Source organism: Albidovulum marisflavi, assembly GCF_025751435.1.
GTDB lineage: Bacteria > Pseudomonadota > Alphaproteobacteria > Rhodobacterales > Rhodobacteraceae > Albidovulum > Albidovulum marisflavi.
This window is the reverse complement of the sequence record NZ_JAOWKY010000004.1, coordinates 275,547-387,994: the sequence shown is the minus strand read 5'-3', so window position 1 is coordinate 387,994 and position 112,448 is coordinate 275,547. Positions and strand designations below refer to the sequence as shown.

Annotated in this window: 107 protein-coding genes and 2 tRNA genes (1 of these 109 only partly in view); 60 read left to right on the top strand and 49 right to left on the bottom strand. The window is 62.9% G+C overall.

The features are described from left to right. Positions 1-80: 80 nt before the first annotated feature. Positions 81-154, bottom strand: a tRNA-Gly gene (locus OEW28_RS15830). Positions 155-343: 189 nt separating this feature from the next. Between OEW28_RS15830 and zwf the strand changes: the two genes are divergently transcribed. From zwf to pgi, 3 genes are read left to right on the top strand one after another with little or no spacing between them, the layout of a single operon-like run. Next, positions 344-1,804 (top strand): glucose-6-phosphate dehydrogenase, encoded by a 1,461-nt coding sequence (gene zwf, locus OEW28_RS15825; protein ID WP_263735777.1) that lies wholly within the window; start codon positions 344-346, stop codon positions 1,802-1,804. Then, positions 1,801-2,472: a 6-phosphogluconolactonase gene (gene pgl, locus OEW28_RS15820; protein WP_263735766.1), complete on the top strand. Its 672-nt coding sequence runs from the start codon at positions 1,801-1,803 to the stop codon at positions 2,470-2,472. The genes zwf and pgl overlap by 4 nt, the downstream gene beginning before the upstream one ends. A gap of 11 nt (positions 2,473-2,483) precedes the next feature. After that, positions 2,484-4,088, top strand: a complete 1,605-nt coding sequence (gene pgi, locus OEW28_RS15815) for a glucose-6-phosphate isomerase (RefSeq protein ID WP_263735765.1) — start codon at positions 2,484-2,486, stop codon at positions 4,086-4,088. Here the strand turns inward: pgi and OEW28_RS15810 are convergent. Next, a complete protein-coding gene (locus OEW28_RS15810) occupies positions 4,085-5,050 on the bottom strand; it encodes a glucokinase (RefSeq protein WP_263735764.1) in 966 nt (321 codons plus the stop codon). The genes pgi and OEW28_RS15810 overlap by 4 nt on opposite strands. A gap of 302 nt (positions 5,051-5,352) precedes the next feature. On the opposite strand from OEW28_RS15810, the gene OEW28_RS15805 reads away from it, so the two are divergent. The 3 genes from OEW28_RS15805 to OEW28_RS15795 are packed head-to-tail and all read left to right on the top strand — an operon-like array spanning position 5,353 to position 8,791. Continuing rightward, positions 5,353-6,708 (top strand): ABC transporter substrate-binding protein, encoded by a 1,356-nt coding sequence (locus OEW28_RS15805; protein WP_263735763.1) that lies wholly within the window; start codon positions 5,353-5,355, stop codon positions 6,706-6,708. Further along, on the top strand, positions 6,705-7,664 hold the full coding sequence (locus OEW28_RS15800; protein ID WP_263735762.1) for a carbohydrate ABC transporter permease: 960 nt from the start codon (positions 6,705-6,707) through the stop codon (positions 7,662-7,664). The genes OEW28_RS15805 and OEW28_RS15800 overlap by 4 nt, the downstream gene beginning before the upstream one ends. Positions 7,665-7,669: 5 nt before the next feature. Then, positions 7,670-8,791, top strand: a complete 1,122-nt coding sequence (locus OEW28_RS15795) for a carbohydrate ABC transporter permease (RefSeq protein ID WP_263735761.1) — start codon at positions 7,670-7,672, stop codon at positions 8,789-8,791. Between the two features lie 94 nt (positions 8,792-8,885). On the opposite strand, the gene OEW28_RS15790 is transcribed toward OEW28_RS15795, so the two are convergent. From OEW28_RS15790 to miaA, 6 genes are all read right to left on the bottom strand, one after another. Further along, positions 8,886-10,970: a dipeptide ABC transporter ATP-binding protein gene (locus tag OEW28_RS15790; RefSeq protein ID WP_263735760.1), complete on the bottom strand. Its 2,085-nt coding sequence runs from the start codon at positions 10,968-10,970 to the stop codon at positions 8,886-8,888. An 11-nt stretch (positions 10,971-10,981) separates the two neighbouring features. Further along, entirely contained in the window at positions 10,982-12,409 is a 1,428-nt protein-coding gene (locus OEW28_RS15785) for an ABC transporter permease (RefSeq protein WP_263735759.1), read from the bottom strand. Positions 12,410-12,421: 12 nt separating this feature from the next. After that, complete coding sequence (locus tag OEW28_RS15780; protein ID WP_263735758.1) at positions 12,422-13,462, bottom strand: ABC transporter permease; 1,041 nt, start codon at positions 13,460-13,462, stop codon at positions 12,422-12,424. Between the two features lie 110 nt (positions 13,463-13,572). After that, positions 13,573-15,216, bottom strand: a complete 1,644-nt coding sequence (locus OEW28_RS15775; protein ID WP_263735757.1) for an ABC transporter substrate-binding protein — start codon at positions 15,214-15,216, stop codon at positions 13,573-13,575. Positions 15,217-15,390: 174 nt separating this feature from the next. Next, positions 15,391-16,098: a helix-turn-helix domain-containing protein gene (locus OEW28_RS15770; protein ID WP_263735756.1), complete on the bottom strand. Its 708-nt coding sequence runs from the start codon at positions 16,096-16,098 to the stop codon at positions 15,391-15,393. A gap of 347 nt (positions 16,099-16,445) precedes the next feature. Next, positions 16,446-17,324: a tRNA (adenosine(37)-N6)-dimethylallyltransferase MiaA gene (gene miaA / locus OEW28_RS15765; RefSeq protein ID WP_263735755.1), complete on the bottom strand. Its 879-nt coding sequence runs from the start codon at positions 17,322-17,324 to the stop codon at positions 16,446-16,448. A gap of 135 nt (positions 17,325-17,459) precedes the next feature. On the opposite strand from miaA, the gene pyrH reads away from it, so the two are divergent. From pyrH to lpxB, 13 genes are all read left to right on the top strand, one after another. Next, positions 17,460-18,191 carry a UMP kinase gene (gene pyrH, locus OEW28_RS15760; RefSeq protein WP_263735754.1) on the top strand — a complete coding sequence of 244 codons (732 nt, stop codon included), beginning with the start codon at positions 17,460-17,462 and terminating at the stop codon, positions 18,189-18,191. A gap of 151 nt (positions 18,192-18,342) precedes the next feature. Next, on the top strand, positions 18,343-18,900 hold the full coding sequence (gene frr / locus OEW28_RS15755; protein WP_263735753.1) for a ribosome recycling factor: 558 nt from the start codon (positions 18,343-18,345) through the stop codon (positions 18,898-18,900). Between the two features lie 33 nt (positions 18,901-18,933). Next, positions 18,934-19,662: a polyprenyl diphosphate synthase gene (uppS, locus tag OEW28_RS15750; protein WP_263735752.1), complete on the top strand. Its 729-nt coding sequence runs from the start codon at positions 18,934-18,936 to the stop codon at positions 19,660-19,662. Continuing rightward, positions 19,659-20,450 (top strand): phosphatidate cytidylyltransferase, encoded by a 792-nt coding sequence (locus tag OEW28_RS15745; RefSeq protein WP_263735751.1) that lies wholly within the window; start codon positions 19,659-19,661, stop codon positions 20,448-20,450. The genes uppS and OEW28_RS15745 overlap by 4 nt, the downstream gene beginning before the upstream one ends. A gap of 4 nt (positions 20,451-20,454) precedes the next feature. Beyond that, positions 20,455-21,636, top strand: coding sequence for a 1-deoxy-D-xylulose-5-phosphate reductoisomerase (gene dxr, locus OEW28_RS15740; protein ID WP_263735749.1), 1,182 nt, complete (start codon positions 20,455-20,457; stop codon positions 21,634-21,636). Positions 21,637-21,645: 9 nt separating this feature from the next. Further along, on the top strand, positions 21,646-22,980 hold the full coding sequence (gene rseP / locus OEW28_RS15735; protein ID WP_263735748.1) for an RIP metalloprotease RseP: 1,335 nt from the start codon (positions 21,646-21,648) through the stop codon (positions 22,978-22,980). A 106-nt stretch (positions 22,981-23,086) separates the two neighbouring features. Beyond that, positions 23,087-23,248 carry a hypothetical protein gene (locus tag OEW28_RS15730; RefSeq protein ID WP_263735747.1) on the top strand — a complete coding sequence of 54 codons (162 nt, stop codon included), beginning with the start codon at positions 23,087-23,089 and terminating at the stop codon, positions 23,246-23,248. A 141-nt stretch (positions 23,249-23,389) separates the two neighbouring features. Further along, on the top strand, positions 23,390-25,726 hold the full coding sequence (gene bamA, locus OEW28_RS15725) for an outer membrane protein assembly factor BamA (RefSeq protein WP_263735746.1): 2,337 nt from the start codon (positions 23,390-23,392) through the stop codon (positions 25,724-25,726). After that, on the top strand, positions 25,726-26,304 hold the full coding sequence (locus OEW28_RS15720; RefSeq protein ID WP_263735745.1) for an OmpH/Skp family outer membrane protein: 579 nt from the start codon (positions 25,726-25,728) through the stop codon (positions 26,302-26,304). Before bamA ends, OEW28_RS15720 begins: the two co-directional genes overlap by 1 nt. 73 nt (positions 26,305-26,377) lie before the next feature. After that, the gene (fabZ, locus tag OEW28_RS15715) at positions 26,378-26,836 is read left to right on the top strand and encodes a 3-hydroxyacyl-ACP dehydratase FabZ (protein WP_263735744.1); all 459 of its coding nucleotides are present in this window, start codon (positions 26,378-26,380) and stop codon (positions 26,834-26,836) included. 2 nt (positions 26,837-26,838) lie between these two features. Then, a complete protein-coding gene (gene lpxA, locus OEW28_RS15710) occupies positions 26,839-27,633 on the top strand; it encodes an acyl-ACP--UDP-N-acetylglucosamine O-acyltransferase (RefSeq protein WP_263735743.1) in 795 nt (264 codons plus the stop codon). Continuing rightward, a complete protein-coding gene (locus OEW28_RS15705) occupies positions 27,630-28,439 on the top strand; it encodes an LpxI family protein (protein ID WP_263735742.1) in 810 nt (269 codons plus the stop codon). Before lpxA ends, OEW28_RS15705 begins: the two co-directional genes overlap by 4 nt. Further along, positions 28,436-29,596: a lipid-A-disaccharide synthase gene (gene lpxB, locus OEW28_RS15700; RefSeq protein ID WP_263735741.1), complete on the top strand. Its 1,161-nt coding sequence runs from the start codon at positions 28,436-28,438 to the stop codon at positions 29,594-29,596. Before OEW28_RS15705 ends, lpxB begins: the two co-directional genes overlap by 4 nt. On the opposite strand, the gene mnmA is transcribed toward lpxB, so the two are convergent. After that, positions 29,593-30,732 (bottom strand): tRNA 2-thiouridine(34) synthase MnmA, encoded by a 1,140-nt coding sequence (gene mnmA / locus OEW28_RS15695; RefSeq protein ID WP_263735740.1) that lies wholly within the window; start codon positions 30,730-30,732, stop codon positions 29,593-29,595. The two genes, lpxB and mnmA, sit on opposite strands and share 4 nt — an antisense overlap. A 123-nt stretch (positions 30,733-30,855) precedes the next feature. Here mnmA and sciP point away from each other — a divergent pair, with 123 nt between their 5' ends. From sciP to OEW28_RS15670, 5 genes are all read left to right on the top strand, one after another. After that, positions 30,856-31,134 carry a CtrA inhibitor SciP gene (gene sciP, locus OEW28_RS15690; protein WP_263735739.1) on the top strand — a complete coding sequence of 93 codons (279 nt, stop codon included), beginning with the start codon at positions 30,856-30,858 and terminating at the stop codon, positions 31,132-31,134. 94 nt (positions 31,135-31,228) lie between these two features. After that, positions 31,229-31,936 carry a response regulator transcription factor CtrA gene (gene ctrA, locus OEW28_RS15685; RefSeq protein WP_263735738.1) on the top strand — a complete coding sequence of 236 codons (708 nt, stop codon included), beginning with the start codon at positions 31,229-31,231 and terminating at the stop codon, positions 31,934-31,936. A gap of 68 nt (positions 31,937-32,004) precedes the next feature. Then, positions 32,005-34,149 (top strand): NAD-dependent DNA ligase LigA, encoded by a 2,145-nt coding sequence (gene ligA / locus OEW28_RS15680; protein WP_263735737.1) that lies wholly within the window; start codon positions 32,005-32,007, stop codon positions 34,147-34,149. Then, the gene (gene recG / locus OEW28_RS15675) at positions 34,146-36,233 is read left to right on the top strand and encodes an ATP-dependent DNA helicase RecG (protein ID WP_263735736.1); all 2,088 of its coding nucleotides are present in this window, start codon (positions 34,146-34,148) and stop codon (positions 36,231-36,233) included. Before ligA ends, recG begins: the two co-directional genes overlap by 4 nt. Before the next feature lie 90 nt (positions 36,234-36,323). Further along, positions 36,324-36,446 carry a hypothetical protein gene (locus OEW28_RS15670; protein ID WP_263735735.1) on the top strand — a complete coding sequence of 41 codons (123 nt, stop codon included), beginning with the start codon at positions 36,324-36,326 and terminating at the stop codon, positions 36,444-36,446. A 170-nt stretch (positions 36,447-36,616) separates the two neighbouring features. On the opposite strand, the gene OEW28_RS15665 is transcribed toward OEW28_RS15670, so the two are convergent. Next, entirely contained in the window at positions 36,617-37,060 is a 444-nt protein-coding gene (locus tag OEW28_RS15665; protein WP_263735734.1) for an iron-sulfur cluster assembly scaffold protein, read from the bottom strand. A gap of 63 nt (positions 37,061-37,123) precedes the next feature. Between OEW28_RS15665 and hisI the strand changes: the two genes are divergently transcribed. Beyond that, positions 37,124-37,483 carry a phosphoribosyl-AMP cyclohydrolase gene (gene hisI / locus OEW28_RS15660; protein ID WP_263735733.1) on the top strand — a complete coding sequence of 120 codons (360 nt, stop codon included), beginning with the start codon at positions 37,124-37,126 and terminating at the stop codon, positions 37,481-37,483. A gap of 26 nt (positions 37,484-37,509) precedes the next feature. On the opposite strand, the gene gluQRS is transcribed toward hisI, so the two are convergent. The 5 genes from gluQRS to gyrA form a co-directional block, all read right to left on the bottom strand. Further along, positions 37,510-38,346 carry a tRNA glutamyl-Q(34) synthetase GluQRS gene (gene gluQRS / locus OEW28_RS15655; protein WP_263735732.1) on the bottom strand — a complete coding sequence of 279 codons (837 nt, stop codon included), beginning with the start codon at positions 38,344-38,346 and terminating at the stop codon, positions 37,510-37,512. Continuing rightward, complete coding sequence (gene trmFO / locus OEW28_RS15650) at positions 38,346-39,686, bottom strand: methylenetetrahydrofolate--tRNA-(uracil(54)-C(5))-methyltransferase (FADH(2)-oxidizing) TrmFO (protein WP_263735731.1); 1,341 nt, start codon at positions 39,684-39,686, stop codon at positions 38,346-38,348. Before trmFO ends, gluQRS begins: the two co-directional genes overlap by 1 nt. Positions 39,687-39,757: 71 nt before the next feature. Beyond that, positions 39,758-40,156: a DoxX family protein gene (locus OEW28_RS15645; protein WP_263735730.1), complete on the bottom strand. Its 399-nt coding sequence runs from the start codon at positions 40,154-40,156 to the stop codon at positions 39,758-39,760. Positions 40,157-40,253: 97 nt separating this feature from the next. After that, on the bottom strand, positions 40,254-40,910 hold the full coding sequence (locus OEW28_RS15640) for a hypothetical protein (RefSeq protein WP_263735729.1): 657 nt from the start codon (positions 40,908-40,910) through the stop codon (positions 40,254-40,256). A 295-nt stretch (positions 40,911-41,205) separates the two neighbouring features. Then, the gene (gyrA, locus tag OEW28_RS15635; protein ID WP_263735728.1) at positions 41,206-43,938 is read right to left on the bottom strand and encodes a DNA gyrase subunit A; all 2,733 of its coding nucleotides are present in this window, start codon (positions 43,936-43,938) and stop codon (positions 41,206-41,208) included. Between the two features lie 202 nt (positions 43,939-44,140). Between gyrA and OEW28_RS15630 the strand changes: the two genes are divergently transcribed. Beyond that, positions 44,141-44,422, top strand: coding sequence for an usg protein (locus OEW28_RS15630; protein WP_263735727.1), 282 nt, complete (start codon positions 44,141-44,143; stop codon positions 44,420-44,422). A gap of 18 nt (positions 44,423-44,440) precedes the next feature. On the opposite strand, the gene OEW28_RS15625 is transcribed toward OEW28_RS15630, so the two are convergent. Next, entirely contained in the window at positions 44,441-45,244 is an 804-nt protein-coding gene (locus OEW28_RS15625; RefSeq protein ID WP_263735726.1) for an arylamine N-acetyltransferase family protein, read from the bottom strand. Positions 45,245-45,340: 96 nt separating this feature from the next. Here OEW28_RS15625 and OEW28_RS15620 point away from each other — a divergent pair, with 96 nt between their 5' ends. Continuing rightward, positions 45,341-46,207: a LysR family transcriptional regulator gene (locus OEW28_RS15620; protein ID WP_263735725.1), complete on the top strand. Its 867-nt coding sequence runs from the start codon at positions 45,341-45,343 to the stop codon at positions 46,205-46,207. 52 nt (positions 46,208-46,259) lie between these two features. On the opposite strand, the gene OEW28_RS15615 is transcribed toward OEW28_RS15620, so the two are convergent. Further along, positions 46,260-47,330, bottom strand: coding sequence for an ornithine cyclodeaminase (locus OEW28_RS15615; RefSeq protein ID WP_263735724.1), 1,071 nt, complete (start codon positions 47,328-47,330; stop codon positions 46,260-46,262). Continuing rightward, positions 47,330-48,256 (bottom strand): arginase, encoded by a 927-nt coding sequence (rocF, locus tag OEW28_RS15610; RefSeq protein WP_263735723.1) that lies wholly within the window; start codon positions 48,254-48,256, stop codon positions 47,330-47,332. The genes OEW28_RS15615 and rocF overlap by 1 nt, the downstream gene beginning before the upstream one ends. A 100-nt stretch (positions 48,257-48,356) precedes the next feature. Here rocF and OEW28_RS15605 point away from each other — a divergent pair, with 100 nt between their 5' ends. After that, positions 48,357-48,809, top strand: a complete 453-nt coding sequence (locus tag OEW28_RS15605) for an Lrp/AsnC family transcriptional regulator (RefSeq protein WP_263735722.1) — start codon at positions 48,357-48,359, stop codon at positions 48,807-48,809. On the opposite strand, the gene OEW28_RS15600 is transcribed toward OEW28_RS15605, so the two are convergent. Then, the gene (locus OEW28_RS15600; RefSeq protein ID WP_263735721.1) at positions 48,810-49,268 is read right to left on the bottom strand and encodes a disulfide bond formation protein B; all 459 of its coding nucleotides are present in this window, start codon (positions 49,266-49,268) and stop codon (positions 48,810-48,812) included. Then, positions 49,265-49,843, bottom strand: a complete 579-nt coding sequence (locus tag OEW28_RS15595) for a YqaA family protein (protein ID WP_263735720.1) — start codon at positions 49,841-49,843, stop codon at positions 49,265-49,267. Before OEW28_RS15595 ends, OEW28_RS15600 begins: the two co-directional genes overlap by 4 nt. Positions 49,844-49,983: 140 nt before the next feature. On the opposite strand from OEW28_RS15595, the gene ypfJ reads away from it, so the two are divergent. Beyond that, the gene (ypfJ, locus tag OEW28_RS15590; protein ID WP_263735719.1) at positions 49,984-50,844 is read left to right on the top strand and encodes a KPN_02809 family neutral zinc metallopeptidase; all 861 of its coding nucleotides are present in this window, start codon (positions 49,984-49,986) and stop codon (positions 50,842-50,844) included. Between the two features lie 55 nt (positions 50,845-50,899). Then, positions 50,900-50,983, top strand: a tRNA-Leu gene (locus OEW28_RS15585). 275 nt (positions 50,984-51,258) lie between these two features. On the opposite strand, the gene OEW28_RS15580 is transcribed toward OEW28_RS15585, so the two are convergent. After that, positions 51,259-51,573 carry a hypothetical protein gene (locus OEW28_RS15580; RefSeq protein ID WP_263735718.1) on the bottom strand — a complete coding sequence of 105 codons (315 nt, stop codon included), beginning with the start codon at positions 51,571-51,573 and terminating at the stop codon, positions 51,259-51,261. A 44-nt stretch (positions 51,574-51,617) separates the two neighbouring features. On the opposite strand from OEW28_RS15580, the gene OEW28_RS15575 reads away from it, so the two are divergent. Beyond that, positions 51,618-52,196, top strand: coding sequence for a Hint domain-containing protein (locus tag OEW28_RS15575; RefSeq protein ID WP_263735717.1), 579 nt, complete (start codon positions 51,618-51,620; stop codon positions 52,194-52,196). 21 nt (positions 52,197-52,217) lie between these two features. Next, the gene (locus OEW28_RS15570; RefSeq protein WP_263735716.1) at positions 52,218-52,988 is read left to right on the top strand and encodes a Hint domain-containing protein; all 771 of its coding nucleotides are present in this window, start codon (positions 52,218-52,220) and stop codon (positions 52,986-52,988) included. Between the two features lie 29 nt (positions 52,989-53,017). On the opposite strand, the gene OEW28_RS15565 is transcribed toward OEW28_RS15570, so the two are convergent. From OEW28_RS15565 to OEW28_RS15525, 9 genes are all read right to left on the bottom strand, one after another. Next, on the bottom strand, positions 53,018-53,623 hold the full coding sequence (locus OEW28_RS15565; RefSeq protein WP_263735715.1) for a nucleotidyltransferase family protein: 606 nt from the start codon (positions 53,621-53,623) through the stop codon (positions 53,018-53,020). A gap of 111 nt (positions 53,624-53,734) precedes the next feature. Beyond that, the gene (locus OEW28_RS15560; protein WP_263735714.1) at positions 53,735-56,161 is read right to left on the bottom strand and encodes a GcvT family protein; all 2,427 of its coding nucleotides are present in this window, start codon (positions 56,159-56,161) and stop codon (positions 53,735-53,737) included. A 150-nt stretch (positions 56,162-56,311) separates the two neighbouring features. After that, positions 56,312-57,631 (bottom strand): branched-chain amino acid ABC transporter permease, encoded by a 1,320-nt coding sequence (locus OEW28_RS15555; RefSeq protein WP_263735713.1) that lies wholly within the window; start codon positions 57,629-57,631, stop codon positions 56,312-56,314. Then, positions 57,628-58,638 (bottom strand): branched-chain amino acid ABC transporter permease, encoded by a 1,011-nt coding sequence (locus tag OEW28_RS15550; RefSeq protein WP_263735712.1) that lies wholly within the window; start codon positions 58,636-58,638, stop codon positions 57,628-57,630. The genes OEW28_RS15555 and OEW28_RS15550 overlap by 4 nt, the downstream gene beginning before the upstream one ends. 174 nt (positions 58,639-58,812) lie before the next feature. Further along, positions 58,813-59,139 carry a hypothetical protein gene (locus tag OEW28_RS15545; protein ID WP_263735711.1) on the bottom strand — a complete coding sequence of 109 codons (327 nt, stop codon included), beginning with the start codon at positions 59,137-59,139 and terminating at the stop codon, positions 58,813-58,815. Positions 59,140-59,296: 157 nt separating this feature from the next. Further along, entirely contained in the window at positions 59,297-60,001 is a 705-nt protein-coding gene (locus OEW28_RS15540; protein ID WP_263735710.1) for an ABC transporter ATP-binding protein, read from the bottom strand. Continuing rightward, positions 59,998-60,858 (bottom strand): ABC transporter ATP-binding protein, encoded by an 861-nt coding sequence (locus OEW28_RS15535; RefSeq protein ID WP_263735709.1) that lies wholly within the window; start codon positions 60,856-60,858, stop codon positions 59,998-60,000. The genes OEW28_RS15540 and OEW28_RS15535 overlap by 4 nt, the downstream gene beginning before the upstream one ends. 92 nt (positions 60,859-60,950) lie before the next feature. Further along, positions 60,951-62,135 (bottom strand): ABC transporter substrate-binding protein, encoded by a 1,185-nt coding sequence (locus OEW28_RS15530; RefSeq protein ID WP_263735708.1) that lies wholly within the window; start codon positions 62,133-62,135, stop codon positions 60,951-60,953. Positions 62,136-62,310: 175 nt separating this feature from the next. Then, positions 62,311-63,240 carry a GlxA family transcriptional regulator gene (locus OEW28_RS15525; RefSeq protein ID WP_412174806.1) on the bottom strand — a complete coding sequence of 310 codons (930 nt, stop codon included), beginning with the start codon at positions 63,238-63,240 and terminating at the stop codon, positions 62,311-62,313. A 234-nt stretch (positions 63,241-63,474) separates the two neighbouring features. Here OEW28_RS15525 and OEW28_RS15520 point away from each other — a divergent pair, with 234 nt between their 5' ends. After that, entirely contained in the window at positions 63,475-64,845 is a 1,371-nt protein-coding gene (locus OEW28_RS15520) for a class II 3-deoxy-7-phosphoheptulonate synthase (RefSeq protein ID WP_263735706.1), read from the top strand. A 46-nt stretch (positions 64,846-64,891) separates the two neighbouring features. Here OEW28_RS15520 and OEW28_RS15515 read toward each other — a convergent pair whose 3' ends face one another. Then, the gene (locus OEW28_RS15515; RefSeq protein WP_263735705.1) at positions 64,892-65,554 is read right to left on the bottom strand and encodes a PAS domain-containing protein; all 663 of its coding nucleotides are present in this window, start codon (positions 65,552-65,554) and stop codon (positions 64,892-64,894) included. 144 nt (positions 65,555-65,698) lie between these two features. On the opposite strand from OEW28_RS15515, the gene OEW28_RS15510 reads away from it, so the two are divergent. The 13 genes from OEW28_RS15510 (at position 65,699) to OEW28_RS15450 (ending at position 78,495) form a co-directional block, all read left to right on the top strand. After that, positions 65,699-66,601 carry a YicC/YloC family endoribonuclease gene (locus tag OEW28_RS15510; protein WP_263735704.1) on the top strand — a complete coding sequence of 301 codons (903 nt, stop codon included), beginning with the start codon at positions 65,699-65,701 and terminating at the stop codon, positions 66,599-66,601. 2 nt (positions 66,602-66,603) lie between these two features. Beyond that, positions 66,604-67,239, top strand: coding sequence for a guanylate kinase (gene gmk, locus OEW28_RS15505; protein ID WP_263735703.1), 636 nt, complete (start codon positions 66,604-66,606; stop codon positions 67,237-67,239). Next, a complete protein-coding gene (locus OEW28_RS15500; protein ID WP_263735702.1) occupies positions 67,236-67,754 on the top strand; it encodes a gamma carbonic anhydrase family protein in 519 nt (172 codons plus the stop codon). Before gmk ends, OEW28_RS15500 begins: the two co-directional genes overlap by 4 nt. A 23-nt stretch (positions 67,755-67,777) precedes the next feature. Beyond that, complete coding sequence (locus OEW28_RS15495) at positions 67,778-67,960, top strand: hypothetical protein (protein WP_263735701.1); 183 nt, start codon at positions 67,778-67,780, stop codon at positions 67,958-67,960. Between the two features lie 97 nt (positions 67,961-68,057). Then, entirely contained in the window at positions 68,058-69,257 is a 1,200-nt protein-coding gene (locus OEW28_RS15490; RefSeq protein ID WP_263735700.1) for a trans-sulfuration enzyme family protein, read from the top strand. Positions 69,258-69,337: 80 nt separating this feature from the next. Next, positions 69,338-70,384, top strand: a complete 1,047-nt coding sequence (locus OEW28_RS15485) for an ATP-binding protein (protein ID WP_263735699.1) — start codon at positions 69,338-69,340, stop codon at positions 70,382-70,384. 141 nt (positions 70,385-70,525) lie between these two features. Further along, positions 70,526-71,551 (top strand): substrate-binding domain-containing protein, encoded by a 1,026-nt coding sequence (locus OEW28_RS15480; RefSeq protein ID WP_263735698.1) that lies wholly within the window; start codon positions 70,526-70,528, stop codon positions 71,549-71,551. 67 nt (positions 71,552-71,618) lie between these two features. Further along, on the top strand, positions 71,619-73,079 hold the full coding sequence (pstC, locus tag OEW28_RS15475) for a phosphate ABC transporter permease subunit PstC (protein ID WP_263735697.1): 1,461 nt from the start codon (positions 71,619-71,621) through the stop codon (positions 73,077-73,079). Next, complete coding sequence (pstA, locus tag OEW28_RS15470) at positions 73,076-74,419, top strand: phosphate ABC transporter permease PstA (RefSeq protein WP_263735696.1); 1,344 nt, start codon at positions 73,076-73,078, stop codon at positions 74,417-74,419. The genes pstC and pstA overlap by 4 nt, the downstream gene beginning before the upstream one ends. Before the next feature lie 15 nt (positions 74,420-74,434). Continuing rightward, complete coding sequence (pstB, locus tag OEW28_RS15465) at positions 74,435-75,232, top strand: phosphate ABC transporter ATP-binding protein PstB (RefSeq protein ID WP_263735776.1); 798 nt, start codon at positions 74,435-74,437, stop codon at positions 75,230-75,232. 10 nt (positions 75,233-75,242) lie between these two features. After that, positions 75,243-75,956, top strand: a complete 714-nt coding sequence (gene phoU / locus OEW28_RS15460) for a phosphate signaling complex protein PhoU (RefSeq protein ID WP_263735695.1) — start codon at positions 75,243-75,245, stop codon at positions 75,954-75,956. Between the two features lie 2 nt (positions 75,957-75,958). Then, the gene (gene phoB, locus OEW28_RS15455; protein WP_263735694.1) at positions 75,959-76,648 is read left to right on the top strand and encodes a phosphate regulon transcriptional regulator PhoB; all 690 of its coding nucleotides are present in this window, start codon (positions 75,959-75,961) and stop codon (positions 76,646-76,648) included. Between the two features lie 308 nt (positions 76,649-76,956). Further along, the gene (locus tag OEW28_RS15450) at positions 76,957-78,495 is read left to right on the top strand and encodes a trimethylamine methyltransferase family protein (RefSeq protein WP_263735693.1); all 1,539 of its coding nucleotides are present in this window, start codon (positions 76,957-76,959) and stop codon (positions 78,493-78,495) included. 54 nt (positions 78,496-78,549) lie between these two features. Here OEW28_RS15450 and OEW28_RS15445 read toward each other — a convergent pair whose 3' ends face one another. Beyond that, the gene (locus OEW28_RS15445; RefSeq protein ID WP_263735692.1) at positions 78,550-78,846 is read right to left on the bottom strand and encodes a DUF6477 family protein; all 297 of its coding nucleotides are present in this window, start codon (positions 78,844-78,846) and stop codon (positions 78,550-78,552) included. Positions 78,847-79,069: 223 nt separating this feature from the next. Here OEW28_RS15445 and OEW28_RS15440 point away from each other — a divergent pair, with 223 nt between their 5' ends. After that, complete coding sequence (locus tag OEW28_RS15440) at positions 79,070-80,209, top strand: helix-turn-helix domain-containing protein (protein WP_263735691.1); 1,140 nt, start codon at positions 79,070-79,072, stop codon at positions 80,207-80,209. Positions 80,210-80,275: 66 nt separating this feature from the next. Here the strand turns inward: OEW28_RS15440 and katG are convergent, their stop codons facing one another. Beyond that, a complete protein-coding gene (katG, locus tag OEW28_RS15435; RefSeq protein WP_263735690.1) occupies positions 80,276-82,453 on the bottom strand; it encodes a catalase/peroxidase HPI in 2,178 nt (725 codons plus the stop codon). 309 nt (positions 82,454-82,762) lie between these two features. Between katG and lipA the strand changes: the two genes are divergently transcribed. Continuing rightward, complete coding sequence (gene lipA / locus OEW28_RS15430; RefSeq protein WP_263735689.1) at positions 82,763-83,713, top strand: lipoyl synthase; 951 nt, start codon at positions 82,763-82,765, stop codon at positions 83,711-83,713. Between the two features lie 19 nt (positions 83,714-83,732). Here lipA and OEW28_RS15425 read toward each other — a convergent pair whose 3' ends face one another. The 5 genes from OEW28_RS15425 to hpt all read right to left on the bottom strand — a co-directional run bounded on the left by OEW28_RS15425 (position 83,733) and on the right by hpt (position 87,097). Further along, positions 83,733-84,596: a hypothetical protein gene (locus OEW28_RS15425; RefSeq protein WP_263735688.1), complete on the bottom strand. Its 864-nt coding sequence runs from the start codon at positions 84,594-84,596 to the stop codon at positions 83,733-83,735. 143 nt (positions 84,597-84,739) lie between these two features. Beyond that, on the bottom strand, positions 84,740-85,606 hold the full coding sequence (locus OEW28_RS15420; protein WP_412174810.1) for a c-type cytochrome: 867 nt from the start codon (positions 85,604-85,606) through the stop codon (positions 84,740-84,742). A gap of 82 nt (positions 85,607-85,688) precedes the next feature. Beyond that, positions 85,689-86,150 (bottom strand): c-type cytochrome, encoded by a 462-nt coding sequence (locus OEW28_RS15415; RefSeq protein WP_263735686.1) that lies wholly within the window; start codon positions 86,148-86,150, stop codon positions 85,689-85,691. A 207-nt stretch (positions 86,151-86,357) separates the two neighbouring features. Beyond that, positions 86,358-86,552, bottom strand: a complete 195-nt coding sequence (locus OEW28_RS15410) for a hypothetical protein (protein ID WP_263735685.1) — start codon at positions 86,550-86,552, stop codon at positions 86,358-86,360. Further along, positions 86,552-87,097: a hypoxanthine phosphoribosyltransferase gene (hpt, locus tag OEW28_RS15405; protein ID WP_263735684.1), complete on the bottom strand. Its 546-nt coding sequence runs from the start codon at positions 87,095-87,097 to the stop codon at positions 86,552-86,554. Before hpt ends, OEW28_RS15410 begins: the two co-directional genes overlap by 1 nt. 67 nt (positions 87,098-87,164) lie before the next feature. On the opposite strand from hpt, the gene OEW28_RS15400 reads away from it, so the two are divergent. Then, the gene (locus OEW28_RS15400; RefSeq protein WP_263735683.1) at positions 87,165-87,614 is read left to right on the top strand and encodes a type II toxin-antitoxin system RatA family toxin; all 450 of its coding nucleotides are present in this window, start codon (positions 87,165-87,167) and stop codon (positions 87,612-87,614) included. Positions 87,615-87,654: 40 nt separating this feature from the next. Here the strand turns inward: OEW28_RS15400 and OEW28_RS15395 are convergent, their stop codons facing one another. The 4 genes from OEW28_RS15395 to OEW28_RS15380 form a co-directional block, all read right to left on the bottom strand. Further along, entirely contained in the window at positions 87,655-88,833 is a 1,179-nt protein-coding gene (locus OEW28_RS15395) for an ammonium transporter (protein WP_263735682.1), read from the bottom strand. 159 nt (positions 88,834-88,992) lie between these two features. Further along, on the bottom strand, positions 88,993-89,466 hold the full coding sequence (locus tag OEW28_RS15390) for a CinA family protein (protein ID WP_263735681.1): 474 nt from the start codon (positions 89,464-89,466) through the stop codon (positions 88,993-88,995). Next, complete coding sequence (locus tag OEW28_RS15385; protein WP_263735680.1) at positions 89,463-89,957, bottom strand: phosphatidylglycerophosphatase A family protein; 495 nt, start codon at positions 89,955-89,957, stop codon at positions 89,463-89,465. Before OEW28_RS15385 ends, OEW28_RS15390 begins: the two co-directional genes overlap by 4 nt. After that, on the bottom strand, positions 89,954-91,090 hold the full coding sequence (locus OEW28_RS15380; RefSeq protein WP_263735679.1) for a bifunctional 2-C-methyl-D-erythritol 4-phosphate cytidylyltransferase/2-C-methyl-D-erythritol 2,4-cyclodiphosphate synthase: 1,137 nt from the start codon (positions 91,088-91,090) through the stop codon (positions 89,954-89,956). The genes OEW28_RS15385 and OEW28_RS15380 overlap by 4 nt, the downstream gene beginning before the upstream one ends. Before the next feature lie 187 nt (positions 91,091-91,277). Between OEW28_RS15380 and dusB the strand changes: the two genes are divergently transcribed. The 11 genes from dusB to pepT all read left to right on the top strand — a co-directional run bounded on the left by dusB (position 91,278) and on the right by pepT (position 105,191). After that, positions 91,278-92,276 (top strand): tRNA dihydrouridine synthase DusB, encoded by a 999-nt coding sequence (dusB, locus tag OEW28_RS15375; RefSeq protein WP_263735678.1) that lies wholly within the window; start codon positions 91,278-91,280, stop codon positions 92,274-92,276. Then, the gene (locus tag OEW28_RS15370; RefSeq protein ID WP_263735677.1) at positions 92,273-93,349 is read left to right on the top strand and encodes a two-component system sensor histidine kinase NtrB; all 1,077 of its coding nucleotides are present in this window, start codon (positions 92,273-92,275) and stop codon (positions 93,347-93,349) included. Before dusB ends, OEW28_RS15370 begins: the two co-directional genes overlap by 4 nt. After that, complete coding sequence (locus OEW28_RS15365) at positions 93,349-94,719, top strand: response regulator (protein ID WP_263735676.1); 1,371 nt, start codon at positions 93,349-93,351, stop codon at positions 94,717-94,719. The genes OEW28_RS15370 and OEW28_RS15365 overlap by 1 nt, the downstream gene beginning before the upstream one ends. Before the next feature lie 111 nt (positions 94,720-94,830). Continuing rightward, entirely contained in the window at positions 94,831-97,098 is a 2,268-nt protein-coding gene (locus OEW28_RS15360; RefSeq protein WP_263735675.1) for a sensor histidine kinase NtrY-like, read from the top strand. After that, on the top strand, positions 97,095-98,510 hold the full coding sequence (ntrX, locus tag OEW28_RS15355; RefSeq protein WP_263735674.1) for a nitrogen assimilation response regulator NtrX: 1,416 nt from the start codon (positions 97,095-97,097) through the stop codon (positions 98,508-98,510). Before OEW28_RS15360 ends, ntrX begins: the two co-directional genes overlap by 4 nt. Positions 98,511-98,593: 83 nt before the next feature. Then, entirely contained in the window at positions 98,594-99,298 is a 705-nt protein-coding gene (locus OEW28_RS15350; protein ID WP_263735673.1) for a DUF4386 domain-containing protein, read from the top strand. 55 nt (positions 99,299-99,353) lie between these two features. Next, positions 99,354-100,730 carry a Trk system potassium transporter TrkA gene (gene trkA, locus OEW28_RS15345; RefSeq protein WP_263735672.1) on the top strand — a complete coding sequence of 459 codons (1,377 nt, stop codon included), beginning with the start codon at positions 99,354-99,356 and terminating at the stop codon, positions 100,728-100,730. Between the two features lie 3 nt (positions 100,731-100,733). Next, the gene (locus tag OEW28_RS15340; protein ID WP_263735671.1) at positions 100,734-102,251 is read left to right on the top strand and encodes a TrkH family potassium uptake protein; all 1,518 of its coding nucleotides are present in this window, start codon (positions 100,734-100,736) and stop codon (positions 102,249-102,251) included. Positions 102,252-102,376: 125 nt separating this feature from the next. Beyond that, positions 102,377-102,610 carry an RNA chaperone Hfq gene (gene hfq, locus OEW28_RS15335; protein WP_107323454.1) on the top strand — a complete coding sequence of 78 codons (234 nt, stop codon included), beginning with the start codon at positions 102,377-102,379 and terminating at the stop codon, positions 102,608-102,610. 11 nt (positions 102,611-102,621) lie between these two features. Next, on the top strand, positions 102,622-103,923 hold the full coding sequence (hflX, locus tag OEW28_RS15330; protein WP_263735670.1) for a GTPase HflX: 1,302 nt from the start codon (positions 102,622-102,624) through the stop codon (positions 103,921-103,923). Positions 103,924-103,949: 26 nt separating this feature from the next. Next, positions 103,950-105,191: a peptidase T gene (pepT, locus tag OEW28_RS15325; RefSeq protein WP_263735669.1), complete on the top strand. Its 1,242-nt coding sequence runs from the start codon at positions 103,950-103,952 to the stop codon at positions 105,189-105,191. Between the two features lie 57 nt (positions 105,192-105,248). Here the strand turns inward: pepT and OEW28_RS15320 are convergent, their stop codons facing one another. From OEW28_RS15320 to OEW28_RS15290, 7 genes are all read right to left on the bottom strand, one after another. Beyond that, positions 105,249-105,551, bottom strand: a complete 303-nt coding sequence (locus tag OEW28_RS15320) for a hypothetical protein (RefSeq protein WP_263735668.1) — start codon at positions 105,549-105,551, stop codon at positions 105,249-105,251. Positions 105,552-105,866: 315 nt separating this feature from the next. Then, positions 105,867-107,423, bottom strand: a complete 1,557-nt coding sequence (guaA, locus tag OEW28_RS15315; protein ID WP_263735667.1) for a glutamine-hydrolyzing GMP synthase — start codon at positions 107,421-107,423, stop codon at positions 105,867-105,869. Between the two features lie 43 nt (positions 107,424-107,466). After that, positions 107,467-108,465 carry an ABC transporter ATP-binding protein gene (locus OEW28_RS15310; RefSeq protein ID WP_263735666.1) on the bottom strand — a complete coding sequence of 333 codons (999 nt, stop codon included), beginning with the start codon at positions 108,463-108,465 and terminating at the stop codon, positions 107,467-107,469. Continuing rightward, positions 108,462-109,496 carry a Gfo/Idh/MocA family protein gene (locus tag OEW28_RS15305; RefSeq protein WP_263735665.1) on the bottom strand — a complete coding sequence of 345 codons (1,035 nt, stop codon included), beginning with the start codon at positions 109,494-109,496 and terminating at the stop codon, positions 108,462-108,464. The genes OEW28_RS15310 and OEW28_RS15305 overlap by 4 nt, the downstream gene beginning before the upstream one ends. Continuing rightward, positions 109,493-110,332, bottom strand: a complete 840-nt coding sequence (locus OEW28_RS15300) for a carbohydrate ABC transporter permease (protein ID WP_263735664.1) — start codon at positions 110,330-110,332, stop codon at positions 109,493-109,495. The genes OEW28_RS15305 and OEW28_RS15300 overlap by 4 nt, the downstream gene beginning before the upstream one ends. 9 nt (positions 110,333-110,341) lie before the next feature. After that, entirely contained in the window at positions 110,342-111,253 is a 912-nt protein-coding gene (locus OEW28_RS15295) for a carbohydrate ABC transporter permease (RefSeq protein WP_263735663.1), read from the bottom strand. An 89-nt stretch (positions 111,254-111,342) separates the two neighbouring features. Then, positions 111,343-112,448 carry the 3' portion of an ABC transporter substrate-binding protein gene (locus OEW28_RS15290; RefSeq protein ID WP_263735662.1) on the bottom strand. The gene runs 148 nt beyond the window's last position, so only the last 1,106 of its 1,254 coding nucleotides appear in the window; its start codon lies beyond the right edge, outside the window; it ends in the stop codon at positions 111,343-111,345.

The window sequence follows — 112,448 nt, the reverse complement described above, 5'->3', positions numbered from 1 at the left end:
TTCAGGTTATCGCGGTTGTGACTGTCGCGGATATCACCGCAAAAACGTCTTTATTATCAGATGGTTACGGGGGTTTCTCTTGGAGCGGGTGAAGGGAATCGAACCCTCGTCGTAAGCTTGGGAAGCTTCTGCTCTACCATTGAGCTACACCCGCAACGACCTGAGAGGTATGTCAGCAACGCCGTTTCGTCAAGCGCGCAAAGCGGGCATGATCTTTGTTCGGTCTGTGTGGGACTATCCGATTTGACGCGTGTTCCCGCCGGACTGAGCGGATGCTAGACTTTCGGTCAAGTAACGGATAATGAACCAGCCGTTAGCGCTAACGGTCAAGGGGGGGCACATTATGGTCTCGCGCGTCATTCCGGTCGATAGCTTCGACCTTGTGGTTTTTGGCGGGACCGGCGACCTGGCGCGCCGCAAGATTCTGCCGGGCCTCTACCGCCGTTTTGTTGCCGGGCAGATGCCGGAGGATGCGCGCATAATCGGGGCCGCCCGCGGTGACATGGACGACGAGGCGTTCCGGAGCCTTGTAAGGGAAGCGATAGAGGAGTTCGGCGGCAAGGCCGCGCAAGAGGCGGAAGCCTTGGGCCTTTTCCTGGAGCGTCTGCACTACGTCGCAATCGACGCGAAAGGCGAAAGTGGCTGGAGCGTGCTTGCCGACCTGATACGCCCCGACGTGGTGCGCGCGTTCTACTTTTCCGTCGCGCCGTCGCTTTTTGGTGATCTGGCGGAACGGCTGCATCACTATGAAATCGCGACGCCCGAAAGCCGGATCGTCGTGGAAAAACCCTTTGGCCGGGATCTGGAAAGTGCTCGGGCGCTGAATGCGACACTCGCGCTGCACTTCACCGAACATCAGATCTACCGCATCGACCACTACCTTGGAAAGGAAACGGTCCAGAACCTGATGGCGGTCCGTTTCGCCAACATCCTGTTCGAACCGCTCTGGAATGCACGCCACGTCGATCATGTGCAGATCACGGTGGCCGAAACCGTGGGCGTCGGCGGGCGGGGCGCCTATTACGACAGGTCGGGCGCCATGCGGGACATGGTGCAGAACCACCTCATGCAGCTGCTGTGCCTGATCGCGATGGAGGCGCCGTACCGCTTCGATCCCGATGCCGTTCGCGATGAAAAGCTGAAGGTGATCCACGCGCTGGAGCCGGTCAGGCCCGAAGACATCGTGCGGGGTCAGTATCGAGGCATGGGCAAGGGAACCGAAGGATCCTATTGCGCGGACGCCGAAAACCCAGACAGCCGAACCGAAAGCTACGTCGCGTTGAAGGTCGACATCGCCAACTGGCGCTGGAAGGGCACGCCGTTCTACCTGCGGACCGGCAAGAAGCTGCGCGCGCGCGCATCCGAGATCGCGATCGTGTTCAAGGAAGTGCCCCACTCGATCTTCGGTGAAGAGGAGGGCTGGCGCGAAAACGTGCTGTCGATCCGGCTTCAGCCCAACGAGGGCATGACCCTGTCGGTCATGATCAAGGAACCCGGACCGGGCGGCATGCGCCTGACCGAGGTGCCGTTGGACATGTCCTTCGCCGAGGCCTTGGGCGAGAATGGCGAGGACATACCCGACGCTTACGAGCGGCTGATCATGGACGTGATCCGTGGCAACCAGACGTTGTTCATGCGGGGGGACGAAGTTGAAGCTGCCTGGGCCTGGACAGATCCGATCATCGCCGGATGGGATGCGCGGGGCGACAGACCCAAGGGCTATGATCCGGGATCCTCGGGGCCTGAGGACGCGTTGATGCTTCTGCATCGCGATGGACGCAGATGGCGGGAGATACGAGAATGAAACTGGTAGAATATCCAGACAGCGAACTGATGATGTTCGATCTTGCCGATCTTTTGGCAAGCGAACTGTCCGCAGCCCTGCGTCAGAATGAAGGCGCATCCTTTTGCGTGGCAGGTGGTTCGACGCCGGGTCCGGTCTTCGACATCCTTTCGGGCGTCAAGCTTGACTGGGACCGTGTCACGATCTTTCCAAGCGACGAAAGATGGGTGCCCGAAACCGATGAACGGTCCAACGCGCGGATGCTGAAGCGACGGCTTCTGACGGGCAAGGCCGAGGCGGCACGGTTCATTCCGCTTTATGCCGACACACCCGCGCCCGAGGATGCTGTGGAGGCGCTGTCCGAGGCGATCGAGCCGAACCTTCCGATTTCCGTCCTGCTGCTTGGCATGGGGGCGGACATGCACACGGCATCGTTGTTTCCCAAAGCCGATCACCTTGAGCAGGCCCTGTCGCCGGATGCCCCGATCCTGGTGCCGATTACCGCGCCGGGGGCGGGCGAGCCGCGCATGACGCTGTCCGCACGCGTGCTGGAGGATGCGATGAACACGCATATCCTGATAACCGGCGAGGAAAAGCGCAAGGCGCTGATGCGGGCGCAGACCCTGGAGCCGGACGAGGCGCCCGTGCGCGCTGTCCTGGACGCCGCCACCGTCCACTGGGCCCCCTGAAAGGAACGGTCATGATCCAGTGGGAGGAGTTGCATCGTCATCACGCACTGGTTCGCGACCGCGCGATCCTGTCATTGTTCGACGACCCCGCCCGTGCCGAGGATTTTTCGGCCGAGGCGGATGGGATGCTGTTCGACTATTCCAAGACCAATCTTGGCGCGAAGGGCCGGGATCTTCTGATCGCCCTTGCCAATGCCGCGGGGGTAGAACAGCGGCGGGAAGCGATGTTTGCGGGCGCTCGGATCAATGAAACCGAGGGCCGCGCCGTTCTGCACACGGCGCTGCGCAACCCGGATACACCGGTCATGGTGGACGGGCAGGACGTGATGCCGCCCGTGCGCGCGACGCTTCAGCGGATGGAGGCGTTCGCCCGCGACCTGCGCACGGGCCGCGCGCGCGGGCAGGGGGGCCGGATCACCGATGTGGTGAACATCGGAATCGGTGGGTCCGACCTGGGCCCGGCGATGGGCTGTCTTGCCCTGACCCCGTACTGTGACGGTCCGCGCGTGCATTTCGTTTCCAACGTGGACGGCGCGCATGTGCATGACGTGCTGGCGCAGCTCAACCCGGAAACCACGATGGTGATCGTGGCGTCCAAGACCTTCACCACGATCGAAACGATGACCAACGCCGACACGGCGCGCCGATGGATGGCGTCCAAGGTCGGCGAACCCAGCCGCCAGTTTGCGGCCGTTTCCACCGCGCTTGATCGCACGGCCGCCTTCGGCATCGATGGCGGGCGCGTCTTCGGGTTCGAGGATTGGGTGGGCGGGCGCTATTCGGTGTGGGGGCCGGTTGGTCTCTCGCTCATGATCGCGATCGGGCCCGAGCGGTTCCGGGATTTTCTGCGGGGTGGGGCGGCCATGGACGCGCATTTCCGCGAAGCGCCGTTCATCAGGAACCTGCCGGTTCTGCTGGCGCTGGTCGGGATATGGCACAACCAGATCTGCGGCCATGCGACCCGCGCAGTTCTGCCCTACGAGCAGCGGCTTTCGCGCCTTCCCGCCTACCTTCAGCAGCTGGAGATGGAGAGCAACGGCAAGCGGGTCGCGATGGATGGCTCGGTCCTGTCGATGGACTCCGGTCCGGTGGTCTGGGGGGAGCCGGGCACGAACGGGCAGCATGCTTTCTACCAGTTGATCCACCAGGGCACGCGGGTCATACCGTGCGAATTCCTGCTGGGTGCCCAAGGCCACGAACCCGATTTGACCCACCAGCACAGGCTGTTGGCCGCAAATTGTCTCGCCCAGTCCGAAGCTCTTATGCGGGGCCGGTCGTTTGATGAGGCACGCGCGATGCTGGTGGCCCGAGGCCTGTCGGGCGCAGAACTGGTTCGTCAGGCGCATCACCGGGTCTTTCCGGGCAACAGGCCGTCGACGACGCTTCTTTATCCGAAGCTCACGCCCTTCACGTTGGGGCAGATAATCGCCCTTTACGAACATCGCGTCTTCGTCGAGGGCGTGATTCTTGGCATCAACTCCTTTGACCAGTGGGGGGTCGAGTTGGGCAAGGAGCTTGCGGTGGCGCTGGACCCGGTGCTGAAGGGGGAAAGCGACGGCGCGGGCAAGGACGGTTCGACCTTGCGCCTTGTCGATCGGATCAGGGGTATGAGCTAGGCCGCGCGACGCATCAGCGCTGTCAGATGCATGGCGCAGCCTGTCAGTGCGGCATAGTCATCCTCGACCACGCTGACCGGGAAGCGTTCCATGAACTGCGAAAATCGTCCCTTGTCGAAGAAGGCTTCCCTGAAGCTGAGGTCTTCCAGATGCGGCGCGAAGGCGCGGGCGACACCGCCGATCAGATAGATGCCGCCGAATGGCAGGAAGGTCAGCGCGAGGTTGCCCGCCACCATGCCCAACATGCGGACAAAGACGCCCCCCGCCGCGCGGGCCAGATCATCGTTTGAGGCGATCCCTTGCATGATCGAGCTGGCGTCTCGGGTTTGATCGCTTCCTGCTTCGTGCGCCACCCAGGAAAATGTCTGTTCAAGGCCGCGGCCGGACAGCACCTCTTCAACCCCGGTGAAGCCGTGCTTGCCGCCGACCTGGCTTGCCAGGCGCAAGTCGGCATCTGTCCGGATGGGCAGTGACACGTGCCCGCTTTCCGAGGCCGCGACGATGCGGCCGCTGGCCGTATCGTAAACCGGGGCCGCATTGAACCCGGTGCCGATGCCAATCACCAGCTGCACTTGCCCCTCGGCGCGTTCTCCCTGAAGGATGGGCCGCGAGGCACCCTGTGCGATATGTCCAAGCGCATGACCCTGCGCCTGCAAGTCGTTCAGGATCGCGACCGTTCCCGCGCCGGTGGCGTCGGCAACGCCCTGGCTTTCGATCACCCAGGACAGGTTCGTCATTTCGGCTCGCCCCGCCTCGACCGGGCCTGCCGCGGCGACGCAGGCGCCAGCGGTTCGGACCTCACCCATGTCCGACAGATATCCGCTCAGGATCGGTTCCAGCCCGGAATGACCGGCATTCGGATAGCGACGGATCGAACCGCGATCCACTTGGCCGTAGCGCGCCAGCGCAACACGTGTGTTCGTGCCGCCGACATCGGCAAGGATCATAGGGGCAGAAGTCATCATCGTATCCGGGAAAGTGCGCCTTTGTCGGCGTGACAGCACGCCCTTGGTTTCGCGATCATTCAGGATCGGAAGGGAAAGTCCAAGATGCTTTTCGCTGTGTTTTGCGTTGCCGCCCGAGTCTCCCCGACGGCACAAGCGATGCTGGCCGTCGAAGAGTGGCTAGGCGTTAACTGTTTGTTCACCAGTTTGGGCGCAAGCCTTTCATGCCGGCGCGCCTTGCGAGCGTTTTAACGGCCTAGGACACAGACATTCTTTCATACCTTGGTCATCGCATGACAGGGGACCGAAAGGAGGGGACGATGAAGACCCTGTTTGCCTGCGCTATTGCCGCGGGCACCCTTCTGGTCAGCCCGGCATGGGCGCAAGAACTGATTTTTGCCCCGGGCGTAGACGGCCGCTTCAGCTGGGAAAGCTACGAAAGCTTTGGTGCGTCACACAGGCTGGAAAATCAGGCGCTGACGATCTTCGGCCCCTGGAGGGGACAGGATCAGACGCTTGCCGAAAACGTGTTCGCCTACTTCGCCGCGGCGACGGGCGCGAAGGTTTCATACGCCTCGTCTGAAAACTACGAACAACAGATCGTCATCGACACCCACGCAGGGTCCCCTCCGGACATAGCGATCCTGCCCCAGCCGGGCCTCTTGTCTGATCTGGCGTTGAAGGGTTTTCTGACGCCGCTTGGAACAGAAACCGAAACATGGCTGCGCGAAAATTACGCTGCGGGTGATAGCTGGGCGCAACTGGGAACCTACGCAAACGCCGATGGTGAACGCGCGCTTTACGCCTTTCCCTACAAGGCCGAGTTGAAATCACTGATCTGGTACGTTCCCGAGAACTTCGAGGATGCGGGCTACGAGGTTCCGGAAAGCATGGAGGAGCTGAAGGCACTGAGCCAAAGGATCGTTGCCGATGGCGCTACCCCCTGGTGCATCGGGCTTGGCTCTGGCGGTGCGACGGGGTGGCCAGCCACTGACTGGGTTGAGGACATCCTGCTTCGCACCCAGCCGCCAGAGGTTTATGATCAGTGGATCAGCAATGCGATACCATTCGACGATCCTGCGGTCGTCCAGGCCATCGAGGAATTCGGCTGGTTCGCCCTGAACAAGGACTTCGTTCTTGGCGGTTCGGCAGCGGTGGCCGCGAGCGATTTCCGGGACAGCCCTGCGGGCCTCTTCACCTCGCCGCCCCAATGCTACATGCATCGTCAGGCCTCATTCATTCCGTCGTTCTTCCCCAAGAACACCCGGCTAGGTCTGGATGCCGATTTCTTCTACTTTCCTGCCTACGCTGACAGCGGCCTTGGCACGCCCGTTCTGGGTTCGGGAACCCTGGTTTCGATCACAAGGGACGGCATGGCGGCCCGAGCTTTCATCGACTGGTTGAAGACTCCGATCGCGCATGAACTCTGGATGGCCCAGGCAGGGTTCCTGACCCCGTACAAGGCTGCCAACACCGACGCCTACGCGAATGGCGAACTGAAGAAGCAGGCGGACATCCTGATGAACGCCACGACCTTCCGTTTCGATGCCTCAGACCTTATGCCGGGAAGGATCGGCGCGGGCGCATTCTGGGGCGCCATGATCGATTTCGTGGGCGGCAAGCCCGCAGCCGAGGTCGCCCGCGCCGTCCAGTCCGCATGGAATGAACTCGGGTGACCGGGCGCCTGCAAGCAGGGATGAACTTGTGGCTGAGGCGAGGTCTGACTCCCCAAGGCGATGTCGTCCCGCGAACTCCCCCCACCCCAAGGACGACCGCGTTCATGCGACCCTTGCTGTTCTTGGGGCCAGCCCTGATGTTTCTGGGGATATATCAGATCTATCCGGTGTTTGCTTCAATCTGGTTTGCGTTCCACGATCAGTCAGGGCGAAGCTACGTCGGTGGTACGAATTTCCAATGGCTGGTCTTGAGTGCCGAGTTTCGGGCTGCCTTGGTCAACACCGTTCTTTGGCTTGCCGTGGTGCCGGCGGCCTCCACCGTGCTTGGTTTGCTGTCGGCAAGTCTGACAAGCCAGATCGGTTGGGGGCGCATAGCCAAGATGCTTATGGTGTTGCCGATGGCGCTATCCTCGGTCGGCGCAGCTTCAATCTGGAAGTTCGTTTATGATTTCCGCGGCGCCGGGTTGGAGCAGATCGGCCTTCTGAACGCGATCGTGGTGGGGCTCGGCGGCGAACCGCAGGCCTGGATGGCCTTGCCATTCTGGAACAGCTTCCTCCTGATGGTGATCGTGATCTGGATGCAGACCGGATTTGCCATGATCGTCCTGTCCGCAGCATTACACGCCATCCCTGCGGCGATGATTGAGGCTGCCCGGATCGATGGCGCGAATGGCTTTCAGTTGTTCTTCTGGATCATCGTGCCGCAGATGCGAGGCGCGATCGCGGTTGTCTTCCTTGCGATCTTCGTCATCACGCTCAAGGTCTTCGATGTCGTTCTTGCCATGACGAACGGGCAGTGGAATTCGAAGGTTCTCGCGCACCTCATGTTCGACCTGATGTTCCGGGGCGGTGGTGACCTTGGCAGGGGCGCTGCGGTCGCGCTGGTCATCCTCATACTGGTCGCGCCAATTTTGACATGGAAGGTCGCCAACGCGCGTGCGGGCAAGGACGGTTGATCGGAATGAAGCCTTTGCGCCGTTTCGCGGTCCACCTGTCAGCCCTGGTTTTCGTCGTGGCATGGACCTTGCCGTCACTCGGAGTTCTGGTCACCTCGCTCCGCGACAGGGATCAGGTCGCGGTATCGGGTTGGTGGACGGCCTTGTCATCTTCGAGCCGAATGCAGGTCTATCGGGTCCCAGAGGACAAGGGCGAACCGGTCGACGGCCGCTACATCGTCACCGGTTCCTTGCCTGGGAATGGCGAGGTCCTGATCGCTTGGGGCGTAAGTTCGCTGCAGCCCACATATTTCGCGGCGGGTGAGACGGCGAACCTGACAGGTGGGGGCACACTTCGGGTCGAAGCGGACGGAAGCTTCTTTCTGTCGGGTACAGAAAGCTTTGCCCGAACCCACAGGCAGAGAATCTTTTATTCGGTGACGGCAGGACCCCGACTTACCATGGAGAACTACGCAAATGTCCTGTTTGCAGCGGGCGTTGGCCGCTCATTTCTGAATTCTGCGATTGTCGCGGTCCCGGCGACCGTGATCCCGGCGCTGATCGCGGCATTCGCGGCTTATGCGCTGGCCTGGATGCGCTTTCCGGGCCGGTGGCTACTCAGGCTGATCGTTGTCGGGCTTCTGGTCGTGCCGCTGCAGATGTCATTGATACCCCTGTTGGCTTTCTACAACTCTGCGGGTCATGCCATGGGGTTCGACCCCAAAAGCTACATTGGGGTCTGGGCCGCCCACACCGGATTCGGCATGCCTCTGGCAATACATCTGCTGCAAAACCGCATGGCCGGCGTGCCGAGAGAGATCGTGGAATCCGCGCGCATGGACGGTGCGGGCGACTTTCACATCTTCACCCGGATCGTCCTGCCGCTTACCTTCCCGGCGCTCGTCAGTTTTGGAATCTTCCAGTTCATGTGGGTCTGGAACGATCTTCTCGTGGCGCTAGTTTTTCTTGGTCCTCAGGATGACACGTTGGTTCTTACCGGGCGGTTGATCAACCTGATGGGGACCAACGGCGGAGACTGGGCGATGCTCAGCGCATCGGCCTGCGTGGCAAGCGCGGTTCCGATCCTAGTGTTTCTTGCTCTTCAGAAGAGGGTAGAGAGCGGATTGTTGGGCATCGCCCTGAAGTGACTTCCATTGAACGAAGTCTTGCTGCGTTTCCAAAGGCTGAAGCGCGTCGCGCGCCGGAAAACGAAACGGCGCCCTGAGGGGCGCCGTTTGTCTGTCATTCTGCCGCGATCTTGATCACCGGCTCCATCGAGGCGAAGTAGTCGTCCGAAAGATGGCACTTGATCTGGTGCCCACCCGCAAGCACCCGCACAGGCGGCACCTCGCGGTCGCACAACCCGTCCGGCACCTTCGATTTCCAGCGGCAACGCGTCTGGAACGGACATCCGGTCGGAGGGTTCATCGCGGAAGGGATTTCTCCCTCTAGCACGATGTGCTTCTTCTCGACATGCGTGTCCGCGATGGGTACCGCCGACAGCAGCGCCTCGGTGTAAGGGTGATAAGGGGGCGCAAAGACCTGGTCCGTTGTGCCCAGCTCGACAACATGGCCCAGGTACATCACCATGACCCGATCGGAAAGGTAGCGGACGATCGACAGGTCGTGGCTGATGAAGAGCAACGTGGTCCTGTTTTCGCGCTGGATCTCCATCAGAAGGTCTGTCACGGCGGCCTGCACCGACACGTCAAGCGCCGAAACGGGTTCGTCGGCAACCACGATCTTTGCCCCGCCGGCAAAGGCCCGCGCGATGCCCACGCGCTGCTTCTGACCGCCCGAAAGCTGGCGTGGCATGCGGTCCGCAAAGGCGCGGGGCAGCTTCACGAGATCCAGCAACTCAAGCATCTTGGTCCGACGCTCCGCATCGCTTTCGCCGACGCCAAAGATTTCGAGCGCGCGGATGATCTGCCGGCCCACCGTCATCGACGGGTTGAGCGTATCGAACGGGTTCTGGAAAACCATCTGAACGCCCGAAACCGTCTCGGTCGACCGGCGTTCGATCGGGGTGGACTGGATTTCGTTGTCGTAGAGCATGATCTTGCCCGACGTCGCCGTTTCCAGACCCATCAGCACCTTGGCAAAGGTGGACTTGCCGCAACCGGACTCACCGACGATGGCAAGGGTTTCTCCCTCCCGTGCCTCGAAGCTCAGTGTCTCGTTCGCCTTGACCACCCGCTTGTCGCCGCCGCCGAACAGGCTCGAGGCGGAAATCTCGTAGTATTTCCGCAAGTCGTCCATCTTCAGGACCACGCGTCCCGGTTCGGTCTTGACGTTTTTCTTCGCGACCACGGGCTTGGCGTCCCAGTCGATTTCATCGACCCGGATACAGCGCGTGTCGTGACGGTCGTTGCCCGAGACCTCGACCATGGGAATCTCGGCCGCGTTGCAACGGCCATCGACGAAGTAATTGCACCGCGGGCCAAAGTTGCAGCCTTTCGGGCGTTCATGGGGCAAAGGGAAGTTGCCCGGAATCGCGATCAGCGGCCGGGCATTCTTGTCCGCGCCAGGGAGCGGGATCGAGCGGAACAGCGCCTGGGTATAAGGATGCTGCATCTTGTTGAAGACATCCTCGATCGCGCCGGTTTCGACCGCCTCGCCCGAATACATCACGCAGAGACGATCACAAACCTCAAGCACCAGCCCAAGGTTGTGGCTGATGAACAGCATCGAGGTGCCGTATTTCTTGCCCAGGTCCTTGACCAGATCGACGACCGCGGCCTCGACCGTCACGTCAAGCGCCGTCGTCGGTTCGTCCAGGATTAGCAACGCGGGCTTCGACATCAGCGCCATCGCGATGACGATGCGCTGTTGCTGGCCGCCCGACAGCTGGTGGGGATAGGACCGCAGGATCCGCTCCGGGTCGGGCAGGCGCACGTCCGTCACCACTTCCATCGCGCGCTTGTACGCCTCTTCCTTGCTGACCCCTTCGTGGATCATCGGGACTTCCATCAGCTGCTGCCCGATCCGCATTGCGGGGTTCAGCGAGGCCATCGGCTCCTGATAGATCATCGCGATTTGCGAACCGCGCAGGTCGCGCAGCTCTTCCTCGCTCATCGTGGTCAGGTCGCGGCCCTTGAACTTGATCGAACCGCCGACGATGCGGCCGTTCTTGCCAAGGTCGCGCATCACGGCAAGCGCGACGGTCGACTTGCCGCAGCCGGATTCACCGACAAGGCCCATCGCCTCGCCAGGCTGCACCACGCAGGAAAAGTCCATCACCGCGGGGATTTCCCGAAGCCGGGTGAAGAAGCTGATCGAGAGGTTCTCGATCTCGAGGATCGGGCCGTCGTAGTCCCACTTCGTCATGGCGGTTCCCCTTAATCCTTCAGGCTTTCTTCGCGCAGACCATCGGCCAGCAGGTTCAGACCCAGCACGAGGCTCATCAATGCAAGCGCGGGAACGATTGCGGGATGCTGTGCGATTGTCATCAGCTTGCGGCCCGCGTTGATGGTCGACCCCCAGTCAGGGCTTTCGGGGCTGAGCCCGAGGCCAAAGAAGCCCAAGGTGCCAAGCAAGATCGTCGTATAGCCAATGCGCAGGCAGAAGTCCACGATCAGGGGTCCGCGCGCGTTCGGCAGGATTTCCCAGATCATGATGTACCAAGGCCGTTCACCCCGGGTCTGGCCGGCTGCGACGTAGTCGCGGGTCTTGATGTCCAGAACGATGCCGCGAACGATGCGGAACACGGTGGGCGAGTTCACGAAGACCACCGAGACGAACACGATCAGCATGTTTCCGGGCATGTGGATGACGTCGAGCGACGCAGGCAGAACGGACACGCGCGTGCCTGCTTCGCCCACGAAAGACAGGTAGAAGTATCCGCCCACGATCCCGATGATCAGCAGCATCACGTTGCGCCGCGCCGGCACGACGTAGAAGCGGGAGTTCACGAGCACCATCAGGAAGATGATCGGGAACAGGAACAAAACCACGCCAAGATACTGCGGCATACCCGTCTGGACGATTTCCGGAGTCACCAGCAGGTAGAAGAACAGGATGACGGGAAACGCCAGGATCAGGTTCGACAGGAAGGAAAGCCCGGTGTCCAGCTTGCCGCCATAGTAGCCGGCGGGAAGACCCAGGGTAATTCCAACCATGAAGGCGAAGATCGTCGCGAAGGGCGCGATGATGATCACGATCCGGCTGCCGGCGATCACGCGCGAAAACACGTCGCGGCCCAGGTGATCGCCTCCCATCAGGTACCAGCCTTCCCCATTCGGGGTAGGCGTACCGGGAAGCTTGTTCTTCATGCCGCTGACCTGGCTCAGCACGTCATGCGTCACGATAAAGTCAGAGAAGATCGCCGTGAAGACCCAGAACATCACGATTCCGAAGCCGATCATGCCGATCGAAGAGTCGAAGAGCTTGCCGTAAAGCCCCAGGCGCCGCTTGTAGCGCAACGAAAGCACGAACAGCACGATCAGCGAGCCCCAGACGGGCGTCAGCTGCTTGGAAATCGCACCGATGATGCCGGCAGATCCCATCGGCATAACGACGCCTGCGACAACGTAGGTCAGGCCAAGCGCGACCAGTGCAAGGAAGAACCATCGGACGGCCTTTTCCGAGCTGCCGTACATGCCGCCCCGGGCAATCAGGGTGCCGTCGGCATTGACCTTGACGGAAGGTTCCGGCGCAAAGAGCGAAAGGATGATCTGCGCGATAACGGACAGCGCCAGAAGTGCGGCGACGCCGATCATGATCGGGTTGAGGACGGACAGGGAGCCGGTCCAGCTCAAGGGATCCATGTCTATTCCTCCTTACGAGATTCTGATGCGCGGGTTCAGTATGACGTAGCCGATATCCGAGATCAGCTGGGTCACCAGAACCACGAAGACTGCGACAACGGAGCAGCCCAGAAGAAGCTGGATGTCGTTGTTGCCGGCGGCCGAGACCAGCGTCCAGCCGAAACCTTTGTAGTTGAACAACGTTTCGGTGATCACGACCCCGTTCAGCAGCCAAGGAAACTGCAGCATGATCACGGTGAAAGGCGCGATCAGCGCGTTGCGAAGGGCATGTTTCATGACCACGTTGCGGAATGACACGCCCTTCAGCCGCGCGGTGCGGATGTACTGGGCTGTCATCACCTCGGTCATCGAGGCGCGGGTCATGCGGGCGATATAGCCGATGCCGTAAAGCGCGATCGTGATCACGGGCAGGAAGAAGTTTTCGAACGTGATCTCATCCATCGCGCTTGTGGCGGTCCCCTTGAAGACCTTCCATCCCATCGACGTCGCGAAGACCGCGATCAGGATAACCCCCGACACGTATTCGGGGGTGGCCGTCGAAGCGATCGAGAAGGTCGAGAGCGACCGGTCGAGCTTCGATCCTTCGCGCATCCCCGCCATCACGCCGATGATCAGCGACACCGGAACCATGACGATCATGACCCAGGCCATCAGTATCCCGGTCAGAGACAGACGGGTCGCAAGTATCGAAGACACGTCATCCTTGAAAACGGTCGAGAAACCCCAGTCCCCCTGCAGGACGCCGCAGTAGCGGGGCGCCGTTTCGGGGTCCTGGCCGCGCTCGATGCATCGGCCCTGCGTCACTCCGTCGGCTTCGTGGGTCCACCCCGGAACCACGCCAAGCCACTCGCCGTAGCGGACCAGAAGCGGACTTGCGTATCCGTTCTTCTCAAGCCAGCTCTCGACCTCGGTGTCCGTGATGCGGCTTCCCGCTTCGGATTTCGCAAGTTTTTCGAGGTTCGGGGGCAGGTTCGTCAGGTAGAAGACAATGAAGGTAAGACACAAAGCCGTCAGTACCATCGTCGCCAGTCGTCTGAGCAGAAAAGTCAGCATGGGCTTTTTCCCTTCCTCCCACGTCACGGAGGGAGGTTAGCGCGAATTCAGATCGGGACCGAATGAAAAGGCGCGCGGGGAAACCGCCCCGCGCGCCATCATCACAAGGATCAGGCTTCGATGGACCACTTGTAGTGGTGGTGCTCGAAGGTCGGGTGCATGTCCGCGCCCTTCACGTTCGTCCTGAAGTGACGGTACACGTTCCGCCAGTAGGGCTGGATCAGCACACCCTCATCCTGCATGATCTTTTCGATCTTCGCCATGACTTCGCGGCGCGCGTCGGCGTCAGCGATGGACATCGCCTCGGCCAGCAGCGCGTCGAATTCCGCGTTCGCGAACGCGGTTTCGTTCCAAGCCACACCCGATTTGTAGGCGAGCGCCAGAACCTGGACGCCAAGCGGACGCATGTTCCACTCGGTGGCCGAGAACGGGTACTTGGTCCAGTCGTTCCAGAAGGTCGAACCGGGCAGGATCGTCCGTTTGATGTTGATGCCCGCGTCGCGGATCTGCGCTGCAACCGCGTCACAGGAAGCCGCCTGCCAGGCGTCATCGATGGAGATCAGTTCGAACTCGGTGTCGGCGTGACCTTCTGCGTCGATCATCTCTTTCGCCTTTGCCGGGTCGACGACCAGCGGCGGAAGCTCGGCATACTCGGGATGGATCGGGCAGACGTGGTGGTTTTCAGCCGGCGCGCCAAGGCCCGCGTAACCAAGCTCGAGAACCACGGCGTTGTCCACAGCCATCTGCAGACCGCGGCGCACGTTCAGGTTCTGATAGAGATCCGAAAGCTGGTTGAAGCGCACGGCGAGAGTCGCCGAGGTGACCGCTTCGGATTTTTCCCAGCCGATGCCGTCGAAGATTGCCACGAAGTCACCGTCCGTGCGGTGCAGCATGTCGATCTCTTCAGCTTCGGCCGCCGCCACGAATGCGGACGGGTCAGTGCCGAGGTCGATGTACTCGATGCGGTCCAGGTACGGGCCGCCATAGACTTCGGTGCCCCACCAGGTGTGCTCGGCGTTGCGCACCAGAACCTGCTTCACGCCGACCTCGTTGGTCTCCGGCAGGTAGGGGCCGGTTCCGACCGGATTGGCCGAGGGGTCGCCATTGTCGTAGGAGGAGTGAACCACCGCCGCTGGATAATCCGCCACGCCAACGATGATCGTGATGTCCGGCGCGGGCAGCGTCAGCTTCACGGTGTAGTCATCGACCTGTGTGATCGCGCCTTCACGCGCCTGCTTGGTGTTCTCGTCGACAAGTCCGCCCATACGCGCGGCCATCGAGTTACCCTCGACCGTGGCGTCGCACCAGCGGGAGAAGTTGTTGACCACGTCCGCGGCGGTGAAGTCGTCACCGTTGTTCCACTTCACACCCTGCCGGACATGCAATGTGTATTCGGTTGCATCGTCGTTTACGTCCCAGCTTTCCAGCAGCATGCCGCGGATCGTGCCGTCGCCGTTATATTCGACGAGGTAGTCAAGCCAGCCACGCGCAAAGTTGGCCAGTTCCGACCAGTCCCAGGTCCGGGGATCTTTCTGGGCCTTGGTTTCCAGCTGGCAGCGCACGGTGCCGCCCATGGCCTGGGCGCGCGCGGGGGTCGGAGCGGTCATTCCAAGCAGCCCGTAAGCCGCGGCGGCGCTGACGCCGAGCGCAGAGGTCCGGGTCAGGAATTCACGCCGGCTAAGCGTTCCGGCACGGACTTCTTCTGCGTAGGATTTTGCCGCCGGATGAACATTCGGCGTGAAGTGCAGTGTCATTCTGAGTTCTCCCTGTGTGACGTTCCAAGTGCGCGGAAACATGGCCACAGCGACTGCAGCCATCAGGTACCACGACTTTGCTCACGCGCACATTGCGCCCAGTTTTTCACCCGACGTCAACGCCGGATTACGTCATCATTGGCCGATTTTGCGACATGGCCTCACTGACGGCCATCAACCGCCACGCCTGAAGGCCGAGGGTGTCTTGCCTGTGCGGTGCTGGAACGCGCGTGTGAAATATGCGGGCGAGGCAAAGCCCAGTTGCTCTGACACCTTCGCAACCGGAAGGCGGGTCTCCAGAAGCATGCGACGCGCTTCGAATATGACGCGGTCGTGTAACAGATCCGAGGCAGATCGCCCGCAGGTCTTGTTGCAGACGCGGGTCAGGTGGGTCGGCGTCACGCCGAGCGATCGGGCATAATCTGAAACGCCCTGGCCGCTGCGAAAGCCGTCCTCAAGCAGTTCCGCATAGCGCCTGGCCAGCCGCTGGTAGGCGCCCGATCGGCCGCTTTCGGCGCTGTCGGCATGACGCTCGATCCAGACCGACAGCAGGCCAAGGTAGTGACGCGCTGCACGCTCGTGTCCGGGCTTGGCGCTTTCAAGCTCGCGCTGGATTTGATCAAGGATGTTAGACAGTTCGCCCTGCGGGATGGCATCGCGCACGCGCAGGTGCATGGGGTCGGACGGCAGGTCGAGCCCTTCTTCGCGCCCGAAGAACAGCGCAACGCCGAAGCTTTGGGGACCGGCTTCGAAACCGTGCATGGCACCACCCGGCACGAAGATCGCGTTGTGCGCGCCGTAGCCGCGCGTGACGCCGCCGATGGTGACGCGGCCCTGTCCACGGGTGAACCAGTAGAGCACGGGGTGGCTGTACGAACGCATCGCCTCCACCCTCCAGCGCCCACCCTGGGCCAGTCGCTGGATCGGCACGAGCCGCAGTCCGCCGTCATCCGCCGGAAGCGGCTGCGCGGGGCGACGAGGCTCCTGCGGCCGGGTCGTCGCCTTTGGCTTCCGGGCGGGTTTTGTGGCCGGCTCCGTCCCCTTGGCGGCCGCTTCCGATGTTTTTGGAAGGCGGTCGGCAAAAAGAGACAAGGGCGTCGCAGAGAACAGTTTCGTGGACATTCTGTGGGCACTCGGGGCTGTTTCGCGCCGATTCTATCGTCTGGCGAATCACTCGCCAAAGGGAATTTCCGCATGATTCCAACAATGCGCGGCGCGTGGCCGATCTGTCACGTCGGGTTGAGCGGGGTCCAGCCACCCATTCGGCTGCGCAGCCAGGTCCGCTGCCGCTTTGCGTATTGGCGGCTGGCTGCCTGGGCGGCTTCGATCGCTTGGGGCAAAGACAGTTCGCCACGAAGGTGCGCGATCAGTTCCGGCGCGCCGATTGCCTTGGCCCAAGGCGCCGAGGGATCCCAGCGGGGAAGGGCGGCCTTTGCTTCCTCAAGCGCCCCGTCCTCAACCATTGTCAGAAAGCGTCTGTCGATCCGGTCAGCCAGCCAGTCGCGATCACACTCGATGCGGATCGCCGTCGCGCCTTTCAGCGGGATCAGGGCAGGGCCGGTGTCCGCCTGCCATGCCGCGATTCCGCGGCCGGTGGCGCGCTGTACCTCCCACGCCCGTTGCACGCGCGCGGGGTTGCGAAGGTCGATACGGGCATTGGTGTCGGGATCAAGGGTCGCGATCATCCGGTCCAGGCCGCCTGTCGCTACAAGCTTGTCCGCCTCGGCGCGAACCTCCGAGGGAATTGGCGGGATCTCTGCCAGACCTTCGGTCAGCGCGGAGAGGTAAAGACCGGTTCCGCCGACCACGATAAGGCGCTTGCCCTCATCCAGAATCGCTGCGACCTCGCGAAGCCAGTGGCCGACCGAGTAGTCCGCGCCGCAGGGAAGATGCCCATAAAGGCGGTGTTCGGCCTGCGCTTCTTCAGCCTCGTTTGGGCGGGCGCTGAGTATTCGCCAGCAATCCCATACCTGAAGCGCGTCCGCGTTGACGATCACGCCGCCCTGTTCCCGTGCTATCGCCAACGCCAGGGCGGATTTGCCCGAAGCCGTCGGCCCCGCGATAAGAACATGTTTTTTGAGCGGGATATTTTCTATTTTTTCCAGCATTCTACGCGGGTAAATTCATGTTGTGGGCGGCCCGTTTTGTGATGCGTTGCGTTTCCGCTGTCCTGAGCGGTTGAACCCCGATGCGATTTCCTTCATTTTGCGCCGTCAGATGATGGGCGGCAAGCGGAGCGCACGATGAACAGGGCGGAAGAACCCAAGGTGACCTACAAGCGCGTACTTCTGAAGATTTCAGGCGAGGCGCTGATGGGCGACCAGGGGTTCGGGCTTCATCCCCCGACCGTCGCGCGCATCGCCAATGAAGTTAAGTCCGTTCATGATCTCGGCGTCGAGATATGCATGGTGATCGGCGGCGGCAACATCTTCCGCGGACTTTCCGGCGCCGCGCAGGGGATGGAGCGGACGACGGCCGACTACATGGGCATGCTGGCGACGGTCATGAACGCGCTGGCGATGCAGGCGGCGCTAGAGCAACTCGGGATACATACCCGCGTGATCTCTGCGATCCCCATGGATCAAGTCTGCGAACCCTACATCCGCCGCCGCGCTGTCCGGCACCTTGAAAAGAAGCGGGTCTGTATCTTCGCGGCGGGAACGGGCAACCCTTACTTCACCACCGACACCGCGGCGACACTGCGCGCGAACGAGATGGGATGCGAGGCGATCTTCAAGGGCACCAAGGTGGATGGCGTCTACGACAAGGACCCCAAGAAGTTCGCAGATGCCAAGCGCTACGACACCGTGTCGTTCGACGAGGTGCTGCAAAAGCATCTCGGTGTCATGGATGCCTCGGCGATTGCCCTGGCGAGGGACAACGACCTTCCGATCATCGTGTTTTCTCTGGATGAGCCGGGCGGATTCCGCGGCATCCTTGCCGGTGAAGGCACCTACACCAAGGTTCAGGGCTAAGACGCGGCGGTCGTTTCGTCGCCGTCGAGAAAAGCGCAGCCTTCCCTTGCGTGGCTCAGGCAGGCCACGCGTCGGGCCAAGATTGCTATACAACCCGCCGCCAATGGCTTATGAGCCATGCAAAGATTGAGAACGACCGTGAGAGGGCAGAATGTCTGACGATTTTGAATTGGACACCGACGATCTGGAGCGCCGGATGGACGGGGCGCTTGCGGCTCTCAGGCAGGAATTCGGCTCGCTCCGCACGGGGCGCGCCTCGGCATCGATCGTGGAGCCGATCATGGTCGACGCCTATGGTTCCCTGACGCCCGTCAATCAGGTTGGCACGATCAACGTACCCGAACCCCGCATGGTCACGATCAACGTCTGGGACAAGGCGCTGGTCGGCAAGGTGGAAAAAGCGATCCGGGAATCTGGTCTCGGCATCAACCCGCAGCTCAACGGCACGATCATCATGCTGCCGATCCCCGAACTGAACGAGGAGCGTCGCCGCGACCTGACCAAGGTGGCGGCGCAGTACGCCGAACACGCCCGCGTGGCGATCCGGAACGTGCGCCGTGACGGCATGGACAAGCTGAAGAAGGCGCAGGGGGTCAGCGAGGACGATCAGAAGTTCTGGCACGACGAGATCCAGGAACTGACCGACAAGCATATCGCGATGGTCGACAAGGCGCTTGAGGCAAAGCAGGCGGAGATCATGCAGGTCTGAGCCGGTTCGGGCGCGCGGATGAAGGGGCGGCCTATGGGCGCGAAGGATCTGACCGGGGCAGGGGCCTTGCATGTCGCGATCATCATGGATGGGAACGGTCGCTGGGCGACCGAGCGCGGCTGGCCTCGCCTGGTCGGACACCGTCGCGGCGCAGAGCGTGTCCGCGCCATTGTCGAGTCGGCGCCGGGTCTGGGTATCCGGCACCTGACGCTTTACGCCTTTTCGACCGAGAACTGGAAGCGGTCGACCGAAGAGGTCATCGGTTTGATGACGATCTTCGCCCGCTACATCGAAAGCGAAGCGCAGCGGCTGTCGGATGCGGGTGTGCGCCTCAGGTTTATCGGCGGGCGCGAAAGGCTGGACAAGAAGCTGCAGAAAATGATGGCGGGGATCGAGGCGAAGACGGCCGACAGCACAGCGCTGAACCTGAACGTCGCGATCAATTATGGTGGCAGGGACGAAATCGCCCGAGCGGCGCGCAAGCTTGCGCTTGACGTGGCCGAGGGCAGGATCGCGCCCGAGGCGGTGGATGAGGCCGCGATTACGGCGCGGCTCGATACCGCTGGCCTGCCGGACCCTGATCTGGTGATCCGCACCTCTGGCGAAACGCGGATATCGAACTTCCTGCTGTGGCAGTCGGCCTATTCCGAGTACGAATTCACCCCGACACTTTGGCCCGATTTCACGCCCGCCGAGCTGGAGACGATCCTTGCCCGTTTCCGCATGCGCGACCGGCGCTATGGCGGCACGGTGCGGGCATGAGCGGCGGGGCCAAGTGGGACGATCTGGCGCCCCGACTGCTTGCGGGGCTTGCCATGGCGGTTGTGGGCGTCGCCGATGTCGTCGCGGGCGGCATCTGGATCGAGGCGCTTTCGATCGCGGTGACGGGTCTGATGATCTGGGAACTGGCGGCGATGACCGCACCGGACCGTCCGGGCGAGGCGCGGTTGCTGGGTATGATCGCGGCGCTGTGCCTGGCGGGCATCCTGTGGAACCACGCGCCCTTTGCGATAGCGCTGGCGCTTGTGCCGCCGGGGATCGGGGCGCTGCGCCCGCGCCGGGACAGGGCGGTCTTTTTCCTTTATGGCTTCGCGGTGATGATGACCGGCTACGGCTTCGTGGCGTTTCGTGGCGGACTTGGTCTTTCGTTCCTCCTCTGGGTCGTGGCGGTCGTCGTCGCATCGGATGTTTTGGGCTACTTCGGCGGGCGGATCATCGGCGGGGCGAAGTTCTGGCCCCGGGTGTCACCCAAGAAGACCTGGTCCGGAACGGTGTCCGGCTGGATCGGGGCGGCGCTGGTCGGGGCCGCGTTTTCGGCCTTTGTCGGTGCGCCGTCATGGCTGTTCGCGCTTTCGGCCCTGGTCGCGTTCGCCGCGCAGATGGGCGATATCGCGGAAAGCGCGATCAAGCGGCGCGCCGGGGTCAAGGACAGCTCCCATCTGATCCCCGGGCATGGCGGCGTGCTTGATCGGTTCGACGGTCTGATCGGGGCGGTCCTGTTCCTGATATTGATGGGTTTCGTCCTGCCGTTGCCCGTGATCGGGGGCTGACCTGATGCGAAGCGTTTCGGTCTTCGGGGCCACCGGCTCGATCGGCGAAAGCACCTTCGACCTATTGATGGGGCAGGGCGGACGCGAACGGTACCGCACCGTCGTGCTGACGGGCGGCCGCAATGTTGCGCGGCTGGCAGAGATGGCGCGCGCCCTTGGGGCCGAGCTTGCGGTCACCGCCCATGACGAATGCCTGCCGGCCCTGCGTGCGGCGCTTGCCGGCAGCGGTACGGCGGCAGCGGCAGGCCGCAGCGCGATCGTAGAAGCGGCGGACCGTCCGGCGGATTGGACGATGTCATCCATCGTCGGCGCTGCGGGCCTCGTGCCCGGGTTCCGCGCCCTGTCGCATGGCGGCACCCTGGCGCTTGCCAACAAGGAAAGCCTTGTAACCGCAGGTCCGCTTCTGATGGCCCAGGCGCGGCGGCATGGCGCCCGGATACTCCCAGTGGACAGCGAACATTCCGCGGTGTTCCAGGCGCTGGTGGGCGAGGATATGGCGACGGTCGAGCACATCACCATCACCGCATCCGGCGGGGCGTTCCGGGATTGGCCGCTTGAACGACTGGCAAGGGCGACAGTTTCCGAAGCCTCTACCCATCCGAACTGGGCGATGGGCCAGCGCATCACGATCGACAGCGCATCGATGTTCAACAAGGCGCTCGAGATGATCGAGGCACGGGAATTCTTCGCGATCGAACCGGAAAGGATCGAGGTGCTGGTGCACCCAGAATCCCTCGTTCACGCTCTTGTCGGGTTTCGCGATGGCGGCGTGATCGCCCACCTTGGCGCGCCGGACATGCGCCATGCCATCGGCTATGCGCTGAACTGGCCGGACCGGGCGCACCTGCCGGTCGCAAGACTGGATCTGGCGCGCATCGGCGCGCTGACCTTTCGCGCTCCGGATCCTTCGCGTTACCCGGCGTTGCGGCTGGCACGTGAAGTCATGGCGGAAGGCGGTCTTTGTGGCGCGGCTTTCAACGCCGCGAAGGAAGCGGCGCTGGACGCTTTCATCGACGGCACCATCGGGTTTACCGTGATGCCGGAGGTGGTGGAGGCGGTGCTGGAAGCGCTTTCGGGCGAAGGCGCCCTTGGAAACGCGCCTGGCGATCTCGATATGGTGCTTGCGGTTGACGCCATGGCGCGCCGCAGGGCGTCCGAAGTCATTGCCCGTCGACAAGGGAGTTGAGTATTCACAATGGTTGCGTTCATTGAGTCCTTTGCCGGACAGGTATTCTATCTCGGTGCCTTCATCGTTGCGCTTTCGATCATCGTGACGGTGCATGAATTCGGCCATTACATCGTTGGGCGCTGGTCGGGCATCCATGCCGAGGTGTTTTCGGTGGGGTTCGGCCCCATTCTCGCCTCGCGCGTCGACAAGCGCGGCACGCGCTGGCAGGTAGCGGCCGTTCCACTGGGGGGGTATGTCAAGTTCCTGGGCGACGCCAATGCCGCATCTGCAGGCGCAGATGAGGAAACCATGTCGCGGCTCTCGGATACGGAACGTCGCCACACTATGCATGGCGCGCCGCTTTGGGCGCGCGCGGCCACCGTCTTTGCGGGGCCGTTCTTCAACTTCATCCTTGCCACGATCATCTTCGCGGGCTTCGTGCTGGTGCGCGGCATCGCCGACGACACCCCCACGATTGTCAGCCTGAAGCCGCTTCCGGTCGAGGGCGTGACCCTTCTGCCCGGCGATCGCATCGTTGCGGTCGAAGGGACGCCCGTTGCCACTTTCGAGGATTTCGCGACCGCGGCGAATAACCTTCCGCCGGCGCCATTGGTGCGCTACGGCGTCGAGCGCGAGGGCGAGCGGATCGAGGTGATGGGGCCGCAGGCGCTGCCCCCGCTGATCTCGGGTGTTGCACCGAAAAGTGCGGCAATCGATGCGGGCCTTCAGGCGGGCGATGTCATCGTCAGCGTAGACGGCACCACGATCTGGCGCTTCGAGGAACTCCGCTCCCGCGCCATGGGAAGTCAGGGTGCGCCGCTTTCGCTTGTGGTGTGGCGTGACGGCGAAACCTTTGATACCACGCTGGTCCCGCGCGAGCGTCCGGTCCAGACCGAGGATGGCGGCTTCGAGATGAACTGGCAGATCGGGATCTACGGGGACATCGCCTTTGACCAGCAGTCGCGCCGCGCCTCGCCCTGGGAAGCGGCGGTGATCGGTGTTCAGGCCACCTTCGCGTCTATCACGGGTACGATCTCCAGCCTTGTGGCAATCGTCGCGGGTTCCATATCGAGCTGCAGCATTTCGGGTGCGATCGGAATCGCCCAGGCGGCAGGGGCGGCGGCGAGCCAGGGCTGGGACTATTTTATCGGCCTCGTGGCATCGCTGTCAGTCGCGATCGGCTTTCTCAACCTGCTGCCGATTCCCGTCCTTGATGGCGGACACCTGATCTTTCACGCCTATGAATGGGCGCGCGGAAAACCCCCTTCGGACCGCGCGATGAACCTTGCGATGAGCGTCGGCCTGATCCTGGTAATCGCTTTGATGGTCTTTGGTCTGTCCAACGATATCCTGTGTACCTGACAGGCAAGAGTCTGCCGTAAGACAGCGACCCTGCGCAGATGCCGTATTGTTGCCGTATTTAAGGGTTTGAATCGCTTAAACCCAAAGCAAACAGTGGCGGCCATCGATGCAGTTGATTCAAAGCGGATACCGCAGCCTTTCCGTGCTTTACGACTTGGGATTCGACCGTGTGATTGTTCCCATCGTGATTGCCGCAGGCCTGGCACTATCAGCCTACCTCGCAACCAAGGCTTCGGTGCTGACAGTGCCTGTGGACTATTTCTTTTAACCGATCGCGCTGGCCCCCAACCCATGCGCGCGATCAACGGCGCGGCTTCGAAAGAAGCCGCGCCGCGCCTTTTGACAAGGTGCCCCAAAGGGGCTAGTGACTCCCCAAGGCATTGACCAGAAATAGACAGGGGGACGGCGGATGGACCGGCGGCGCAAACTCGGCGGCAACAGCGGGCTGGTTCGCTTGGGGCTTGCCCCCGCGGCAGTGGCGATTTCCCTGGCTTTTTCCACGATTCCCGACGCAACCTTTGCGCAGGACTACGTGTTCAGTTCCGTCGCGATCGAAGGCAACTCGCTGATCGAGGACGCGACGATCCTCAAGTTCGCGGGAATCGCCAGAGGTACTGCGATGTCGGCGTCGCAACTGAATGACGCCTATCAGCGCATCGCGGATTCGGGGCTGTTCGAGACGGTTGAACTTGTCCCCTCAGGAAACACCCTTGTGATCCGGGTCGTCGAGAACCCCACGATCAACATCGTGAACTTCGAAGGCAACCGCCGGCTCGAGGATGAAGAGCTTGCAGCGGTCATCAAGTCGCAATCGCGCCGCGTCTTTTCCGCAGCGCAGGCCGAGGCCGATGCCGCCGCAATCGCCCAGATATATTCCGACCAGGGCCGCCTGTCTGCTCGGGTGGAGCCGAGGATCATCAGGCGCGACGGTAACCGCGTCGATCTGGTGTTCGAGATTCGCGAAGGCAGCGTGACCGAGATCGAGCGCCTGTCGTTCACTGGCAACCAGGCATATTCCGACTGGCGCCTGCGCCGTGTCCTGGAGACCAAGCAGGCAGGCATCTTCCGTCGCCTCGTGCAGCGCGACACCTTCATCGGCGACCGTACCGAATTCGACAAGCAACTCTTGAAGGATTTCTACAATTCCCGCGGCTATGTCGATTTCCAGGTTCTCTCGGTTGCCTCGGAGTATTCGCGTGAGCGTGACGCCTTCTTCCTGACCTTTAACGTGCGTGAAGGCCAGCAATTCCGTTTCGGCAAGATCACGACTGCCAGTGAGTACGAGGGGGTGGACCCGTCGGAATACGCCGAGGTGATCAAGATCCGGGATGGCGCGGCGTATTCTCCCTTGGCGATCGACACGACGATCAACAAAATGGAGGCAATTGCCCTTCGCAATGGTCTGGATTTTCTGCGTGTCGAACCGCGCGTGACGCGCAACGAACGCGAAGGAACGCTCGATGTCGCCTTCGTTCTGACCAAGGGGCCGCGTGTCTTCGTCGAGCGTATCGACATCGAGGGCAACGCGACCACGCTTGACCAGGTGGTCCGCCGCCAGTTCCGCACGGTTGAGGGCGATCCGTTCAACCCGCGCGAAATTCGGGACGCCGCGGCGCGCATCCGCGCCCTGGGCTTCTTCTCCAACTCCGACGTGAATGCCAACCCGGGAACGGGGCCGGATCAGGTCATCGTCGACGTCAACGTCGAAGAGCAGCCGACAGGCTCTCTGACCTTCGGTGCCAGCTATTCGGTCTCGAATGGTGTGGGTTTCAACATCGGCCTGTCCGAGGCGAACTTCCTTGGACGTGGCCAGTACGTCAGCGTGAACATCAACGCGGGCACCGACAACCAGAACAGCTCGATCACCTTCATTGAGCCGGCGCTGCTGGACCGCGATCTGAGGTTCCGCTTCAACGCCTATTATACCACCACTGACAAAGACAATTCGTCCTACAATACCACCCGCATCGGTGTGCAGCCCTCGCTGGAATTCCCGCTCAGCGAGTTCACGCGCCTTGAGGTGCGGTACAAGCTTGCCAGCGATGAGCTTTCGGATGTTGGTGGTGACACGCCCGCTGATTCATCCCCGATCCTGTTGGCCGAACAAGGCAAGGAAGTGTCGAGTGCGCTTGGCTATACGCTCAGCTACGATACGCGGATCGGCGGCCTTGATCCCACGCGCGGTACCCTTTTGCGGCTGAACCAGGATTTCGCCGGATTTGGTGGCGATGTTGAACAGATCACGACGACTGCCATTGCATCGCACCAGCGCAAGATCATGCGCGAAGACGTGACCCTGCGGGCCGAGATCGAAGGCGGCATGGTCGAGCGTCTTAACGGCGACACGCGCGTGCTGGACCGTTTCAGCGGCAACGGCAAGATCCGCGGGTTCGAACCCAACGGGATCGGGCCGCGCGATCTGAACGCCGTGAACGAGGATGCGCTTGGTGGGAACTACTTTGCGGTCGCCCGCCTTGAGGCGGAATTCCCGCTTGGCCTGCCTACCGAATACGGCATCACAGGCGGCCTGTTTGCAGATGTTGGTTCTGTCTGGGGGCTGGACAACACGACCGGTGCCGGCGGAAACGCGGTCGATGACTCACTGAACCTTCGCGCCTCTATTGGCTTCTCGGTCTTCTGGGAATCCGTCCTTGGGCCGCTGCGTTTCAACTTCTCGCATGCGCTCAAGAAGGAAGACTACGACCGCACGCAGAACTTCGACCTGTCCGTATCCACGCAGTTCTGATGCGTTTCTGGCTGGTCGCTCTGTCGCTTGCCGTCGCGGCCGTGCTGCCAGTGGCCGCACAGGAGGCGTCGGTAACGACCGGGCCAAGGCCGGTCATGACATCCATCCTGGTCCTGGATCAGGAGCGGTTGTTCGAGGGTTCGTTGTGGGGCAAGCGCGTGGTGTCCGAAATCGAGGCGGATTCCAGCGCGCTTGCGGCCGAGAACCGTCAGATCGAGTCGGATCTTGAGACCGAAGAACAGGCATTGACGGAACAGCGCAAAACGCTTCCGGGCGAAGAGTTCCGGGCCCTGGCTGACGCGTTCGATGCCAAGGTCATCGAGATCCGCCGAAATCAGGACGCCAAGGCACGTGATCTGGCACGGCTCAGGGATGTCGAGCGGCAGGCGTTTCTGGCGACCGCCGTGCCCGTACTGCGGGGGCTGCTTTCCGAAACGCCCGGCGCGCTGGTGATTCTCGATCGCCGCTCCGTTCTTATCGCCGCGGATGTGATCGACATCACGGATGAGGCCATTGCCAGGATCGACACCGCTTTGGGGGCGGGCCGTAGACCGGAATTGCCTTCGGTCGACAACTGACCGGCGCTTGCGCCAAGATGCCCGACTTGCTAGCTAGTCCGGGTAACCGAAGCCCCTCGCGCAAGGATGAAAGATGACCGACGCACCCGTGACCGAGGCCGATATCCACCTGATCCAGCGGATTATTCCGCATCGCTATCCGTTCCTGCTGATCGACAAGGTCGTGGATATCCGCGTTAACGAAGGGTGTATCGGCATCAAGAACGTGACCTTCAACGAGCCGCATTTCCAGGGGCACTTTCCTCAGGCGCCGATCATGCCGGGCGTCACCATCGTCGAGGCGATGGCCCAGGCGGCCGCGGTTCTGGTCGGTATTTCGATGGACGTCGTGGGGCGCGACCTGCTGACCTATTTCCTCTCGATCGATTCGTGCAAGTTCCGGCGCAAGGTTGTGCCGGGCGACGTCCTTGAGTTGCACATGACCGTGAAGCGTGGCGGCGGAAAGATCTGGAAGTTCCACGGAGAGGCGAAGGTCGCGGGCGAGCTTGCCTGTGAGGCCGACATCGCGGCAATGATGGATCTCAGGGACTGACCATGGCGATCGACGCAAGCGCACGGATCCATCCCTCGGCACATGTGGAGTCCGGGGCGGTGATCGGGCCTGACTGCCAGATTGGCCCGTTCTGCCTGATCGGGGCAGATGTGCGCTTAGCGCGCGGCGTCGTGGTGAAAAGCCACGCCGTCCTGACCGGAAAAACCGAGATCGGCGAAGAAACCGTTGTTTTTCCCTTCGCCACGATTGGCGAGATACCTCAGGACCTTAAGTTCCGGGGCGAACAGACGATGCTTCGCATCGGCGCGCGCAACCGAATCCGCGAACATGTCACGATCAACACCGGGACCGAGGGCGGCGGCGGTTTGACCGAGATCGGAGACGATTGCCTGATCATGGCCGGCGCGCATGTCGCGCATGACTGCCGGATCGGCAACAATGTCATTCTCGTGAACAATGCGGCGCTGGCCGGTCACTGCGTGATCGAGGACGAGGTGATCGTTGGTGGTCTGTCCGGCATCCACCAGTTCGTGCGAATCGGCCGTGGTGCAATGATCGGAGCTGTGACCATGGTTACGGCCGATGTGATACCCTACGGCCTTGTCCAGGGGCCGCGCGGTGCGCTGGACGGGCTGAACCTTGTCGGTCTGAAGCGCCGAGGGCTCGATCGCGGCGATATCGGAGCGCTGCGTGATCTGTTCAACTCGCTTTCGGATGGCAACTTCCGCGAACGCGCGCGTCAGGCGGCCGAGGCGGAAGATGCGACCGCTCAGGTGCGAGAGGTTCTGGATTTCATCCTTGGTCCCTCGGACCGTTCCTTCCTGACGCCGAGATGACCACCGCGCTGATCGCAGGGCAGGGGCAGCTTCCCCGGCTGATCGTGGACGCGCTTCGCAAGGCGCAGGAACCCTTTGTCGTAGCCGCGCTGAATATGTTCGAACCGGATCTTCCCGGCGTGGATGTCGATGTGTTTCGTTTGGAAAGGCTCGTGCCCTTTCTTGACCGCCTGGCTGAGCGCGGGGTTGAACGCATCTGCCTCGCGGGCGCCGTGCGCAGACCAAAGCTGGAACCAGAACTGTTCGATCCGCGAACCGCGACGCTGGTGCCCCGGATCCTTGCCGCGATGCAGCCGGGTGACGATGCGACCTTGCGCACCTTCCTTGCGATATTCGAAGAACACGGGTTCGGCATCGTGGGGGCGCATGAACTGGCGCCTGATCTGCTGCCAGATGCGGGCGTGCTGACCAGCGCGGGGCTTTTGCCGCAGACCGAGCCGGACGCGCGCCTGGGCGAAGCGACGGTGGCCGAGATGGGGCGCGCCGACACCGGCCAGTCCTGTGTCGTCGTGGACGATCTGGTCGTGGCGCGCGAAGGGCCGGCGGGGACGGATGCGATGCTGGCGTCCTTGAAGCGGACCGCCGGGCGAGGCATCCTGTTCAAGGCGCCAAAGCCGACCCAGGACCGCCGCGTCGATCTGCCGGTGATCGGACCCGGCACCGCGCGCCTCGCGGCCGAGGCGGGATTGGGCGGTATCGTGATCGAGGCTGGTGGCGTCATGGTTCTGGACTTGCCGGCAGTTGTTCGCGCCTTGGACGCGCAGGGGATGTTCCTGTGGGTTAGACCCAGCGGCGGACAGGCATGAATCTGTTTCTCATCGCCGGTGAGGCGTCGGGCGACGCACTTGGCGCGGCTCTCATGGCCGGGCTGAAGCATCTTGTCCCCGGTGTGCGCTTCGAAGGTGTCGGCGGCCCGCTGATGGAGGCCGAGGGCGTTGAGAGCCGCTTTCCGATGGAAGAACTGTCGGTCATGGGGCTGATGGAAGTCCTGCCGAAGTATCGCCACCTGAAGCGTCGGATAAGGGAGACGGCTGAGGCCGTGGCCGCATCGCGGCCGGACGCGCTGATCACGATCGACAGTCCCGACTTCACGCTTCGGGTCGCTCGCGCGGCGCGGGCGCTTTGGCCTGAACTCAGAACCGTCCATTACGTCGCCCCGTCTGTCTGGGCTTGGCGGCCCGGCCGGGCGGCGAAGATGGCGCCGATCATCGATCATGTTCTGGCGCTTCTTCCGTTTGAACCGCCCTACATGGAAGCGGCCGGTATGACCTGCGATTTCGTAGGGCACCCGGTCGCCGCTATGCCCGTCGCGTCCTCGCAGGAAGCACATGCGTTCCGTGCACGGCACGGCATCGCGCCCGACGCGCCGCTGGCGCTGTGCCTGCCCGGATCCCGCAAGGGCGAGGTTTCGCGGCTTGGCCCGCGTTTTGGCGCCGCGCTTGAACTCGTCGCGCGCGAGGTGCCCGGTCTTGCCGTGGCGATCCCGACCGTTCGGGGTGTGGCCGCAATGGTGCGCGAAATGACCGCCGCCTGGACACCTAGGCCGATCGTCGTCGAGGGTGCGGAAAGGCCCGCCGCCTACGCCGCTGCGAACGTGGCGCTGGCGGCCTCTGGCACTGTCAGCCTGGAACTTGCTGCGCACGCGGTTCCCATGGTCATCGGCTATGACTTCAATCCCGTCAGCCGGTTCATCTTGCGCCGCATCGTGCGCCACGACACGGTAACGCTGGTCAATCTGGTGTCCGACACCCGCGCGGTGCCGGAATTCCTTGGGGAACGCTGCAATCCCGAGGCTCTGGCAGGGGCCGTGCGACGGCTGTTCAAGGATCCGGCGGCGCGGACCGAACAGCAGGCCGCAATGGCGCTGACGATGGACAGGCTTGGCCGAGGAGGCGAGCCGCCCGGTCATCGTGCGGCCCGATCTGTGCTGCGTGCCATCGGCGGCGAAGGCCGATCGGCCTAGCGGCCCTTCCAGATCCAGCCGCCACCCAGGATGCGGCTTCCACCCGTTTCGTAGAACACGCAGGCCTGACCTGGGCTTACGCCGGTTTCCGGGTCCAGAAGCTCGACCTCGGCCTCGGTCGCGCTGATCGGACGCACGATCGCCGACCGCGGGGGCCGTGTCGAACGCACCTTGACCGAGACGTGATGTTCCCGGGGGCCGTCGAATGGACCGTCGCCCAGCCAATTGATCTCTCTGACCGGGATCACGCGCGTTGCCAGCGCCTCTTTCGGGCCGACGACGACACGGCGCGTGTCCGGATCCAGGCGGACCACGTAAAGCGGATCCTCCAGCCCACCGATGCCAAGGCCGCGCCGTTGCCCGATCGTGTAGTGGATGACGCCGCGGTGATCCCCCACGACATTGCCGTCCATGTCCACGATTTCGCCCGGATCGGCGGCACCGGGGCGCAGCTTTTCGATGACGGCGGCATAGTTGCCGTTCGGGACAAAGCAGATGTCCTGGCTGTCGGGCTTGTCGGCCACCGACAGGCCGTATTTCGCGGCCAGCGCCCGAGTCTCGGCCTTGGAGGCCAGGTGGCCGAGTGGAAAGCGCAGGAAATCAAGCTGCTCAGGTGTGGTCGAGAACAAGAAGTAGCTTTGATCGCGCGCGGGATCCGCTGCCGAATGCAACTCTGCCCTGCCGTTACCCATCTTGCGCTGGATGTAGTGTCCGGTTGCCATGCAATCGGCATCAAGATCGCGTGCCGTGGCAAGCAGATCTTTGAACTTCACCCGCTCATTGCAACGGATGCAGGGCACGGGCGTCGCGCCAGCCAGGTAGGCATCGGCGAACTCCTCGATGACCGCGTCGCGAAAGATGTTTTCATAGTCCAGAACGTAGTGCGGAAAACCCATTGCCTCGGCCACGCGGCGGGCGTCATGGATGTCCTGACCCGCGCAGCAGGCTCCCTTTTTCGCCAGCGCTGCGCCGTGGTCGTAAAGCTGCAGGGTAACACCGACGACGTCGTACCCTTCTTCCTTCAACATCGCGGCGACGACCGAACTGTCCACGCCACCGGACATGGCCACGACGACCCGCGTTTGCGCAGGTGACTTCGGCAGGCCGAGCGAGTTCAAGGGGACGTCCAGTGGCATTTCGTTCTCCGCGAGATGTGCGGGAATATAGGAAAATGCGAACTAGTCGCAAGGCCGGGTTTCACCGTCCCTTAAGCACAGCGCGCGATCCTGCCGTTGGTGGTGATAAAAAGGGGGTGCGTGATGTACCTTAAAAGGGTGAGCGGGCCACGTGCCGTGACCTTGCCGGATGGAAGCGTGATGACGCGGGCGGACCTGCCGCCCAAAGATACCTGCCGCTGGGTGGCCAGCCGCAAGGCGCTGGTCGTCAAGGCGCTTGCCGCGGGGTTGATTTCGCGGGGCGAGGCGCTTGAGCGTTATGCGCTTTCGGAGGAAGAGCTTGACCTTTGGTTCGAGGCTGTGTCGCGGCATGGTGCAACCGCGCTTAAAGTCACAAAAATCCAGAAGTTCAGACAGCTATAGATTGTTGGGGCCAAAATCCTCGTTATGGTAACGCCTGCTTAACCATTCTCGGCAAGTCTCTGATCAGTCGAGGGCTTAATGCGGAGATCGCCGGATGAGAATTCTGTTGGTGGAGGACGACCCGACCACCTCGCGCAGTATCGAATTGATGCTGACGCATGCCAACCTGAACGTCTATTGCACTGACCTTGGGGAGGAAGGGATCGATCTGGCAAAACTCTATGACTACGATCTGATCCTTCTGGACCTGAACCTTCCCGACATGAACGGGCACGAGGTGCTTCGGCAGTTGCGTTTGGCCAAGGTGTCCACGCCGATTCTGATCCTGTCGGGTGCCGACGATCCCGAAAACAAGATTCGCGGCTTCGGTTCTGGCGCGGATGATTACATGACCAAGCCGTTTCACCGCGAAGAACTGGTCGCGCGCATCCATGCGATCATCCGCCGATCAAAGGGTCATGCCCAATCGATCATTCGCACGGGAAAGATCAGTGTGAACCTGGACGCCAAGACGGTGGATGTGGATGGCAAGGCCGTTCACCTGACCGGCAAGGAATACCAGATGCTGGAACTGCTCAGCCTTCGCAAGGGCACGACATTGACGAAGGAAATGTTCCTCAACCATCTTTACGGCGGAATGGACGAACCTGAGCTCAAGATCATCGACGTCTTCATCTGCAAGCTCAGGAAAAAGCTTGCGGAGGCCACGGGCGGCGAAAGCTACATAGAAACCGTCTGGGGCCGCGGATACGTCCTTCGCGAACCTCAGGTCGGCGAGAGACGCATTGCCATGGGGGCCTGAGCGACGGCAACCTCTGGACCTTGACCTCGACGCCGCCTAACACTCGGAAAGGAGTTTCGGGGGCGGCGATGATTTCCAGTAACGCGGATTCTGTGCGCGACGTGCCGGTGGAGTCGTTGTCGGCGGACCAGGCGCGACATGAATGGGCGCTTCTGGCCGAAGAGGTCGCGCAGGCGAACCGAGCCTACCACTCCGAGGATGCGCCGGAGATTTCCGATGCCGCCTATGACGCGCTCAAGCGCAGATTGGCGGCGATCGAGGTGCGTTTTCCGACGCTCGCGGCCGAAGGCAGTCCCACGCGTCAGGTGGGTGCGGCACCATCCGAAACCTTTGCCAAGGTCCGGCATGCAGTCCGCATGCTCAGCCTCGAAAATGCTTTCGAGGATGAAGAAGTGCGGGAGTTTGATGATCGGATACGCAAGTATCTGAACCTCGCGCAGGATGCCGCTCTGGTCTACACGGCTGAGCCGAAGATCGACGGTCTCTCGCTTTCGCTGCGGTATGAAGGTGGAACTTTGGTGCAGGCCGCCACCCGCGGAGATGGCGAAACGGGCGAGAATGTCACCGCCAATGCGCGCACGATAGATGACATCCCTCAATCGCTTGTCGGAGCCCCGGATGTGCTGGAGGTGCGCGGCGAGGTTTACATGGGCCATGACGACTTCGCTGCCTTGAATGAGCGCCAGGCCGCAGCAGGAGACAAGACCTTTGCGAACCCGCGAAACGCAGCCGCCGGAAGCTTGCGTCAACTCGATCCAGCGATCACGGCGGCACGGCCTCTGCGGTTCTTTGCCTACGCCTGGGGCGAGCTCAGCGCGCCGCTTTCCTCAACCCAGATCGGCGCCGTGGATAGGCTTGCGGCCTTGGGATTCCAGACCAACCCGCTGACCAGGACCTGCGACGGTCCCGATGCGCTTCTCTCCACCTACCGGGAAATCGAGGCTCAGCGCGCGACGCTTGGCTATGATATCGACGGCGTCGTCTACAAGGTGAACGACCTATCATACCAGTCGCGTCTGGGCTTTCGGTCGACGACCCCCCGCTGGGCCATTGCCCACAAGTTTCCGGCCGAGCTTGCCTGGACACGGCTTGAAGCCATCGACATCCAGGTCGGCCGGACAGGCGCGCTTAGCCCCGTGGCCCGACTTCTGCCGGTCACCGTGGGCGGCGTCGTCGTTTCAAACGCCACGCTTCACAACGAGGATTACATTGCAGGGCGCGATTCCCGTGGCGCCGAGATCCGCGACGGCAAGGACATCCGCGTTGGAGACTGGGTTCAGGTCTATCGCGCGGGTGACGTCATCCCCAAGATCGCCGATGTCGACCTGGGCAAGCGCCCAAGCGATGCGAATCCCTATGTGTTCCCAACCAGATGCCCCGAGTGCGGGTCCGATGCCGTCCGGGAGGAAGGCGACTCCGTGCGTCGCTGCACTGGCGGCATGATCTGTCCCGCGCAGGCCGTTGAAAAACTGAAGCATTTCGTGTCCCGCGGGGCCTTTGACATCGAAGGTCTGGGCGCAAAGCAGATCGAGATGTTCTTCAGTGACGCGGCGCTTCCTGTTCGCGAGCCCGCCGATATCTTTACCCTGAGGCAGCGGGATGCGCGGAATCTGACGAAGTTGAAGAACCGCGAGGGGTTCGGTGAAAGGTCCGCAAAGAAACTGTTCGATGCCATTGATGAAAAACGGAAAATCGAACTTCGGCGCATGATATTCGCGCTTGGCGTTCGACACGTAGGTGAAACGGCTGCCGGTCTACTGGCCAATCATTTCGGAACGTGGGCCGCCTTTGAAAGCGCGGTCACGGCCGCCCGTATCGGCGAGGGCGAGGCGTGGGCGGACCTGCTGTCCATCGACGGGGTCGGCGCGGTGATGGCCGCGTCATTGGTGAACGCGTTCAACCAAGACGCGGAGCGTGCTTCGATCGACCGGCTTGTGGATGAGTTGGACATTCTGCCCGCCGAGAAGCGCGGGCCGGTGGAAAGCCCGGTCGCAGGCAAGACGATCGTCTTTACGGGAACGCTTGAAAAGCTGACGCGCGCCGAGGCCAAGGCGCGCGCGGAGGCGCTAGGCGCAAAGGTTTCCGGTTCCGTTTCCGCGCGTACCGATCTTGTCGTCGCGGGACCTGGCGCGGGGTCGAAGGCGAAGGAGGCCGAGCGGTTGGGTGTCGAGATCATCGACGAAGATGCCTGGCTTCGGCTGATCGGCGGATGAGCCGTCCTGCCGTGCTTTTCCCGCTGTTCGCGGGGGTGGAAACCCTGCCGGGGGTCGGCGCCAAGACGGCAGCGAACCTTGTGCAGATCGACATCACGCGCCCGCGCGACATTCTGTTGACCCTTCCCGTCTCGGGCGTTGACCGCGCACTGCGGGATAGCATCGTCGGTGTCACCCCTCCGGCCACCGTGACGGTAGAGGTGTTGGTCGGGTCCCATGTCCCGGCGCGCCGAAAGGGTGGACCGGCCAGGGTCTTCGTGCGCGATGCGAAAACCGAGTTTCAGCTTGTTTTCTTTCACGCCCGTGGAGATTTCCTGTCACGGCATCTGCCTACCGGGCAGCGCCGGGTGATTTCGGGAAAGCTTGAGATTTTCGACGGCTTGGCGCAGATCGTCCATCCCGATCACATCCTGAAACCGGAAGAGGCCGCGGATCTGCCGTCCTTCGAGCCGCTTTATCCTCTAACGGCGGGCGTCACCCAGAAGGTGATGCAAAAGGCGGTGGAAGGTGCGCTGGAACGAATGCCGGAGCTTGAGGAATGGGCGGACGCGCAACTGGTTGCGCGCGAAGGCTGGCCGACCTGGGCCGAGGCCCTGCGCGCGGCGCACCGCCCCGCCGATCTGTTCGGTCTGTCGCCCAACGCGCCAGCCCGCCAGCGGCTGGCCTACGACGAACTTTTCGCCCATCAAGTGACGCTTGCGCTGGCGCGCGGCGCGATCCGTCGGGGGAAAGGGCAGGCAAGCCGGGGTGATGGGCACCTTCGGCAAAGAGTTCTGGCTGCGCTTCCATATCGCCCAACCGCCGCGCAGGACCGCGCGGCAGCCGAGATTGTGGCCGACATGGCCTCTGACCGGCGGATGAACAGACTGTTGCAGGGTGACGTGGGGTCGGGAAAAACACTGGTCGCGTTCCTTGCGCTGTTGAACGCGGTCGAGGCGGGCGGGCAGGGCGTGATGATGGCCCCCACCGAAATCCTCGCCCGTCAGCACCTTGAGGGGCTGCGGCCGCTCGCAGAAAGCGCGGGCGTGCGGCTGGACATCCTGACCGGGCGCGACCGCGGGGCAGAGCGCGCGGCCAAGCTTGCCGACCTGGCCCAAGGGAGGATCGCGATCCTCGTCGGGACGCACGCGGTGTTCCAGAAGGATGTTGATTTCGCGGACCTGCGGCTTGCCATCGTCGACGAACAGCACCGCTTCGGCGTGTCGCAGCGCATGGAACTGGGCGCCAAGGGACATGCGGTGGACGTTCTGGTGATGACCGCCACGCCGATTCCACGCTCGCTGAGCCTTGCCCAGTATGGCGACATGGACGTGTCGGTGCTTGACGAAAAGCCTGCAGGCCGAAAGCCGGTGAAGACGGCCCTTGTTTCGACCAACCGTATGGACGAGGTGGTCGACCATCTGCGCCGCGCCCTGCAGGAAGGTCGGAGGGCGTACTGGGTTTGCCCTTTGGTCGAGGAAAGCGAGATCGTGGACCTGACCGCCGCCGAGGAACGCTTCCGCATGCTGCGCGCAGCCCTGGGCGAGGGATCGGTCGGCCTTGTGCATGGGCAGATGCCGCCCAGCGAAAAGGATGCGGCCATGGCGGACTTCGTCGCGGGACGCACGCGTGTTCTGGTCGCAACAACCGTCATCGAGGTTGGCGTCAATGTCCCCGACGCCTCGATCATGGTTATCGAACGCGCCGAGAGCTTTGGCTTGGCGCAACTTCATCAGTTGCGGGGCCGGGTGGGGCGAGGAACCGCAGCCTCGACCTGCCTGCTGATGTATCAGTCGCCCCTGTCCGATACCGCCGAACGACGCCTGTCGATCCTGCGCGAAACAGAAGACGGGTTTCGCATCGCCGAGGAAGATTTGGCCATGCGGGGGGCAGGGGACCTGATCGGAACCGCGCAGTCCGGCCTGCCGCGCTTCCGCATCGCCGATCTTGAACGGCAGGCGGGATTGATGGCGATCGCGCAAAGCGATGCTCGCCGGCTTCTGGCCGAGGACCCTGGCCTTGCCAGTGCTCGCGGTCAGGCGGTGCGTGTGCTCTTGTGGTTGATGGAGAAGGACCGTGCCATTCGCTTGATCAATGTTGGGTGAGTTGGCACATCGTTCACAAATGTTCTCATTTAGTTCTTTACAAGTGATGAATCATATGAGAACAAATAGGCAACTCAGGTGGAGGTTCCGATGAAATTCGATCTGAAATCCGTGATTGCCCGTTCGTCCGGGACGCTTGTGCAGGATGCAGCAGGGCTGGTGTCTCTGGTCGTCATGCTGATCGTTGGACTGCACCTGCCCGGTCTTCTTTGACCCCGTATCCCTCAACTGCCTCGCAGTTTTCCCGCCCGAAGGTGCCTCCCCCAGGCATCTGACATGCCTGTCATGCGCGGCCAGCTCCCCCAAGCATGCCGCCCAGTCTCGGGGTTTCTTGGAGAACTTGCTGACTGCCGCCGCCGTCGATCGACGCGCGGCGGTTTTTTTTAAGCTGCGGCCTCGGCGCTGGCAAAGGCCTCTGCCGCAGCTTCCAACGCAAGCATTATCGAAGCGTGACGATTCTTGTAATCGCGCGCCGGCAGCAGCACCTCCAGCCCTGCGAAGGGTTCGGACGGGACGGGGCCATTTTCCTTCAGCATTGCGCGCAACTCGTCGCGGGCCCTTTCCACCTCGGCACGCGTGCGGCCAATGATCACGTCGCCGACCACGGCCGCGGCGGCCTGACCCAAGGCGCAAGCCTTCACATCCTGAGCATAGTTGGTGATCTTGCCGTCCTTGACGTCAAGATCGACGGCGACCGTCGATCCGCAAAGCGGAGAGCGGCGGCGCGCGGTGGCGGTGGGATGGTCCAGACGGCCCAGATGAGGAATATCCGCCGCAAGCGCAAGGATGCGTTGCGAATAGAGCTTTATGAGGTCGCTGTCGCTCATGTCTTCCCCCTGGCGCGCCCGTCCCATAGATAGGGGAACGCGTGCTGTTTGCAAAGGTGAGCCATGACCTTCGACCCTACCACATTGCGCTATGATGATCGCGGTCTGATCCCGGCCATAGCGCAGGATCATGCCACCGGTGAAGTCCTGATGATGGCCTGGATGAACGCCGAGGCCGTGGCGCGGACGCTTGAGACAAACCGTGTAACCTATTGGTCGCGTTCGCGTGCGGCTTTCTGGGTCAAGGGTGAAAGTTCCGGCCACGCGCAACGGCTGATCGAGATGCGCATGGACTGCGATCGCGACTGCCTGCTGGTTCTGGTCGACCAGGTCGGCCCGGCCTGCCACACCAACCGACGGTCCTGCTTCTACACCGCCGTTCGCAACGGGTCCGAGGTCGAGATCCTGCAACCGCAGGTCTAGGTTCCGCGCGACCGGCCGCAATTGGCTCATTCAAGGCCCAGGCTGCGCCGGATGTCATCGGGCGTGACGCCATCCTCGCGATACTTGCGGATCGCACGTGCATCGTCACGCTTGGCAAGACGCTTGCCGTTCTCATCCCTTATGAGCCGGTGATGGTGATAGATCGGTGTCGGCAATCCGAAAAGGTGCTGCAGGATCACCTGGATTGCCGTGAATTCGAACAGATCCTCGCCACGGATGACATGCGTGATCGCCTGGTCCGCATCGTCGAACGCCGAGGCCAGGAAGTAGGCCACGATATCCTCGCCCTTGCGGCCCAGGACAACGTCACCGATTGTCCGGCGCGCCTGCTCGGGATCGACGATATGGCTTCCCTCATGCGCGGGGCCGGTTTCGACAAAGCGCAGAACGTGCCCGGACAGCGCCTCAAGGGCCCTTGACAGGTCGAGGCGCAGCGCATCGCCGGGCTTGCGGCTGGCCATCGTGCGCCCACGACAGGTTCCGGGATAGATGTTGTGCACGACGCCCTCCTGCGGGGCGGCAAGGGCCGCGCGGATATCTCCGCGCGTGCAGGAACACGGATACAGCAACCCGCTTTCGCCCAAGGTTTCCAGCCGCGCGTTGTAGATGTCGATCTTGTCCGACTGGCGCAGGATCTCTTCGTCCCAGGTCAGGCCAAGCCAGCTCAGATCCTCTACGATCAGCGCTTCCCATTCAGCCCGGCAACGTTCCATATCGGTATCCTCCATGCGGAGGAGGAACACCCCATTCCGGGCGCGGGCCTCGTCATGGGCCAGAATGGCGGAATAGGCATGGCCAAGGTGAAGCGGCCCGGTTGGCGATGGCGCAAACCGGGTTCGCATCAGCTTTGCGCCTGAAGCCATTGTGAAAATACGTCTTTCGCTCGGTCAGTATAGGCCTTGTAGCGATCCTTGCGTCCCCGGCGTCCGCCCTTCGCGTCAATCGGAGGAAACAGCCCGAAGTTCACGTTCATCGGTTGGAAGGTCTTGGCCTCTGCTCCGCCCGTGATGTGTGTCACAAGCGCGCCCATCGCCGTCTCCGGTCCGGGCGCGGGCAGATCGCGGCCCAGGATCTCTGCCGCTGCCATCCTTCCGGCCAGAAGGCCCATCGCGGCACTTTCGACATAGCCCTCGACCCCGGTGACCTGGCCCGCAAAACGGATATGCGGACGCGATTTGAGGCGCATCCGGTCATCAAGCAGGGTCGGAGAGTTGATGAACGTGTTGCGATGGATGCCGCCCAGCCTTGCAAAGCTGGCATGTTCCAATCCGGGAATCATACGGAAAACATCGATTTGGGCTCCGTACTTCATCTTGGTTTGGAAGCCCACGATGTTGTAGAGCGTGCCAAGGGCATTGTCGCGGCGCAACTGTACCACGGCATAGGGTTTCACGTCAGGCCGGTGGGCATTGGTCAGGCCGACGGGCTTCATCGGACCGAAACGAAGCGTATCGCGCCCGCGCTCCGCCATCACCTCGATCGGCAAGCATCCGTCGAAGTACCCGGCGGTTTCGCCCTCGTGGAACTCGGTCTTGTCCGCGGCCAAGAGAGCGTCGATGAATGCGTCATATTGATCGCGGTCCATTGGACAGTTCATGTAGGCGGTGCGCTCTTCCTCGGTCTCGCCCTTGTCGTAGCGCGACTGCATCCAGGCAACCGACATGTCCACGCTTTCGGCGTAGACGATCGGTGCGATTGCGTCGAAGAAGGCGAGGTGGTCAGCGCCGGTCTCCGCACGGATCGCAGCACCAAGGCTGGCGGAGGTCAAAGGCCCGGTCGCGACGATCCAGTGGCCGCTTGAGGGAAGTTCGGCAACTTCTTCTTCGGACACGGAAATAAGGGGATGTGCACGCAGTTGCGCCGTGACCGTTTCGGCGAAGGGGTCACGATCCACAGCCAAGGCACCACCCGCAGGCAGCCTGTGCGCGGCGGCAGAGGCCATGATCAATCCGCCCGCCGCCCTCATTTCCCAGTGCAGCAGGCCCACCGCGTTGCGTTCGTCATCGTCCGAGCGGAACGAATTGGAACAGACCATTTCCGCAAGAAGGCCTGTCTTGTGGGCGAATGTTCCCACCTTGGGCCGCATTTCATGGATGACGACGCGAACGCCCATGTTAGCCGCCTGCCACGCGGCTTCCGATCCGGCCATGCCGCCGCCGATGATGTGCAATGTTTCTGTCATGGCGCGCGGTTTACGCCAGTTCCGTGCAGACGAAAAGGGGCGGCAGAGCCGCCGCCCCTTCGCGACCGGATTCAGGCGACGGCCGAAGCGACCCGGCGATTGTCGAAAGCGTAGTGGCCAGCGCCGGTCACCGCAAGCATCAGCAGACCGCCGGTGATGGCAAGGTTCTTGTAGAACATGATCATCTGCATCTGGTCCGCTGGCTGGAGATGATAAAGAGCACCGGCCATGATGGTGAAGCCTGCAAGCGCCAGCGCGGCGATGCGGGTCTGGAAGCCCGCGACCAAGGCGGCGGCGCCCGCGATTTCCAGAAGGATCACCGGCCAGGCCAGGATGGCGGGTACGCCGGCTGAGGTCATGTATCCGGTAAAGCCGGCGACGTCGCCCAGTTTGCCGATGCCGGCAACTAGAAACATCGCCGCGATCATGATGCGCGCGGCAAGTATGGCGAAGGCGTTGACAGAGGTCATGGGCGTTTCCTGTTCTAGGTCTTGTCGAACCGAAGTATCTCTTTGCGCATGCGCAGAGAATGGCGATGCGGGAACAGGTTTTGTGCGCTGGCGCAGATTAGAACCATCCCGCCCGAAGCAGTGGATCGAACGGGCGAGGAGAACGAAAGCCGCGCGCCGCAAGCGATTGACGGGCGCCGCGTTCTCCGCCCAAGCTCCACGAGATACCCAGCCGCAGATATCCTTCCGCGGGCGCGGAGTCGGCGCCACTCATGCCGGTGCTTCCTGCGGATGCCGTAAACGCGAAAGGGCTTTCCTTCGGCTGCCAGGTGGCGCCAAATTCCGCCCCCCAAGCGACAGAGTCCAGGCGGTCTTCCTGGATTTCCACCAATTGCACCGCGCCGTACATCGACAAGCTTTCAGACACCGCTCGACTTAGCCACGCCTCCGCACCTACGAAGTCATAGGAGCCCGGCCGGGCGTATCCGGCCCCGCCGCGGATCTCGAGAACGGTCCGATTGCTTAGCGCAAACAGCCCCTCGGCACCCAGGTAGGCGATCGTCGCCTCTCGTCCGTTGACATCGGCAAGAGACGCAAAGAAGCCGTATTTCGAGCGGGTTGAGGGTTGAAGATAAAGGTGGCTGTCGACTTGGCCAAGATAGCCGCCCGCGTAGTCCTGCGCCGACACGTCGAACTGAAGCCCGTGTGCCTGGGTTATCCGGAAATCCCCCGACAGTCGCGCATCAGCCAAGCTGTCAGGGGCTGACGCGGTCATGCCAATGCTCGCCTCTGTTCGCACAAGGCCAAGGCTTGGCTCCGCGCAAGCGGGCAGGGCTATCGCCAGCGCCATGGGAAAGAAAAGTTGGCGCACACTCTTGAACATCTTGAACCCTCTGAACTGGTACAGCGCGGCGTCCTGGCGCTGGCGATGTCCGGGTTATGCCCGAGCTGAGGGTGTTAAGAAAACAATAACCTTTTCAGATGGTTAATTCTGAAATTGGTAAACGCAACTAGGCGACTGGAAAAGGCCCCGATCTGCGGATAGGGGCCTTGGTTCCAATAGGCAGAGATCACTCCTCGGAGGCTTCGATTTCATCATCGCCTTGTTCGGCGATACGCGCGACCGACACCACCTCTTCGCCGGCCCCGGTATCGAACACCTTGACGCCCCCTGCAGAACGAGAGCGGAAGCTGATGCCCTCGACCGGGCAGCGGATCGATTGCCCCGTCGAGGTCGCCAGCATGATCTGGTCGTCGGTCTCGACCGGGAAGCAGGCAACAAGGCGGCCGCCCCGGTTGCCGGTCGAGATCGCCTTGACGCCTTGGCCGCCGCGTCCGCGCACGGGGTAATCGTGCGATGAGGTCAGCTTGCCCGAGCCCGAGGCGGTGATGGTCAGGATCAGGTCCTCGGCTGCCGACATCTCGGCGTAGCGTTCGGGCGTCAGCTGCCCTTCGGCGACATCCTCTTCGTCCTCGTCGACCTCGTCCTCGGTCACTCCCGCCATCAGGCGGCGTTGCTTCAGATAGGCGGCGCGTTCGGCCGGGTCGGCTTCGAAGTGCCGAATGACCGACATCGACACCACCTTGTCAGACGCGCCAAGGCGGATCCCGCGGACGCCCGTGGAGTCCCGCCCCTTGAATACGCGGACCTCTGTTGTCGGGAAGCGGATCGCGCGCCCGCCGGATGTGACCAGCATGACGTCGTCCTGTTCGTCGCAGATGCGCGCGTTCACAAGGCTAACGCCCTCGGGCAGCTTCATCGCGATCTTGCCGTTGCGCATGACGTTGGTGAAATCGGACAGCGCGTTGCGGCGCACGTCGCCTTCGGAGGTGGCGAAGAATATCTGAAGGTTTTCCCATTCCTCCTCGGGCACATCAACGGGCATGAGGGCCGCGATCGAAACGCCCTGATCGATGGGCAGGATGTTCACGATGGCCTTGCCCTTGGCCGTGCGCCCCGCAAGCGGAAGGCGCCAGGTCTTCAGCTTGTAGACCATGCCGTCGGTCGTGAAGAACAGAAGCTGCGTGTGGGTATTGGCCACGAACAGTGTGGTGACCACGTCATCTTCCTTGGTCGCCATGCTGGCCAAGCCCTTGCCACCGCGTCGTTGACTGCGGAAATCGGCAAGGGGCGTGCGCTTGATGTAACCGCCAGAAGTGATGGTGACGACCATGTCCTCCCGCTCGATCAGGTCCTCGTCCTCAAGGTCGCCCGCCCAATCGACGATCTCGGTTCGGCGGGGAACGGCGAAGGCGGTCTTCACCTCGTTCAGCTCGGTCGAGATGATCGCCATGATCCGCTCGCGTGAGGACAGAATGTCGAGGTAATCCTTGATCTTGGCTGCCAGATCCTCAAGCTCGTCCGTGACTTCCTTGACGCCCATCGCGGTCAGGCGCTGCAGGCGCAGGTCAAGGATGGCGCGTGCCTGGGTTTCGGACAGGTTGTAGGTTCCGTCCTCGTTCATCGTGTGGGTCGGATCGTCGATCAGCCGGATGTAGGCGGCAATATCCTCTGCCGGCCAGCGCCGCGTCATCAGGCGTTCGCGCGCCTCGGCGGGGTCGGCAGAGGCGCGGATGGTCGCCACCACTTCGTCCACGTTGGACACCGCGACGGCAAGGCCGCACAGGATGTGGCTGCGTTCGCGTGCCTTGCGAAGCTCGAAGGCCGTGCGCCGGGCTACAACTTCTTCGCGGAAGGTAATGAAATGCGAAAGAAAATCGCGCAGTGACAGCGTTTCAGGGCGACCGCCATTCAGCGCCAGCATGTTGCACCCGAACGAGGTCTGCATCGGCGTGAAGCGGTAAAGCTGGTTCAGAACCACCTCCGGCGTTGCGTCGCGCTTCAGCTCGATGACGACGCGGACGCCGACGCGATCGCTTTCGTCCTGAACGTGGGCGATGCCCTCGATCTTCTTGTCGCGGACCATTTCCGCGATCTTCTCGATCATCGAGGCCTTGTTCACCTGGTAGGGGATCTCATCCAGAACGATGGCGTAACGGTCCTTGCGGATCTCTTCGACGCGCGTCTTTGCTCGGATGATGACGCTGCCGCGGCCCTCCAGATACGCCTTGCGCGCGCCGGACCGGCCCAGGATCACACCCCCGGTCGGGAAGTCGGGGGCCGGAACGATCTCCATCAGTTGTTCCATGGACAGATCGGGGTTCTCGATCAGCGCAAGCGTCGCGTCCACGACCTCGCCCAAGTTATGGGGGGGAATATTCGTGGCCATGCCGACCGCGATGCCACCCGCGCCGTTGACCAGCATGTTGGGGAAGCGGGCGGGAAGGACGGTCGGTTCCTTGTCTTTGCCGTCGTAGTTGTCCTGGAAATCGACGGTATCTTTTTCGATATCCGCCAGAAGCGCAGCGGCGGGTTTGTCCATGCGCACCTCTGTGTAGCGCATGGCCGCCGCGTTGTCGCCGTCCATTGAGCCGAAGTTGCCCTGGCCGTCCAGAAGCGGCAAGGACATCGAGAAATCCTGCGCCATCCGCACCAGCGCGTCATAGATCGCCGCGTCACCGTGCGGATGGTATTTCCCCATCACGTCCCCAACCGGACGCGCGGACTTGCGATAGGGCTTGTCGTGTGCGTTGCCGGTTTCGTGCATCGCGTAAAGGATGCGCCGGTGAACAGGTTTCAGGCCGTCGCGCAGGTCGGGGATCGCACGGCTGACGATCACGCTCATCGCGTAATCCAGATAGGCCGTCTTCATCTCGTCCGCGATGTCGACGGTGGGTCCGTCATACATCATACGACGCGGCAATTCGCCTTCGTTTTCAGGGGTTTCCGGGGTATCGGTCACGGATGCTCGCCCATTTTTGATTGGGGGCCCGATAGGGCCACATGTTGTTGTGCGTGACTATATCCCATCCAATCTGTTGGGTGCAATGGCAGGTGGGCGGAATGTCTGCCCACAGTGCTGCCAAACTCTCAACACATTGTTTTCATTGAAAAGTAGAAGCCTAGTGGCAAGATGTAGCCATGAGGCTATTCAGGAGGGTGCCATGCGGGTGGAAGGACCGGGCGCGGAAGCCGAGCTGATGCTGAAGGGATACGGGCTGACGACGGCCGAACTTTACTACCGGATGCCCGATTTCCGGAGCGTGCTGAACTCATTCATCTGGCAGGAATACGACCTTGCCCCGGATTACCCGGAATTGTTCCGGTTCATCGAGTTCTGGCAGGAAAAGATCGAGGGGCCGCTGCATTCGGTCCGGTTCTGTCATCGCAAGCTGATCGCGCCGGGTGAGTGGCGCAACGTGGTGGGCGAATTCCGCATTCACTAAGATCAGGCTGCGAACCGTTCACGCAACAAGCGCTTCAGGGGCCAGCTTGTGCCATAGATTTCGTGCAAGGGCACAATCGTAAGGCAGGCGGAACTGATCGCGCAGCGCATCTGCCAGATCGGCGGAGTCCCTGAGTTCCGTTACCGTGTCGTCCTTGGTCAGCTTCCTGTCGAACAGGCTGACGCGGCCCGTTTCCGTGACGCGGTTCAGCATCAGGTGATTTGGGAAGGGCGAGGCCGGAAAGCGCGCGCAGAAGAAGTTGGCGGCGATGCGGTCCGGCTCGGTCACGGGGACAGTGTCGAAGCCGTAAAGCGAAAACCAGCCTTGCGTTGTTTCTCGCTCAAGCACCCATTCCTCGGTGGCGGCATCCCTGCGAAGGCGATACTGCCCAAGCCTGTCCGCAACAGGCGTTCCGGTTCCGATCTCGATTGGGGCCTCGGGGGCCGGACCTCCAAAGCCGGTGTCCGCAAGAAACGCGCGATCGCCGAACTGGACGATGTGGGCAAGGTGGGCGCGTGGACCACCCGTTGCCGCGCCCATGCGAACCCGGCCCAGGACCGGGCGCGCTTGATATCCCAAAGCGCCAAGAGCGGCTCCGAAAAGCGCGTTGAGTTCGAGGCAATAGCCGCCGCGCTTGGCCACGACCAGCTTCTGCTGCACGGCCGCAAGAGACAGATCGGGAACGACGCCCAAAAGCGGTTCCGTGTTTTCGAACGCTATCGCGCGCAGTTGCGCGGCCTGAAGGCGCGACAGACCTTCGGGCGAGGGCGCCTCGTCCTTGATGGCGATCCGGTCAAGATAGCGGGGGAGGTTAAGGGGCATGATGGACTCCGCGTGGTTTCGGCACCCGGATGACCCGATTGACCCGGCAGGGGCAATCCGCAATAGTGCAGCCAGCCATCCGTTTTCGCATGCCCCATGCCCGTCTCATCGGACCTTCCCGACTGGAACGATCTGCGCGACCTGCTTCTGGTCCACGAAGCGGGTAGCCTGTCGGCAGCTGCGCGGTTCGCAGGGGTCAGCCAGTCCACGATGTCACGCCGGCTTGCCGCGGTCGAGGCGGGCGGCGCGCGTGCTTTTGCCCGCGACGCCCTGGGCGCGCTTGCGCTGACCGAAAGGGGCGAGGCCATGGTTCTAGCCGCTCGCGTGATGCGTGCGGCCTATGACGATCTGCTGGCCAATCTGGATGCCGTTCCGCGGCCGATCCGAATAGCGGCATGCGAGGTGACGGCACAGTTGTTCGTCGCCGATGCCCTGCCGGAGTGGGCGCGTCAGGGGCGCGATCCGGCGGACCTTGCGATCTATGATGACCTTTTTTCCCTGCCAGCCGCACAGTACGACATCCTTGTCACGCCGGGCGAAAGCCTGCCGGAGGGGGCGCAGGGGCTTGAAATCGGCCGCATCGACTGGGGCCTTTATGCAGCACCGGGGTATCTGGCGGTGCATCCGGTCAGGCCCGGCGCCAACGCGTTGGACGGGCACAAGGTGATCCGCGCTTCCGGTTCGCTGGGCGAGATCGGCGCCTATGCGAAACTCAAGGCCCTTGGCGGTCAGCCGGCCATGACATCCTCCAGCCCTGTCGCGCAACTGGAGGCGTGTGCACGCGGATTGGGGCTTGCGCTGCTTCCCAAGGCGCTGGCGCGCGACGATGGCCGGATCCGCGAGCTTGGCATGCCGGTTGCCGATGCCTCGCCCGTATGGCTGATCGCCGACGCCAAAGAAGCAAGCCACCCGCGCATCGCGACGTTTCTTCGCTGGGCGCGGGGGCATTTCAGGTCGCGCTGAAGGAGACCTTAGCGCCGTTTATGAAGTCACTTCTGGCCTTGCCCGCCCTGCCTCAAACGGCGGAAATCAACTCTGACTGCCAGGCGTCTTTTGCCCGCAGAAGCATCCCGTAAAGGTCGCGTGGCTCATCGGGATCCGCGATCATGTCCAGTTCTTCGAAGAAATAAGTGCCCTTCAAGCGGTCGTGGACGTAGCGCAGCGCGGAAAAGTCCTCGATCGCGAAGCCGACGCTGTCGAACAGGGTGATTTGCCGCGCGTCGGTTCTGCCCTTGGCGGCTCCAGTCATCACCTCCCAAAGCTCGGTCACGGGGTGATCAGGTTCCAGCTGCTGGATTTCGCCTTCGATCCGGGTCTGCGGCGGATATTCGACAAAGATCGACGACCGCAGCAGGATGTCGCGGTGCAGCTCGGTCTTGCCGGGGCAGTCGCCGCCGACCGCGTTGATGTGGACGCCCGCGCCAACAAGGTTGTCGGTCAGGATCGTGGCGTATTGCTTGTCCGCGGTGCAGGTGGTGATGATCTGCGCGCCTTCGACCGCCTCTTCCGGGCTGCGGCATGGGACCGTTGCCAATCCGCTGTTGGCAAGGTTGCGGATGCATTTTTCCGTAGCTGCGGGGTCGGTGTCGTAAAGCCGCACGGTGTCGATGCCGCAGATCGCACCGAAAGCCAGCGCCTGGAACTCGGCCTGCGCGCCGTTTCCGATCATCGCCATCGTCGTCGCGCCCTTTGGCGCAAGGTGTTTGGCTGCAAGCGCCGACATCGCGGCAGTTCGAAGCGCCGTCAGGATCGTCATTTCCGTAAGCAGGATCGGGTAGCCGGTATTGACATCAGCCAATAGGCCAAAGGCCGTAACGGTTTGAAGCCCTTCCTTCATGTTTTTCGGGTGGCCATTGACATACTTGAACCCGTACATCTCGCCATCCGAAGTGGGCATCAGTTCGATCACCCCGACATCCGAGTGAGAGGCCACGCGAGGCGTCTTGTCAAACAGCGGCCAGCGCTTGAAATCCGCCTCGATGTAGTCCGCGATCTCGGTCATCGTGCGCTTGACCCCAAGATGAAGAACAAGCTTCATCATGTTGTCCACGCTGACAAAAGGAACGACATTCAATTTCTTGGTCATCATCCGAAACTCCGGGTGGGCCGGTCGAAGACCTTGCGCCCCATGAGCGACCCCACAAGGTCCACCATCAGCCGTGCGGTCCGTCCGCGTTCGTCAAGGAACGGGTTGAGCTCGACGAGGTCGAGCGAGGTGACAAGTCCGCTTTCGTGCAGAAGCTCCATCACAAGATGCGCCTCGCGGAAGGTGATGCCGCCGGGAACCGTGGTTCCGACGGCAGGGGCGATGCTGGGGTCCAGGAAGTCAACGTCCAGCGACACGTGCAGCAAGCCGTTCTGGGCCTGAACCTTGTCCAGGAACTCGCGCAGCGGCGCCACGATGCCGCGTTCGTCCAGCACGCGCATGTCGCAGATGGTGGCGTCGGTTTCGACTAGGCCCGCGTGTTCTGGCCCGTCAACGGAACGGATGCCGTAAAGGCATATCCGGTCCGGCGGAACGGGGGCGGGGAACGGCGGAAAGGCATCGAACCCGAGCCGCCCCGCGATATAGGCGACGGGTGTTCCATGCAGGTTGCCCGAGGCCGTTGTCATGGGGGTGTGGTAATCCGAATGCGCGTCCAGCCACAGGACGAACAGCGGCCGACCCTCATCGCGCGCGTGGGCTGCTACGCCGGCGACCGATCCCAACGACAACGAATGGTCCCCGCCCATGAAGATAGGGAAACCCTTTGCCATGGCGCGCTTGCCGGTTTCGGCCAACGCCTTGGTCCATCCGACCGTTTCGGCCAGCGAATGGACCGCAGAGTTCAGGCAGGCCGCGGGCCTGAGCTCCGGAAGCGCCACGTCGCCCCAGTCCTCGGCCAGGTTTCCCGTATCCGTGATGGTGCGGGAGATCCCCGCCACACGAAAGGCGGCTGGTCCCATCAGGCATCCTTCGCGCTTCTGCCCGGTGTCGATAGGGGCGCCGATCAGGATACAGGTCTTCTTCATCTGGGTTCTCCGCTCGATTCAGGCTTGCGGTAAAGTGTGTTGTCGGTTTGTGTCAGATTACACCCTTGTTTTTGTCGAAACGAACAAAGGATTGTCCGAAATGGCCGCGCCGAGCACCGATCTGGACGAGGTCGATCAAAGGATCATCGCGGAGCTCAGGCGCGATGGTCGCGCGTCTCTGTCCGATCTGGCCGACCGGCTTGGCATCGCGCGTGCAACGGTGCGCGCCAGGATGGAGCGGCTGCAGGCGCGCGGCGAGATTGTAGGCTTCAGTGTACTCACTCGATCGGACGTGACCGCGCAGCCCGTGCGCGGCCTGATGATGATCGCGATCGAGGGGCGGGGCACCGAACGCATCATCGCGCGGCTTGCCGGCTTGCCGGAGATCACGGCCGTCCATTCCACGAACGGCCGCTGGGACATCATCGCAGAGATCGGCACGCGCACGCTTGAAGAACTGGATGCGGTGCTGATGAAGGTCCGAGGTTACGAGGGGGTGCTGGCCTCCGAAACAAGCCTGCTGTTGTCGACCCGACGGGCAAGCCGGCGGTGATCAGGCGCGCCGCGTGGCCGCCGCAATCCAGATTGCCGCAAGAGCAAACGACAGGATCGCATTCCATCCCGCCATCGAAACGCCCAAAAGGCTCCAGGCGATTTCGTCGCAGCGGATGAGGGGCGCAGCCATGATCTGGTTCAGCAGGTCGTCCGCCGACATGCCGCCGACCGGGCCCGAGGTGCAGGTTGTCGGCCCCTCCCACCATTTGACCTCGACACCGGCGTGATAGACGCCGATTGCGCCTGTGGTGGCCGCGGCGATCGCGCCCAGCCAGGGCAGAAACCGGGAACCGGTAAACAGGATAAGCCCGGCGATGACGATCGCCGCGCCATGTGGCCAGCGCTGCCAAAGACACAGCTTGCACGGAGAATAGCCAAGCGCCTGGAAAACGAAAGCGCCGCCCAGAAGCAGGATCGAGCCAAGACCGGCAAGAAGAACAAGGTTTCGACGTGTCACAGGTATCGCACCACCAGAAAGCCGCCCAGCAGCAGGAAGATGAAGACAGTGAACACCAGCCCGAGCCGCCGTTCGATGAAGTCGCGCACCGGGGCGCCAAATTTCCACAGTAGCCCTGCCACCACGAAGAAGCGCAGCCCTCGCGCCAGGATCGACGTCACGACGAAGGTCGCAAGCGGCATCCCGGTCCAGCCCGACATGATGGTGATAACCTTGTAGGGAAAAGGGGTGACGCCCGCAACGAGGACAGCCCAGAATCCGAAGTCGTTGAAGCGCGAGTTGAATTCCGCCATCGCCTCGGCCTTGCCAAGCGAGGCCAGGATCGGCTGACCAACCTGATCGAAGGCGAAGGCGCCGATGGCGTAGCCAAGAATTCCGCCAAGAACCGATGACACCAGCGCGACCAATGCGACGAGCCACGCGCGCGATGGCCGTGCCAGGATCATCGGAATCATCAGCACGTCGGGCGGGATCGGAAAAACCGAGCTTTCAACGAAGGACACCACCGCCAAGGCCGGAAGGGCGCGGCGGTGATTGGCCAGTCGCATGGTCCAGTCGTAAAGGGGCCGGATCATGGCCAAGCGTCTCCGATCTTGCTGCCAGCTTCGGGGCGGCGGCTTCTTAGGCCATGCGGTCGCCACGACGTCAAGCGGCTTTGCACCCGTGCCGGCGCACGATATCGTGCGGGCGGAGCGATCTGATCCGGAGGGGCGCGATGCGCTGGCGGGGGCGTCGACAAAGCAATAATATCGAGGATCGTCGCCGCATGGGGCGGCGCGGTGGCACGGTTCAGGTTGGTGGACTCGGCCTGGTCGCGATCGTCGTGATTGCGTACTTCCTGGGAGTGGACGTGACCCCGGTCCTGAACGAGGTGTCGCGCCAGCAGGGCGGTGGCGCTGTCCAGGGTAACACACGGTTGACCGAGGCGGACGTGCAGGCTGGCGAGTTCGTGTCGGTCACGCTTGCCGACACCGAGGAAATCTGGGGCCGGATCTTCAGGGTGGAGCTTGGCCGAACCTACGACCCTCCGACCCTGGTTCTGTTCAAGGGGCTGACCCAATCGCCATGCGCCACGGCAAGCGCGGCGACGGGACCGTTCTATTGCCCCGCCGATCGCAAGATCTACCTCGACACCGACTTCTTTGTGACGCTTGGCCGCCAGCTTGGCGCGCAGGGCGACTTCGCGGCGGCCTACGTCATCGCGCATGAGGTCGCTCATCATGTTCAGGACGAACTGGGCATCCTCGGGCAGGCCAACGCGGCGCGACAGAGTGCCGGTCAAACCGCGTCGAACGCGATCTCGGTGAGGATCGAACTTCAGGCCGACTGCCTCTCGGGCATCTGGGCCCGGCATGCCGAATCCGTTCTGGGAACGATAGAGGATGGGGACCTGAGCGAGGCGCTGAACGCGGCGCGCAAGATCGGCGATGACACGCTGCAGCGAAATGCTGGTCGGCAGCCCATGCCGCATACCTTTACCCATGGCACCTCGGACCAACGGGAGCGCTGGTTTGAGCGGGGCTACCAGACCGGGAATGTCGGCGACTGCGACACGTTCGGCGCAACTCGTCTTTGAGCCCGAGCAAACCGCTTGTCATGCGCGTGCCGGCGAGATAGACCGCTGGCCTGAGGCCCGAGTGGCGGAATGGTAGACGCAGCGGATTCAAAATCCGCCGCCGAAAGGCATGTCGGTTCGAGTCCGACCTCGGGTACCACCTCAGAACATGGTTGGGAAAGATTTGGGGCGGTTCATTGTTGGCCCAACTGCCGTGCCGGGACGATCGCAGACCCCCCCGATCCGCAATTCCGGGCCGGCGTCTCTCGGACAAGCGACGCGTGACAGAAACGTCCTGTGCCGCCCGCAGGTTTCCGCACAGTTTCCAATCTTCAGGCGCAGGCGACCTGTCCCCCTGCTGGAAACGATGTGTCGCAGCTTCCGAGCCGACGCCGCGTTTGAATTGCCGCGAAACTGTTTCCGAAATGAGCGCCTTTACCGCCGCGACCAACGCGCTTCTTGGAGTAATTTGTCGTTCAGATAGGGGTAATTGCGGCAAATCAGGCCGTATTTGGCGCGATGTTCGGCGCTTGCGGCTTCCGGATTGTTTCCGAAATTCTCGATCGCGACCGGGCGAAATGACATTATTTTGCCACAATTGCCTTTCCCGCCGCCGAAACGCGCGGCTAGATCAAGTCCGTAGCAGCCGCATCGCATCGGGACGGCTACAGGTGCGGGAAGGATCAAAAAGCCAAAAATGGCGGAGGGACGCGTGATAGTGATGATCGTCTTTTGCTTTCGAAGTGACATGGGGTTTCGGGCTGGCCTGAAGTGCCCATTGCGGAGCAGTTGACATGCCGTTTCTGACAGAGGGATGCGTCATCGCCACGGATCGCGGGGAACTGCCGGCAGAGGCGCTCAGGTTGGATGACCGGGTCATCACGCGTGACAATGGGCTGCAGGCGCTGCGTTGGATCGGCAAGTGTCAGCTCAGCCGTCTGGCAGCAGCCGAGTGCGACCATCTCCGGCCCCTGTTGCTTCGGCGCGGGGGGCTGGACGGCATGCTTCCCGAGAGCGATATGCAGATCAGTCCCAGCCAGAGGGTCTTGGCGCCGCGGGATCGCAGTCTCTTGCATTTTGAGGAACATGAGGCGCTGGTCTCGGCCAAGCACATGGTGGGCCTTCGAACGGCTTCATCCGGCCCGGTAGCCGCGTCCTGCTACATCCACCTTCTGTTCGACCGACACGAACTGATCCTCGCCAACGGGATCTGGACCGAGGCATTCCATCCCGGAGACATCTCCCTCAATGGAATGGGCAACGCCCAGAGGTTTGAGCTTTACGCGCTCTATCCCGAACTGCAGACACTTTTCGGCGAAGGCGTTACCAAGGCCGCACCCGGCCAGGTGATCCCGCTGCCGCAGCGTCACTGAACAACGTTTACCCTGTTCCAGGTGTCGAAGGTTTGGCGCGTTTGGTGCGGCGAGTCGCATTTTTTGTCGGTCTTTGCCAAAAACTTACCTTATTGGCCGGTTAGTCAAAACCAAGTTGGGAAAAGTTGGTTCTGGCCGGTGTTCGATTCGCAAATTGATGGCAAGTGCTTGGTGCCGGACTCTGCGTCCGGGGCGCATCGTGCAGCGGCGCCGGACCTGCCGTCATTTACCGCCGGTACGATGATTCTGACCGATCGGGGCGAACGCGCTGTTGAAACATTGCGCGCTGGCGACCGTGTTCTGACGCGCGACAACGGTTTTCGTCAGCTGATCTGGACCGGGGCCTGCGCCCGGGACTGGGGCGCGTCGAAGCGGGTCTTGTCCCTCCTTCCCATCCAGATCCTCGCAGGTGCGCTTGGCGAGGGACACCCGGCCAAAGATATCGTGGTCGCGCCCGACCAGCGCCTGTTGATTGCAGGTGCCTTTGGGCGCGGGCTTGGTCAGGTCAAGGAGGTTCTGGCAAGAGCTGCGGACCTGGTCGGCTTGCACGGCGTTCGTCGCATGCGTGCAGGCGTGCCCCATTATGTCCAGATCGCACTTGGCCGGCACGATCTCATCTGTGCTAACGGATGTTGGAGTGAAAGCCTGCCCCTGACGCACGCGGTGCTGCGATCCTTGCCCATGTCGGCGCATCGCTCATTAGGGGCGATGCTGAGCGAAGAGGGCGGGGCAAGCGCGGCGGCCCGCCCCGATATCGATCTTGGCCTTCTGCGGGCCTGCGCCGTCGCCTGACGGCGGTCAAGACCGGAACCGCCTGCCGATCACATCCCTTGCCGATTTCGCCATTCTGCCCACTCCTCGGGCGTGTCCAGGTCCGTCGTGGCGTGGCGGGCAGGCAGGGGCAACAGGCGGGCACTTTCCTCTTGAAGGATCTTTTGCCCGCCCCTGTCACCGCTAAGTACCGATAGCGCGGGAAAAAGGCGCAGCGGGAAGACGACCGGATGGCCGGGCGTGTAATCCGATGCCGTCGCACGAAGGACTGAGTCCGGCTCCTGTTCATAGATCGCCGCGACCGTGATCAGATCGGGTGCGGTCAGTTCGGGCATGTCGGCAGGCACCACCATAAGGCCCGAGGCCAAGTGTTTTCCCGCCATCTTCGCTCCGGCGCGCAGCGATGCCGCCATGCCTTCATGCGCGTCCGAAAGCGGCAGCAAGCGTACCTGGAGGCCGCTCAAGGCAGATTTTCGGGGCAGGGCATAAGGCCCGCCATCGGGAAGCGTTACGAATACCAAAGGGCTTGCCGCCAGCGACAGCCGCGCGACCCGCCGCAGAACCGGTTCGTCATCCACCGGTTCCATCAGCTTGTCCGCACCGCGCATCCGGCTGGAACTGCCGGCCGCCGGGATCAGGATCGCGACACTGCTCATTTGGATCTGACCTGCATCAGGAACTCCGGCCACCCGGAAAGACATGATGCGCGGAGTATCCGATCCGCGCATCATTCTGGCAATAGCCGGTCTCTTGACGAAGGCGGGTCGTTACCCGCGCATGCGCGCGCCGTCGGCGTCCCAAAGCGGTCCTGTGATCATGCGCGCCTTGCACCGATCGCCCAGGATCTCGATCTCCACCTCCAGATCGTCGGCGATCAGATCGACCGGGACAAAACCCTGCGCGACGGACTGGCCGGTCCAGTGCGAATAGCCGCCCGAGGTGCAGAAGCCGACGACCGTGTCGCCGATCCAGATCGGCTCATACGCCACGACGTCGGCCTGGTTGGCTTCGACGATGAAGGCGCAAAGCTTGCGCTTGGGACCCGCGGCTTTTTCGGCCATCGCTGGCGCCTTGCCGATCCAGTCGGCCGCCTTGTTCCAGCGGATGAAGCGGTCGATGCCGGTTTCGCCGGGGAAATAGTCCGGGGAAAATTCCCGCGCCCAGGACCCGAACAGCTTGTCGAGGCGCAGGGACATCATGGCGCGCATCCCGAAGGGACGAAGGCCAAGGTCCTGCCCAGCAGCCCACAGCGTGTGCCAAAGCGACCGCTGGCTCATGAAGTCGGTGAAGATCTCATAGCCCAGATCGCCCGTGTAGCTGACTCGCTGCACAAGGCAGTCTGCCATGCCGATGGTCATGCGCTTCGCGTCCATGAACTTGAACGCCTCTCCAGAAACATCCGCGCGTGTCACGCGGGACAGAAGCTCCCGCGCGTTCGGCCCTGCGATCTGGAAGCCCGTGACCCGGTCAGAGACGTTTTCGACGCTGACGCCTTCTTCGAGATTTGTTTCGAACCAGCGCAGGTGCTGGTCTTGCGCGCCGTAGCTGCCCGTGATCTGGAACTCGGTGTCAGAGATGCAGGTGACGGTGAAATCGCCGATGATCTTGCCCTTGGGCGACAGCATCGGGGTCAGGGAAAGGCGGCCCGGCTTCGGGATCGCGCCCGCCATGATGCGGTCGAGCCAGGCGCGCGCGTTCGACCCAGTGACGCGGAACTTGCCGAAGTTCTGGACCTCGTTGATGCCGACGGCCTCGCGCACGGCCATGACTTCCTGACGCGTCGCTTCCCAGGCGTTCGACCGCTTGAAGGACGGTATTTCATAGCGTGGTTCGCCGGGAAGCGCGAAGTAGTTCACGACTTCAAGCCCGTATTGCTGACCCCAGACCGCGCCCATGCCGTCGAAGATGTCGTACATCGGCGTGGTGCGGAAGGGGCGGGCAGCAGGGCGTTCCTCGTTCGGATAGGAGACCGAGAAGCGCATCTGGTAGTTCTCGATCACCTTCGGGACCGTGTAACCGGGCGTCGTCCACTTGCCGAAGCGGGCGACGTCGAAGCCGCGCGGGTCGACCTCGGTTTCGCCGTGGATCATCCATTCGGCAAGGGACTTGCCCATGCCGCCGCCCTGCGAGAAGCCCGCCATGACGGCGCAGGCCGACCAGTAGTTGCGCAGCCCCGGCACGGGTCCGATCAGCGGGTTGCCATCGGGCGCAAAGGTGAAGGGGCCATGGATCACGCGCTTGACGCCCGTTCGCTCCAGAACAGGGAAGCGGCGGTAGGCGAAGTTGACCGAGTCCTCGATCTTGTCGAACTGCTCGTTCAGCAGTTCATGCCCGAAGTTCCACGGCGTGCCGTCGACGCTCCAGGGTTCACAGGGCTTTTCGTAGAAACCGATACAAAGCCCGCGGCCCTCCTGTCGCAGATAGCTCTCGCCGCCCGGATCCATGACGTGTGGGAATTCCTTGCCCGATTTCAGGATGTCCATGATCTCGGGGATGTCGTCGGTCACCAGGTACTGGTGCGCCATCGGCAGAAGCGGCAGGTAGACGCCCGCCATTGCGCCGACCTCGCGCGCCCAAAGGCCGCCGGCGTTGACAACGTGCTCGGCGTGGATCGTGCCCTTTTCTGTGACGACGTCCCAGGTGCCGTCCGCACGCGGGTTGGTTTCAAGCACACGGTTGTGTTCCACGATCTCGGCCCCGCCCATCTTGGCGGCCCGCGCGTATGCGTGCGTGGTGCCCGAGGGGTCAAGATGCCCGTCCAGCGGATCGTAAAGCGCGCCGACGATGCCATCCAGGTTCACCTGGCCGTAGGTGAATTCCTTGATCTCGTCGGGCCCCAGAATCTCGGTGTGCAGGCCCATGTAGCGGTGCTTGGCGCGTTCGGCGACCAGCATTTCGAACCGCGCCTGGTTGTCGGCCAGGGTGATGCCGCCCACGTGGTGCAGGCCGCAGGACATTCCCGTAATTTCTTCCAGCTCCTTGTAAAGCTGGATGGTGTATCCCTGCAGGGCGGCCATGTTGGTGTCGCCGTTCAGCGTGTGAAACCCGCCCGCAGCGTGCCAGGTGGAACCGGACGTGAGCGTCGAGCGCTCGATCAGCATCACGTCTTTCCAACCGTACTTCGTCAGGTGGTAAAGCACCGAGCATCCGACGACGCCGCCGCCGATGACTACGACCTGTGCCTGGGTCTTCATTTTTGCCTCCAGAGGATTTTACGACATATCAAGGCCCGAAAGCGCTGTCAGGCATGTCGATCTGCGACAAAAAATGTCGTTTCGGGTTGCGGGGCGCTGGAAAGCAAGGAAGCCGGGGTTTCCCCCGGCTTCGATCCTGCAAGAAGGCGCCTATTTTTCGGGTATCAGCCCCCTTGGGCTGAACCTGAGCACAAGCAGAAGTACAAGGCCAAGCGCGATCAGGCGCATGTGCGCCGCCGAGTCCTTCAGATGCTCGCGCAGCGGAGAAGCCGGGTCGAGACCGGAAGTCAGGTATTCCAGCCCGGCCGGCCCCCAGCTTTCGACCTTGAGCCACAGGAAGCTGATCAGGAAACCGCCCAGCATCGCGCCCCAGTTGTTGCCCGAACCGCCCACGATCACCATCACCCAGATGAGGAAGGTGAAGCGCAGCGGATTGTAGGTGCCGGGATTGTGCAGGCTGTCCATCGTCACCATCATCGCACCCGCCAACCCGCAGACGGCGGAGCCGAGCATGAAGATCTGCAGGTGCCGGCCGGTGACGTTCTTGCCCATGGCTTCGGCCGCGACCTCGTTATCGCGGATGGCGCGCATCATGCGGCCCCAGGGAGACCTCAAGGCCAGTTCGCTGGCTGTGATCAGGACCAGCAGGACGACCAGGAACAGCACCGCGTAAAGCAGCTTTACCACGATCGTAGAGGCGACCACCGGATCGGCGCCGAAGCGCGCCGCGAATTCAATGAAGCCCGAGCTGCTCTGAAGATCGACCTCGTACGGCACGGGGCGGGGGATGCCGATCACGTTCTTGACGCCGCGCGCCAGCCAATCCTCGTTCTTGAGGGTCGCGATTATGATTTCCCCGATACCGAGCGTCGCGATGGCCAGATAGTCCGAACGTAGCCCAAGCGCAGTCTTGCCGATCAGCCAGGCCGCGCCGGCAGCCAAGGCCGCACCCACAGGCCAGGCCAGCAGCACCGGCAGGCCCAGGCCGCCAAGGTTCGAATTCGTCGCCGGGTTGAAGGCTTCGATCACCTCGACCGCGGGATCGAACAGCGCCCGGTAAAGGAAAAATCCGCCGATCAGCGTCACGCAAAGCGCAACCAGGCGGACCTTGCCCCGCAGGCGATGGTTCAGCGTGATTGCAAGCGCGATGACCCCCGCGCCGACGATCAGGGCGAAGATCAGCCGGCCGACGCCGCCCGTCGTCCAGACCTCGGTAACCGGAGGGGTGGCGATCAGGACCGGGGCCAGCCCGCCTAGCGCGATGAAGCCCACGACGCCGACGTTGAAAAGACCCGCGTAGCCCCACTGCATGTTCACGCCCAAGGCCATGATCGCCGACAGCAGGCCGAAATTCAGGATGAAGAGCGCGGTGTTCCAACTGCCACCGAACAGCCCGCCAAAGGTTGTCGACCCTTCCAGCACGATCAGCAGCGCCATGCCAGCGAACAGAAGGATGTTGCGCATGTTCATACCGCTTTCCCCTTGAACAGACCTGTGGGTTTGAAGAGCAGCACGACGATCAGGATCGCGAAGGAAACCGCGAACTTGTAATCGGTCGACAGCAGCTGGGCTAGCCCGTCAGGCGCGAGGCTTTCCGGCAGCACATAGGTCGCGACCTTCTTCCAGGCGTAGGTGAACCCCACCTCGGAAAAGGCGATCAGGAAGCCGCCGGCGATCGCGCCCAGGGGGCTGCCAAGCCCTCCGACGATCGCGGAGGCGAAGATCGGCAGCAGAAGCTGGAAGTAGTTGAAGGCCTTGAAGCTCTTGTCCAGCCCGTAAAGCGTACCCGCGATCACTGCGAGGCCCGAGGCGATTATCCAGGTCACCGCCACCACACGCTCGGGGTTGATGCCCGACAGCAGCGCCAGATCCTCGTTGTCGGAATAGGCGCGCATGGATTTGCCGGTGCGCGTCTTGTTGAGGAACCAGAACAACAGCGCAACGACGGCGATCGCGGTGACGATGGTCTGGGCCTGGCTTGCCTTGAATGCCAGCCCCTCGGCCAGGCCGGTCGACTGCTTGAACTCATTGGCGTTGATCAGGAACTTCGCGCCATCGGCAAAGCGGATCTCATCCACGCCGATGACGAAGCGGGTCACGCCGTTCATCACGAACATGACCCCCATGGATACGATCACCAGGATCACCGGCGCCGCCCGTTGCTTTCGGTAGAACCGGTAAACGCTGCGATCCGTCAGCAGCACGACCGCCGCGGTGGCCGCGATGCCGAAGGGCAGGGCGAGAAAAGCCGTTGGAAGGACGCCGAAGGTGACACCCATCGACTGCAGCCACCAGGTCACGAGAATGACGAACCCGGTGCCAAGCGCCATCGTGTCGCCATGCGCGAAGTTCGAGAACCTGAGGATGCCGTAGATCAGCGTTACCCCAAGCGCCCCGAGCGCAAGCTGCGCCCCGTACGCTGTCGCCGGGATGACGACGAAGTTCAGAAGCGCGACGACCGCATTGAGCAGATCCATGCCCCCCCCCTTTGCTGGCCGTTTTGGCCTGTCATTATTGTCACTGGATCAAATACCACACCCGGCCCTCTCTGCAAGTCAAAGCAGTCGCGACCGGTGTTCCGTGCCCCCAGGGCAAAGAAAAGACCCCGGAACCAGACGATCCGGGGTCCCTTGAGCGATGGATCTGGTTCGTTAGCCTTGCGCCTCCGCGCAGGTTCCCTTGGCGAACCCGGACTTGCTGCCGGTTCCGGTGTAGTTCAGTTCGCCCGTGTCGGTCTGGACGGTGAAGTTCTGCGTGAAGCCTTCGCCGATAACGACGAAGAAAAGGCTGTTTGCGCCGGGGTAGACGCTTGATGGGATCTCGGCGCCCTCGATCAGGACATGGCCCTTGTCCTCACCTTCATACTGGACCAGCTGCGCGGTCGCCTGCGCCACTGCGCCCGAGCAATCGAAAACCCTGTTTCCCGCCTCTGCAGAAATGGGCAGCAAAGAGGCGATGACGACAAGAGCATGTTTCACGGAAGGCTCCAATGTTGTGTTCCGAGCCGGCGCAGTAGAAGTGCACTATGGCTGAAACGTGTCAGCATCTAGGCGCTTTCACGGGGGTTGTGTAACAGTAAAACGCGCCGCGATCGCGGCGTCGTTTTCGGCTTGAAAGTCGTCTTTTTGGAACGGCTTATCCGCCCAGGAATGTCCGGCGAACCTCGGGGTTGGCAAGAAGCGCTTCCCCTGTGTCGGTGTAGCGGTTCGCGCCCTGTACCAGGACATAGCCCTTGTCCGCGATCTCAAGCGCCTGGCGGGCGTTCTGTTCGACCATCAGGATCGAGATGCCGGTGCGGGCGACCTCGATGATGCGGTCGAAAAGCTCGTCCATGACGATGGGGGAGACGCCGGCGGTGGGTTCGTCCAGCATCAGGAGCTTGGGCTGCGTCATAAGTGCGCGGCCCACGGCGACCTGCTGGCGCTGGCCGCCGGAAAGTTCACCTGCGGGCTGGCGGCGCTTTTCCTTCAAGATCGGAAACAGGTCGTAGACCTGTTCCATCGTCCTGTGAAAATCGTCCTTGCGGATGAAGGCGCCCATTTCCAGGTTCTCTTCGACCGACATCGAGGGGAACACGTTGTTGACCTGCGGGACGAAGCCCATGCCCCTTGCTACGCGATCCTGGGGGGTAAGGCCCGTGATATCCTCTCCGTCCAGTTTCACATGCCCCTTGCGCAGGTGCAGCATCCCGAAGACCGCCTTCATCGCGGTTGACTTGCCAGCGCCGTTGGGGCCGACGATCACCGCGATTTCTCCCTTTTCGACCGTCAGGGTGCAGTCGTGCAGGATATCGGCGGCGCCGTAGCCGCCGGTCATGTTCTCGGCCGCAAGAAAGCTCATGCCGCACCTCCCTGACCGGCTTCGTCGCCAAGCCCCGGCTGGGCGCCGTGACTTTCGTGGGTCCGGGATTCGGCCTCGACTTCGGCCTTGACCTTGTTCTTCAGGCCCCGGCCCAGGTAGGCTTCGATCACGGCCTCGTTCTCCATGATGTGCGCGGCCGATCCTTCGGCCAGAACCTTGCCTTCGGCCATCACGATCACCGGGTCGCACAGGCGGCCGATGAAATCCATGTCGTGCTCGATCACGCAGAAGGTGTAGCCGCGTTCCTTGTTCAGCCGCACGATCGCATCGCCGATCGTGTTGAGAAGGGTTCGGTTCACGCCGGCGCCGACCTCATCAAGGAAGACGATCTTGGCATCGACCATCATCGTGCGGCCCAGTTCCAGCAGCTTCTTCTGTCCGCCGGAAAGATTGCCCGCGCGTTCGTTCGCGAGGTGGGAAATGGTCAGGAAGTCAAGAACTTCGTCGGCTTTCTTCGCGAGCGCGCGTTCCTCGGCGGCGATGCGCTTGCGCCCGAACCAGGCGTTCCACAGCGTCTCGCCGGACTGCCGTGCCGGCACCATCATCAGGTTCTCGCGCACCGTCATCGAGGAGAACTCGTGCGCGATCTGGAAGGTCCGCAGAAGCCCCTTGTGGAAAAGGTCGTGCGGTGGCAGCCCCGTGATGTCCTCGCCGTCCATCACGACGCGGCCGGAGGTTGGCTTGTAGACACCCGCGATCACGTTGAACAGCGTGGACTTGCCCGCCCCGTTCGGCCCAATAAGCCCCGTGATCGATCCCTTTGCGATCTCGAGGGACGCACCGTCAACGGCGCGGAACCCACCGAAATGCTTGTGCAGATCTTCAACGATGATCATGCGTTTCCATCCCTTCGCGCGGGTATGCCCGCGTCTTTCGATATGGAAAGGCAGCCCGGAGATCTCCGGGCTGCCCTGTGAAAGTGATCCGCTTAGCGGTAGCCCACCGTCGAGTAGGCGCCGTCAGCGAACAGGATTTCCTGATAGTTGCCCTTGCTTTCGCCCGGACCCACCAGTTCGACCGCGCTTGCACCTTCATAGTCGATGTCGGTGCCGGCAGCGAGCAGGTCCAGCGCCTTGCCAAGTTCACCCGGATAGATCTTTTCGCCCGGCGCGTTGGCGACATCCATCACCTTGCCCGCGAAATCGGCCGAATTCGACGAGCCGGCGGCCGCCATCGAAAGCAGGATCAGAGCGGCGGCGTCGTAGCTTTCCGGGGCGAAGGCCGACGTCGGGTCAATGCCAGCAGCGCTTGCCAGGTCCGCGAAGATTGCCGCGCCCTGGCTGTCGGTGCCCGGATAGGCGCCATAGGAGCCATTGAGTTCCGCGCCGAAGTTTTCGTTCAGCTTCTGGCCAACCATCCCGTCCGGGAAGTAGAAGGTCGAGAACGCACCAGTGTCGATGGCGGCGCGCACGATGCCCGAACCACCTTGGTCGACATAGCCCGCAACCACCAGGACGTCGCCGCCGGCCGAGGCAAGCGCGCCGACTTCGGCAGAGTAGTCGGCCTTGCCGTCTTCGTGGGCCGCCGAAATGGTGACCGTGCCGCCAGCGGCTTCGAAGTTACGCTGGATCGATTCCGCGAGACCCTTGCCGTAGTCGTTGTTCGTGTAGGTCAGAGCGATCGATTCGACGCCCTTCTCCTTCAGGATGTCCGTTACCACTTCGCCCTGGCGCGCATCCGAGGGCGCGGTGCGGAAGAACAGGCCGTTGTCCTCAGCGGTCGACAGCGCGGGTGAGGTCGCCGAGGGCGAGATCATCACGACGCCGTTCGGGACGGCCACGTTGCCAAGGATCGCGCCGGTCACGCCCGAGCAGTCCGCGCCCATGATCGCGCTGACCTTGTCGGTGGTGACAAGACGTTCGGCCGCGGCGGTGGCGGCGGCGGCATCCACGCAGGTCGAATCGCCGCGCACCGAGGTCACGGTCGAGCCGCCAAGCAGCTTGCCGGAGTCGCTGACTTCCTTCATCGCAAGTTCCGCCGACGCACCCATTGCCGGGGTGATCGATTCCAGCGGGCCGGTGAAGCCCAGGATGACACCGACCTTGATGTCCTCAGCGCTGGCCGCACCCGCCAAAAGCGCGACCGAAGCAGTCGCGGCGAGAAGTTTCTTCATCTTGTTGCTCCCATATTGGATCAAAATCCTGGCAGAGACCCTAGAGCGGGTTTCGGGAAAAGAAAAGCGGTTCGAAACGTTCCACAGGGTGCCGGCAGCGCATGACCGAAAATCACCCGTTTGCGCATGATCCGGCGTCGCGACCGGAACCTGCAGGCGTGCCCGGACAGGGGCTTCAGATGGAAAGGCGTGTGACCCCTGGCACGCCGTGGGTGCCACGTTCGCGGTAGGGGGTCGTCTTGTAGTGCGCCCTGTAGCACTTGGAAAAATGCGACGGGCTGGCGAAGCCGCAGGCAAGCGCCACGTTGATGACGCTCATGTCCGTCTGCATAAGCAGGTTGCGCGCCTTCTGCAGCCTCAGTTCCATATAATACCGCTTGGGGCTGCGGTTCAGGTAGCGGCGGAACAACCGCTCAAGCTGACGTGTGGACATGCCGACCTGGTCCGCCAGGTCGGCCGGGCTGATCGGGTCCTCGATATTCGCTTCCATCATCTGGATGACCTGCGACAGCTTCGGATGCCGCACGCCGATCCGCGTCGGAATCGACAGGCGCTGCGTATCCTGATCGGTCCGGATCGAGGAATAGATCAACTGGTCGGCAACGGTGTTCGCCACCTCTTCGCCGTGATCCGAGGCGATGATCTTGAGCATCAGGTCGATGGATGCGGTGCCGCCCGCGGTGGACATGCGGTTGCCATCCAGAACGAAGACGGACTTCGTGAGCTTTACGTCCTCGAACTCCTCGATGAAGCTGTCCTGGTTTTCCCAGTGAATCGTCGCGCGCTTGCCGTCCAGCAGCCCCGCCTTGGCCAATGTGTAGGCCCCGGTGCAAAGACCGCCGATCGCCGAACCGCGACGCGCCTCTCGGCGAAGCCAGTTCAGGATGGGTTTCGAGGTTGCGTCCTGAACGTCGATCCCGCCACACACCAGCACGGTATCATCCCGAGATATCTCATCCAGCCCCATGTCCAGCTTGAAGGACGCGCCATTCGAACATGTCGCCTCCTTTCCGTTCTCCCCGGCCAGCGCCCAGACATAGGCTTGCTTGCCGATGACGCGGTTGGCGATCCTCAGGGGTTCGATGGCACCTGCAAAGGACAGCATGGTAAAGTTGTCCAGCAGCAAGAAAACGAAGCGTTTCTTGCGCGGCGCTGTAGTGGGCGCGGACTTGCTTGAGGACGGCGCGGGAGACATTATGCGACTCTGATTTGTCGTTTTGGTCACAGAACCATCAAATTTCACGCCCTGCAAGGGGCATGGAGTGGCGCAATGGGTTTGCATGGCGGCGGCCCTGCCAGTATAAGCCGCCCGGTTAACGCTAAACGCTTGGAGTGACCCATGACCAAGGGCTGGAACAAATCCGATTGGCGCAACCGTCCGCGGGTGCAGATGCCGGATTATCCGGATCAATCCGCACTGAACGCGGTCGAGGCGCAGATCGCGCGCATGCCGCCCCTGGTCTTTGCAGGCGAAGCGCGCAGCCTCAAGCGCGCCTTGGGTGAAGTCGCAGCCGGCCGCGCGTTCCTGCTTCAGGGCGGCGACTGCGCCGAAAGCTTCTCCGAGTTTTCGGCCGACAACATCCGCGACACGTTCAAGGTCATCCTGCAGATGGCAATCGTCCTGACCTGGGGCGCCAAGCTGCCCGTGGTGAAGGTCGGCCGCGTCGCAGGGCAGTTCGCCAAGCCTCGTTCCGCCGGGACCGAGGTCATCGGCGGCGTGGAGCTGCCGTCCTACCGTGGCGACATCATCAACGGCTTCGACTTCACGGCCGATGCGCGCATTCCCGATCCGATGCGGATGCTGCAGGCCTATACGCAGGCTGCCGCGTCGCTGAATCTTCTCAGGGCGTTTTCGACCGGTGGCTTCGCGGACATGCACCGCGTTCAAAGCTGGATTTCTGGCTTCACCGACGAAGATGAAGCCAAGCGCTACCGCGAGATCGCGACGCGCATCCAGGACGCCATGGATTTCATGGCGGCGGCCGGCGTGACCTCGGACACCGTCCACGCCATGTCCAGCGTGGATTTCTACACGAGCCACGAGGCACTGTTGCTGGAATACGAAGAGGCGCTTTGCCGTATCGATTCCACCTCGGGCCTGCCGGTGGCCGGGTCGGGGCACATGATCTGGATCGGCGACCGGACCAGGCAGCCTGACGGCGCGCATGTCGAGTTCTGCCGCGGCGTGCAGAATCCGATCGGCCTGAAGTGCGGCCCGTCGTTGTCTTCGGACGATCTGAAGGTGCTGTTGCGCAAGCTCAACCCGGAGAACGAGCCGGGCCGCCTGACCCTGATCGCGCGTTTCGGCGCCGGCAAGGTGGGGGACAACCTTCCGCGGCTGATCAAGGCCGTCGAGGAAGAGGGCGCCAAGGTCGTCTGGACCTGCGATCCGATGCACGGCAACACCATCAAGTCGGCCTCTGGCTACAAGACCCGGCCCTTCGACAGCGTGCTTCGCGAAGTGAAAGAGTTCTTTGCGGTCCACAAGGCCGAGGGCACGATCCCCGGAGGCGTGCATTTCGAGATGACGGGCAAGGACGTGACCGAATGCACCGGCGGCGTGCGCGCGGTGACGGACGAAGACCTCTCTGACCGCTACCACACGGCCTGCGATCCGCGCCTCAACGCGAGCCAGTCGCTGGAACTGGCCTTCCTGGTAGCCGAGGAGTTGCAGGATCGTCGATCGATGCAGAAAGCCGCTGGCATGTGAACCTGCCGGAATCGCAGATCGAAGCGGGCCCCGTCGGGGCCCGTTTTCATTCGTCGGACTTCACAAGCCGCAGGTGCCCCCGCCGGCGTTCAGGCCCGGTGAAAGCTGGCATGTGTTCGGAAAATCCCGACACCCCAGACCTAGGCAGCGAGATCGGATGGCCGGTGATGATCTCTGTACGCCGCGCGTCGGCAATCGTGAAGCGCCGCGGCGCAAGCCCGATCGGGCCCGTGGTTGCCAAACAACCGAGCGCCCGGTCTATTCCTCCGCGATCGCTTGCCATGGGTAACAGCAAGAGCCGCCCCGTCAGCGCCTGCCGGCCAGGCCCCGTTTCAGCCACCAGCGCAAGTTCGGCCACCGTGGGCGTGTCGAACAGGTCGGCGATCACCGCGCCCATTCGCGGCCGCGATCCCGAAGTGAACATCGCCGTGATGGGCATGCCCCTGACCTCCATGCCCATGAGGTCGTTCAACTGTCCGCCCGCGACCCGGAAGCGCGCGATCTGCGGCGCCACCCGTTCCAGAATGAAGGCGTGGTCCAGCACGGCTTCGATGCCACGGGGATCGATCTCGGATCGAAGCGGAACCGTCCGGCTGGCGCGGAGGGTTTCCCAATACGCCCGAATTTCTTCCAATACTGTCTGAGTCATGTTCTTTCGCGCCCTGGCGAAGGGGACGACCACGCCCCCGAAGAAACCATCCACACTCATCACACACTCTCCTGCCGGATCCCGCGAACATGTCAGCGACTGCGTTGTTCACGGGTTCAGGCTTTGTTAACCCTAAGGCGGAAATGCTTACCTAAGTATTAACATAGCCGATCTTGAATGAGTTGGGCGGAAAAAAGGAAGCCGATGGTTAATCACGCGCTTGTCTCAATGACTGGCTTCGCCGAGCGCCGCGGCGCGGGTCCTCTTGGTGACTGGGTCTGGGAAATCCGGGCGGTCAATGGCAAGGGGCTTGATCTTAGGATGCGCCTGCCCGAGGGGATCGACGGGCTTGAACAGGCGGCGCGGGCGGCGGTTTCCGCACGCGTGGCACGGGGCAACGTGTCGCTTTCCCTTAAACTTTCGCGGTCAAGCGAAGCGGGTGCGATCCGGGTGAACGCCGCTGGCCTGGCGGTCGCGCTTGATGCTGTCGCCTTCGTGACCGAAGAGGCCGCGCGCCGCGGGTTCGAGGTTCGACAGCCCGCGGCCACCGATATCCTGACACTGCGCGGGGTCATGGAGACCGGAGCGCCGCCCGAAGATACGGGGCCGCTGCTGGTGGCGCTTCTGGCCGATCTGGATGCCCTGCTCGACGATTTTGGCGCAATGCGCGCGGCCGAAGGGCGAGCGTTGGCCGAAGTCATCAACGGCCAGATTGCGCGAATCGACGAGCTTGCCCGGAATGCTCGCGACGCTGCGGAATTGCGTCGGCCAGAGATGGAGCAGTCGCTGCGCGATAACCTGGCCCGGATCATGGCGGGCGCGGCCGATGCGGACCCGAACAGGATCGCGCAAGAACTGGCGCTTTTGATGGTCAAGGCCGATGTCACGGAAGAGCTTGACAGGCTTGTCGCCCATGTCGCGGCAGCCCGACGTCTGCTGGGCGAGGCGGGTCTGGTCGGCCGCAAGTTTGACTTCCTCATGCAGGAGTTCATGCGCGAGGCCAACACCTTGTGTTCCAAGTCGGGCAACGCCGAGCTGACACGGATCGGCCTTGACCTGAAGACCGTGATCGACCAGATGCGCGAACAGGTTCAGAACGTGGAATGAATATGCAGCGCAGGGGTCTTCTCATCATCCTGTCCTCGCCCTCTGGCGCGGGCAAATCGACTTTGGCGAAACGGCTGATGGCTTGGGACCCGACGCTGAAATTCTCGGTGTCGGCAACGACGCGGCAGCCCAGACCGGGTGAAGTTGACGGACGGGATTACTATTTCCGCACGCGTGAGGACTTCGAAACCATGGTTGCCGCAGGCGAAATGCTGGAGCATGCGGAAGTCTTCGGCAATTTCTACGGCTCTCCGAAGGGGCCGGTTGAGCAGGCGATGAAGGACGGGCGCGACACACTGTTCGACATCGACTGGCAGGGTGGTCAGCAGGTGCGCAACTCGGTTCTCGGCAATGATGTCGTGTCAATCTTCGTGCTGCCCCCGTCGATCGCCGAGTTAGAACGGCGACTGCGCGCGCGCGCGCAGGACAGCGAAGAAGTCATCGCGGGGCGTATGGCCAAGAGCGAGGCTGAGATCAGTCACTGGGCCGAATACGACTACGTCCTGATCAACGATGACATTGACCGCGCCGAGGCCGATCTCAAGACGATCGTGACCGCCGAACGGATGCGGCGCGACCGCCAGCCAGGCCTGTCGGAATTCGTGCGCGGCCTGAACAAGGAGTTCGAAGCAAGATGATCTACTCGCTTGACGGTGTCGCCCCCGAAATCGGCCACGATGTCTGGATCGCGCCCGATGCGAACATCATCGGCAAGGTTGTTCTGGAAGACGAGTCCGGCATCTGGTTCGGTGCGACATTGCGCGGCGACAACGAGGTGATCCACGTCGGCCGCGGCACCAACATCCAGGAAAACGTCGTCTGTCACACCGACATGGGCTATCCGCTTGTGATCGGCCCCGACTGCACCATCGGCCACAAGGCGATGCTGCACGGCTGCACGATCGGTGCGGGAACCCTGATCGGGATGGGCGCCACGATCCTGAACGGCGCCAGGATCGGCGCCGGCTGCCTGATCGGCGCGGGTGCGCTTGTGACCGAAGGCAAGGAGATACCGGACGGTTCGCTTGTGATGGGCGCGCCCGGCAAGGTCATTCGCACGCTGGACGAGGCAGCGCGCGCGCGGCTTCTTGCATCTGCCGAGGGCTACCGCCGCAACGCGCAGCGATTCATTGCCGGGCTGATGCCGCTCTGACATGGGCAAGGCGGGGCGCTGACATGCCGAAGTTCCTGGATCGCGAACACCCGATCTTCCGCCGCCTTTGGGTCCGGGTGGCAACCGTCGCCGCACCGCTTGGCTGGGCGGTGTTGGAAATTGCCGCCGGCAACCCGCTTTGGGCCGTGATCTTCGGCGCCTTGGGCGGCTATGCGCTTTACGAGCTGTTCCTGCGCAGATCCTGAAAACGGTGCGGCTTCGGCGTCGTCCGCCGCGCCGGCCAACCCGCCACTTGAGCGTCGCAGGCCAACGTGCCAAGCAGGGCGGAAAGGAGATCCGCCCATGACTGATGATCGCGCCATTCCCGAAAACCTCGTGCGCCGCGCGCCCATGCCGGCAAGCGTCAGTCGCCCCGTCGTGACGCCGATCATGCCGTCGGTCGTCTATGCCTCGGAATGTCCGGATGAACTGGATGCACAGTACGAGGGTCGGGTGAAGGGCTTCACCTATGCGCGCGAAGGACACCCTAACGCCGAGGTTCTGGCCAGCAAGATCGACGCGCTTGAGGGCGCCGAGGGCGGGTTGATCGTCGGCTCGGGCATGGCGGCGGTTTCGGCGGTTCTACTGGGGTGCCTGAAGGCGGGCGACCATGTCCTAGGCGGCGATCAGCTCTACGGCCGATCCCTGCGGCTGATGGGGCAGGACCTGCCGAGGCTTGGCATTTCCACCTCGTTGGCCGATCCGACCGATGCGTCCGCATTCGTCCGGGCAATGCGGCCCGAGACGCGGATGGTTCTGGTCGAACTGGTGTCGAACCCAACGCTGCGTGTCGCGGACATTCCGGGCATCGCGGCGGTGTGCCGGGAACACGGTGTGATTCTGGTGGTGGACAGCACCTTTTCCACGCCGCGCGCCTTCCGCCCGTTCGAGCACGGGGCCGATATTGTCATTCACTCGGTGACGAAGCTTCTGGCGGGTCATTCCGACGTAACCTTGGGCTACGTCGCGGCAAGGGATCCCGCGATGCGCAAGGCGATCTACGATTTCGCTGTAACGACTGGCATGACGCCAAGCCCCTTTGATTGCTGGCTGGCGGAACGCGGGCTGATGAGCTTTCATCTGCGCTATGATCGGGCAGAGGAGAACGCAAAGGCCTTGGCCGAACATCTTGGCGGTCTGCCCGGTGTCAGGCGCGTGCTGTATCCACTTCGCCACGACCACCCCGACCACAACCGGGCGGCGGCGCTTCTGGGGACGCGCGGAGGCAACATGCTTTCGTTCGAGGTCGAAGGCGGCAGGGCAGGGGCGAACGCCCTGACGCGCGCGATGGCGGATCTGCCCTTTGCGCCCACGCTGGGCGACATCGGGACGATCCTGTCTCATTCGGCCTCGTCCTCTCACCGCGCGCTTTCACCCGAAGCACGGCAAGAACTTGGCATCACCGAAGGGTTCTTCCGCATCTCGGTCGGGGTTGAGGATATCGAGCTTCTGAAACGCGACTTCAGTGCGGGGGTTGCCGCCGCAAAGGCTGCGGCGGGGTGATCTTCCTTTCCTTCGCCTGACGTACTTGCGCGAAGCAATTGGTTCTGCACGGTTAGTGCAGAAAGATCCCGGAGGGTCAGATGAACAGCGAGGACTGGCAGGAAGCGATTGCCGCCGTGCCCATGGCGCTGATGCTGCTGGACAGGGATGAGCGTATCGTCGCGGCGAACGAAGCCGCGCGGGTCCTGTTCGGGGGCGCCGTCGAGGACCGTCTTGGCGCGGCTGTGCTGCGTCATCCCGCGTTCCTGGACGCGCTCTCGCGTGTCTTGGCCGAGGGTGTGGTCGCGCAAACGCGCTCGACCTTGCCCGGCAAATCGGAAGAGGGCGGGCTGAACATTCATATCAAGCCGGTCAGAATCCAGGGCCGTCCGGCCGCGCTGGCCGCTTTCGAAGACGTGTCCGCACTGGAGCAGGCCGAAGCCATCCGCCGCGATTTCGTCGCCAACGTCAGCCATGAGCTTCGAACGCCCCTGACCGCGCTGGTAGGGTTCATCGAAACGCTCAAGGGTCCCGCCCGCGACGATCCCGTCGCGAGAGAACGATTCCTTTTGGTGATGGAAAGCGAGGCCGGGCGCATGATGCGGCTGGTCAACGACCTTCTGTCGCTTTCGCGCGTTCAGGCCGAAGAGCGGCGGCGTCCCTCGGAAACGGTGGAAGTCCTGGCGCTTCTGCGCCGCGCGATCGCCGCGCAAACGGCCCTTGCGGGCAGCGCGGACGTCACGCTTGAGATCGACACCACGGTGCCCGAAGCGGTGGTGCGGGGCGATTCAGACCAGCTGATGCAGGTCTTCCTTAATCTTATCGAAAACGCCGTGAAGTACGGCGGCGCGGGCAAGGTCGTGACCCTGAAGGTTAGCGAGGTTGCCCGTGAACCTGTGCTGAAGGGTCCGGCCGTGCAGATCGAGGTGATCGACCGGGGCGAAGGAATCGATGCGATCCACTTGCCGCGCCTGACAGAGCGTTTTTACCGGGTCGACACTCATCGAAGCCGCTCCAAAGGCGGAACGGGCCTTGGCCTTGCGATTGTAAAGCATATCGTCAATCGCCACCGCGGGCGTCTGAGGATTGAAAGCGAGCTTGGAAAAGGCTGCAATTTCATAGTGATAATCCCATCAAGTCCGGCATGAGGCTGCGGGGGCAAGCCGCGCCGGATTTGGCAATTGTCATGCTGCTGTTACACTCGAGTCACAAAAGCATTGCATGCGGCATCTAAACCGCCGTCGAGGTCGCTACAGAGGCGACCGAAACAGAGCTGCTAGGAGTGTGCCATGAAAGCCGCCAAAATCACCGTATCCGCCCTCGCGCTTGTCGCCGCCGCTGGCGCCGCCGAGGCCCGTGACCAGATCCAGATCGCCGGTTCGTCGACCGTGCTGCCCTACGCAACCATCGTGGCCGAAGCATTCGGCGAAAACTTCGACTTCCCGACCCCGGTCGTGGAAGGTGGCGGTTCGGGCGCCGGCCGCAAGAAGCTGTGCGAAGGCGTTGGCGAGAACACCATCGACATCGCCAACTCCTCCTCGCGCATCAAGCAGTCGGACATCGACCTTTGCGCCTCGAACGGCGTCAACGAGATCATGGAAGTCCGCATCGGCTATGACGGCATCGTCTTCGCCTCGGATCTGAATGGCGCCGAATTCGCCTTCACCCCGGCCGACTGGTACAACGCACTGGCCGCCAAGGTCGTGAAGGACGGTGTGCTGGTCGACAACACCAACAAGACATGGGCCGACGTGAACGGCGATCTGCCCGCGCAGGACATTCTTGCCTTCATCCCGGGGACCAAGCACGGCACCCGCGAAGTTTTCGACGTGAAGGTGCTGGAAGCCGGCTGTGAAGCCACCGGCGCCGCCGAGGCCATGAAGGCTGCGGGCGACGAGAAGGCCGAAGGCTGTCTCGCGCTGCGTACCGATGGTGTATCGGTCGACATCGACGGCGACTACACCGAAACCCTTGCACGGATCGACGCCAACAAGAACGCCATCGGCGTCTTCGGCCTGTCGTTCTACCAGAACAACACCGACAAGCTGCGCGTCGCGACGATGGACGGCATCGTGCCCTCGACCGAGACGATCGCCTCGGGCGACTACCCGGTTTCGCGCCCGCTGTTCTTCTACGTGAAGAAAGCGCACCTCGGCGTGATCCCCGGCCTGCAGGAGTACATCGACTTCTTCGTTTCGGATGACATGGCTGGACCGGACGGTCCGCTGGCCGCCTACGGCCTCGTGTCGGACCCGGAACTGGCCAAGACGCAGGAAATGGTTGCCTCGGGCACCCCGATGGCGCCGCTGAACTGAACCTGACAAAGCGGGCGGCGGTCATGTGCCGCTGCCCGCCACTCTCTTTTGCGGACTGGATATCTCGATGAGCATTGGGCTGTTGCTTGCGATCATCCTCGGGCTCGCGGCCGTTGGTTACGTGATCGGGATCCGGCGCGCCAAGGACAGAGCGGGCGGCGATACGCGCCGCCTTCATTCGCTGGCGGGATATCACGGCCAGTCGGTACTTCTCTTTACCGCCGTCCCGGCCTTGCTTGTCGTTGGGGCATGGTTGCTGCTGCAACCGGTCGTCATCGAAGCGCGCGTGAGCGGGATGATCGCAGAATCCGACGTGCCGCAGGGCAGCAGTCTTGATCTCGTGATGAGCGACGTGCGTCGCGTCGCGGATGGGCTGAACGCGATCGCAGCGAATGAACAATTGACCGAGGACGAAATCGCCGCGATGGGCGCCGATCTTGGGGGCCTCCGCTCGCGGCTGGGCAATGCGGGCGTAGCGCTTGCCTCCGACGTGCAGCCCAGCGTTTTCGAAGCATCCAGAACGTACCGACAGATGAACAACACAGGGCTGACGGCATTGTCGATCAGCGCCATCCTGGTTGCTCTCGCCGGTCTTGTCTTCTCGGCGTCCCGAATCCAAGCCGAATTCCGCGCCCGCAACGTGTCCGAAAGCTTCGTGAAGCTCCTGTTCATCGGGTCTTCCTTCGTCGCCGTCCTGACGACGTTCGGCATCATCGCCTCGCTGGTGGTCGAATCCGTCCACTTCTTCCAGCTGTATCCGATCAAGGATTTTCTCTTCAGCCTGACCTGGAACCCCCAGTTTCGTGGCGGGTCTGATCTGGGCATCTGGCCGCTGCTCTGGGGCACGCTCTACGTTTCCTTCGTCGCGCTGCTTTTCGCGGTGCCGGTCGGCCTGCTGAGCGCGATCTACCTTTCGGAATATGCCTCCAAGCGCGTCCGTTCGGTCGTGAAACCGGCGATCGAGATCCTCGCGGGGATTCCGACGATCGTCTACGGTCTGTTCGCCCTGATCACCGTGGGGCCGTTCCTGCGCGACTACTTTGCGCAGCCGCTCGGGCTCGGGACGTCATCCTCTTCGGTGCTGACAGCCGGTCTTGTCATGGGCATCATGCTTATCCCCTTCGTGTCTTCGCTTTCCGATGACATCATCAACGCCGTGCCGCAGGCCATGCGCGACGGGTCGTTCGGACTTGGCGCCACGCACTCGGAAACCGTGCGCCAGGTTATTCTGCCGGCTGCCCTTCCGGGAATCGTCGGCGCGATCCTCCTGGCTGCCAGCCGCGCGATCGGCGAAACCATGATCGTCGTGATGGGGGCAGGGGCGGCCGCAAAGCTCAGCCTCAATCCTCTGGAGGCGATGACCACGATCACCGTCAAGATCGTCAGCCAGCTGACCGGCGACACCGAATTCGCCTCTCCCGAGACCCTCGTCGCCTTCGCGCTTGGCATGATGCTGTTCATCTTCACGCTCGGACTTAACGTCATCGCACTCTACGTCGTGCGCAAATACCGGGAGCAATACGAATGACCGACGCCGTCGCCCATCCGACGCCGCATTCCGGGTCGCTGCTCCGTCAGGACGAGCGGACCCGCCGCCGCAACAATGCCGAGCGCCGCTTCCGGCTCTATGGACAGGTTGCGATCGGCATCGCCATCATGGCGCTCGTGATCCTGTTGACCTCGGTCCTTGGAAATGGCCTGAGCGCCTTCCGGCAGACCTTCATCTCAATGCCCGTGACGCTTGACGCCGCCGTGCTGGACAAGAAGGGAAACCGCGATCCCGCAGATCTCAAGAAGGTCACGACGATCGGATACTCCAAGCTGCTGGTCAACAGCCTGACGCAGGTGATCGAGGAAGAGGGCATCGTGGTCGAAGGCTTGGCCTCGTCCGACATCAAGGACATGATTTCGGACGAGGCCGCTGCCCAGGTCCGCGACCGAGTGCTCGGCAATCCAGACCTGATCGGCCAGACCGTCGACCTCAAGGTTCTCGCGAATGGGCGCATCGACGGCTATTTGAAGGGCCGGGTTTCGATGGAAAGCGCCGAACGCGACAGCAACGTCTCGGTCAATCAGCTTCGGCTGACGGAATCATTGGTGGAGCGCGGCATCATCGGCAAGTCGTTCAACTGGGGCTTCCTGACCGCGGCGGACGCGTCCGAGCTTCGGCCCGAGGCGGCTGGCCTTGGCGTGGCGATCCTTGGATCGGCCTACATGATGATCGTGGTGCTGGTTCTTTCGCTGCCCATCGGTGTCGCAGCCTCGATCTATCTTGAGGAGTTCGCTCCGAAGAACCGCTGGACCGATCTGATCGAGGTGAACATTTCCAACCTCGCGGCGGTCCCCTCGATCGTCTTCGGCATCCTGGGGCTTGCGATCTTCATCAATTTTGCGGGACTGCCGCAATCCGCCCCGATCGTCGGTGGCCTGGTGCTGACGCTGATGACGCTTCCGACGATCATCATCACGACGCGGGCGGCGATCAAGGCGGTGCCGCCCTCGATCCGGGACGCGGCACTTGGGATCGGCGCCTCAAAGATGCAGACCGTGTTCCACCATGTCCTGCCGCTCGCCATGCCCGGAATCCTGACGGGGGCTATCATCGGCCTCGCGCAGGCGCTTGGCGAAACCGCGCCGCTACTGCTGATCGGCATGGTGGCCTTCGTGCGGGACTTTCCGGCCGCTCCTCCGGAAGGTCTGTTCGATCCCGCCGCGGCTCTTCCGGTTCAGGTCTACAACTGGACACAGCGCGCGGATCCGGCCTTTGTCGAACGGGCCTCGGGGGCGATCATCGTGCTGCTGGTCTTCCTTCTCGTCATGAACACAGCGGCAATCTTGCTGCGTCGCCGCTTCGAACGGCGCTGGTGAACGGATATGAGCGATATGAACGACATGCGACTGACAGAACGCGCCGTTGACGCGACAGATGTGAAGATTTCCGCCCGGAAGGTGCAGGTGTACTACGGCGACAACCACGCCATCAAGGATGTCGACGTGGACATACCTGACCGTATGGTCACCGCCTTCATCGGGCCGTCGGGTTGCGGCAAGTCGACCTTCCTGCGCAGCCTGAACCGGATGAACGACACCATTCCGATCTGCCGTGTCGAAGGCAAGATCACACTGGATGGCGAAGACATCTACGACCGCCGCGTGGACCCGGTCCAACTGCGCGCCAAGGTGGGCATGGTTTTCCAGAAACCCAACCCATTTCCGAAGTCGATCTACGACAACGTGGCCTACGGTCCGCGCATCCACGGGCTGACCCGCAACAAGGCCGAGCTGGACGAGGTGGTCGAGCAGTCGCTGCGCCGCGCAGCCCTGTGGAACGAGGTGAAGGACCGCCTTCACGCGCCCGGCACGGGGCTGTCCGGTGGTCAGCAACAGCGCCTTTGCATCGCCAGGGCGGTCGCGACCTCGCCCGAGGTCTTGCTGATGGACGAGCCCTGCTCGGCGCTTGACCCGATCGCCACCGCCCAGGTCGAGGAACTGATCGACGAGCTCAGAGCCAACTTCTCTGTCGTGATCGTCACGCACTCGATGCAGCAGGCAGCCCGCGTCAGCCAAAAGACGGCGTTCTTCCACCTCGGCAATCTGGTCGAGTACGGCGAAACGGGGCAGATTTTCACGAAACCCCAGGACCCGCGAACGGAAAGCTACATTTCCGGACGGATCGGTTGAGGAGACGAGCATGACCGAGCAGCATATCCTGCGCGCTTTCGACCGGGATCTGGAAACCATACAGGCCCTGCTTATGAAGATGGGCGGCATGGTTGAAACCGCAATTCTGGAAGCCGCCAACGCGCTTGAGGCCAAGGACGACGAGCTGGCGCAGAAGGTTCGGTCGGACGACAAGGCGATTGACGCGCTTGAGGAAAAGATCAACGACGAGGCCGCCCGCCTGATCGCCCTGCGCGCGCCGATTGCGACTGACCTGCGCATGGTGCTGTCCGTCATCAAGATCGCGGCCGCCCTTGAGCGGATCGGCGACTACGCCAAGAACATGGCCAAGCGGTCGGTCGTGCTGGCCCAGATGCCGGAGGTGGGCGGCGCGACCGGATCGCTTCGCCGGATGTCAAAGGCGGTCGTGGCCCTGCTGACGGACGCGCTGGACGCCCATGTGCAGCGCGACGCCGACCTGGCGCGCGACGTGCTGATCCGCGACCGCGAGATTGACCAGATGTACAATGCGTTGTTCCGGGAATTCCTGACACACATGATGGAAGACCCCCGCAACATCACCGCAAGCATGCATCTGCATTTCATCGCCAAGAACGTCGAACGCATGGGCGATCTTGCGACCAACATCGCCGAGCAGGTGATTTATCTGGTGACCGGCGAAAAGCCGGATGAGGACCGGCCCAAGGCCGAAAGCGTCACGACGCACGGTGTGAACGGGGGCTGACCATGAGCATCGCCCAACCGAATGTGCTTGTGGTCGAGGACGAGGCGGCGCAGCGCGAAATCCTTGCCTACAACCTTGAGGCCGAGGGGTTCCGGGTGCGTATCGCCGGGGACGGGGAAGAGGCCATGACGATGGTGTCCGAAGAGACGCCCGACATCGTCGTGCTGGACTGGATGATGCCAAACGTCTCGGGCATCGAGGTCTGCCGCAGGTTGCGGGCCCGGTCCGAAACCAAGTCGGTTCCGATCATCATGCTGTCGGCGCGCTCCGAAGAGTTCGACCGTGTGCGAGGGCTGGAAACAGGCGCCGACGACTACGTGGTCAAACCCTATTCCGTGGTCGAGCTGATGGCGCGCATCCGCACGCAGCTGCGCCGCACCCGCCCCGCCACCCAAGGCGAGGTGCTTGTGTTCGAGGACATCACGCTGGACTCCGAAACCCATCGCGTCCAGCGGGACGGCAAACCGGTCAAGCTGGGCCCGACCGAGTTCCGGCTTTTGACCACGCTCATGGAAAAGCCAGGCCGGGTGTTCAGCCGCGAACAGCTTCTGGACCGCGTGTGGGGCCGCGACATCTATGTGGACACCCGAACCGTCGACGTCCATGTCGGTCGCCTTCGCAAGGCACTTTGCGTCCATGGCGGAGAGGATCCGGTCAGAACCGTCCGTGGCGCGGGTTACGCCCTGGGCTGACGACGTGGCGCAGGCTGGATTTGCCTTGCCGCGGCGACGGCACCAGCCGATCCTTGGCGTTTACAAGCACCGAACGCAGAAACGCGCTTGCAAAATCGCGCTTGGTTGCTTTGCGTCTCCGCGCTGGCAAGCCGCCTGTGTTGCCCTCTGTCCGCGCAAATCGCCGCCGGTTCCGGCCCAATGTGCCGCGATGTCGTGATCACCCCTGTGGAATGTCGTTTTCGCCTGCCATGTGACGGAAACTGCAGCCGCTCCGGCGCTCAAGCGGCTAATAAGTGCGCCAATACCATACCCAAGGAGTGGCAGACATGAGCGACGTGGGCGAAGGCCGGCGTGCAAGGGGCGGCGGAGCCGCTCGTAGAGCGGAGCGCACCGCGGTCCGTATCGAATGCGCGAAGTTCATCGAACGGAACATCCCCAACCTCGAGATCCTCAACGAAGAAGCGCTCCAGATCATCGAGCACAACGCCGAGACGATTCTGGAAGAGATCGGCGTAAACTTCGTTGAAAACCCCGCTGCGCTGGAGCGGTGGAAGGATGCTGGTGCCGATGTTCAGGGCGAACGGGTCCGCATCCCGCGCGGCCTGGCCCGCGAACTGTGCAAGACGGCGCCGTCTTCCTACGTTCAGCATGCCCGCAACCCCGAGCGCAACGTGACCGTTGGCGGCAAGGGCCTTGTCCTTGCACCGGTCTACGGCCCCCCCTTCGTGCGCGACGAAGGCGGCCGCCGTTACGCGACGATCGAGGACTTCCAGAAGTTCGTGAAGCTTGGCTACATGTCGAAGTGGCTGCATCACTCCGGCGGCACTGTCTGTGAACCGACTGATGTCCCGGTGAACAAGCGCCACCTTGACATGCTGCTGGCGCACATGACGCTGTCCGACAAACCGTACATGGGCTCGGTCACCGAGCCGGTGCGCGCGGAAGACTCGGTCGAGATGTCGAAGATCCTCTTCGGTGACGACTTCGTCGAGCAGAACACGGTGATGACCTCGCTCATCAACATCAACTCGCCGATGACCTTCGACGGGATCATGATGGGCGCGCTCGAGGTCTATGCGCAGCACAACCAGGCCGCCATCATCTCTCCGTTCATCGTGGGCGGCGCAATGGCTCCGGTGACGGTCGCGGGAACCCTCACGCAGGTTCTGGCCGAAGTGCTTGCGGGCGTGGCGTACAGCCAGCTGATCCGCAAGGGCGCGCCGGTCATCGCAGGCGCCTTCGTGACCTCGATCGACATGAACTCTGGCGCGCCGACCTTCGGCACCCCGGAAGCGAGCCACGTCACCTACGGCGTCGGTCAGCTGGTCCGTCGTCTGGGCATTCCCTATCGTTCGGCTGGTGGCTTCACCGGATCGAAGGTGCCTGACGCGCAGGCCGCCTACGAAAGCGCGAACAGCCTGAACATGGGCCTGCTGGCCGGCGTGAACTTCATGCTTCACGCTTGTGGCTGGCTGGAAGGCGGTCTTGTTTCGTCGTTCGAGAAGTTCGTGATGGACGCCGACCAGCTGGGCGTCATGCACCACCTCGCGAAGGGCATCGACATCAGCGAAAACGGCCAGGCACTGGACGCGATCCGCGAAGTCGGACCGGGCGGTCACTACCTTGGCTGCGCACACACGCAGGCGAACTTCAAGTCGGCGTTCTGGCGCACCAACCTTCTGGACTACAAGCCCTACGAGACCTGGGAAGAAGAAGGCGCACGCGACACGGTCCAGCTGGCCCGCGAACGCGTCGCCCGCATGCTGGCCGACTACCAGAAGCCGGCGATCGATCCGGGCGTTGAAGAGGCGCTGAACGAATACGTCGCAAAGAAAAAGGCGTCGATGCCGGACGCCTTCATGTAAGGTCCGTCCAATCGGATGACTTGGGCCGCGCCACATGGCGCGGCCCTTTTCGTTTCAGGAGTGAACGTCCTGCGCTCGCGGTATCAGCCGCATCTCGGCAAGGATCGCGATCAGCACCTCGATGTGGCGGACAAGGTTGTAGCTTGCGTCGCCGCTTTGGCGTACCTCCTCAAGCTTGATTTCCTCGGCGATCAGCACATCCACCGCCTGCTCGGGTGCGGGACAGGCCGCGCAGCGCAGGACGCGGCGTAGGTCCCGTTCTCGGTTGTAGTCAAACAGACCGTGCCGGGCCGCCTGCAGAAGCAGGCGTGGGCGGCGCATCTGGGCAAGTCGGGTCATCAGATCGGTCATGCGAGTCTCCTTTCGACGTCGCGCCGAAAGTGAGGCCGGATTCGTCGGTGTTGCGCACCGCATCGTGACTGCGCCCGGAAGGGTCAGAGATATTTAGAATTTTTCAATAATTCTCCGCTTCGAGCCGGGCATTAACGACCGGGTAAGGAATGCTTCCCACGTTGAGCGCGGTTAACGAAAAGCGGCCTGGGGGGCGCCGCCAAATCTGCGGGGGACTATATTGATGACGGCTTTGGTTGAATGCCCAGTTCGACTTCCTGGCTGGTTGCCGGACAAGGCGCTCCTCTATCTCCGCCATACCGAGGAAGGATTGACGATCCGTGAACTTGCGCGCCGAGAGGGCCGCCATGCCTCGACCGTGCTTCGACAGGTGCGCGCCTATGAAAACCGGCGTGACGACCCCTTGGTGGACGAGGCGTTGGACCGCCTTGGTCGACTGCACGCGCGGCTGATGCGAACCAGCATTTCAATACCTACAGCCTCCGAAACCACTGCCCCGGAAAAGGACCTACTGCACATGACCGCAGCGATACGCACGACACCCGAAATTGTCGACGAAGCCACCGTCAACAAAGAGGCGCATCGCATTCTGCGCCGGTTGTGCGAGCCAGGCGCGATACTGGCCGTGTCGTCCGAACTGGACAAGGCCGTGGTCGTGAAGGGCGAGGTGCGCACGGCGGTCGTGGACCGCGGCATCGCGCAGGTGTTCGCGCTGAAGGACTGGATATCGGTGAAGAGCCCCGGCCGGGTCACAACGTATCAGATCACAGGCGCAGGCCGCGCAGCGCTCAAGCGGCTTCTGTCGGAGACGGAGGGGGGCAGGGGGACAAGCGAAGCGTCGATGCCCTTTGCCGACCAGCACCGCATCTGGGCCGAGCGCAACATCATGGAAGACGGCCACGAAAGCCCACGCCGGCTGCGCTACAACCTGGCCGAAAGCCCCTTGGCCGCCTTGGCGCGCCGCCGCGACCGCGATGGGGAACTGTTTCTGACGCAAGATCTCGTGACGGCCGGAGAGCGCCTGCGCGAAGATTTCGAACTGGCGCAGATGGGGCCGCGGGTCACCCAGAACTGGGACAAGTTCCTGACCGGATCGGATCGGGGTGCCCCGCAACCTGGACACGGCATGAGCGAGGGCTCCGCCCGTGCCCGTGACCGCGTGGCCGCGGCATTGCGAGAGCTTGGCCCCGGACTGGGCGACATGGTGCTCAGGGTCTGCTGTTTTCTCGAAGGGCTTGAAGCCGCCGAAAAGCGGCTTGGCTGGTCGGCGCGGTCTGGCAAAATCGTCCTTCGCATCGCGTTGATGCGTCTGATGCGCCACTACGAAGAAACCTACGGCAGCCGACCGCCGATGATCGGCTGAACCATTCAAACGGCAGCGGCGCCCGGTTTCCCGGGCGCCGCGCTTTCGTCGATGATCTGCGACCGATCAGGCCAGATCGAAGCGGTCGAGGTTCATCACCTTGGTCCAGGCCGCAACAAAGTCCGTCACGAAGGTCGTGTCGTCCGAGGCGTAGACCTCGGCAAGCGCCCGAAGCTGCGAATTGGAACCGAAGACCAGATCAGCCCGCGTCGCAGTCCACTTCGGCTCGCCGCTTTTGCGGTCCTTGCCCTCATAGCTGCCGTCCGCCGCCGGTGACCACTTCGTCCCCATATCCAGAAGATTGAGGAAGAAGTCATTCGTGAGCGTTCCGGGTGCCTTGGTGAACACTCCGTGCTTCGAATTGCCCGCGTTGGCGCCAAGAACCCGCAGGCCGCCGACAAGCACCGTCATTTCCGGAGCGGAGAGGGTCAGCAACTGGGCGCGGTCAAGCAGAAGCTCTTCCGCGGGAACCGTGAAGCGCGCCTTTTCGTAATTCCGGAAACCGTCCGCGACAGGTTCCAGAACGTCAAAGGATTCAACGTCCGTCTGATCCTCGGAAGCGTCGGTCCGACCGGGCGTGAAGGGAACCGCGACGCTGGTGCCAGCCTTGCGCGCCGCTTCCTCGACACCCGCGCAACCGGCAAGCACGATCAGGTCCGCAAGGGACACCTTTTTGCCGTCGCTCTGGGCCGCGTTGAACTCGGCCTGGATCGCTTCAAGCTTCGTCAGCACCTTCGAAAGCTGTTCGGGTTCGTTCACCGACCAGTCTTTCTGGGGCGCAAGGCGGATGCGCGCGCCGTTTGCACCGCCGCGCTTGTCAGACCCGCGGAAGGTCGAGGCCGAGGCCCATGCGGTCGACACCAGTTCCGGCACGGTCAGGCCGGATGCCAGGATCTTGTCCTTCAGCTCCTTGGCGTCGCTCGCATCGATCAGCGGATGATCCACGGCGGGAACCGGATCCTGCCAGATAAGGTCCTCGGCCGGAACTTCGGCGCCCAGGTAGCGCGACTTCGGCCCCATGTCGCGGTGGGTCAGCTTGAACCACGCGCGCGCGAAGGCGTCGGCGAACTCTTCCGGGTTAGCCTGGAACCGGCGGGAGATCGGTTCGTAGATCGGGTCAAAGCGGAGCGAAAGGTCCGCCGTTGTCATCATCGGGCGGTGCTTCTTCGACGGATCATGGGCATCGACGACCATGTCTTCGTTGTCCACGTCCTTGGCCAGCCAGATGTGCGCGCCTGCGGGGCTTTTGGTCAGTTCCCATTCGTATTTGAACAGAACCTTGAAGTATCCCATGTCCCAGGTCGTCGGGTTTGGTTTCCAGGCGCCCTCGATGCCGCTGGTGATGGTGTCGTAGCCGTTTCCGGCGCCGTGGGCGGACAGCCAGCCAAAGCCCATCGCCTCCATCGGGGCCGCTTCGGGTTCCGGACCCACTGCGGTCGCGGGGCCATTGCCGTGCGCCTTGCCGAAGGTGTGGCCGCCGGCGACCAGCGCAACGGTTTCCTCGTCGTTCATCGCCATGCGGCCGAAGGTTTCGCGCACGTCGCGGCCAGAGGCAACCGGGTCAGGGTTCCCGTCCGGGCCTTCCGGGTTCACGTAGATCAGGCCCATCTGAACGGCAGCCAGCGGGTTTTCCAGATCGCGTTCACCCGAGTAGCGGCTGTTGGGCTTGTCGCTGGTGGCAAGCCATTCGGTTTCGGCGCCCCAGTAGATGTCCTCTTCCGGAGCCCAGACGTCGGCGCGGCCCCCGCCGAATCCAAAGGTCTTGAAGCCCATCGATTCAAGCGCGCAGTTGCCCGCCAGGATCATCAGGTCGGCCCAGGAAAGCGCCTTGCCGTACTTCTTCTTGATCGGCCAAAGCAGGCGGCGGGCCTTGTCGAGGTTTCCGTTGTCGGGCCAGCTGTTCAGCGGTGCGAAGCGCTGCGTGCCGTTGCCCGCGCCGCCGCGACCGTCCGCCGTGCGGTAGGTCCCGGCACTGTGCCAGGCCATGCGGATGAATAGCGGACCGTAGTGCCCGTAGTCGGCCGGCCACCAATCCTGACTGTCGGTCATAAGGGCGTAGAGGTCATCCTTGACGGCCTTGAGGTCCAGCTTCTTGAATTCCTCGGCATAGTCGAACCCGGCGCCCATCGGGTCTTGGGCAGGGTGGTTCTGGTGCAGAACACGCAGGTTCAGCTGGTTGGGCCACCAGTCCTGGTTGGTTACCTTCTTGTTACCCGAGAACGGGCATTTGATGTCGCCATCCATGTCTTTCCTCCGATCTTGTCGTCGTCTTCGTATGTACGCCGCGCGGCGAGCCTTGCAACGGGTCCTTGGGGGATTCTGCTTCGACGCCTGGCGGACGGTTCAAGCCCCGCCTCCTGCCTCAGGACTGGATCCGAACCGCACCCGTACCCATTTCTGGATGACACTTATAATGATTCTAAAAACAGATGCGAGTGCTTCGTGGCGTCCTGCGGCGCTTTTGCACGGCGGACCTGGCGGTGCTGCGGCAATGGTCTTGGACAACGCAACGTCATGCCCTATGAAGGCTTAGGCGAAAAGGAGCCGGGTTTCATGCGCGATTTGAAGATTCCCCAGGAACGGCACCCGGAAAAGGCCCACCGGCCTGATCAGGCGCAGCCGCAGAAGCCGTCGTGGATTCGCGTCAAGGCGCCGACCTCGGCCGGGTACAAGCAGACGCGCGAAATCCTCAAGACGAACAAGCTGGTCACGGTCTGCGAAGAGGCTGGTTGCCCCAACGTCGGCGAATGCTGGAGCCATGGACACGCCACCATGATGATCATGGGCGACATCTGCACGCGCGGCTGTTCCTTCTGCAACATCGCCACCGGTCGCCCTGACGTCCTCGACACGTTCGAGCCGGGCAGGGTTGCGCATGCCGTCCAGACGCTGGGCCTGAAGCACGTGGTGATCACCAGCGTCGACCGCGACGATCTGGATGACGGCGGCGCGGAACACTTTGCCCAGACGATTCGCGCGATTCGTCACCGCTCGCCCGACACGACGATCGAGATCCTGACGCCCGACTTTCTGAAATGCGGTCCGGCGGCGCTGGAAGCCGTGGTTGCGGCGCGGCCCGACGTCTTCAACCACAACCTTGAGACGGTGCCGGGGCTTTATCCCAGCGTGCGCCCCGGCGCGCGCTATTTCCATTCGCTTCGGCTACTGCAACGGGTCAAGGAACTTGACCCCACGATGTTCACCAAGTCGGGGATCATGGTCGGCCTCGGTGAAGACCGGCAGGGGGTTCTTCAGGTGATGGACGACATGCGGGCGGCGGACGTCGATTTCCTGACCATCGGCCAGTACTTGCAGCCGACGCCCAAGCACCATCGTGTCGACCGCTTCGTCACGCCGGAGGAATTCGCAGGCTATGAAAAGTCAGCGTTCGGCAAGGGCTTCCTGATGGTATCCGCGACACCGCTGACGCGGTCGTCCTACCACGCGGGCGAAGACTTCGCGCGCCTGCGGGCCGCGCGTCTGGCCAAGCTGGGGCGGGGCTGATCACCCCGCCCGAAAGGTCTTAGAACCTCAGGCCGATCGAAGCGTCCCAGATGGCGTCGCCGTCGGTGGAATCCGCCACACCAAGCTGCACGCGCGAATAGTTGAGGAAGCGCCATTCGCCGCTGAGGCCATAGATCGTGGTCCCGTCAACATCCATTAGCGAAACGGTCAGATCGGTATTGGGAAGCGCGCTGTAGCTTGCCCAGGCCATCGTCGCATCGGGCAGAACATCGTCAGACGTGGTGAAGCCGATCCCTGCCGAGTAGTAGTCGGCCTGCGCGCCGGCTTCCACATGGAAGATGTTGGCGTCGCTGCCGGAGCCGTTCAGGAACTCGACACCGCCGGTGACGAAATAGATGCCGGACTCGTAGCTGGCCGCGATATCGGTGGCAGAGGCGTCAAAGTCGTCAAAGTCGTGATAGGACACCGCGACCTTCAGATTGCCGTAATCACCGTCGTAGCGCGCGCCAAGCTGGTCTGCGTCGCCAAACAGAATGACGTCTTCGACAAGGCCATTCGTGAACGGGGCGGTTGCAAGACTCAGATACTTGACCCCACCGATATCCGGCATCCGGGTGAAATCGCGAAGCGCATTGCGCGGCATGCCGACGCTGAACTTGCCATGCTGAGTTCCGTAGGTCAGCGCCGCGAAGATCGCGCTTTCGCTGTCACTGCCGTCACTGACGCCCAGAAAACCAAGGTCGAACCCAAGCCCGCTGGCACCAAGATCGAACGAAGCATCCAGATCGCCGTAATAAAGCGTTTCCTTATCCCCGCTCGAGGACAGGCCCTCGATCTCGACCTCACCTGACAGATTGATGCCATCCGGCAGAGACTGCGCCTGCGCCGCAACCGGCGAGAAAGCAGCGATGGAAAGAAGCATGCCTGTAAGCGAAAACGCGCGCATATCAATCGTCCTTGTCGTAGCAGTTGGCCCACCTCATGACCGCCTGCATGTCCGGGGGCAAGCAGGTGATGGACGGGCCTTGCATTCATCGTAGGGTTGTTGCGCCAATCGCACAACGTTCATTCGATCGGCGGCACGCGTTTTAGGTAGGCTGCGATTGCCATGCGATCCTCGGCCGGCAGTCGGGCGGTATTTTCGACCACGAGCGCCATGTGGCCGCCGGCGCTGTCGTACTCCGGTGTGAAGCCGGAGTTCAGATACTCTGCCACATCCGCCTCGGACCAATCGAGCTTGCCGGGGGTGATGTTCGGGAAGTTTCCCTTGCCGTCGGGCGTGGGACCGCCGGCAAGCCATCGGTTGCGCCGCAAGCCGCCAAAGGCATCGCGCGGAGTGTGGCATTCGCCGCAATGGGCTAGGGCTTCGACCAGATAGCGGCCCCGCGACTCTTCCGGCGTCAGGTTTCCCGTCAGGACCCAATCGCTGTCCAGGTAAAGCATTTTCCAAAGACCCAGTCCCAGACGAATGTTGAATGGAAAACCCACTTCGTGTGGCGCGCTTGGCTTTGAGTCGGCTGGCACGGTCGCAAGGAAGGCGCGTAGATCCACGATGTCCTGAAGCGTGGACCGGGCATAGCTGCCAAAGGGAAAGACAGGATAGTAGTGCGCGCCCTCCGGCGACACGCCACGCGTCATCGCGTTGGCAAGGTCCATCGCGCTCCAACGACCGATGCCGGCGTCAGGATCGTTCGAAATGTTCGGCGCGACGAATGTGCCGAAGGGCGAGGGGAACCTTTGCCCGCCACCCAGCACCAACTTCTGCTCGCCCGTCGCGTCCGCTGCGGCGTGGCAGGCGGCGCAACCACCGGCCCAGAACACGACCTCACCCCGCGCGGCGTCCGCCACAAGCCCGTCAAGCGCGTCATCGGGCAGGCCCTGGGGCCGCGTGACGTACAGAATGATCGCGGCGCCTATGGCGCCGGCAAGCATCAGGGAAAGGGCTATACGCTTCAGCACGGACACGCACATGGCCGCCGAACAGGGTCCTCCTGTTCAAGCGGCCCCTGTATTGTCATCCATCAGACTTGCGATAGGCCTTGTGGCAGCTGCCGCAGGCCGCACCGACCGGCCCGAATGCCGCCTTTAGCGCATCAATCCCACCACCGGCAGCACCCTGAAGCGCCGTCGCGGCCTCGACCAGAGCCATGGCCTTGCTCCCGACGTCCGACCCATCGGCCCAGATCGCGGGAAGCGCGGCGGATTCCATCACCGCGTCGCTGTCCGAACCCGCGGGCCAGAGCATCGACATGTCAAGCGCGGCAGCGGCAAGCAGCGCGTCCGCGGCCTTCTGCGCGGCCTCCGCGTTGTATTCAGCCTCGCCCTTGACCATGGCGCCCATCACGCCCATCTGAAGCGCGCGGTAATCCATGATGCCTTGGCGGGCGTCGATTTGCATTGCAAACGGTTCATCGGCCTGTGCGGCACCAGCGCTCATCGCTGCAGCGGTCAAAACGGCTAACAATACCTTGTTCATTCGTTGACTCCCTGTGCAAAATCTCTGTCAGGTTAGCCGCGGACCTGCACAATTCCACTTGAAAAAAAATGCAGCGAACATGTGAGGAGACGCACAACCAGCAGGTTATGCCGCCTAAGCCCTTGGCCTTTCAAAAGATTGCGCGGGTGTCCCGCATCCCGTGGATATCAATAACAATTTTGTGATTGGCGCGCCGCTGTCCACACCTCAGTTCAGCGGCGTGATCTTCGGTGGGGCAACCTTGTTCGGGGTGGTCATGAAATCCGGAAGCCAACCCTTCAGTTCCGCCCCCGCCAGCATCAGCCCCGTGGCAACGATGCCCGCGACTATCGCGACCTGGCGCGCCGAAGGTGGCCTGCGCGCCCATCGGGCCATCCGTAGCAGATGCCGAGGATCAAGCATCAGGCGTCATCCGTGAAGCGGACCTTGCCGATGAAGGGCAGGTTTCGGTTTCTCTGTCCGAAGTCGATCCCATAGCCCACGACGAATTCATCCGGGATATCGAATCCCGTCCAGGTGGCCTTGATCGGGACCTCGCGTCGCGCGGGCTTGTCCAGCAGCGCGCAGACCTCAAGCCGCTTGGGCTCCCGGCTTCTCAGCAGGTTCACGACGTGATGCAGCGTGAACCCGGTGTCGACGATATCTTCGACCACCAGAACATCGCGCCCCGCGATTTCGCCGCGCAGGTCCTTGAGGATTCGGACCTCGCGGCTGGATTCCATGGCGTCGCCGTAGGAGGACGCCTCAAGGAAGTCGACCTCGACCGGAAGGTCGATTTCCCGGACAAGGTCCGCGATGAAGACGAAAGAGCCGCGCAGCAGCCCGACGACCACAAGCTTTTCGGTTCCCTCGAACGCGCGGGTGATCTCTTTCGCCAACGCCTCGATCCGCGCCGCGATGGCCTTGGCCGAGATCATTTCGTCGATGACATATGGGCGATGCGCCATGGTTCCCCCTTGATTTCATGCCTCCTTTACCCGAAACCGGCGCCGACTGTCATCAAGGGAACAAGCGATGCCCTCGCATGCCGAGACGCGGACGATGCCTTACACGGCGCGCCAGATGTACGATCTGGTGGCGGATGTCGCGCGCTATCCCGAATTCCTGCCCTGGACGTCCGCCGCGCGCATCCGCACGCGGACCAAGCGGCCCGACGGGGCCGAGGTGATGGAGGCGGATCTTGTCATATCCTTCAAGGTGTTCCGCGAACGCTTCGGCAGCCGCGTTACGCTTTGGCCGGAACAGGGAAGGATCGACACCGAATATCTGGACGGCCCGTTCAGGTTCCTGAAATCCGGCTGGACGTTCCGTGATCTTCCCGAGGGCGGAGCGGAGGTCGACTTCCATGTCGACTTCGAGTTCAAGAACGCGATCCTTCAGAAGGTCATCGGGGTCGTCTTCGACGAAGCCATGCGCCGGGTCGTGCGCGCGTTCGAAGCCCGCGCGCAAGATCTTTACGGGTAACGGCAGGCGCCATGCGAAGCGCCTGCCGGCAACGTCGTACTCAGGAGTTCATATCGTAGGCGCGCTCGCCGTGGGTCGAGATGTCGAGGCCGTTGAACTCCGTCTCGGCGTCCACGCGCAGCGGCGTGACCAGCGCGCAAAGCTGGATCAGAACCCAGCTTCCTGCAAGCGTGTACGCACCAACGATTGCCAACGCCCCAAGCTGCGCTGCCCATGATCCCGCGCCCAAAGCAGCGATCATGAGGGTGCCGAAGATCCCGCCAACGCCGTGGACGGCGAAAACATCAAGCGTGTCGTCCAGCTTCGTCTTGTTGCGGATCAAGGCAACCGCTTCCTGGCACAGGATCCCGGCGACCGCCCCGATCAGCAGCGCGGCCGCGGGTCCTACGTAGCCCGAGGCGGGGGTGATCGACGCGAGGCCCGCGATCGTGCCCGTCACAAGACCGACCAGCGAGGCCCGACCGAACTTGATCCGTTCCCACAGCACCCAAGTGAGAGAAGCCGCAGCGGCAGAGATATGCGTGACGGTCAGCGCCATCGCCGCTGCTCCGTCCGCCGCCAGGGCGGAGCCTCCGTTGAAGCCGAACCAGCCAACCCACAGAAGCCCGGCACCTATCGCCACCATGCCCGGATTATGCGGGGGCGTGGTGCTGTTCTTTCGCGGGCCGACCGCGGCCGCCAGCAGCAGCGCGGCAAGCCCGGCGGTTTCGTGTACCACGATCCCGCCCGCGAAATCCCTGGTTCCGACCGCGCCGAAGATGCCGCCATCGGACAGGAACCCGCCGCCCCAGATCCAATGCGCGACGGGGGCGTAGATCAGGACCATCCAGAGCGCGGAAAACAGAAGCACGAAGGCAAAGTTGACGCGTTCGGCGAAGGCGCCGAGGAAAAGGGCAGGGGTGATGATCGCAAAGGTCATCTGAAAGGCGAAGAACAGGATCTCGGGCAGGTTGCCGCGCAGGGTGGTCGCATCCACGCCGACAAGGAAGGCGCGCCCAAGCCCGCCCCAGAAGGTTCCTTCACCGCCGAAGGCGACCGAATAGCCGACGACCAGCCAGAGAATGCTCATAAGGCAGGCGATCGCGAAGCATTGCATGAAGATGCTCAGGACGTTCCGAGCCCGAACCAAACCGCCGTAGAAAAGGGCCAGCCCTGGCAGGGTCATCATCAAGACAAAAGCCGTCGCCACGATGATCCAGGCCGTATCCGCACCGTTCATTTCCGTCCTCCCAAGAAGTCCGCGCCGGGTAAGCGTGGTTCGCGGCAAAAGAAAACGGCAAATGCGACTGAAGCTGCCCGAAACGGCAGCAGTTATCGAACTGCCGCATAATTGGGCGGCAGCGACCTCGCGTTGCTTTGATAACTGGCGGTTTGGAAACTAATCGGACAGGGACCGGATCAGGAGGTCCAGCGCGTGATCGACGCTTGCGCCGCGCACCGCGCCTCGGCCGAGCGCGCCGAATTCCACGGTTTCGACGGTGGTCGGGCGGCCCCGGACCGCCAGGCCGAAGCAGACGCGGCCCTCGGGCTTGAACTCCGATCCTCCCGGCCCCGCGATGCCGGTGACGGAAACGGCAAGGGCCGCGCGCGACCGTTCAAGCGCCCCGTCAGCCATTTCGCGCGCAACCGGTTCACTGACCGCGCCATGCGCCTCAAGCGTCCGATCCGAAACCCCCAGCATCGACACCTTCGCGGCGTTCGAATAGGTGACGAACCCACAATCGAAAATGTCCGAGGATCCGGCGACGTCCGTCAGTGCCGCGGCGACCATGCCCCCGGTGCAGCTTTCGGCGGTGGCGATCATCACACCCTTCCGCCGCGCCAGCGACAGGATAGACTCGGCCCGGGTCACATCAGTACCCCATGCGCCACGACGGCCAGTACGGTCACGCCGATGGCTGCGAAGACACCGGCCCACACGTCGTCCAGCATGACCCCCAAGGCATCGCCCCGCCGGTCCGCCCGGCCGACAAGCCAGGGCTTCCAGATGTCGAACAGGCGGAACAGCAAAAAGGCCGCTATCCATCCGGGCCAAAGGTCAAGCAGGCCCGCCCCGGTATGCGCAACCCCGAGGGCGACGGGGAACAACGCGATCCACTGACCGACGACTTCGTCGATCACGATCTCGGAGGGATCGTGGTCGTCCTGCCCCCGGGTTTCCACGACCGTGGCCCACCAGCCGGCGACAAAGACGAAAGCCGCCGCCGGGATCAGCCAGAGCGGCCCCAGCAGCGTCATCAGCGCCCAGGCGACGGGCAGCGCTGCAAGCGATCCCCAGGTGCCGGGCGCGGGCCGCATCAGCCCGGTGCCCAGGAAAGTGGCGATGACCGACGCCCCCTTCATGCCTTCACCAGCGTCGCGGTGGCAAGCGCCGCGATCCCTTCCTTGCGCCCGGTGAATCCCAGCCTTTCCGAGGTCGTGGCCTTGACCGAGATCCTTTCGGCCTCGATGCCGATGATGCGCGCCAATTCGGCCTGCATCTTTGCGGAATGCGGTCCGATCTTGGGCGTTTCACAGATCAGGGTCACATCGGCATTTGATATGGCAAAGCCACGGGACCGCGCACGGTCCGCTGCGTGCTTCAGGAATATCTCGCTTGCCGCGCCCTTCCACTGCGGGTCCGAGGGCGGGAAGTGCCGCCCGATGTCTCCGTCCGCCAGAGCGCCGTAGATGGCATCGGTCAGCGCATGCATTCCCACGTCAGCGTCGGAATGGCCCAGAAGGCCGTTTTCGTGCGGCACATGCACACCGCATAGCGTGACGTGATCGCCCTCGCAGAAGGCATGAACGTCGAAACCGTTGCCTAGTCGAACATCCATGCGGCCCCCCAGGAAGCGTTCGGCGCGGGCGAAATCCTCCGGCCAGGTGATCTTCATATTCTCTTCAGCGCCCGGGACGATGGCAACATCCATACCGGCCGCGCGCGCGACCTCGACATCATCCGCTGCGCCGCCGGGGTGCGCACGATGCGCCGCAAGAATTTCGGCGAGCGTAAAACCCTGTGGCGTCTGTGCCCGATAAAGGCCGTCACGCGAAACGGCGCCGGAAACCGCGCCCTGCTCGCCCCGCCATAGCGCGTCGGTCACGGGCAGGGCAGGCGCCGCGGCCTTGCCCAAGGCGCCGAGAACCCGGTCGATCAGCGACCGCGGCACGACGGGCCGCGCGCCGTCGTGGATCAGCACATGGTCCACGCCCGATTCGTCCAGAACCTCAAGCGCGTTGCGCACACTTTCCGACCGGGTCGCGCCACCGGCGACCAGGGTCACGCGTCCCCCAAGAAGCGCAACTCCGGTTGTCATGTCATCGGGATGAATCACGACGACAACACGGGCGAAGTCCGCAAAGGCTGCAACAGCGTGAAGAACAACGGGCGTTCCGGCCAGCGCCTGCCACTGCTTGGGCTGCTCGCCGCCCGCGCGCAGGCCGCGCCCCGCGGCCACGATCACGGCTGCTGTCCTGTCCCTTGTGGCCGGCATCCGGTCCTCCTTTTCTGGTGGTCTAGTGCGGAGCGTGGGTGCTTACAATGCCGGTAATGTCGCAATTCGCCCTTCCATGTTGATTAAAAATTGTGCAAGTGGGAAACGCTGCCCAAATCGTAATCATGGTCCATTGCGGCCGCGCCCCCGCGACGGTAGCCAGACACCGAAGCTGAAAGGAAAGATCGTGGCGATCGCCGTTGGCACCGTGACACTTGACCCGCCCGTGTTCCTGGCTCCGCTTGCCGGGATCACGGACCTTCCGTTTCGCAGACTGGTCGCGTCTTTCGGGGCCGGGTTGGTCGTGTCCGAGATGGTCGCCTCGGGTGAGATGCTGACCGCGAAACCATCGGTCCGTGCCAAGGCGCGTACCGACCTGGGTCTGGGTGACGCCAAAGTTACGACCTCGGTGCAGCTGGCCGGGCGCGAAGCGCGCGCGATGGGTGAAGCGGCGCGCCTTGTGGCGGATATGGGCGCCTCTGTGATCGACATCAACATGGGTTGCCCTGCCAAGAAGGTAACCGGCGGCATGTCGGGGTCGGCGCTTATGCGCGATCTTGACCACGCGCTCACCTTGATCGAGTCCGTGGTCGAGGCCGTAGACCTGCCCGTCACGCTGAAGTGCAGGCTTGGGTGGGACGCGGATTGTCTGAACGCGCCTGAACTGGCACGCCGGGCCGAAGGTGCGGGCGTGCGCATGATCACGGTGCACGGGCGGACGCGGCAGCAATTCTACAAGGGACAGGCGGACTGGGGCGCCATTGGGGCCGTCAAGTCGGCGGTTTCGATCCCGGTCATCGCCAACGGAGACATCTGTTCCGCCAAGGACGCTGCCCTGGCATTGGCCCATTCGGGGGCCGATGGCGTGATGGTCGGGCGGGGCGCCCAAGGCGCGCCATGGCGCCTTGCCGAGATCGCGGCGGCGCTGTTCGGTCGACCGACCCCGGCCATCCCCGAAGCCGCCGCGCGCGCCGAGATGATCCTTGGCCATTACGACGACATGCTGGATTTCTATGGGCCCGAGCTGGGGCTCCGGATCGCGCGCAAGCACCTGGGCTGGTACGCGGACGAAGCCCGAGCGCGACCCGATCTTCGCGCCCGGATGATGGTCGCGTCGCAGCCGGAGGAAGTGCGCGACCTGATCCGCGCCACCTTTGCCGATCTTCCCGCGCAGAGGGCCGCATGAACGCCTCGGCCTCTGTCTGGGCGTCGCTGCCCATACCCGCGATCCTCATTGGCGCCGAAGGCCGCACGGTCGATGTGAACGCACCCGCAGAGTTGTTCCTGAACCTCTCCGCCCGCAGCCTGAAGGGCCAGAACTTCTTCGAGCGCGTTGCCATCGACGCCCCGCTGGAAGAGGCGTTCGCGCGCATACGCGTGAACCGGTCGCCTGTCTTCATCAATGACGTAGCCGTGGGCACCGGCGAACGGGCGCCGGTTCTGTGCAACCTTCAGGCTGCATCGCTGACCGACGACCCCGACACCATTCTGCTTCTTATCGCGCCGCGCGAGTTCGCGGACAGGCTTGGCCGCGGCGGGGCGATCAAGTCATCGGCAAAATCCGCCATCGGCATGGCCGAGATGCTGGCGCATGAGATCAAGAACCCGTTGGCGGGCATCACTGGGGCCGCGCAGTTGTTGTCCATGTCGCTTTCGCCCGAGGATCAGGAGCTTACGGACCTTATCGTCGCGGAAAGCCGCCGCATCGTGAAGCTTCTGGAACAGGTGGAGCAGTTCGGAAACCTCAGGCCGCCGGAACGCCGCCCCGTAAACATCCATGACGTCCTGGATCGCGCAAGGCGCTCTGCGCTTCTGGGGTTTGCCGCGCACATGACCATCGTCGAGGATTACGATCCCTCGCTTCCCTCGACGGCAGGCGACACGGACCAGTTGGTGCAGGTTTTCCTGAACCTACTGAAGAATGCGGCCGAAGCCTCGCCCAACGGAGGGACGATCCGGATTCATACGTTCTACGATCTGTCTCTGCGGCTCAGGCTTCAGGATGGCTCGGGCGTCGCTCTCCCGCTTCAGATCGAGATCATCGACGACGGCCCCGGCATACCCGCAGAGATCGCCTCGGAAATCTTCGATCCGTTCGTTTCAGGGCGGGAAAACGGCACGGGGCTGGGGCTTGCGCTGGTGTCCAAGATCGTTGGCGACCATGGCGGCTGGATAGGGGTCGACTCGGTGCCGGGGCGCACCATCTTCCGGGTCTCGCTGCCCGTCGCCCCCAAGTCTGATGTCGAAAGGAGTGAGTGATGGACGGGACCGTTCTTGTCGCAGACGACGATCGCACGATTCGCACGGTGCTGACGCAGGCACTGACCCGTGCGGGCTGCAAGGTTCACGCGACATCATCGCTTGTCACGCTCTTGCGTTGGGTCGAGGAGGGCAAGGGTGACCTGGTGATATCCGATGTCATCATGCCGGACGGAAACGGCTTGGAAGCCCTGCCCAAGATCGCCGCCGCGCGCCCGGGTATGCCCGTCATCGTCATTTCCGCGCAAAACACGATCATGACCGCGATCCAGGCGGCCGAGGCGGAGGCGTTCGACTATCTACCCAAGCCGTTTGACCTTCCCGACCTGATGAAGCGTGCCGCGCGCGCGCTGGAACAGAAGCGCCGCCGCACACCCGCCCAGGAATCGGCAGCGCCGCGAACGCCCGGCGACGACCTGCCGCTGGTCGGGCGCACGCCCGCGATGCAGACGCTCTACCGGCTGGTCGCGCGGGTAATGAACGCCGACCTGCCCGTGCTGATCACGGGCGAGAGCGGCACGGGAAAGTCGTTGATCGCGCGGGCCATCCACGATTTTTCGGACCGCCGCACGCTGCCCTTCGTCACGGCGCAGGCAAGCGACCTTCAGGGCATGGACGGGCCGTCCGCCTTGCTGGCCCGCGCCCGCGGCGGCACGCTGGTATTCGACGAGGTGGGCGACTTCGATGACGAGATACAGGGCCGCATCGTCCGCATGATGGACGCGCTGCCTTCGAACGCTCCGCGCATCATCGCGACTTCGCAAGAGGATCTGGCGAAGAAGACCGAGGCCGGCCAGTTCCGCAAGGACCTGTTCTATCGGCTGTCCGGCGTGACTCTCGCGGTGCCGGCCCTGCGTGAGCGGGTCGAGGATATTCCGCTGCTTGCCAACCACTTTCTGGCGCGCGACGCACGCGACGGGCTGGGGCAGAAGACGCTGCGCCCGGACGCGATCGAACTGATCCGCGCCTATCCATGGCCCGGCAATGTCCGCCAGCTGGAAAACACGCTCCGCCGCTTCGCCGTCACCGCGCCCGAACCCGAAATCAGCCGGGCCGAGATCGAGTCGGCGCTTGGAACCCAGCCCGTCGCACGCCCACAGATGGGGGCCGGATCCGATGAGCGGCTTTCCGCTTCGATCGGGCGCCACCTTCGCCGGTACTTCGACCTGCATGGCGGCACCCTGCCTCCGCCCGGACTATATGACCGTATTCTAAAGGAAATGGAGTTGCCGCTGATCGAGATCGCGCTGGACGCGACCGCCGGCAATCAGGCGAAATGCGCCGATCTTCTGGGCATAAACCGGAACACATTGCGCAAGAAGATTACCGATCTCGATATTCGCGTGACTCGGCGCCGAAAGTTGATGTAAAATCGCAACACAAAGCGTGGCAAATCGGTCGCAACCGAAACTAGACCACGACATGTTGGCGGTATCCGCGACACGCGGCACGAAATCAGGGGCGGCCTCTTGCAGGGCTTCATGCGCATTTCTCCATGGGAGCGGATCAGCCGCCTTCGCCGTCAGAGGCGTGCGCAGAACGTCGCGACCCTTGGATTGGTCGTGCTGGGACCGCTTTTGGCCTTCGCGACCTTCGTTGCACTTGGCCCGATGGGGCAGGGCGCGAACTCCACCGCCCTTCGCCTGATCCTGCTTGCGGACTTCGTCTATTTCCTGCTGCTGGCAACGCTGATCCTGTCACGGCTCGCGCAGATGATCGCCGCGCGGCGCGCCCAGTCGGCGGGGTCGCGGCTTCACCTGCGGCTGACGGGCGTGTTTGCCGGGATTGCGCTTGTTCCCACGATCATCGTGGCCATCTTCGCGGGCCTGACCGTCAACATCGGGCTTGAGGGTTGGTTTTCTGATCGGGTGCGCAGCGTGGTGGGAACCTCTCTGTCGGCCGCCGAAGCCTACCAGGAGGAACATCGCCGCGATCTGGTGACAGACGCGAACGCCTTGGCGCGATTCCTGGAGGCCGCCCGCCAGAACTCCTTCCTGCTATCTGACGCGGAACTTCGCCAGGCGCTGACGCAGGCGCAGGGGCAGATCCAGCGCGGGCTGAAGGAAGCTTACGTGATCGATGGCGGAGGCGAAATCAGGGCGCGCGGCGAACGGTCCTACCTGTTCGATTACGAGGAGCCCGCCGCTGATGACTTCGATCGCGCCGTGGAAGGCGAAGCGGCCCTTATCGAGGACTGGAAGAACAACGAATTCCGGGCGCTTGTCAGGCTAGACGGGTTCGCCGACCGCTTTCTTTATGTCTCGCGCGCGGTCGACGGCCAGCTTCTGAGCCTCCTGGATGACACGCGTGAAACTGTGGGTCTTTATCAGCAGCTTGAATCCACGCGGGGGCGCGTTCTGTTCGAGTTCGGCCTGGTCTATCTTGGCTTTGCGCTGATCCTCGTGCTGGCGGCGATCCTGACCGGCCTTTGGTTCGCCGAGCGCCTGTCGCGCCCCGTGGGACGTCTGGCGGGGGCCGCACAGCGTGTCGGCGCAGGTGATCTGGACGTGCAGGTGCACGAAGAATCGGGCGACGACGAAATCGCGATGCTTGGGCGCGTCTTTAACCAGATGACCCGGCAGTTGAAGGGCCAGCGCGAGGCCCTTATGGACAGCCACCGCCAGACAGAGCGGCGAAGACGCCTGTTCGACTCGGTCCTGTCGTCGGTGACGTCCGGGGTCGTGGGGCTGGATGCCGACGGGCGGGTGGACTTCCTGAACCGCGCCGCCGTGCGCCTGCTGGAAATGGACGAGGACCGCGACCACGACCGCGCGCTTTCGGATGCCGTGCCAGAATTTTCCGCGCTTCTAAGCCGTCTGCGCGAAGGGCTGGGAGAGGCCGCGCAAGAGGAAATCAAGGTGTCACGCTCTGGCAGACTGGAAAGTCTTCTGGTGCGAATGGCGACTCGGCGCAACGCCGAGGGTCGGCTTGAGGGATATGTGGTCGCCTTCGACGACGTGACCGACCTGGTCAGCGCGCAGCGCATGGCGGCCTGGGGCGACGTGGCGCGACGCATCGCACACGAGATCAAGAACCCCCTGACCCCGATCCAACTTTCCGCCGAACGCATCCGCCGCAAGTTTTCGCGGCTGGTCGAAGGTGAGGACGCCGAAGCGCTGATGCAGATGACGGATGTCATCATCCGCCAGACCGGCGACCTGCGGCGGATCGTGGATGAGTTTTCCAAGTTCGCGCGCATGCCAGAACCCGACCGGCGTGACCACGACCTGGCCAAGCTGATGCGCGACGCGGTGACCCTTCAGGAAGGCGCGCTGCATGGTGCGCGCCTTTCGTCGGATCTGCCCAAGGATCCCGTAATCGTCGAGCTTGACGCGACCATGATCTCTCAGGCGATTACCAACCTGATCAAGAATGGTGGCGAGGCCGTGGAATCCCTTGTGGAGAAGGGCGCCCCTGCAGGCTATGCGCCAGAGGTGCGCGTGGCTATGGCGGTCACGCCCGAGGTCGTCACGATCCGCATCGAGGACAACGGGATCGGCTTGCCCGAGGATCGCGCGCGACTGTTCGAGCCCTATGTGACGACGCGCGAAAAGGGGACGGGGCTGGGTTTGCCCATCGTCAAGAAGATCATCGAGGAACACGGCGGGACGCTGACATTGACTGATGCGCCCGTCTTCGACGGCAACCACCATCGCGGTGCGCTTGCCGAAATTCGCCTGCCGCGCGCCCGCGCGGGTGGGCGTGGCGCCAAGGAGAGGGCCGCCGAAGCGGCGGAGAACGAGCAATGAACGATATTCTCATCGTCGACGACGAACGCGATATTCGCGAACTGATTTCGGATATTCTCAAGGACGAAGGCTTTACCACCCGGCTCGCCGGAAACTCGGACGACTGCATGGCTGAAATCAACGCGGCGCCGCCTGCGTTGATGATCCTGGACATCTGGCTGAAGGACAGCCGGATGGACGGGATAGACATCCTGAAGACCGTGAAACGTGATAACCCGGACATTCCGATCATCATCATTTCGGGCCACGGCAACATCGAGATCGCGGTCGCCGCGATCAAGCAGGGTGCCTACGACTTCATCGAAAAGCCGTTCAACATCGACCAGCTGACCGTGGTCATCAGCCGCGCCATGGAAACCTCGCGGCTGAGGCGTGAAAACGCGACCTTGCGGCGGCGCGACACCAATGCGGCCGACATGATCGGGAATTCCCCCGCTTTCCGCACGCTGAAGTCCAATCTCGAAAAGGTCACGAAGTCGAACGGGAGGGTGATGCTGACCGGTCAGCCCGGTTCGGGCAAGGAGGTCGCGGCCCGCTACATCCACCAGCATTCCAACCGCGCGGGCGGCCCATTCATATCTGTCGCGTCCGCCGCGATAGAGCCCGAACGCATGGAAGAGGTGCTTTTCGGTCGCGAAACGACGGAGCGCGGGGTCGAAAAGGGCCTTCTGGAACAAGCGCATGGCGGAATCGTCTATTTTGATGAAGTCGCCGACATGCCGACGGGCACGCAGTCCAAGATCCTGCGCGTTCTGACCGAACAGCAGTTCACCCGCGTGGGCGGTTCGGACAAAGTGCGCGTCGACCTGCGGGTGATTTCCTCGACCACACGGAACCTGGCGTCCGAGATCGCCGCCGGCAGGTTCCGCCAGGAGCTTTACGACAGGCTGAACGTGGTGCCGATCGGCGTGCCTTCGCTTGACGAACGGCGCGAGGATATTCCCGAGCTCGCCCGGCACTTCATCGAGCATTTCAACAAGACGCAGGGCTTGCCGCTGCGCGAGCTGAGCGAAGAGGCCGAAGCGCTCATGCAGACGATGCCGTGGCCCGGCAACATCCGCCAGCTTCGCAACGTCATCGAACGGATGCTGATCCTTGGCGAAGGCTCGGGCGCGATCGATGCGCGCGAGCTGCCCGGCAAGAGCGAAGATTCGCCCGAAGAGGGCAGGGTGATCCTGGGCGGTGCCTTGGCGACTCTTCCGCTTCGCGAGGCGCGCGAGCTGTTCGAACGGGAATACCTGCTGACCCAGATCAACCGTTTCGGCGGGAACATCAGCCGCACCGCGAACTTCGTGGGAATGGAAAGGTCGGCGCTGCATCGGAAACTCAAGTCATTGGGGGTGGTCACGACCTCGAAGTCAGGGGCACGGTTCGCCCATCTCGAGGAGGAGGACATGGAGGAAGAGGCCTGAGCGCCGGACCCTTCCGGCAGCGCCGTCCAATCAGTTCTCGCCATCTTCCCGTGCCGGCTTTCCTGCCCTCAGGAGGATGATGCATGGAGCCTTCCAAGACGCCGACCCTGGTCCGGGGACAAGCCCTTTGGGCCGGTTTGCTCTATCTGGTGATCATCTTCGCGGGCGTTTGGAGCGAGGCGTTCGTGCGCATGGCCCTGGTCGTGCCCGAAGATGCGGCGGAGACGGCGGCAAACATCCTTGCAAACGAAGGGCTATTTCGTCTGGGCCTGGCGGCCGACACGATCATGGCTGTTTGCGATGTCGGGCTGGCCGTCCTGCTTTACCTTCTGCTTCGCCCCGTCGGCGCCACGATCGCACTTCTGGCCTTGGTCTTCCGACTGGTTCAGACGGCGATCCTTGGTGGTAACCTTATCAATCAGGTTGCGGCACTACAGGTGCTGACCGACACGTCGCCCGTCCTTGAGCCGGCGGCGCAGGCACTTCATAGCCTTCAACTCCACGCGGCGGGCTACGATCTGGCGCTTGTCTTCTTCGGCATGTCCTGCGTGATGCTGGGAATCTTGCTTTACCGGGCAGATTGGGCGCCGAAGGTCATCGGTTGGCTCATCTTCGCTTCGGGCATCGTCTACCTGACAGGCAGCTTTCTGCGCCTGCTGGCACCATCGCTTGCGGAAAGCTTTGCCTACGCCTATGCGCTGCCGCTTCTGGCCGAAAGTGCCCTTGCCCTTCTGCTTGTTGCGAAAGGGTTGCGTCGGCCGTCGTCACCGCCCACGGTGGCGCATTGACCCCGCCCGCCTCGTGCGCCTATCAAGAGCGGCGGCCTGAAAGGGAACAGAGGGAATGAAGGTCATCATCTGCGGCGCGGGCCAGGTCGGTTGGCAAATTGCCCGCCAGCTTTCCGGAGAAAAGAACGATGTCACCGTCGTCGACGTCAATCCCGATCTGGTAAGGCGCGCGACCGAAACGCTGGACGTTCAAGGCATCACGGGCTTTGCGTCCTATCCGGACGTGTTGGATCGCGCGGGCGCGCGCGATGCGGACATGATCATCGCCGCCACCCATTCGGACGAGGTGAACATGATCACCTGTCAGGTCGCGCACTCGATCTTCGGCATCACGCGCAAGGTGGCGCGACTGCGCGCGCAGTCCTACCAGGACGCCATCTATTCCGACCTGTATCGCCGCGACCACCTGCCCATCGATGTCGTGATCAGCCCGGAGCGCGAGGTCGCCGAGGCGGCGCTGCAGCGGCTTGCCGCACCTTCGACCTTTGACACCGAAAGCTTCATGAACGGCAGGGCGCAGCTTCTGGGGATCGCGCTTGACGGTGAGTGTCCGGTCCTCAACACGCCGCTAAGACAGCTGACCGACCTGTTTTCGACCCTTCGGGCGATCGTGGTGGGCATTCGTCGCGATGGCCGTCTGTTTGCGCCCGAGCCCGGCGATCAGCTTTTCGCCGGCGATCAGATCTATGTCTTCACCCATTCCGAGGATGTGGGCCGCACGCTGGAAATCTTCGGCAAGACGACGAAGAAGCAGGAACGCATCGTCATCATCGGCGGCGGCAATGTGGGCCTTGCCGTCGCTCGCGCGCTTGAGGCGCGCACCGATCGGGTCCGCGCCAAGGTGATCGAGCGCAACCGCATCCAGGCGGAACGCGCGGCCGACATGCTGGAACGCACGATCGTCCTGAACGGCGACGGCATGGACATGGAACTGCTGATCGAGGCCAACATCGATCGGGCTGACGCTGTGCTGGCCGTCACCGACGACGACAAGACCAACATCCTTGCCGCGGTTCGCGCCAAACAGGTGGGGTGCAAGCTGGCAATCGCTCTTGTGAACGATCCGACGTTGACGCCTCTGATGGCGGCGCTGGACATCGACGCCTACATCAACCCGCGGGCGACCACCGTATCCTCGATCCTGCGTTACATCCGGCACGGCAGGGTGCGCGCGATCTATTCGATCGGCGACAGCGAGGCGGAACTGATCGAGGCGCAGGTTCTTTCGACCTCGCCGATATCCGGCAGGCTGCTGCGCGACGTCGAATTCCCCGAGGGCGTTCTGGTCGGCGCGCTGATGAAAGGCGACCGGGTCGTCAAACCGTCCGGCGACACCAAGATCGAGGAGGGCGATGTCATCGCGCTGTTCTGCATGACGGGCGACGTGCCCGAGGTGGAGCGGCTTCTCCAGGTCTCCATCGACTTCTTCTGAACGATGCATCGTCTGCGCAATGTCCCGGTTCTGGTGCTGCTGATGGGGATCGGCGCGCTCTTGATGTATTTGCCGGCGCTGCACGCGATCAGCATCAGAGACCACCATGTCGCGCGGGCCTTCTTCTATTCAGGCACGCTGTTTCTGATCCTGATCGCCCTGATCGGGTTCGCGACCGCGGCGGGCCGACAGGACGACACGCCCCGCGGGCAGCTTTTGACGCTGCTGGGGTGTTTCACGATTCTGCCGCTCATGCTGGCCGTGCCGGTATCCGAGGCGATTCCGGACACGTCATTTCTGAATGCTTGGTGGGAAATGGTTTCGTCTCTGACCACCACCGGTGCCACCTTGTTCGCGCCCGACCGGCTGCCGCCTTCGGTGCACCTGTGGCGCGCGCTGGCCGGGTGGATGGGCGGAGCGATCATACTGGTCTCTGCCGTCGCCGTATTGGCGCCGATGAATCTGGGCGGGTTCGAGGTTCTGGGCGCGGGTGGCGCCAGCGCAACGGGGTTGGCCGGAGCAGGCTTCAACCTGCGTGTCGTCGATCTCAGGGGGCGCCTGGCCCGGGCTTCCATCAGCATCTTGCCGGTCTATGTCGCCTTGACCGTCATCCTATGGATTGTGCTGATCCTTGCCGGGGACCCTTCGCTGATCGCGGCCTGCCATGCGATGTCCACGCTTGCGACCTCGGGCATCTCACCCGTCGGGGGAATGGCCGCAGCGCCTTCGGGTCCTGGCGGTGAAATCCTGATCTTCCTCTTTCTTTTCCTGGCGCTGACGCGCCGGTTTTACCCGTCGGGCAAGCTGCAGGTCGGCGCGCAACGGCTGTTTCAGGATCCCGAGCTGCGCTTCGGGCTGCTGTTCATCGTGACGCTTCCCGCGCTGCTGTTCCTGCGCCACTGGATCGGCGCGCTTGAGATCGACGAGGTTCCGGGCATCGGTCAGGCGCTGCTGGCGATATGGGGCGCCGTTTTCACCGTGCTGTCCTTCCTGACCACGACAGGCTTCGAATCCGCCAGTTGGGAAGAAGCACGAAACTGGTCGGGACTGGCTACGCCGGGGCTGATCCTGGCAGGGCTTGCCGTCATCGGCGGCGGCGTCGCGACCACCGCAGGCGGGGTCAAGCTGTTGCGTGTCTACGCGCTTTATCGCCACGGGGAACGCGAAGTCGAGCGGCTGGTTCACCCCTCTTCCATCGGCGGCTCGGGGGCCGTCGCGCGAAAGCTTCGCCGTCAGGGCGCACAGATGGCGTGGGTGTTCTTCATGCTCTTTGCGCTGTCCATCGCCGTGACGATGCTGGCGCTTTCGCTTTCGGGCCTCGATTTCGAGAAGACGACGATCCTGTCCGTGGCTGCGTTGTCCACCACCGGCCCGCTGGCCAACGTCGCCGGCAGCGCGCCGATCGACTGGGCGACGCTCGACGCCTGGGCCAAGACCGTGGTCGCGGCGGCCATGGTGCTGGGACGGTTGGAGACACTTGCCATCATCGCGCTCTTGAACCCCGACTTCTGGCGCAATTGACCCAGCGTCAGAAAAGCGGTGACGGGGGGCTGGAAAGTTTCCCAAACATACGCATACTCATCGCAAGCCTCCGGTGCAGCGCCGAGGGGCGATCAACCCCGCACGGATAGAAGGCGATAAACAAAATGGCTGCCGACAAACAGAATTTGCAGGACGCATTTCTGAACCACGTCAGGAAGACCAAGGTTCCGGTCACTATCTTCCTCATCAACGGAGTGAAGCTTCAGGGCGTCATAACGTGGTTCGATAATTTCTGTGTGCTTCTGCGCCGCGACGGACAATCGCAGCTTGTCTACAAGCACGCGATTTCGACCATCATGCCAGGGCAGCCGATCTCGCTGTACGAGGGCGAAGACTGAGCGGACTTGATTTGACGGGACAAGGCGACAACGGCACCACCAGGAAGGGGCCGACCAGGGCTCTTGTACTGCACCCTGACCTTAAATCCGAACGCCGCCGGCGCGCGCCTGATCTGGCGTTGGCCGAGGCGGTTTCCCTGGCCGCAGCGCTGCCCGACCTTGAGGTGACGGGCGCCGAGGTCGTGCGTCTGGCCAAGCCACATCCCGGCATGTTGTTCGGCGCGGGCAAGATCGAAGAACTCAAGGCGCGGATCCAGTCCGACGAGGTCGAACTGGTTTTGGTCGATGGCCCGGTCACGCCGGTTCAGCAGCGCAACCTCGAGAGGGAGTGGGAGGTCAAGCTTCTCGACCGGACCGGCCTGATCCTGGAAATCTTCGCCGATCGCGCGCATACCCGCGAAGGCGTATTGCAGGTGGAACTGGCAGCGCTGTCCTATCAGCGAACGCGGCTGGTGCGCGCCTGGACCCACTTGGAACGTCAGCGCGGCGGTCTGGGCTTCGTGGGCGGGCCCGGTGAGACGCAGATCGAGGCCGACCGGCGCGCGATCGACGAAGAGGTGCTCAAGATCCGCCGCCAGTTGGGCAAGGTGGTCAAGACGCGCGAACTGCACCGCGCCGCGCGGCGCAAGGTCCCGTTTCCGATCGTCGCGCTGGTGGGCTACACGAACGCTGGAAAGTCCACGCTTTTCAACCGCATGACGGGGGCGGATGTTCTGGCGAAGGACATGCTCTTTGCCACGCTTGATCCCACCATGCGCGGGGTGACGCTTCCTTCGGGCAAGAAGGTGATCCTTTCGGACACGGTCGGATTCATCTCGGACCTGCCGACGCAGCTTGTCGCGGCCTTTCGCGCGACGCTGGAAGAGGTCCTGGAAGCGGACCTGATTCTGCATGTCCGCGACATTGCCCACCCGGAGACCGAGGAACAGGCCGCTGACGTCCAGGACATTCTGGAGAGCCTGGGCGTGGACGAGGATGTTCCGGTCTTCGAGGTCTGGAACAAGATCGACCTTTTAACCCCGGATCAGCGCGCGGCCCTTCTGGTGCAGGACGCCCGCACCCCCGGAATTCACACGGTCAGCGCCCTGACAGGCGAGGGACTAGGCGCTTTGCTGGACGCGGTGTCGGGGGCGCTTGACGAAAAGCGCACCGTCGAAACCCTGACGATCGGCTATGACGAAGGCCGCGCACGCGCCTGGCTGCATGAACAGGGCGTGGTCAAGGATGAGCGTGACCGTGAAGACGGACACGAAATGACCGTGGCGCTTACGGAACGACAGCGCGCCGAACTGGACAGGATGCGGCAAGGGTAGGGGGGCCTTCCCCGGAAAGGACCGGCATGAGAACCGAATTCGACCGCGAACTGGAAGAGCGCCTGGTACGTTACGCAGGTATCGACACGCAAAGCGACGAAGAGGGCGAGGGCGCGCCATCGACCGAAATCCAACTGGTCCTCCAGCGCCTTCTGGTTGAGGAACTGGGCGAGATCGGCGCGAAGGACGTAAGACTGACCGATTACGGCGCGGTTCTGGCCACCATCCCCGCCACGGCGGACGGACCGGTGATCGGGCTTGTCGCGCATGTGGACACGGCACCGGCCTTCAACGCCACCGGGGTGAAGCCGCGCGTCATCCATAACTACAACGGCGGCCCCGTGACCTTTCCGGATGCGCCGGGCCTGATGATGACGCCGGAGGAGTTTCCGCACCTTGGCGAAAAGCACGGCCACGACATCATCACGGCCAGTGGCACGACCCTGCTTGGCGCCGATGACAAGGCGGGCGTGTCGATCATCATGACCGCGGCACGTCACCTGCTGGCCAATCCAGAGGTTCCGCACGGACCGATCCGCATCGCCTTCACCCCGGATGAAGAGATCGGCCGCGGCGTTGACGCGCGGCTGCCCGATGACCTTGGCGCCGACTTCGCTTATACGTTCGACGGGGCAACGGTTGGCGAGATCGAGTACGAAACCTTTTCGGCCGATGGCGCCATCGTGACGATCAAGGGGGTTTCGATCCACCCGGGAACCGCCAAGGACAAGCTGGTGAACGCGCTGCACCTTGCCGCGAAGATCACCCAGACCCTGCCGCACGCCTCGATGACGCCTGAGACCACCGACGGGCGGGACGGCTTCATCATGCTCTACGAGATGAAGGGCACGGCGGCCGAAGCGATGATGAAGTTCATCCTGCGCGACTTTGAGCTGGACGGACTGGCCGCGAAGGGCGCTCTTCTGCAGCAGGTCTGCGACGTCGTCGCGGCCACCGAGCCGCGCGCCGAAATCACCTGCCAAGTCCGCCCGCAGTACCGCAACATGCGCTATTGGCTGGAAAAGGACATGCGGCCGGTCGAACTTGCCCGCGAGGCCGCCCGCGCCATGGGGGTTGAGCCGATCTCGGTTCCCGCCCGCGGCGGCACGGACGGATCACGGCTGACCGAACTCGGCGTGCCGTGCCCCAACATCTTTACCGGAATGCAGAACATCCACGGGCCGCTTGAGTGGATTTCCGTGCAGGACATGGGATTGTCGACGATGACCTGTTTGAAGCTCGTGGAATTGGCGGCATCGCCGAAATAGGAAAAGCGCAAGGCAAGGGGGCCGCGAATGGCCCCCTCGAATCCTCTTGCGGGGTCTCTAGGCCGCCGCGCGCTCCGTGGCGCCGATGTGTGCGACGGACTTGCCCTCCAAAACCTGAGGCGCGGCCAATCCCAAATGGCCCGTATTGGACTTCAGCCAGTCCTTGGCCACCTTCAGGCTTTCGTCGGTCCCAGCCTTGTCCTTGCAGACGGTCACAGTGAAGCAACCATCGCCGGTCTCGACAATGTCGTAGCTGACAAGCCCCTGAACCCCGCCTAACAGCGTCTGAACCTCGCTCTTGCGATCTATCAGCAACTTGGTCAGTTCGACCGCGCCTTTCCCGGAATATGTGCGGATCATTACATGCATCGTCAAAGCCTCCCTTTGATCGATTGCCGTGAAACTGCCCCGCGCGCACCCGCGCGGCCTTCGACAGCTTGTGCAGCATATCAGGTTTTCGCCCCTCCATGTACGCGGCAGGCGAAGTCTGCGCCACTTTTGGCGCATGCCAAGGGGTTTCACCGTGGCGTCAATGACTTCGCCTGTGGATAACCATCCCGCACTTGCACCGGCGGAAACGGTGAAGCCTGAAAGACAGGCGGGGGGCCTGTCCTGGTGTCCTGGAACCTGTCATCGGACATGAAAAAGCCCCGTCATCGCGGGGCTTTTCATCGGTCATTCAAGTTCGATCGTTCCCGGCGGCTTCGAGGTGCAGTCGTAGAAGACGCGGTTCACACCTTGGACCTCGTTGATGATCCGCGTGGCGGTTTCCCCAAGGAAGTCGTGGGTGAACGGGTAGTAGTCGGCCGTCATGCCGTCGACACTCGTCACCGCACGGAGCGCCAACGCATAGTCGTAGGTGCGCCCGTCGCCCATCACGCCCACCGTCCGCATGGGCAGGATCGCTGCAAACGCCTGCCAGATCTCGTCGTAAAGCCCGTGCTTGCGGATCTGGTCGATGTAGACGGCATCCGCCTGGCGCAGGATGTCCAGCTTTTCGCGGGTGATCTCGCCCGGGCAACGGATCGCAAGGCCGGGGCCGGGGAAGGGATGACGGCCGATGAACGTTTGCGGCAGGCCTAGTTCGCGGCCCAGGGCCCGGACCTCGTCCTTGAAAAGCTCCCGCAGGGGCTCGACCAACTTCAGCCCCATCTTCTCGGGCAGGCCGCCAACGTTGTGATGGCTCTTGATCGTGACCGAAGGCCCGCCGCTGAACGACACGCTTTCGATCACGTCCGGGTAAAGCGTCCCCTGCGCCAGGAACTTCGCCCCGCCGACCTCATTCGCGTGTTTCTGGAACACGTCGATGAAGAGCTTGCCGATCGTCTTGCGCTTGACCTCAGGGTCGGAAACCCCCTCCAGCGCGCCAAGGAAAAGGTCGCTTTCGTCCGCATGGATCAGCGTCATGTTGTAATGGTCGCGGAACATGGTCACGACCTGCTCCGCCTCGCCCAGCCGCAACAGGCCGTGGTCCACGAAGACGCAGGTCAACTGGTCGCCGATCGCCTCGTGGATCAGCACCGCCGCGACGGAACTGTCGACGCCGCCCGACAGCCCGCAGATCACCTTCTGATCGCCGACCTGCTCACGGATCTTGCTGATCGCCTCTTCGCGATAGGCACCCATGGTCCAGTCGCCCTTGAAGCCCGCGAGCTTGACGAAATTCTCGTAAAGCTTCGCGCCCTTCGGCGTATGGTGCACCTCGGGGTGGAACTGCACGGCGTAGAAATTGCGCGCGACATCGGCTGTGACCGCGAAGGGCGCGTTGGGCGATGTGCCATATACCTCGAACCCTGGGGCGATCGCACTCACGTGGTCGCCGTGGCTCATCCAGACCTGTTCACGGCCGTCCGCGAACCAGCCGTCAAGGATATGCAACGCGGCACCTTTCGGGGTGACGAATGCGCGTCCGAATTCAGCCGTGCCGTGGCCGCGCTCCACCTTGCCGCCCAGGCAGTGCATCATCACCTGCTGGCCGTAGCAGATACCAAGGATCGGAACACCCAGATCGAAGACTGTCTTCGGCGGCATCGGCGCGCCGTCGGCAAAGACCGAGGCCGGGCCGCCCGAGAATATCACCGCCTTCGGTGCGAATTCCCGAAGGAAGTCGTCGGTGACGTTCTGGTACGGGTGGATTTCACAGTAGACGTTCAGCTCTCTCAGGCGGCGCGCAATCAGCTGCGTCACCTGGCTGCCGAAGTCGATGATAAGAAGGCGGTCATGCTGTGTCATGGCCGGGGAATAGGGGGCTTCCCGCGCTTGCGCAAGGGCCAAGTCAGGGCCGAAGCCGCTTTCCCGCCGCATCGAAGGACAAGGCGCGCGCGCGGTCGAAATCCAGTGCGATTTCCGTGCCCATCCTGTGATCGTGCTGACCGAAAAGTCGGACCGTCACCGTCTCGTCCTGCGGGGTCGTGACCAGCAGGTTCGTATCGCCCCCCAGCCTTTCCACATGGCTGATCCGGCCGCGTAGCGGACCCTGGGCCACGACACCAAGATGCTCTGGCCGGATTCCCAGCACCTCTCCCGGTGCGCCGAGGGGACCGGCCGCCAGGAAGTTCATGGACGGTGATCCCAGAAAGCCTGCGACGAACTGGTTTGCAGGATCGTTGTAAAGCTCCATGGGGCTGCCGACCTGTTCAATACGACCGTCGCGCAGGACGACGATCCGGTCGGCAAGCGTCATCGCCTCGGTCTGGTCGTGGGTCACATAGACCATGCACGCGCCAAGTTCACGATGAAGGCGCGCGATTTCCACCCGCGTGGCCATGCGCAGCGCCGCGTCAAGGTTCGACAGCGGTTCGTCGAACAGGAAAAGGTCGGGCTTGCGCACGATGGCACGCCCGATCGCCACCCTTTGCCGCTGACCTCCGGACAGTTCGGCAGGCCTGCGCTTGAGGTAGGGTTCCAGCGAAAGCATGCTTGCCGCCGTGGCGATGCGCTCTGCGATGACCTTGCGCTCCTCGCCAGCCTGCCTCAGTCCAAGCGCCATGTTGCCCTCGACGTCGAGGTGGGGATAAAGCGCGTAGGACTGAAATACCATTGATATCCCGCGCTTGGCCGGGGGTGTTCTTGTCACATCGCGCCCGCCGATCATGACGCGCCCGCCGCTTGCATCTTCCAACCCCGCGATCACGCGAAGCAGTGTGGACTTGCCACAGCCGGATGGGCCGACGAAGACAATGAACTCCCGCTCCGCCACTTCAAGGTCTATGTCCTTGAGGACATGAATATCACCAAAGGATTTCTGTACGTTTTCAAGCTTTAGTGCGGTCATTTCCAGAGTCCCGTGAGGTCAATGGCGTGTCCGGTGCGGATACTTTCGTCCGCGGCCAGGCAGATGGCTAATGAGACGACCGCGTCCTCCATGTGACGCGTCAGGTCAATGTCCTCGGCAATCGCGCGCAGCAGGAACTCCTGCTCGGCGTCACACAGCGCCTGGTGACCCGGTTCGTCGGGGAAAGACACGTCGCTGTCGCTGCCGTCGGCCCGGTGGATGCGCAACGCGCCAACCTTGGTATGTCCCTCGACGCTGTCGCTTTCCGGGTGCATCCCCGACAGGATCGAGACCGATCCGCCCGGCGAGATCACGTCCTTCACGAAATACGCGACCTCGGACATCATCGGGCCCCAGCCGGCCTCGTACCAGCCGACGGACCCGTCTTCAAAGACGACCTGGAACTGCCCGTAATTGTACATGTTCTGGGAAATCTCGTCGGACAGGCGCAGCCCCATGCCGTGAACGCGTACGGGCCTGGCATCGGTGATCTGGCACATCACATCGACGTAGTGGACGCCACAATCGACGATGGGCGGCGTGGTCTGCATCAGCGACTTGTGCGTTTCCCAGGTCGCGCCGGTGGATTGCTGGTTCAGGTTCAGGCGAAACACATAGGGCCCGCCAAGCGAACGGGCTTCGGCGATCAGCCGCTGCCAGGACGGATGGTGGCGCAGGATGTAACCGACGACAAGCTTGCGCGCATGGGTCTTCGCGCAAGCGACGACGCGGCGCGCGTCCGACACCGTCGTTGCCAAGGGCTTTTCCACGAAGACGTGGGCACCCGCCTCGATCGCGCGGCAGGCATAATCGGCATGGCTGTCGGAATAGGTTGCGATGACCGCGACATCCGGCCTTGTCGCTTCAAGCGCCTGATCGAAGTCATTGTAAAGTGGATAGGATTGCAGCTCGGGCGGAAGGGTGACGGCGCTACGGTTCACCAGAGAAACGATCTCGGCGGCGGGGTTGTTGTGATGGGCAAGCGCGTGGCTTTTCCCCATATTTCCAAGCCCGGCGATCAGAACTTTCATTTCACCGCCCCCGAAGTGATGCCGCGGATCAGTTGCCGCGAGAAGATGACGTAGAGGATCAGCACAGGCAGGATCGCCAGGCTGAGCGCGGAAAGCACCGCGTTCCAGTCGGTCACGAACTGGCCGATGAACACCTGAGAGCCAAGCGTCAGCGTCTTCGTCGCCTCACCCGGCGCCAGGATCAGCGGGAACCACAGGTCGTTCCAGATCGGTATCATGTTGAACACCGCGACCGTTGCCATGGCGGGTCGGACAAGCGGCAGAACCAGACGGAAGAATATCCGGTACTCACTCAGCCCGTCGATCCGCCCCGCGTTCTTCAGGTCGTCGGACACCTGACGCATGAACTCGGACAGGATGAAAACAGCCAGCGGAAGCCCCTGCGCCGTGTATACCAGGATCAGCGCCATCAGCGTGTTAACAAGGCCGGTCTGAACCATAAGGTCCAGGATCGCGACGGTTCCGATGCGGATCGGGATCATGATGCCAAGCGCCAGGTAGAGCCCCATCAGCGCGTTGCCTCGAAACCGGTATTCGCTGAGGGCGAAAGCTGCCATGGCGCCGAAAAGCAGGATGAAGGCCAGCGAGACCACGGTGACGATCATCGAGTTCTGGAAGTACAGAAAGAAGTCCCCCTGCCTCATGACCGTCTGGTATCCGACCAGCGAAAAGCTGTCGGCCGAGGGCAGCGCAAGGGGTTCACGGAAGATCGCCTTGCGCGTCTTGAACGAGTTGATCAGGATCACGACCACAGGGAACAGGGCGATCGCCGTCCAGGTCAGAAGCGCCGCATGCGCCGCAATCGAGTTCAGTGGGTTGTGGCGGGCCTTGTGCATCCTACTCCCTCAGAACTGATAGCGCCGCATGCGCGTCTGGATGGCGAACAGATAGATGCATACGCCCGCCAGGATGATCGCGAACATGGCCGTCGCGATGGTCGATCCCATGTGCGGGTCGCCCAGCTGCAGCTGGAAGCCAAAGAAGGTGCGGTAAAGGAAAGTGCCCAGGATGTCAGTCGAAAAATCCGGCCCGGCCAGCGCGCCCTGCGATGCATAGATCAGGTCGAAAGCATTGAAATTGCCGACGAAAGTCAGGATCGAGATGATGCCTATCGAGGGCAGGATCAGCGGCAGCTTGATCCACCAGAAGGCTGCCCATCCGGTAATGCCGTCAATCTCGCCCGCTTCGAGGATTTCTTCGGGAATGGACAGCAACGCCGCATAGATCAGCATCATCGGGATGCCGACGAACTGCCAGACCGAAATCAACGCCAGCGTCGTCAGAGCCGAGCTTTCGCGCCCAAGCCACGGGGCGAACAGAGATTTCAGCCCGACCGCGTCCAACATCGAGGGGGCGATCCCCCAGATCGGCGACAGGATCAGCTTCCAGGCGAAGCCCACGATGACGAACGACAGGATCGTGGGGATGAAGATGGCTGACCGGTAAAGCGCGGCGAAGCGCAGCCGCGGATGGCTGAGGATCGCGGCCAGCGCGATGCCGATCGGATTTTGAACGATCATGTGGATGAAGAAGAACCAGAAATTGTTCCCCAAGGCGTTCCAGAACGCCCCGGACCAGCGCGGATCGCCGAAAAGCGTTGCAAAGTTTGCAAGCCCCGTGAAAACGCGACCTTCTTCGCCTGATGTGTAAAGCGCCAGTCTGAGCGTGTTGAAAAGCGGCCAGATCATCACCGCGGTGTAGACAAGGACCGCCGGCGCGAGGAACACGATGACATGGGCGCGGGAACGGGTCGCCATTTCCTGTGCTCCTTTCGCTGCTTCGCCTTGTCGGGGCAGGGGGCATGGCGCCCCCTGCATGGGCCGCGTGCGGCGGCCGGTTTATGGCCTTACTGCTGCGGTCCGTACCAGGATGCGAGCCCGGCTTGCAGGCGCGCGGCCGCGTCCTCTGGCGACTCTGCCCCCCGGATCACGTTGGCAGAGGCGTTCCAGGTCTCGTTCTCAAGGTTCGGGGTTCCGCGCGACAGGATCTGGTAGGTCGATCTGATCGTCGATTGGCATTTGTCGCGCCAGGACACGAACTCCTGCGCCAGCGGGTCCGCCATCTCGACCGGGGCGGAGTTGAGCGAAAAGAAGCCGGGCAGGGCGTTGGCGTAGAGGCTGGCGAATTCGGCCGAGCCCACCCATTCCAGGAAGGTGCGGGCCGCTTCCGCGTTGGGGCTTGCCGCGTTGAGGCCGATCGCGATGTCGGTGTGGTCCGAGATGTAGCACTCATCGCCCGCGTTCACGACTGGCGGCGGGAAGGCGCCCATCTCGAAATCGGCCTGCGCGTTGAATCCCGAAATCTCCCACGATCCGGCCGGGTAGATCGCGGCACGGCCCAAGGTGAACAGGTTCTGGCTGTCGGGATAGGTCTGCGCCTCATACCCGTCGCCAAGATACGCTCCCCAGCGTGCGAGCTGGCGATACGGTTCCACCCAAGGCTCATCCGTCAGCTTCTGATTACCTGCGATCAGGGCGCGGCGCCCTTCCTCGCCCTTCCAGTAGTTCGGGCCGATGTTCTGGTAGCCCATCGTCGCCGCTTCCCACTGGTCGTTGGTACCCATCGCCATCGGGATGTAGGTTCCGTCCTCCTTGATCTTGTCGAGTACGGCAAAGAATTCGTCCACTGTCGCAGGCGGCTCGATCCCCAGTTCGGCAAAGGCATCCTTGTTGTAGATGAATCCGTGGATGACGGATGCCATGGGCACGCAGAATGTGTGGGCGCCGTCGTCCGTCTGCCACGCCGATTTGGCCACGTCCGAGAAGTTGGCCATGGCCCCAAGGTCGGACAGGTCGGCAAGCTTGCCCCCGTCGTAAAGCGCAAGCGAGGCGTCGAAGGGGCGGCAGGTGATCAGGTCGCCCGCGGTGCCCGCGTCAAGTTTAGAATTCAGCGCGGCGTTGTATTCCGCCGGGGCGGAGGGCGTAAACTCGACCTTTATGCCGGGATTGGCGG

What these genes read in the sequence shown, in the direction of transcription:
- zwf (WP_263735777.1), top strand. Translation starts at nt 344, where the DNA reads ATGGTCTCGCGCGTCATTCCGGTCGATAGCTTCGACCTTGTGGTTTTT.
- pgl (WP_263735766.1), top strand. Translation starts at nt 1,801, where the DNA reads ATGAAACTGGTAGAATATCCAGACAGCGAACTGATGATGTTCGATCTT.
- pgi (WP_263735765.1), top strand. Translation starts at nt 2,484, where the DNA reads ATGATCCAGTGGGAGGAGTTGCATCGTCATCACGCACTGGTTCGCGAC.
- OEW28_RS15810 (WP_263735764.1), bottom strand. Translation starts at nt 5,050, where the DNA reads ATGACTTCTGCCCCTATGATCCTTGCCGATGTCGGCGGCACGAACACA.
- OEW28_RS15805 (WP_263735763.1), top strand. Translation starts at nt 5,353, where the DNA reads ATGAAGACCCTGTTTGCCTGCGCTATTGCCGCGGGCACCCTTCTGGTC.
- OEW28_RS15795 (WP_263735761.1), top strand. Translation starts at nt 7,670, where the DNA reads ATGAAGCCTTTGCGCCGTTTCGCGGTCCACCTGTCAGCCCTGGTTTTC.
- OEW28_RS15790 (WP_263735760.1), bottom strand. Translation starts at nt 10,970, where the DNA reads ATGACGAAGTGGGACTACGACGGCCCGATCCTCGAGATCGAGAACCTC.
- OEW28_RS15785 (WP_263735759.1), bottom strand. Translation starts at nt 12,409, where the DNA reads ATGGATCCCTTGAGCTGGACCGGCTCCCTGTCCGTCCTCAACCCGATC.
- OEW28_RS15780 (WP_263735758.1), bottom strand. Translation starts at nt 13,462, where the DNA reads ATGCTGACTTTTCTGCTCAGACGACTGGCGACGATGGTACTGACGGCT.
- OEW28_RS15775 (WP_263735757.1), bottom strand. Translation starts at nt 15,216, where the DNA reads ATGACACTGCACTTCACGCCGAATGTTCATCCGGCGGCAAAATCCTAC.
- OEW28_RS15770 (WP_263735756.1), bottom strand. Translation starts at nt 16,098, where the DNA reads ATGCGTTCGTACAGCCACCCCGTGCTCTACTGGTTCACCCGTGGACAG.
- miaA (WP_263735755.1), bottom strand. Translation starts at nt 17,324, where the DNA reads ATGCTGGAAAAAATAGAAAATATCCCGCTCAAAAAACATGTTCTTATC.
- pyrH (WP_263735754.1), top strand. Translation starts at nt 17,460, where the DNA reads ATGAACAGGGCGGAAGAACCCAAGGTGACCTACAAGCGCGTACTTCTG.
- frr (WP_263735753.1), top strand. Translation starts at nt 18,343, where the DNA reads ATGTCTGACGATTTTGAATTGGACACCGACGATCTGGAGCGCCGGATG.
- uppS (WP_263735752.1), top strand. Translation starts at nt 18,934, where the DNA reads ATGGGCGCGAAGGATCTGACCGGGGCAGGGGCCTTGCATGTCGCGATC.
- OEW28_RS15745 (WP_263735751.1), top strand. Translation starts at nt 19,659, where the DNA reads ATGAGCGGCGGGGCCAAGTGGGACGATCTGGCGCCCCGACTGCTTGCG.
- dxr (WP_263735749.1), top strand. Translation starts at nt 20,455, where the DNA reads ATGCGAAGCGTTTCGGTCTTCGGGGCCACCGGCTCGATCGGCGAAAGC.
- rseP (WP_263735748.1), top strand. Translation starts at nt 21,646, where the DNA reads ATGGTTGCGTTCATTGAGTCCTTTGCCGGACAGGTATTCTATCTCGGT.
- OEW28_RS15730 (WP_263735747.1), top strand. Translation starts at nt 23,087, where the DNA reads ATGCAGTTGATTCAAAGCGGATACCGCAGCCTTTCCGTGCTTTACGAC.
- bamA (WP_263735746.1), top strand. Translation starts at nt 23,390, where the DNA reads ATGGACCGGCGGCGCAAACTCGGCGGCAACAGCGGGCTGGTTCGCTTG.
- OEW28_RS15720 (WP_263735745.1), top strand. Translation starts at nt 25,726, where the DNA reads ATGCGTTTCTGGCTGGTCGCTCTGTCGCTTGCCGTCGCGGCCGTGCTG.
- fabZ (WP_263735744.1), top strand. Translation starts at nt 26,378, where the DNA reads ATGACCGACGCACCCGTGACCGAGGCCGATATCCACCTGATCCAGCGG.
- lpxA (WP_263735743.1), top strand. Translation starts at nt 26,839, where the DNA reads ATGGCGATCGACGCAAGCGCACGGATCCATCCCTCGGCACATGTGGAG.
- OEW28_RS15705 (WP_263735742.1), top strand. Translation starts at nt 27,630, where the DNA reads ATGACCACCGCGCTGATCGCAGGGCAGGGGCAGCTTCCCCGGCTGATC.
- lpxB (WP_263735741.1), top strand. Translation starts at nt 28,436, where the DNA reads ATGAATCTGTTTCTCATCGCCGGTGAGGCGTCGGGCGACGCACTTGGC.
- mnmA (WP_263735740.1), bottom strand. Translation starts at nt 30,732, where the DNA reads ATGCCACTGGACGTCCCCTTGAACTCGCTCGGCCTGCCGAAGTCACCT.
- sciP (WP_263735739.1), top strand. Translation starts at nt 30,856, where the DNA reads ATGTACCTTAAAAGGGTGAGCGGGCCACGTGCCGTGACCTTGCCGGAT.
- ctrA (WP_263735738.1), top strand. Translation starts at nt 31,229, where the DNA reads ATGAGAATTCTGTTGGTGGAGGACGACCCGACCACCTCGCGCAGTATC.
- ligA (WP_263735737.1), top strand. Translation starts at nt 32,005, where the DNA reads ATGATTTCCAGTAACGCGGATTCTGTGCGCGACGTGCCGGTGGAGTCG.
- recG (WP_263735736.1), top strand. Translation starts at nt 34,146, where the DNA reads ATGAGCCGTCCTGCCGTGCTTTTCCCGCTGTTCGCGGGGGTGGAAACC.
- OEW28_RS15670 (WP_263735735.1), top strand. Translation starts at nt 36,324, where the DNA reads ATGAAATTCGATCTGAAATCCGTGATTGCCCGTTCGTCCGGGACGCTT.
- OEW28_RS15665 (WP_263735734.1), bottom strand. Translation starts at nt 37,060, where the DNA reads ATGAGCGACAGCGACCTCATAAAGCTCTATTCGCAACGCATCCTTGCG.
- hisI (WP_263735733.1), top strand. Translation starts at nt 37,124, where the DNA reads ATGACCTTCGACCCTACCACATTGCGCTATGATGATCGCGGTCTGATC.
- gluQRS (WP_263735732.1), bottom strand. Translation starts at nt 38,346, where the DNA reads ATGCGAACCCGGTTTGCGCCATCGCCAACCGGGCCGCTTCACCTTGGC.
- trmFO (WP_263735731.1), bottom strand. Translation starts at nt 39,686, where the DNA reads ATGACAGAAACATTGCACATCATCGGCGGCGGCATGGCCGGATCGGAA.
- OEW28_RS15645 (WP_263735730.1), bottom strand. Translation starts at nt 40,156, where the DNA reads ATGACCTCTGTCAACGCCTTCGCCATACTTGCCGCGCGCATCATGATC.
- OEW28_RS15640 (WP_263735729.1), bottom strand. Translation starts at nt 40,910, where the DNA reads ATGACCGCGTCAGCCCCTGACAGCTTGGCTGATGCGCGACTGTCGGGG.
- OEW28_RS15630 (WP_263735727.1), top strand. Translation starts at nt 44,141, where the DNA reads ATGCGGGTGGAAGGACCGGGCGCGGAAGCCGAGCTGATGCTGAAGGGA.
- OEW28_RS15625 (WP_263735726.1), bottom strand. Translation starts at nt 45,244, where the DNA reads ATGCCCCTTAACCTCCCCCGCTATCTTGACCGGATCGCCATCAAGGAC.
- OEW28_RS15620 (WP_263735725.1), top strand. Translation starts at nt 45,341, where the DNA reads ATGCCCGTCTCATCGGACCTTCCCGACTGGAACGATCTGCGCGACCTG.
- OEW28_RS15615 (WP_263735724.1), bottom strand. Translation starts at nt 47,330, where the DNA reads ATGACCAAGAAATTGAATGTCGTTCCTTTTGTCAGCGTGGACAACATG.
- rocF (WP_263735723.1), bottom strand. Translation starts at nt 48,256, where the DNA reads ATGAAGAAGACCTGTATCCTGATCGGCGCCCCTATCGACACCGGGCAG.
- OEW28_RS15605 (WP_263735722.1), top strand. Translation starts at nt 48,357, where the DNA reads ATGGCCGCGCCGAGCACCGATCTGGACGAGGTCGATCAAAGGATCATC.
- OEW28_RS15595 (WP_263735720.1), bottom strand. Translation starts at nt 49,843, where the DNA reads ATGATCCGGCCCCTTTACGACTGGACCATGCGACTGGCCAATCACCGC.
- ypfJ (WP_263735719.1), top strand. Translation starts at nt 49,984, where the DNA reads ATGCGCTGGCGGGGGCGTCGACAAAGCAATAATATCGAGGATCGTCGC.
- OEW28_RS15580 (WP_263735718.1), bottom strand. Translation starts at nt 51,573, where the DNA reads ATGTCACTTCGAAAGCAAAAGACGATCATCACTATCACGCGTCCCTCC.
- OEW28_RS15575 (WP_263735717.1), top strand. Translation starts at nt 51,618, where the DNA reads ATGCCGTTTCTGACAGAGGGATGCGTCATCGCCACGGATCGCGGGGAA.
- OEW28_RS15565 (WP_263735715.1), bottom strand. Translation starts at nt 53,623, where the DNA reads ATGAGCAGTGTCGCGATCCTGATCCCGGCGGCCGGCAGTTCCAGCCGG.
- OEW28_RS15560 (WP_263735714.1), bottom strand. Translation starts at nt 56,161, where the DNA reads ATGAAGACCCAGGCACAGGTCGTAGTCATCGGCGGCGGCGTCGTCGGA.
- OEW28_RS15555 (WP_263735713.1), bottom strand. Translation starts at nt 57,631, where the DNA reads ATGAACATGCGCAACATCCTTCTGTTCGCTGGCATGGCGCTGCTGATC.
- OEW28_RS15550 (WP_263735712.1), bottom strand. Translation starts at nt 58,638, where the DNA reads ATGGATCTGCTCAATGCGGTCGTCGCGCTTCTGAACTTCGTCGTCATC.
- OEW28_RS15540 (WP_263735710.1), bottom strand. Translation starts at nt 60,001, where the DNA reads ATGAGCTTTCTTGCGGCCGAGAACATGACCGGCGGCTACGGCGCCGCC.
- OEW28_RS15535 (WP_263735709.1), bottom strand. Translation starts at nt 60,858, where the DNA reads ATGATCATCGTTGAAGATCTGCACAAGCATTTCGGTGGGTTCCGCGCC.
- OEW28_RS15530 (WP_263735708.1), bottom strand. Translation starts at nt 62,135, where the DNA reads ATGAAGAAACTTCTCGCCGCGACTGCTTCGGTCGCGCTTTTGGCGGGT.
- OEW28_RS15525 (WP_412174806.1), bottom strand. Translation starts at nt 63,240, where the DNA reads ATGCTGTCCTTTGCAGGTGCCATCGAACCCCTGAGGATCGCCAACCGC.
- OEW28_RS15520 (WP_263735706.1), top strand. Translation starts at nt 63,475, where the DNA reads ATGACCAAGGGCTGGAACAAATCCGATTGGCGCAACCGTCCGCGGGTG.
- OEW28_RS15515 (WP_263735705.1), bottom strand. Translation starts at nt 65,554, where the DNA reads ATGAGTGTGGATGGTTTCTTCGGGGGCGTGGTCGTCCCCTTCGCCAGG.
- OEW28_RS15510 (WP_263735704.1), top strand. Translation starts at nt 65,699, where the DNA reads ATGGTTAATCACGCGCTTGTCTCAATGACTGGCTTCGCCGAGCGCCGC.
- gmk (WP_263735703.1), top strand. Translation starts at nt 66,604, where the DNA reads ATGCAGCGCAGGGGTCTTCTCATCATCCTGTCCTCGCCCTCTGGCGCG.
- OEW28_RS15500 (WP_263735702.1), top strand. Translation starts at nt 67,236, where the DNA reads ATGATCTACTCGCTTGACGGTGTCGCCCCCGAAATCGGCCACGATGTC.
- OEW28_RS15495 (WP_263735701.1), top strand. Translation starts at nt 67,778, where the DNA reads ATGCCGAAGTTCCTGGATCGCGAACACCCGATCTTCCGCCGCCTTTGG.
- OEW28_RS15490 (WP_263735700.1), top strand. Translation starts at nt 68,058, where the DNA reads ATGACTGATGATCGCGCCATTCCCGAAAACCTCGTGCGCCGCGCGCCC.
- OEW28_RS15485 (WP_263735699.1), top strand. Translation starts at nt 69,338, where the DNA reads ATGAACAGCGAGGACTGGCAGGAAGCGATTGCCGCCGTGCCCATGGCG.
- OEW28_RS15480 (WP_263735698.1), top strand. Translation starts at nt 70,526, where the DNA reads ATGAAAGCCGCCAAAATCACCGTATCCGCCCTCGCGCTTGTCGCCGCC.
- pstC (WP_263735697.1), top strand. Translation starts at nt 71,619, where the DNA reads ATGAGCATTGGGCTGTTGCTTGCGATCATCCTCGGGCTCGCGGCCGTT.
- pstA (WP_263735696.1), top strand. Translation starts at nt 73,076, where the DNA reads ATGACCGACGCCGTCGCCCATCCGACGCCGCATTCCGGGTCGCTGCTC.
- pstB (WP_263735776.1), top strand. Translation starts at nt 74,435, where the DNA reads ATGAACGACATGCGACTGACAGAACGCGCCGTTGACGCGACAGATGTG.
- phoU (WP_263735695.1), top strand. Translation starts at nt 75,243, where the DNA reads ATGACCGAGCAGCATATCCTGCGCGCTTTCGACCGGGATCTGGAAACC.
- phoB (WP_263735694.1), top strand. Translation starts at nt 75,959, where the DNA reads ATGAGCATCGCCCAACCGAATGTGCTTGTGGTCGAGGACGAGGCGGCG.
- OEW28_RS15450 (WP_263735693.1), top strand. Translation starts at nt 76,957, where the DNA reads ATGAGCGACGTGGGCGAAGGCCGGCGTGCAAGGGGCGGCGGAGCCGCT.
- OEW28_RS15445 (WP_263735692.1), bottom strand. Translation starts at nt 78,846, where the DNA reads ATGACCGATCTGATGACCCGACTTGCCCAGATGCGCCGCCCACGCCTG.
- OEW28_RS15440 (WP_263735691.1), top strand. Translation starts at nt 79,070, where the DNA reads ATGACGGCTTTGGTTGAATGCCCAGTTCGACTTCCTGGCTGGTTGCCG.
- katG (WP_263735690.1), bottom strand. Translation starts at nt 82,453, where the DNA reads ATGGATGGCGACATCAAATGCCCGTTCTCGGGTAACAAGAAGGTAACC.
- lipA (WP_263735689.1), top strand. Translation starts at nt 82,763, where the DNA reads ATGCGCGATTTGAAGATTCCCCAGGAACGGCACCCGGAAAAGGCCCAC.
- OEW28_RS15425 (WP_263735688.1), bottom strand. Translation starts at nt 84,596, where the DNA reads ATGCTTCTTTCCATCGCTGCTTTCTCGCCGGTTGCGGCGCAGGCGCAG.
- OEW28_RS15420 (WP_412174810.1), bottom strand. Translation starts at nt 85,606, where the DNA reads ATGCTTGCCGGCGCCATAGGCGCCGCGATCATTCTGTACGTCACGCGG.
- OEW28_RS15415 (WP_263735686.1), bottom strand. Translation starts at nt 86,150, where the DNA reads ATGAACAAGGTATTGTTAGCCGTTTTGACCGCTGCAGCGATGAGCGCT.
- OEW28_RS15410 (WP_263735685.1), bottom strand. Translation starts at nt 86,552, where the DNA reads ATGCTTGATCCTCGGCATCTGCTACGGATGGCCCGATGGGCGCGCAGG.
- hpt (WP_263735684.1), bottom strand. Translation starts at nt 87,097, where the DNA reads ATGGCGCATCGCCCATATGTCATCGACGAAATGATCTCGGCCAAGGCC.
- OEW28_RS15400 (WP_263735683.1), top strand. Translation starts at nt 87,165, where the DNA reads ATGCCCTCGCATGCCGAGACGCGGACGATGCCTTACACGGCGCGCCAG.
- OEW28_RS15395 (WP_263735682.1), bottom strand. Translation starts at nt 88,833, where the DNA reads ATGAACGGTGCGGATACGGCCTGGATCATCGTGGCGACGGCTTTTGTC.
- OEW28_RS15385 (WP_263735680.1), bottom strand. Translation starts at nt 89,957, where the DNA reads ATGAAGGGGGCGTCGGTCATCGCCACTTTCCTGGGCACCGGGCTGATG.
- OEW28_RS15380 (WP_263735679.1), bottom strand. Translation starts at nt 91,090, where the DNA reads ATGCCGGCCACAAGGGACAGGACAGCAGCCGTGATCGTGGCCGCGGGG.
- OEW28_RS15370 (WP_263735677.1), top strand. Translation starts at nt 92,273, where the DNA reads ATGAACGCCTCGGCCTCTGTCTGGGCGTCGCTGCCCATACCCGCGATC.
- OEW28_RS15365 (WP_263735676.1), top strand. Translation starts at nt 93,349, where the DNA reads ATGGACGGGACCGTTCTTGTCGCAGACGACGATCGCACGATTCGCACG.
- OEW28_RS15360 (WP_263735675.1), top strand. Translation starts at nt 94,831, where the DNA reads ATGCGCATTTCTCCATGGGAGCGGATCAGCCGCCTTCGCCGTCAGAGG.
- ntrX (WP_263735674.1), top strand. Translation starts at nt 97,095, where the DNA reads ATGAACGATATTCTCATCGTCGACGACGAACGCGATATTCGCGAACTG.
- OEW28_RS15350 (WP_263735673.1), top strand. Translation starts at nt 98,594, where the DNA reads ATGGAGCCTTCCAAGACGCCGACCCTGGTCCGGGGACAAGCCCTTTGG.
- trkA (WP_263735672.1), top strand. Translation starts at nt 99,354, where the DNA reads ATGAAGGTCATCATCTGCGGCGCGGGCCAGGTCGGTTGGCAAATTGCC.
- OEW28_RS15340 (WP_263735671.1), top strand. Translation starts at nt 100,734, where the DNA reads ATGCATCGTCTGCGCAATGTCCCGGTTCTGGTGCTGCTGATGGGGATC.
- hfq (WP_107323454.1), top strand. Translation starts at nt 102,377, where the DNA reads ATGGCTGCCGACAAACAGAATTTGCAGGACGCATTTCTGAACCACGTC.
- pepT (WP_263735669.1), top strand. Translation starts at nt 103,950, where the DNA reads ATGAGAACCGAATTCGACCGCGAACTGGAAGAGCGCCTGGTACGTTAC.
- OEW28_RS15320 (WP_263735668.1), bottom strand. Translation starts at nt 105,551, where the DNA reads ATGATCCGCACATATTCCGGGAAAGGCGCGGTCGAACTGACCAAGTTG.
- guaA (WP_263735667.1), bottom strand. Translation starts at nt 107,423, where the DNA reads ATGACACAGCATGACCGCCTTCTTATCATCGACTTCGGCAGCCAGGTG.
- OEW28_RS15310 (WP_263735666.1), bottom strand. Translation starts at nt 108,465, where the DNA reads ATGACCGCACTAAAGCTTGAAAACGTACAGAAATCCTTTGGTGATATT.
- OEW28_RS15305 (WP_263735665.1), bottom strand. Translation starts at nt 109,496, where the DNA reads ATGAAAGTTCTGATCGCCGGGCTTGGAAATATGGGGAAAAGCCACGCG.
- OEW28_RS15300 (WP_263735664.1), bottom strand. Translation starts at nt 110,332, where the DNA reads ATGCACAAGGCCCGCCACAACCCACTGAACTCGATTGCGGCGCATGCG.
- OEW28_RS15295 (WP_263735663.1), bottom strand. Translation starts at nt 111,253, where the DNA reads ATGGCGACCCGTTCCCGCGCCCATGTCATCGTGTTCCTCGCGCCGGCG.